A 96,858-nucleotide genomic window follows, 5' to 3' on the forward strand; every position below is an offset into this window, starting at 1 on the left:
CCCATCATGCCATGCTGCATGTCGATCGTGACAGCGTCGAACCCCTGATGTCCCATCACTTCAGCGGAATACGGGGATGGAATGGCCAGCCATCCATTCACTGCGGTTTCACCAGCAGCCCAGATTTCCTTGATTCTATTTTGTCGCATCTTTTTCTACCTTTATGGTTGGACGGTGGGCAAGTCGCCAATTTGGGCTCGGTCAGACCCGCGCGTTAAACAAGATAAAACTTGCGCTACCACAGCGCATTCCCTATTACGCATTCGAATGCATAGTGGAATTCGAGCCGTTCAAGCAAGATTGTTTTGTATCCACGAATGCAAATCGAACCGGCCAACTGTTCCAAAACTCATTTTTGAATCGAGGTCCCGTAATGACACCGCAAGAACAACTCGAAGGGATGAACCCAGAGACTTACGCGCCCTATCGCGACCCGCGTGAGTACATCCAAAGCTGGACTGACAAGATCTGGATTGCGCGCGGTTTGGGCCATATTTTTGATCACTACGACCCCAAAATCAAAGTCCACACCTGCTATGGCGAAACCTATGGCATGGAAAACGTGATCAGTAATTCACTGCAAAAAATGATCGCCTTTCCAAACCGCGGCGGTGGCCATGATGACGTTGTCTGGGAGCGACGTGGTGACAACGGCTTTATCTCGTCGCACCGCGTGTTCAACAATGCCACTCATCTGGGGCCTTGGACTTATGGCCCTGCAACCGGAAAGGATTGGGCCAATCGCGGTGTTGCGCATTGCGTGATTCAGGGCGGGCTCGTCGCCGAAGAATGGGTGATCCGCGATGAGTTCGCGGTGTTGCAAGACCTCGGCATGGATCCTTATGTGGTTGCTGCGGAGCTGGCGAAACGATCGCCGGTATTGGGTGAACAGATCAAGACCGGCGGCGACCCACCCGCCTTTGCGGGCCGTTATCGCGATCCGATCAAGACCGGCATTTCCGGCGACCGCCCCGATCACGCCCGTCCCGAATGCGAAACGGTGGTGAAACTGTTCGATCGCGTCTGGGAGCACAAGTTTTTCGACCTGATCCCCGAGCTGTGCAGCGACACCATCGTTTGCCAAACCGTTCGGATGGGCCGCGCGCTTGGTATCTCGAATTACCAGTTGGAAACAATGAAGCTGCTGGCGATGATCCCCGATGCAGACGTTGAAATTCGTGACATCTGCGTCCACGATTCTGCCGACCTTGGCTTGCGCGTCGCCACCATCTGGTGCTTGCGCGGCACATATTCAGGCGCGCCCTATTATGGGCCGACCAACGGTGCCCCGCTGACTATACTCGGCTCCAGCCATTTCGAATTTCGACATGGCAAGATCATCCGCGAATGGCGATTTTTCGACGAAATCGCGATCATGGCGCAAATCATCAACCACCAAAACCAACTCGACGCGACAGCCGTTGAATAACCCCCCAAAAATAGGAGCATTCAAATGACAAACCCAACCACTCTTTCCTCTGCCGAATCTGCCAAACGTGTGGTCCGCCGCGCCGGTATGGTTCCGGAACGCGTTGCCTTCATTGATTGTAAAATGCCCGGATCACACCTGAAGGAAAACTACTCTCTCATCGGTCCGGGCGTCACCCAATCCAAGGATCAAAAGGTCGCTCTTGGCGAGCCACATGGCTTCAGTCTGGGCGTTGCGGCCATGCCTGCGGGGATCACGAACAACCTGCATATCCACTACACTGCCGAAGTTTTCATGATCTACAAAGGCACCTGGAAATTCCGCTGGGGTGCGAATGGCGACGAAGGCGAAGTCATCGGCACGGCTGGGGACGTTGTCAGCATTCCAACGTGGATTTTCCGCGGGTTCACCAATGTCGGGGACGATGAAGGCTGGATTTTCACAGCTTTGGGTGCGGATGAAACCGGCGGCATCATCTGGCATCCGCGCATTCTTGCCAACGCAGCCGAACATGGCCTTTACCTGACACGCGACAACATGATGGTCGACACCGCAGATGGCGAAGCCAAGCCCGCCGACGAAGATCTGATGGAGCCCATGACCGACGCCCAGATCGCATCGCTTCGCAAATACACCGTCGAAGAAATGAGCAAGCAGGTGGTGTGGGCAAAGGAACGCGATTGGTCTGGCCGCGCCTTGTTGGACAGCGCGCTCGAAGGCCATGGTGGCATGATAGCGACGGTTCTGGGCAACGGTATCAGCGAAGACCGAGATCATGCGCCAAAAATCATGAACCCGCACGGAATGTCACTGGAATGGGGCAAGATCCCTGAAGGAGGCCAGATCGGGCCCTTCAGCCTTTCAGAGAAACAGGCCATGATCGTTTTTGAAGGCAGCGTCGACGTCGCGCAGGACCCCAGCAAACCCGATCAGGTGCAAACTGTCGGCGCTCAGGATCTGTATTCATTTCCGGAGAATACATGGCGCACGTTGCGCGCGACCCCCGGACAGGATGCCACTTTTGTTCTGATGACGGCAGGCGATCACAAGAAAAAGATCCAATGGGCCCCGGAAATCGTGAAAGCCGCGGCAAAAGCGGGCCTCGCGATGGATCACAACGGCTATGTGGCAGCGCTGGACTTGCTGCCATACGAGGTCCGCAACGCATTACGCGCCTAAATTTCGGGGCGGGTGTCCGGCACCCGCCCTTTCCAACGCCACTCTACACGGAGCTGAACATGTTACTTGGCGCAATTGGTGACGATTTCACCGGTTCAGGAGATTTGGGAAATACGCTCGCCCGCGCGGGAATGCGTGTCGTCCAATATTGTGGCGTGCCGACCGGGCCTTCCGACCCATCTGTCGAAGCTGGCATCGTGTCTTTGAAATCCCGGACGATTCCTCCGGATGAGGCCGTGACGCAGTCACTGGCAGCGCTGGAATGGCTTCTGGCGCAGGGCTGCCAGCAGATCGTGTTCAAGTATTGCTCAACATTCGACAGCACCCCCGAAGGCAATATCGGTCCGGTTATCACCGCGCTGGCGGATCGTTTGAACGCCGAACACGTCATTGTCTGTCCGTCCTTTCCGGGTGCGGGCCGAACGGTGTATCAGGGACATCTTTTTGTTGTAGATCAGCTGCTTAGCGAGAGCGGAATGAAAGACCATCCGCTAACCCCGATGACCGATCCGGACATCCGCCGATGTCTGGCGCGCCAGACCGACCTGCCGGTTGGACATCTGCCGCATTCGGTGGTGCGCCGCGGTGCCGACGCGATAAAGACAGCCATAGGGGAGAAACAAGGACGACAGCTGATCATAGTGGATGCAACCACCGAGGAGGACCTGTACCAGATCGGATATGCTTCGGCCGATCTGCCGCTTATCACCGGAGGTTCTGGCATTGCGATGGGATTGCCCCATAACTTCCGGCATGCCGGCGTTCTTGGCGAAGACGAAACCCGATGGCAAGGAAGCAAAGGACCATGCGTCATCCTGTCGGGATCATGTTCGCAAATGACCCGGCAGCAGGTTGCGACACATATTGAAACCCACCCCGGTCTGTTCATCAATATCGACGACGTGCTTGACGGGAAAACAACGCCGCAGACGGTGTCTGACTGGCTGTTGGCGCAAGAAGGCACCCCCATCGTCTATTCGACGACCGATCCGCAAACCATCCTTGCCGTGCAGGAGCGCCATGGACGAAGCCGCGCGGCAAGCGCGATCGAAAACCTGTTCGCGGCAGTCGCCGTGGATGTTGTGGCAAAAGGCGTTACACGGCTGATCACTGCGGGGGGTGAAACCTCGGGAGCCGTTATCGAGGCATTGGCACCGGAAACGCTGGAAATCGGACCCGAGATCGCAGCTGGGGTCCCTGCTCTGAAGGCCGGGCCACTGACAATTGCGCTTAAATCAGGCAACTTCGGTGAGGCCGGTTTCTTCGAAATCGCCGCAGAAAAACTGGGCGGATCATGACACCCGAGACGAAACTGCGCGAGAAGATCTGCACACTTGCGGCCTCGATGTTCGAACGCGGCCTAACGAACGGGGCCTCGGGCAACATTTCAGCGCGACTGGAGGACGGTGGCCTGTTGGTAACACCAACAGGGTCAACGATGCGGGCGCTGGATCCGGCCCGATTGTCCCGCTTCAACGCCGAAGGGCAACTCGTCTCCGGTGATCCGCCAACAAAGGAAATGTCTCTTCATTCCGCATTCTACGACACGCGTCGGACGGCTGGTGCTGTCGTGCATCTGCATTCCACGCATTCGGTTGCTTTGTCGATGCTGCCGGAAACGGACCCGAAAAATGTGCTGCCGCCTTTGACCGCCTATTCCATCATGCGGCTCGGCAAGGTTGCCCTGTTGCCCTATTTCAGGCCCGGCGATCCTGACATGGGCCAGGCCGTGCGCGGACTGGCGGGCAAGCGGGCTGCGGTGCTATTGGCCAATCATGGCCCGGTGGTTGCTGGGAAGACCCTCGAAGCCGCCGTCAATGCGATGGAAGAACTGGAAGAGACCGCCCGCTTAACCCTGCTCACGCGCGGAATGCACCCCATACCTCTCAACCCCGCGCAAATCCGCGATGTGATTGAAGTTTTTGACGTGGACTGGGAATGAGATAGCAGCCCTACAATTCCCTAGGGTTTTGGGTTTCTGGCGCGTGCTCGAATACCCACCGCCCTTCAAGAAGTGAACGGTTTCCGTCTATTTCAACTGCTTCCGCTGCCAACCGCAATGTTTTTGGTGCGAGTCGGCATTGTTGGACAACTCTGACTTTGAACGGTTCACGACGAGAACCCATGCCGTCAGACGGGCTGCATGAGCAATCCATCACCCGCCCGCCACGGCATGACGAACTGGGCGACGTATAACGTCGCTTTGCGAAAGTCCGGCTCACTGCTGATCTGGCAGGACTGGCCGGTGCCGGACCAATCCACCCTTTGCAGCAGGCAGAAGACCTTGGCTGTGCAAATTCCCTATCGCCGCGCTGACGGAAAGCTCAGCTTGCTCGTAGACAGCACCGGATTCAAATTCGTTGACGTTGACGTTGACGTTGGCGTTGGCGAATGGCAGAGCCGCAAGCATAGAGTGCAGAGACGTCGCCAGTGACGCAAGGTACATCTGGCAATGGACACGGCCACCTCTGACATCCCCGCCGTCCATTGTCGGCAGGTGATTGCAAGCAGTCACCGAGAGGGAGTTCACCCAGTCGCGACAGCGACGCCCTGTGTTGCACGACCTGCTCGCTCAGATCCCCGGGGACGACGAGATTGACACACGCCGCTGCCACATCGCCATCATTGAGAGTGACGTCTCCGGTTACCCCAATCCGCAAGAACGGACGGCTCTGGCAAGAAGATGCCCGGCAGCAGGCCCCAAACGAAACATTGCGCGCCACCTGCTATGGCCGAGCATTTTGTAAGCGCTGGACAGGATGCCGCAGCCGCAAGCACCTAATTTTCGGGACCGTCGCCATAGCCAGAGCGCACTGACCGCTGCAATATGGTGGCTTGCCTCGCAATATATGGGTAAGGGTGAGCTCAGGCCAATGCGCGACATGTGCAAATCGCTTTTAGATTTTACTATGGTTGACCCTGTGGCGGGTCGATCCCCGTAGTGCGCGCAAGAATATCCACGCCCTGCTGTTTCCAGAAATGCAGCAAGTCGATGAACACCCAATTTTCCGCCAGTTTGTCCTCTTGCCGACGGTAGATATCGATCACTCGGAAATCGCCGGGCCGGCCAGTCGCAGGCATGCCCATGAAACCGCCCGTTGGCGTTGCGGAAAAATTGGGCCAACCGAAGAAGCCGCCGTAACTCCCTTCGGCCATACGGCAGATGTGCCGGGTCTTGGACCGTTCCGCAAAGCTCGCGCGGAACACTGCGGAATGCTGGTCTGCATAGCGGTCGATCGTATAGGTCGCCCCGATGCCGGCCGGGCCCCACCATATCATGTCATCGGCCCAGCTTTGCGCCAATTCCTGTCTCAGCGTCAATTGGCTGTCCCATTGGCCCAGATCGGCGATCATCGCATTGATCAGCGCAAGCGTCCTTTGCCCCGCGTCGGCGGGATGCGCGTCAAACATCAGTCCGTCATGCGTCATCGGGCCGGGCTGCACCAGATGCGCTGCCGTTTGCGGCGGAAACGGATTCTGGCCCGCCTGCATCATCAGATGGGGAATGTCGAAGAACATCGCCGTCTCCGCGATGCGGCCGTGGGCCACCTTGTGAAAGGCGCAGTAGCGCAGGAACACCAGTTTCCCGGTGGGCCGGATATTCAACCACGGGCGGTCGAACAGGCCCATCAGATGCCCCATCGAACAAACCCAGACCCCGCCCGATTCGTCGAGCATGTTTCGGCCTGCCATGAACACATCCATCCGCCTTTGCAATCTGGTCAGGCTCTGGCGCAGAGGTTGCCAGAACGTCGCGCCGACCGCGTCGGCGCCGCGAAGTTCGCCAAACGGATGAAACCCACGCCACAGCAGATCACGGGCGCAATGACCGGCTATCACATCGGGGATCTGCTGGGTGTCGGCATTGTCCAGCGCGTGATAGAACGCCCGGACGATCTGTTTCTCGGTTTGAAAATCAGTCATGGGATGCTGTTGCCTTGTATCCGGCATCGCAGGTCAGGTCCGGGCATTTTCGAACGCGGCCCAGGCGGTTTCGAACGCCTCAAAGTCGAAACCGCTTTTGCGCGCGGGGTCAAGCACCAGCTTTTCGGTGTCCAGCAATTTCTGAATGGCATCGGCCAAGACCGGTATCACATCTTCGGGGACGACCACCGCACCGTGGCGGTCGGCATGGACCAGCTCGCCGTCCGCCACGGTCAGACCGAAGATCGTGACCGGCGTGCCAAGTTCGCGCACATGCACGAAGCCGTGGCTGGGGCCTATGGACCCGGCCACGACCGGAAAGTCGTCGGGTAGATCGCCAAGATCGCGCATCACGCCGTTGGTAAACGCCCCTGACATGCCGAACCCCTTGTGGACATTGGCGTTTATCTCGCCCCAGTAGGCCCCAATGCAGTCGGGATAGTCGACATCCTCGACCACCGCGACCGACGGTTTGGGTGCCTCGGCCATGCGGCGGTAGTAATCCATACGCCGCGCGCGGATCGCGTCGGGCGCTTCGGTCGATGGGGCGAGCGCGGCGATCTTGGCGGTCACGGCACGCCCCACGATGGCGGGCGCGTCGGGGTCGCTGCACAGCATCGTGCCGCGGGTGAACCGGTTAAAGCCGCGCTTGCCCTGCGCCACTTCGATGGCGTTGCAGACAGTGGGGGTGTCGACCCTGCGCAACAGCGCCAGAAGTGTATCGTCCATGTTAGCTCTCCAGCCAGCGGCGCAGTGCCGCGTTGGTTTTTTCAGGTTGTTCCAGAACCGGCAGATGGCCGGCACCGTCGATAATGGTGAGGGTGGAGCGCGGCAGCAGAGATGCCATCAGCTCGTGCCGTTGCACCGGACAGAGCGCATCGTCGCGCCCGCACAAAACCAGCGACGGCCCAGAATAGGCGCGCAGAGTCTCTTGCTGGTCGGGACGGGTTTGCAAGGCGCGTGATTGTCGGATGAACACATCCGGGCCAAGCGTTTCGGCCATCGCCATGCACAGGTCCAGGATCGCACCACGGCTCGGTCCGTCCGTCAGGTAATTCGGCTTCATCTCGTCGCGCATCACCCCGCGCAGGCCACCCGCGCGCACCTTGTCGATCTGCGGTTCGCGCCGGGATTTGACCTCGTTGGTTTCCGCCAGCGGGTTGGTGTCCAGAAGCGCCAGTCGCGCTACCCGGTCTGGATCCTGACGCAGGATTTCCATCGCAACGATGCCGCCCATGCTAAGCCCGGCCAGCGCGAATGTTGGCGGTGCCCAGGCAAGGATGTCGGCGGCCAGCGCCTCAACGGTGTCGTGATCGGCGATCGGGGCAAGCGCAATGGGGTGCGTCGCGGAAAACGCGCTGATCTGCGGGCTGAACAGCCGGGCATCGCACATCATGCCGGGGATAAGAACCAGCGGTGTCATTTGAGCAGCCTCGCCCCTTCGGACAGCGCCGCAAGCTTGGCATAGGCAATCGCCGGGTCGATCGCCCCGAAGCCGGCAAATGTGCCAAAGCCGCAATCGGACCCCGCAACCACCCGGTCGGCCCCGACAATATCGGCGAAGCGTTGCAGGCGTTGCGCCACCAGGCGCGGATGTTCGACAAAATTCGTTGTCGTGTCCACAACGCCGGGCACCAACACCTTGTCGTCGGGAATATCGGCCTTGCGGTCGCGGAAAACCTCCCATTCGTGGCCGTGGCGCGGGTTCGAGGTTTCAAACAGAAGAAAACGCGCGGGCACCGACATCAAGGTGTCGAACATCTGCTCCATGGAAATATCGCAGACATGCGGGCCCTCGTAATTGCCCCAGCAGATATGCACCCGCACTTTTTCCGCAGGTACGTCCGAAAGGGCGTATGCCAGCGCCTCGACATGGGTTTGCGCGACTTTGACAAATTCATCATCGTCCAGGTCGGTGAACAGCATGTGGCGGGACAGTGCCAGATCCGGACAATCCAGTTGCAGATCAAGCCCGGACGCGACGATCGTTTCATACTCGGCTTTCATCGCATCGGCCAATGCCGCCAAATACGCCTCGCGCGTCTTGTAAAAGTCGTTTTGCAGGAACAATGAAATCACGCCGGGGCTGGCGGCATTCATGAAACCGCGTTTGGCGCCATGCTCGGCCATCGCCGCCTTGAGATTGGCAATGTCCTTTTCCAGCTCGCCCTGCCCCTTGGATCGCACCTCTCCCACGCACATGGGGCGGGCATATTGCGGCGTACCACCCGAGGACGCGATGCGTTCCAGAAAGCTGGGAAACAGCTTCAGATCGGCTGGCGCGTTGCGCGGGCTGTCGCCGCCAAAACCGGTGTAGCGATCCTTGACATAGGTGGCGTAGCTGATCTTGGACGTCTCGCCATCGGACACGATGTCGATCCCGGCCTCGACCTGTTTTTTGACCGTATCGGACACCGCACGCGTCATGGCGGCGTCAAATTCGCCCGCGTCATAGGGTTCGCCCCGTTCGCGTGCAAAGATGAAATCCACCACCTCTTGCGTCCGGGGCAAGCTGCCCACATGGGTCGTTTCAATGGTCATGTCAGTCTCCATCCTTGCGCGCCATCATGACGCTGTGGCTGTTGCATTCCGGGTCTTCCGCCAGAAACCCGGTCAGGCGCAGCCCTTGCTGCTGAAGCAGTGTCGCATATTCGGCCGGGGACAGGCTGGCGTGATAGATTGATTTGCCCGCGACACTGCCGGAGGTTTCGCCCTGGTCGGGGCCCACGGTAAACAGAAGCGATCCACCGACCCTGAGATGCCGCGCCATTCTGTGGATCACGTCGCGCTGTTCCTCGACCGTCAGATGAAAAAAGCTGTTCCACGCGACGATCCCGTCAAAGGTTTCGCCCAGATCAAGGGTTCGCATATCGCCTGTCCGCCAGTCGCCCTGCGGCCAGCGGGTGCGGGCAATCTCCAGCATCGACTCGGCGAAATCGACGCCCGTCACACGGAACCCCTCGGCGATGAACCAGCGGGCAATCGGCTCGCCCGCGCCGCAGCCCAGATCCATGACCCGCCCACCGACTGGCAGACAGGCGGTGAACCGCGCCAGCCAGCGCGCCTCGAACAGGGCGCGCGACCGCTCTGCATCATAGGCCGCGGCATTCTGTTCAAAGACGTCGTGAGTGGTGCGGGCGAGTGCGCCAAGTTCGGCATCGGACATGTGTGGTCTTTCATCGAAAGTATGAATCGAAGCAGACACCACGAGACCGTGGTGTCTGCTTTGGGTATAGGCGTGTTATCCCTTCCAGGTCGCCCCGGCGGGATCACCGGTTGCAACGACATGATACATCGACGCCTCGCCCGACATTGACGGCACAGCACTATGCGCCAGGTTCTCGGGAACGCTCATCGTGTCGCCGGGCGCGAGGATTGCATGACCGCCGTCCCAGTCGATGCGCCAGTGCCCCTTGACCGGCATCAGCACCGACGGCTTGTCATGGCTGTGTTTTTCCTCGCTGGCACTGGCGCGCGTGATGAAGTCGATCTCGAACCCCGGCTTGTCGCGGATCACGCCGTTCTCACCGATCACCTTGGCCGGTTTTTTGCCTGCAATGGACACCAAATCCCAATAGCGCCGGACATAGCCGCCAACCACTTCTTTCGCGGATGGTTCCGGAATTTCGGCCAGTTCCGCATCGGTCAGCAGCGGCATCGGTTTGACGCCTTCGGGCAGGGTCTGGCCCTTCTTGCTGTCATAGAGCTTGCCATTGTCGCCCAGAACCAAACCATGCGCCTTGGCATCCTCGATCACCTGCGGGGCCCAAAGAACGCCACCGCCGGCATCGTCGCCCCCCAACACGGCCATGATCATCCCGTAATCGGTTCCGATATTCTCAAACCCCCGAAACAAGTTGGTCGGGATGTTGATGATGTCGCCCTCTTCCAGCACGACCTCTCCCGCATCGCCCCAGCGGCCCCAGAAAAACCGCCAACGGCCTTTGAGAACGAAAAACACCTCGGCGGTGCGGTGGTTGTGCAGGCTGTTGCGGCAGTTCGGCGGCTGCCCGGCGGCACCGATGTTAAAACCGTGCGGTTCAGTGATGTGAACATGCTGATCGGCGCTTTCGGAAACGCCGCCGCCGATGATGGTGAAGTTTTCCTTCTGATCGCTGCCCGGCGTGTGAGCATCAATGAAGGCGGTCTTGCAGGGTTGCAGCTCGCCATAACGAACGATGCGGGCTTCCATGTCTTGCGGTGTCATTGTCTTCTCCAAGGTTGTGCTTTGGCGCGGCCGTGATCGGCCCGAGCGCCGGTAAAAGGTGTGTGTCGGCGTTGCGGCTTCATCCCGTTTGCAGGATGATCTGCTTCCACAGCGCAGTTTCGTCATAAAGCGCGTATTCTCGCCGCAGGCCCCAGGGACCAAACTCGGCATGGCTCATGCCCATGATATGCACACGCTTGCCGGTCGGTTGGCCGAAACTTCCCCAGCCGTCATGCTTGCCGTCCAGCGACCAGCGGATCGCGGCGCGCGGCGACATCATGGGATCATCCCCGCCGATGACGTGATGGATCTTGAACTCTGCGTGAGGAAAGGACGCCCGCAGACCCAGCCAATGCTGGTCAACACCCTGATGGCTGAGCGAGGTGACGCCGCCCGGATATTCGCCGATCACCGCACGATCATATTCGGCAGGGATCACGGTGAAATCGGCATTCATCAACCGGGTCAGAATATCGGCGTATTTCGCGCCCCATTCATTGTCGTTGCCGCGCCCGGTATACGGCCCCGGCACATCGTTTTCAGGCAGATAGGGCGTGACGCAATGCTCGGGCCCACCTTCGCGTTCAATCAGGTCGCGAGCATAGTCCTTGGGGTCCCAGCCCAGTTGGCGGACAATCGCACCCTGGTCGCGCACCAGCCACTCATCGGTGATTGTGTTGGCACGGGCGTAACAATCAGCAATGATACGATAGCGCAATTTCTTGCCGGTGGGCGCACCGTAGACGCCCGGATTGGTATGTGTCGCGGTCGACAACAACCTGTGCGAGCTCAGCAACCCGTCATCATTGCCTTCGCACCAGATCACATCCTCGCCAAACAGGGTGCGATCCGGAAACTCGGCCAGTGTCGCCATGGTCGCGGCGACCACATTCTTGTTGCCGATCACGATCGAGGATGGCGAGCGCACAGGCATTTCGTCGCCATAATAGTGGTCCAGCGCGGCGATGCCGCGATCTTCCCAGATCTCCTTTGTAATGCCGATGATGTAGTCGGGGAAATCTTTCCACCGGGGGTCAAAGCCCTTCATGTCGTCTGTCCTTCTGGTTTGCGAGAAGAACCGCGCAGGATAAGCGGGCCGTCGATGGCCACACGGCGCGGTTCTGAATCGGGGTTTTCAATTCTGGTCAAGAGAATATCCACCGTGGCGGCGACCATGCGGTTGGCGGGCTGGCGCACGGTTGTCAGGCTGTAGGATGGCCAGACGGCAAGCTGAACATCGTCATAGCCGACCACGGACACATCCTCGGGGATGCGCAGGCCAAGCTCGAACCTCAGCACGTCCATCACCGCAAAGGCCATGTGGTCATTGGCGACGAATACCGCGTCGGGACGATCGGCCTCAGCGAACATTTTCCGTGCGGCTTCGGCGGCGGCGTCATAAGAAAACAGGCCCTCGCCGCGCGCGAACAACTCGTGCCCGCCATCTGCCAGCCCTTTCAGGAACCCGGCCTCACGGTCGCGTTGCGTCGAAGCCCCGTCCCAGCCTGCAATATGAGCAATCTTTTTGTGACCCGTGCGCGTGAGCAGGTCCGCCACCTTATAGCCGCCCCCCACATTGTCAGACCGCACGCAGGACAACCCTTTGTCATCCTGTTCCCGGTTGAACATGACGATGGGAATGCCTGCTGCCTCACACCGGGCGGTCAGCTTCGACGACAGGCCGACCGATGCCGTGATGATCCCGTCGACCTGATAATCAAGCAAGTCGTCAACCACGGCATCCGTCACCGCGTCGTCATTTGTCGCCATGAACACCAGGATGTGATAGCCTTGTTCCTGTAATGCCCGGGACAGCTTTTCAATGGCTTCAGGGTAGAACTGGTTTTCCAGGTAGGCGACGACCAATCCGATAATCCGGCTTTTGCCAGTGATCAGGGACCGCGCCAGAACATTCGGGCGATACCCCAGCTCCGCTGCAGCCTTGCGCACTTTTTCGATTGTTTTTGCCGATGCCGACGCGCCCGGCGTGAACACTCGGCTGACAGCCGACTGACTGACACCCGCACGCTTGGCCACTTGCACCGAGGTGATCTTTTCTGCCATCAGTCTGCCGTCCAACCTCCGTCAATCAACAACGAGGTGCCGGTCACCAGCGCCGCAGCGTCGGATGCCAGGTATGCGACTGCGCCCATGATGTCCTCGACCTCACCGACCCGGCCCAGTTTGATCTTCTCGGTGATCCACGCGGCGCGTTCAGGGTTGTCGAATGTTGATGCGGTCAGCGGCGTCCGGATAAAAGTCGGGCACACGGTATTGATACGGATCCGGTCACGCCCCCATTCGATTGCCATCGCCTTGACCATGCCTTCCAGCCCGTGCTTCGAGGCGCAATAGACCGCGCGGTCTATACCACCCACATGGCCCATCTGACTGCTGATATGGATGATCGACCCACCCCGCTGCGCGGCCTTCATGCCATGTGCGGCACCGACCGACAGAAAATAGGCGGCGCGAAGGTTGAGGTTCATCACTGCGTCGTAATCGTCCGGCTGGGTTTCCAGCGCCGGGCCGTGACGTGCGGCCCCGGCAGAGTTGACAACCACATCGAATCCATCCTGCGCCTGCAAAGCTGCACTCATTGCGGGCAAGTCGCCCATGTCCAATGCAAGTGCTTCAGCCGACCAGCCCTGATCGCGCATTGCATCCACCGCAGCCTGCAACTTGTTCAAGCCGCGCGCTGCGCAAACCACATGCGCGCCAGCCTCGGCCAGGGCCACGGCGCATCCCATCCCGATCCCGGAGGAGGCTCCGGTAACCAGCGCGCGCCGGCCATCAAGACGCAGGGAGGGAGTACGAGGCAAAGTTGTCATAATGTCGACTCCGGCAAGGTGATACGTCCCAGATTTCGGGCCTTGTTGAATTCCCGCAAACGGGCAAAGACATCGACGCCAAGCTGCGCATAGGCGTCGAGCAGATCGACCAGAACCCAGTTTTCACGGATCAGGCCGCCTTCCAGCCGCCAAAAATCCAGACTGCGCATGGAGATCTTCTTTCCGGACGGGGCAATACCCATCCAGCCGTCATCGCTGACCGTCTGGATCATGTTGGGCCATCCGGTGACGGCGGCGTAATCCCCGTCGCCAAAGAAATGGTAGTCGATGTCGTCCAGATACTGGCCGCGATCCGGCATGGCGTTCAGAAACGGAATCTGGTGCCAGTTGCGGAATCCCGCAACGCCACGCCCGGTGCCTATCCCTGCGGGCCCGTACCAGTTCATCCGCGGATGCCAGTAGCGGCTCATTTCCATCACCTCGGGACCGCCCTTTGACGGATGCAGCTTGAGATGCTCCAGCATATCAATGATATGCTGCGTGCTGGCGCGGCTGCGCACTTCATCATGCGGCCCTGAAACAAAGCCATCCTGGGACGCTGGCCCCGGCACGAACATCTCCCGCCCCAGCGACGGTGCCATCGGCCAGGCATTCGCTTGCATCATCACTTCTGGAATGTCCCAGAGCGCTTGGAACTCGACCATCTTGCCGTTCTCGAAGCGATAAAATTCGTGAAACCGCATGTGAACCAGATGGCCGGTTGGCGGTACATCCAGCCAAGGCGCGACGAAGGTGCCGACATAATGCCCACCGCAGCCGACCCAATCGGCTCCTTCCGGTGTCTGTCCTGCCATCACGATCCAGTCGCGGCGCTCCAGATCCGGCCATGCCGCATGCAGAGGTGCAAGGGCGGCGTCATAAAACGCCGTCGGCCCGGTCAGATCGCCGAATGGATGACAGTGATGAAACACGGTGTCCGGGGTGCAAAGCGCTGCCAGTGCCTCACGCACCTTGTTTTCGTCGAAATCGCGCATCGCAACCCGAAGCGGTTCGATCTTGTTCTTGTGGTCCGTCGAGAGGTCCATACTGTCCTCGTTCATGCTTAGTGCATTAGTTGGGGCGGAACAGGTCGCCGCCCCGTTTCTGGTCGTCCGATTTATTCTGCCGCCTCGCGTACCGGGGCACCCTCGCCGTAAGGCACATTGACACCGCCATAGCGACGCACCCGGATGTTGCATTGTTCGGCGTGCCCGACAAATCCTTCCAACATGCACAACCGACTGCCGTATTCGCCGATCATCGTCGCAGCCTCATCGGTCATAATCTTCTGGTAGCTGTGGGTTTTCAGGTACTTCCCAACCCAAAGCCCGCCGGTATAGCGCCCCGCCTTCTTGGTCGGCAGGGTATGGTTCGTGCCGATAACCTTGTCGCCATTGGCGACGTTGGTGCGTGGTCCCAGGAAGAGAGCCCCGTAGCAGGTCATATTTTCCAGGAACCAGTCGTCACGGTCGGTCATCACCTGCACATGCTCTGAGGCGATGTCATCGGCCACTTCCAGCATTTCGTCGTAGGTGTCGCAGACGATCACTTCGCCGTAATCCTCCCAACTGACCTTGGCGGTGTTGGCGGTCGGCAGGATCTTCAGGATACGGTCGATTTCCGACAGCGTCTCTTCCGCCAGCTTGCGGCTGTTGGTCAGCAAGACGCAGGGGCTGTTATACCCGTGTTCGGCCTGACCCAGAAGGTCAGTGGCACAAAGTTCCGCATCCGCGGCGGTTTCGTCCGCGATCACCATCGTTTCGGTCGGGCCTGCGAACAGGTCGATGCCCACGCGCCCGAACAACTGGCGCTTGGCTTCAGCCACGAAGGCGTTGCCGGGACCAACCAGCAGATGCACCGGATCAATGGTTTCGGTGCCGATCGCCATGGCACCGATCGCCTGGATGCCGCCCAGCACATAGATCTCGTGAGCGCCGCCCAGATGCATGGCGGCAATCACTGCCGGATTGGGCTCGCCGTTGAAGGGCGGCGTGCAAGCGATGATGCGCGGCACGCCCGCGACCGACGCAGTGGCAACCGACATATGCGCCGAGGCAACCATCGGGAACTTGCCGCCCGGCACATAGCAACCAACCGATTGCACCGGGATGTTCTTGTGCCCCAGGATGACGCCGGGCAGGGTCTCGACCTCAATATCCAGCATCGAATCCCGCTGCGCCTGCGCAAAGTTGCGCACTTGTTCCTGCGCGAATTTGATGTCGGTCATTTCCTGATCGGACACCTTGGCCATCAGCGCCTCGATTTCGTCTTCGCTCAGGCGGAAGGCGGGCGGTGAGTATTTGTCGAATTTCTCGCTCAACTCACGCACGGCGGCGTCGCCACGTTCCTCGATGTCCTTCAGCGTCGATTCCACGATGGCACGCGTGTTGGCGTCATCTTCGGCACGGGCGTCGGCAGCCTTGCCGCGTTTGAGATATTCAATCGTCATGTCGGTTCCCCATCCTGCGGGCGCGGCGGTTCTCGCCTACCCTCGTCGTAATTTTCCCAGCCTTCGCCCGCGAAAACATCGCGGCCGAGCTGAGCAAGCACATGTGGAAAATCGACCATCACCCAATTGTCGGTGATCTGGCCGTCCACGACCTTCCAGAAATCCATGTATCTGATGATGACACGTTTTCCGGTCGGAGAAATTCCCATGAATTTGCCACTATGCGTGGCCTCCTGACGCCCAAAGGCGGCAGCCCATTCGCCCATGTACAGGCGGGCTTCGTCGATGCAGACCTTGTCCGAGAACGCCGCCTGAAACGGGCGCTGCCAATTGTCCTGAAATTCGCGCAGCCCGTTTTTGGTGCCGCAGCCCTGATTGCCCATCCAGCGAAAGCTTTCGGCGAAGAAATCACCTATATCGGCAATGCGGTGGTCGTTCAGCCCATCCACCATGCCTTCGATAACGGCTTGCGTCGCTTCGGTTTTGCTCATGTCTGTGTCGCGCGTCAGCACGGCCTGTTCAGGTCTTGCTCCTGCCATTTTAGCCTCCGTAGTCAAGAAATATTCGCGGCAGCACCAGTGACAGCCACGGAATGAACGCGATGATCAGTAGCGCCACGACCATCGTGACCACCCAGGGAAAGATCTTGCGCGCGATCTGGTCGAAAGGAATTTGCCCTACTTGCGCGGCCATGAAGAGGTTTGCCCCCAGCGGTGGCGTCACGAAGCCGATGGCCAGCGCCACGATCATCACGATGCCGAAATGGATAGGATCGACGCCCAGTTGCAGCATGATCGGCAGCAGGACCGGCGTCAGAATGACGATGGCTGCCAGCGTCTCCAGGAAAGTGCCCACCACCAGCAGCAACATGATCGCCGCCAGGATGACGATATATTTGCTGTCGGTCAGCGACAGAACAAACTGCGCCAGTTCAGTGGGGATCTTTTCCAATGCGATGATCCGGCCAAAGGCAACCGAGGCGCCGATGATCACAAGCACCGCCGATACCAGAAGCGCCGAATCCAGCATCATTTTCGGCACCTCGCGCAGCGGCAGTTCACGGTAGATGAAACAACTGACCACCAGGGCGTAAACAACCGCCACAGCCGAGCTTTCGGTCGGGGTCACAACGCCGGAATAGATGCCGCCCAGCACGACGATGGGCATGGCCAGCGCCAGCTTGGCCTGGTTCAGCGCGGCCCATGTGCTGCCTTCGGAGACTGCGACGCGCGCATGCGGCGGGGCCTTTCGACGTTGCAGGATGTTGTAGACAATCAGTGTGATCGCGATGACAATACCCGGCACGATACCGGCCATGAACAGCGCGGTGACCGACACCCCTGCCGCGACGGCATAGACGATCATCACGACGGACGGCGGGATCATTACACCCAACCCGCCCGCACTGGCGACCATCGCGCCGGCATAGGCTCGGTCATAGCCACGCGCGACCAACGCCGGGATCATGGCCAAGCCGATGGCGGCCACGGTGGCGCTGCCGGTGCCGGAAATCGCCGCGAAGAACAGGCAGGCGACGATGGTCACGGTGCCCAGATCGCCGGGTGAGCTGCCGAATGCGCGATCGGCCACGGCGATCAGGCGGCGCGATATGCCACCCGTTGCCATGATGCTTCCGGCCAGCGTGAACAGAACGACGGCGATCAGCGTGAAACTGTCGATGCCCGACACCAGCCCCAATGCATAAAGATCAAAGCTGAGGAACGGGATATAGGCAATGGCCAACAGACTGGCGCAGCCAAGCGCGATACCAATGGGCACACCGATGATGAGCAGCAGGAAAAAGCTGCCGAACAGGATTGCGGTTGTCATGGGTCAGATATCCATTTGCGGGCCAAGGTGGGTATCGCCGCGCGCCACCACGCGCCACAGAGAATGCGCCAGTCGCGCCGCGCTTAGCGCGCCGGACAGGATGATCGCGGCATACAGAACGCCTTGCGGCCATTCCGTCGCGCTCAGGATTTTACCACGGTCAAAAGCCTGCTGCGTGATGACCACGCCCAGCCAGCACACCGCAACCGAGTAAATCAGAAATATCAGTTCGGCCAACGCGAACACCCAGCGCCGCATGCCGTCGGGCAGCATGTCCAAGATCACCGTCACCCGCATGTGTCGACGTTCGCGGATTGCATAGCTGACGCCGAAATAGATCATGTAGACGAAACAGAACCGCGCCAGCTCGTTCGCCACGGAAACCGAGGTGGAGAAGGCGAAGCGCGCTATCACATCCGCGAAAACAGCAATGATGATGGCACCCAGCATGGACACGATGACCACGGGTTCGAACCATTTTTCCAACGCACGCATGCGCCTTCTCCTTTGTTTTAAAATATTATTTACTGATTGCCGCCATGAAGGTGTCATAGAAGTCATCGCCGACCTTGGCGCGGATGTCGGCTTCGCTCGCACCGTTCATCGTGTCGCCCAGCTTTTTCTTGTCCTCGGCTGGCAATTCGTTGATGGCAAGGCCCTCTTCCTTGAGCCGGTCAAGCGTTTCGGCGTTCGCCTTGGCGGTCAGTTCGCGCTGTTTGTCCACCGTCTCGGCGGCGACTTCCATCAGCAGTGCCTGTTCGTCCTCGGTCAGCCCTTCGAACCAGTTCAGGTCGGCCATCCACAGTTCGGGCCAGTAGATGTGCCCGGTCAGTGACACATAGTCCTGCACCTCGAAGAAGCGTTCGATGACCATCGAGGACAGCGCGCTTTCCTGACCGTCGATCAAGCCCTGTTGCAGCGACGAATAAATTTCGCCCCAGGCCAGAGGCAGCGGCACCGCACCGACCGACCGCCATGCCTTGATCGCGATGGGGTTGTCTGCCGACCGCATCCGCAGGCCTTCGAACGACTCGAAACTGTCCAGCGGGGCGCGGCTGTTGGTAAAGCTGCGGAAGCCCAGTTCCATGAAGCCCATGTTCTTAAGACCGCGCTTTTCCATCGCCTCGGAAATCGCGTCGCCGGCCTCGCCGTCCAACAACGTCCGGGCCTGCTCTTCGTCTTCGAACAGCAGGAACTGGTCCAGAACGGCCAGCTCGTCGACTGTCGCGCTAAGCAGGACCGACGCGCCGGTGGTCATCGAGATATTGCCCGACTGGACCAGCTCGGTGACTTCCTTGACGCTGCCAAGTTGCCCGCCTGGGAACAGTTCGACCGTCATTTCACCGTCCGAGCGCTCCTGAATCTGGTCCTGAAAATAGACCAGTGCCTGATGGATGGGCGAAGATTCGGGTGTCGCATGGGCGATGCGAACCGTGGTTTCGGCATGCGCCGCCACAGCCGTGGCCAGCGAAAAGCCCAATCCTAGAATTACACGCTTGTTCATCTGCATTTTCCTCTCTGCATGAAGTGTGGGTTTGTTAGCCCTTGACCGCCCCGGCCGTCAGGCCGCTTACGATCTGCCGTTGGAACACCATGACCAGAAGGAATAGCGGCGCGGTGATTGACACGGCCGCCGCGATTGCCTCGACCTGATCGGTGGTGGTGGTTTCACGGTTGAAGTAGCCTGCAATTGCAGGAACCATCGTCTGGTTTTGCGCGTCCAGCAGCAAGGACGTCACAAGGAAGTCGTTATATCCCAGCAGAAAGCTGAACAGGCCGGTGGTGATGACGCCGGGCCACATGACCGGCATGATGACGCGCCGGAACGCTTGGAAATGCGAACACCCATCGACGCGCGCGGCCTCGTCCAGCTCCATTGGGATGTTCTGGAAAAAGCTGCGCAGCATCCAGATCGTGAAGGGCTGATTGATCGCGACCAGCACCGCGATCACCGCATAGGGTTTGCCATAAAGCGTCGGGGCCGCATCGCCAAAGATCGGGCGCAGGAATTCGGCGGAATTGATAAAGACGGGCAGATAGCCCGCAACCAGCACCGAATGCGGCAGCGCACGGAAGATCAGCGCGAGGATCAGCAGCCAGAAGGCCAGGTTTGATCCGGACCGCGCCAGACCGTAGCCCGCCAGCGTGCCCACGGTCAGCGACACCGTCACAACACCGCCGGTGACAACCAGCGAATTGATGAAGTTGCGGTAGAATTCGTTTTCGACCCAGACCGACACATAATGCTGCACGGTCAACCCGATAAACGGATCGCCAAGCGGCCCGGTAATTGCGTTCACACCCTGTAGCAACCAGGGAAGGATGCTGAAGAAGACCACGATGAAAGCCAGTGCAAAGCCGAGAACCGCGATGACCCAACCCAGGATCACCGAACCGGGCTTGGTGAATTTCGCGACCATCTCGGGCAGGTGCCGAAAGGCAAAGCGGAAGCTCAGCCACAAGACACCCAGTCCCAGAATGACATCCATGATGCTGAGGCCGTCACCTTCGGCAAGGGTCACCGGACCGAAGACCACATCAAGCGGGTTGGAGGCGAAGGCGTCGACCGGGCTCTTGAAGCTCATCACCAGGATCCAGAAGATCGGGAAGGCAGCGATGAGACACCAGAAGATCAGGAAGCCGGCGGATCCGTACCGCAGAGCGGCGGATTGGCGAAGGGCCTTGGGTGTGGACATATCAGTGGCTCCCCTTGTGGTCGCGCCAGGTGCGCTTGAGCGGATAGATCAGCAGGATCACGATCCCGACCATGGTCAGCATGGCTGTTGCCGATGCGCGGCTGATCGCGCGGTTCCCGGCATCGTCCGGCGTCAGGAAATCATAGGTCAGCCATTGCAGCGAGATGACGTGGCTTTGGCTGGAGAATGCGACGATCTCTTCGAAGACACGGTAGCAATCCATCAGGTGGATCAGGGCGATGAAAACGATCAGCGGCATCAGATGTGGCACGATCACGAAGCGCAGACGCTCCCAGCGGTTGGCACCGTCGATGATGGCGCTTTCCAGCGTGTCTTGGTTGACCGTCTGAAGCCCGGCATAGAAGATCACGAAGGCGAATGGTGCGACGTGCCAGACGCGGTAGAACATCATCATCGCCTCGATCGTCCAGGCCTGCGCGAACATCGAGATGTTGGTCCCCGTCCACCATTCCATCGCCGCGGTCAGAATGCCGTCGCCGATGAAAAGCCAGCGGATCGAAAGACCGCCGATCACCGGCGTGATGATAAAGGGCAGCAGCGATATGAAGATCACCGGACCGCGCAGCGATTTGACTGCATTGTTCACCGCAAGCGCGATCCCCAACCCGACCACCAGCACCAGCGGCAGCGTCAGCAGGGTGAATGTAAGCGTGAACCGGAGAGCCTTCCAGAAGTCGATATTCATCAATTCAGACCAACTGCCATTGCCAATGGCAGCCTTGACCCGATCCAATTCCAACACGTTTCGATAGCTTTCCAAGCCGGAAAACCGGGTTTCGCTGATCATCTTGCCGTCGTCGCCGATGACCGGCTGGCTTTTGACTTCGGTCACGCAGGTTGGGTTCGGAAATCCGGGTGTGCAGCTTTCAATCTCAACCTGTTCGAATACTGGCTGGGTGACATAGAAGCTTTGCATGAAGACGCTAACCAAGGGAAACGCGATGAAGACCAGCATCATCACAAGGGATGGGCCGACAAATGCTGCGAATGTCTTGAATTTCATGCTGTTACCCTCATTTAGGTGTCGTCCTGTCCGGGTTCGCCAAAGACCAGTGCGCGGACTGTTCTTTGAGAAAGCCGGTGCTGGGTCGGGGCGGCACCGACGGCACCGCCCGCAATCTCGTTACGCTTAATTCGAAATCAGACCCGCCTCTTTCGCGGAAACCAGGTAGTCATCCTCGATTGCCTTGAGCGTGGTTTCTGCGTCCGCAGATCCGGTGAGGAACCGGCTGACATTGTTGCCCGCAGCGGTATGCATCAGGCCCATGGCCGAGGTCGAGGGATAGGACGCGGCCGGCGGCTGCGCCTGAAGTGTCTCGATCGCGCCCTCTGCCAATCGCGTCGGCTCGTAACCGGGGATCAGCCAGATCGCGGCTTCATTGTTTGCCGTGACCATTTCGGTATCCATGCCCTCAACGATCAGCTGGAAGGCGGCTTCGGCCTCTTCATCGGTGATGTTCTTGGCGATGACAGCACCATCCCACCAGATCGTGGTCGCAGGTGCCCCACCTTCAAGCGTCCGCGGTGCAGCCGTGCTGTTCACCAGACCGACGACCTGGCTTTCGGCCTCATCATCCGATGCCCCTGCCCGGCTCGCCCAAAGGTTCGCCATGGCGATCTTGCTCTGCTGGAACTGCTGCTGAACATAGGTGGAGTCTGATACCAGATATTCCGGGTCCATGAATTCGGTCATCGCTTGCATGGTTTCAAGCGCCTTGACGCCGGCCTCGGTATTGACCGTCGGCATGTTGTCGTCATCCACCAGAGCGCCGCCATAGCCGTAGAACATGTTGATGAAATCCAGCGCCAGATTCCAACCCGACTTCATCGTGGCACCCAGCGGATAATCTACCGCGCCCGCTTCCTGAATCTTCGCCGCGGCTTCCAACACCTCGTCCCATGTTTGGGGTACGGGAATTTGAAGCTCTTCAAGAATGTCCCGGCGGTATTGCAGGTTCTGCGTGTTCACCATCATCGCGATCGCCATCACCTTGCCGTCAATGCGGATCAACTGATTTGGCGAAAGATGTTGGCCGTATTTTTCAACCAGGTCATCCAGTGGGCGGATCGTGCCTTCGTTCAGCAATGGCGTGATGGTCCCATTTGAAACGCCACCGATCTGATAGAGCGCGGGCGTGGCGGCAAAGGCGGCAGGCTGCTTGGTGCGGAATTCCTGATCAAGTTCGGCGTTGAAATTGCCGCATTCGCCCATGGCATCGGCCACGGCTTTCCAGGCTTCAAAGCCCGCTGCAAGCATGCTGATAGGTGTCTTGTTTTCATAGGCGCAACTGGCATAGCCGCCGGTTGCTGCAACCGATACCGCCCCTGCCAGAATAAGTGTTTTGAAATTCATTCGGTTTTTCCTCCTGTTGATTGCGACGGGCTTGGCTTGCTACGCCGCTATTTCTGTCGTTCGCCCACCCCTACCGGGCCAGCCTTGCGCCAGTTTTTGTATTGAATAGATGGCAGATTTCCGCCGGCACAGAGAACGAAACCGGATCACCGATTTCAGCTCGAAAGTCCTTGTGCGCCTTGACCGATACAAGCTGTCCACCCGCACGCAACGTCAGCATGACCGCGTCACCCAACAGTTCGATCGTGTAGAGTGGTCCGCTGATTTGCCCGGACGTGCCCTCGGACACTTCGGCGTCCTCGGCCCGAAAGCCCAGCGTCGCCGGACCGTCAACAGCACTCAGGCCGGAAATAGAGGCATTGCGGCCGCTGAACGTCCCCCCTTGATGTCACCTTCCATAAGGTTCATCGCCGGGGATCCGATAAAGCTGGCAACGAATGTATTGGCCGGATTATCGTAAATGTCAGTCGGCGTGCCAACTTGCTGGACCACACCGGCCTTCATGACCACAACGCGATCTGCGAGCGTCATCGCCTCAATCTGGTCATGCGTCACATAAACCGTCGTTACCTTCAGTTCATGGCTGAGATTTTTGATCTGGGCCCGCGTCGATACACGCAACTTGGCGTCAAGATTGGAAAGCGGCTCGTCCATCAGAAACACCGATGGCTTGCGTACGATGGCGCGGGCCAAGGCCACACGCTGACGCTGACCGCCCGACAGTTCGGCAGGCTTGCGATGTAGGAAATCCGTCAACTCGACCATTTCGGCGGCCTTCAGAACCCGTTCGTCATGGGTGGCCGGGTCGGCCTTGCGGACCCTCAGTGGAAAGCGGATGTTTTCATAGACGTTGAGATGCGGATACAGACCGTAGGACTGGAACACCATCGCCACGTCGCGGTCCTTGGGATCGAGATCGTTGACCATGCGATCACCGATCCAGATCTCGCCGCCGCTTGCTTCTTCCAGACCGGCGATCATTCTCATCGTTGTGGTCTTGCCACAGCCTGACGGCCCCAACAGAACAAGAAACTCCTGATCAGCGATGGTTAAATCAAAGTCATCGACGCCAACGAAAGACCCCCAGCGTTTGGAAATGTTCTTGAGTTGAATTTCAGCCATGCGTCGCCCCGATCCACCAAGATTGCATACGTTTGCAACAATAGTAGACGTAACGTAAGTTATTTGGCAAGAATTTTTTGCAAACGTATGCAACACCGTGCAAGAGGCAATTTTGTTTGTTGATAACTTGTTGATATAACTGAGTTAGTGAACTTATCTCAATCCGATATTTTTCGACCGTGAGCCTTCTTTGGTAACTTGTCGCCGTCAATCCTCTGAGAATCGCCGAAACGTTCGCGACCATCACGACAGGCTAAACTCGTAGGATGGGGGTTGTGAATCGGCATGCAAAATTGATCCACTTGGGTGAGTTATGAGCGCGTAAAATTGACCCACCTGCTTTCGTTAACGTCCGCACAGAAAGTGCGGAAGAAAAAGCAGGTGTTATTGATGGAAAGCGTGTCGAAGATCCGACTGTGGGTATTGGTTGAAGGGCGCAGCGTCCGGTCCTTTGCGCGGGCGACGGGATTTTCGCGGGGCACGATCAAGAAGGATCTGAAGGTTGAGGGCCGGCCGAGCAATCAGCGTCAGGCCCCGCCGGTTCAGCACAAACGGTGCAACGGAGTTTGATGTTCGGTTTCAGGATCTGTTCGATCAGGTTCAGAAGCGGTCGCGCCAAGAGCGGCGGACGTCCCAGATGCTCTATGAGCAGCTCGTGGTGGAAGGCTACACCGTTGCCCATTTGTCGGTTCAGCGATTTGTCCGCGATCTGAAGCGGGCCGGTACCGGCTTAGGCGAGGCTTTTATCCCACTTCAATTTACTGCCGGTGACGCTCTTCAGTTTGAAGGGGGCAAAGAGAGGGTTGTCCTGTGAGGCGTAGGACCGAAAATCAAGGCCGCTCATTTCTGCCTGTGTCACAGCCGCAAGCCCTTCGTCGTCGCCTATGGCGAAGTTCAGGAGATGGTTCTGGATGCTTTTGTGCCGACGCTGTCTTTCTACAGCGGCGTTCCGCGTTGGGTGATCATCGGCAACCCCACGACCAGCGTGACTATGTCTCCCGCTTCAAGGACCGCATCTTCCTTTCGCAGTTTCCAGCCCGTCCCCCAAGTCCGGCGGCGCATTGCTGTTCCATCTGATCAGCAAGCTCTACGAGAAGACCAGCGTCATCATTACCACCAATCTGGGGTTCGGAGAGTGGGTATCGGTCTTCGGCGATGCCAAAATGACAACCGCCCTTCTGGGTCGCCTAACCCATCTTTGTGAGAACTCCGGCCAAGTTGTTCAATGTCCTATCCTGGCACATGCGATCCCGTCGGGAGGGGGCATCCAAGCAATCAACAAAGCCATGCCGCCGCTGCATGCGCACAATCCTATGCTGCTAGTCTGTTTTCCCGAATAACAATGAATATGCCGCTCACCACAATCACAGCTGCCCCCACGAGCGTCCACACTTCAGGGGTGTCACCCCAAATCAACCAGCCGAATAAGGATGCCCAGATCAGCGCGGTATAGTCGAACGGCGCCACCACCGCTGCGGGTGCAAAGCGAAAGGCCTGACCAATCAATGTGATCCCTAGCGTGCCGAACACAGCCAACGCTAAAAGAAGGGGCAGATCGACGAGATGTACTGGCGCCCATACCATGACGGCAAAGGGCACCGCATAGAGCATGGGAAAGAGCATCACGAAAAACATCATCGTCCACATACTCTCGCGGGGACCAAGAAACCGCGCACTGAGCATAAAGAGCGCATAGAGGGCGGCTGTGCCGATCACGTAAAGTGATGCCGCTTGAAAGGTGGCACCGCCGGGCCGCACGATGATCAGGACACCGATGAATCCAATCAGCACCGCCAGCCACCGCCGCCAGCCGACCGTCTCGCCCAAGAGCGGGACCGATAGGGCGGTGATAAAGATAGGGGCCGAAAAGACCAACGCGGTGGCTTCGGCCAGAGCCAAAGACTCGAGCCCCTTGAAGAACAAGTAAGCCCCTGCCAGCATCAGAAAGCCGCGTATTGCATGGACACGTAGGTGGTGTGAGAAAAAACCAGGCCAGCCAATTTTATACATCACCACAGCACCCACCATGGGCAGGGCAATGAGGTTACGCAGAAACACGATCTGTACAGGATCATAGCGCTCAACTAGCAATTTTGCGATGGCGTCATTCATGGAAAGGAAAGCGACACCAGCACATATTGTCAGGATCGCTTGCCGCATGCGACCAGCTTCAATCGCGGTTCTGTTTGTCATCTTTTGCCCGCCCTACCTGGTTCGAAAATGAGGACTAGCAGGCATGCCTTCCTGATACCACGGCGAACCTGTGAGACTGTTATGCGCGCCCGTATCATGCAACTGCAACGAGTCAAGAAAAGCCTGCGGATTTTCAAATCCGAGTGCCACCAGGAAGCGGCCGATTGCAGCGGAACTGGTCTTGTCACGTCCGCCAAAGTAAGCGCCATATGCTCCGCGCACGGATAAATCTGTCACAGCGCCTCAAGTACAGACGGCTCCTTGCCCACGGGGCCGCGCTGCCCCGGCACCGTCCGTTCATCTTGTGCCGGTCACCCCAGCATAAGATGCAGGTGGCCGCGATAGCCGAACCCGACAAAAACGCCACATCTTCAGCGGTGTCGGTCCGCGCAGAGGCGACCCAGGTCGGCATCCGGGGTAGGGAATCAGGGTCGGTGATGCGGGCGATTGTCCTCCCGCGATCTCCTTCTACCATGGCGTTTTTTCCACGATATACTGCGCAAACCGCCTCGCCCCTCCAGTCACAAATATGTCCAATAAGTTCGTATCTTGACCGAAGGGGAGGGCTAAGTAAGTTTTTTGTACGGCTTTGTGCCGTAGGTGTCGCCGTGCCTAGATGGACGGAAGCGCGTTCACCATGGCCGCGAGCACGTCGTCAGCCGGTTTTTTCCACCAATTTTCGGCCGAGAAGATCTCGACCTCGACCAAACCGTCAAAGCCTTCGGCCTCGACCATCTGACGAAAGGAAGGGATGTCGATCACCCCTTCGCCCATCATGCCGCGGTCGGTCAACATGTCCCTCGTCGGGCTCATCCAGTCGCAGACGTGGAAGGCGTGGATGCGCTCCTTGCCCGCGCGCCTGATCTGGGCGGCGATCTCCGGGTCCCACCAGATGTGATAGACATCGAGTGCCACGCCGATGCCGTCACCCAGCTTGTCACAAATATCCAGCGCTTGCCCCGTGGTATTCACGCAGGCGCGGTCGGCGGCATACATCGGGTGCAGCGGTTCGATTCCGATCCTGACACCTTGGGTGCGGGCATATTCCAGCGTTCTCGCCAGCCCCTCGGTGACGATCTCGCGCGCCGCCACGATATCCTTGGAGCCTTCCGGCAGCCCACCGACAACCATGACGAGGGTTTCCGCCCCGATGGCCGCCGCCTCGTCCACGGCGCGCTTGTTGTCGTCGATCACGTTTTGCGTCAGCGCACCCTCGGCGGTGTACCAGCCGCCCCGGCAGAGCCCGGACACGCCCAGCCCCGCCTCGCGTATCAACTTTGCAGCGCGGTCGATGCCGCATTCCTGCAACTTGTCGCGCCAGGGAGAAATACCGCCAATGCCGTGACGCTTGCAGCCCTCAATGCACTCCTCAAGCGTCCATTGCTTCGACACGGTCGCGGTATTCAGCGACAGATCGGCGGCGTTGAGCGTTCTCATGCCCACACCCCCCGTGCCTGAAACACCGGCGTCGCGCGGCGCACCACCTCGTCGGGATCGGTGAAGAGTTGCGCGGCGTTTGCCAGCCGGATCGCCTCGGCCAGGTGCAGGGTCGAGCGGGCGCTCTCCTGGCCGCCGACCATGGTGAAATGATCCTGGTGCCCCATCAGGTAGGCCAGGAAAACCACCCCGGTCTTGTAGAACCGTGTGGGTGCCTTGAAAATGTGTCGGCCCAGCGGAACGGTCGGGTCGAAGACGTCGTGGTATTTCGCTTCGTCGCCTGCGGCCAGCGCATTAAGCGCCCGGCAAGCTGCCCCGGCAATCGGGTCGAAGATGCCCAGGAGCGCGTGGGAATAGCCCTGATCGTCGCCCTTGATCAACTCGGGGTAGCTGAAGTCGTCTCCGGTGTACATCAGCACGCCCTCGGGCAGGCGGCGGCGCATGGCGATCTCCTTCTCGGCCGAGAGCAGCGAGACCTTGATGCCGTCGATCTTGTCGGCATTGTCGGAGATCACCGAAAGGCAGGTTTCCATTGCCGTCATGTGATCGGCATCGCCCCAGTAGCCCGCCAGCGCCGGGTCGAACATCTCGCCCAGCCAGTGCAGGATTGCGGGCTGCGTGAGCCCCGAGAGAACACGACCATAGACCTTCGCGTAGTCCTCCGGCCCCTTCGCCGCCTGCACCAGCGCGCGGCTGGCCATCAGGATCACGCGCGACCCAGTGGCCTCGACCGCCTCGCATTGCATCTCGTAGGCGGCGATCACGTCATCGAGGGTGACCTCCGGGCCGGGGGCAAGGTGATCGGTCCCCGCGCCGCTGGCGATCAGGGCGCCTTCGGGGGCCACGTCCATGCTGCGCTGGATCAGCTCCAGCGACGTGGGCCAGTCCAGCCCCATCCCGCGCTGCGCGGTGTCCATCGCCTCGGCCACGCCGAGGCCCAGCGACCACAGGTGCTGGCGGAAGGCCAGCGTGCGGTCCCAGTCGACCGCGACGCCATCGCCGGGATCGACCTCGGCCAGTGGGTCAGCGACCACATGAGCCGCAGCAAAGGCGGTGCGGGTCCAGTCGCCGCCCGGTGCGGGGACCGGGCCTGCGGTGATTTCGAACGGGGCGGTGCCGCCGCCCGCTGTGGGAAGGATGAGTTGTGCCATGTCCGTCCCCTCAGATGTCCAGCGCCGGCACGTCGAGCCAGCAGCGCTTCTCGGAGCTCTCATAACCCAGCTCCGCCAATTGCACGCCCTTGGCACCCTCTTCCAGAGTGTAGGACCACGGCGCATCTTCGGCCACATGGCGCAGGAATTGCTCCCATTGCACCTTGAAACCGTTGTCGAAATCCTTGTTGTCAGGCACTTCCACCCAATCTTCGAAGAAATTCATCGTCTGCTTCTGGTCGGGGTTCCAGACCGGCTTGGGCGTGTTGACCCGCGCCTGAGAATAACAGGTATGCAGCCCGGCCACGGCGCTGCCATGGGTGCCGTCGATGTGGAAGGTCACGAGGTCGTCGCGCCGCACACGGGTGCACCACGAGCTGTTGAGTTGGGCGATGATGTCGCCTTCCAGCTCAAATGTGGCATAGGCCGCGTCGTCGGCGGTGGCGTCATAACGCTCGCCGTTTTCGTCCCAGCGCTCTGGGATGTGGGTCACGGCAGTGCAGTTCACCGCCTTCACGGGGGCCACGACGTTGTCGAGCACATAGCGCCAGTGGCAGAGCATGTCTGACACCATGCCGCCGCCGTCCTGCTTGCGGTAGTTCCAGGACGGGCGTTGCGCCTCCATCCAGTCGCCCTCGAAAACCCAATAGCCAAACTCGCCGCGCACCGAGAGGATCTTGCCGAAGAAGCCGCTGTCGCGAAGACGCTTGAGCTTCAGGAGGCCGGGCAGGTCCAGCTTGTCATGGACGATGCCATTCTTCACGCCTTTTGCCTTGGCGTGTTTGGCAATGGCGATGGCCTGGTCCAGCCCTTCCGAGACCGGCTTCTCGGAATACACATGCTTGCCCGCGTCGATTGCCTTGCGCAGAAGGCCGGGGCGCATCTGGGTGCTGGCGGCGTCAAAGAAAATCGTGTCGTCGGGATTGGCCAGCGCCGCATCCAGATCGGTCGTGTAGCGCTCGACGCCGTGTTTGGCGGCCAGTTCGGCGATCTTCTTTTCGTTGCGGCCGACGATGATCACATCCGGAACAAGCCGGTCGCCGTTCTTGAGCAGCATGCCGCCCTCGTCGCGGATGGCCAAGACCGAACGGATCAGGTGTTGGTTCATCCCCATGCGTCCGGTGACGCCATGCATGATGATGCCGATGCGTTGTGTGGTCATTGTCTTGCTTCCTTTTTCTTGGGGTCATTCGGGCGCGCGCGGCGCTTGGGTGCCGTTGATCTGCACGGGCGAAGACAGGAAAACGCGATGCTGTTCATGTATCCTCCCGCAAGCTTCCACCTATTAGTCTATAAACTACTAATTAGTAGGTTATGAGAATCGAGTCAATGATCGATGCTTGAGACACCGCGATATTCGGCTCTGCCGGGGTCACTTTTGAATTGTCGGGAGAACCTAGTCGGCGTCCGTCTCGGCCCGCCGCAGGTAACCCACGATCATGTCCGCAGCCTTGTCGGCGTGGACCGTCAACCAGTCTTCCGAGATCGGCGCGCGGAATACCACGCTAAGCGTGTGCATGTTGGAAATCGGGAACCAGCAAACCGAGGCGATAAAGATATAAAGTTCCACCGGATCGATGGAGGAACGGAACTGGCCTGATGTATTACCGCGCCGCAAGATTTCCTCGACACGGCGCAACAGCACCGACTGGATCTCGGTGGCGTCGTCCAGCGTCCGAACGGTTTCGCCCCCCATCAGGTTCTCGGTGTTCAGCATCCGGATGAACCACGGATTGTTCCAGAAGTGGTTCATGGTGAAATGCACCAGCGCACGCACCGCCTCTTCCGGCTCCAGCGTATCGAGCTCCAGCGTCATCTCGCCTTGACGAATCTGCACATAGGCTTCGCGGAGTGCTGCGGCATAAACCGCGTCCTTGTCGCCGAAATAGTCATAGATCATTGGCTTGCTGACACCGGCCCGAGCGGCGATCCGGTCGACACGAGCGCCGGAATGGCCGACCTCGCTGAACTCCTCCAGGGCAGCATTAAGAATGGCGGCCCGGGTCACTTGCGGGTTGCGCTTGCGGTCCTTGCGGATCGGGGTAACTTGCTTGGCCATGCGTCCTCTCGATGGTCGTGCGATCCCCCGCCCCGGGGCTCCCTCCTCCTTAGCAGCCGAAACCCGGGCGGGCCAGAGAGCCGATCTCGACACTGCCACCGGCAATGCGAAGCGCCACTCCATTGCGATCCTGCATCAGGATATCGCCATGTCGCTCCAGCAGCATTGCGCGTTCTTCGTCCGGCGCGCCTTGCATTCCGCCCGCGAAATGATGGCCGTTGCGTTCAACGTCCCGCACACCGCAGGCCGACATCATCGCCGCGTCCTGAAGCCAGCAGATGCCGGGCTGACAGGTCAGGTCTTCGCCCGAGAGGATCGCCCCCGCCACTTCGGCGCGTGCCTTGTTGATCAACGCCCTGAGCACGCCCTTGCAACTCTTGATCGAAGTCCCGGACCAGCCGAGGGCCAGGGCGCGGGCAAAGGCATCCTCTGTGTCGTCGCTTTCGTCGATGATCAGTGGAATCGAAGCCTCGACGGGCGCGGTCAGGGCGATCTCGCGCGGGAAGGGTTGCTCCACGAAGCGGACCGCGGAGAAGAAGCGCTTCAGCGTTGCATCCTTGGCCAGCGCGCTCAGGAAGGCACCGAAATCCCCGGGCGCATATTGCTCGTTGGCGTCCAGCGTCACCGCATAGTCACCGCCCTTGTCCAGCAGCCCGGCGATGTCGCACAGACGACGATGATCGGCATCCGGGTCGCCCTTGAGCTTGATCTTGAACGCCGAAACGCCGGTGTCCTCGATCACTTCGTCCAGCGACACCGGCCGCCCGTCTTCTGGGCGGTCCCGCCCGACATCGGCCTGCCGCAGGGGTGCGTCAAAGCCGACGGTGTGGCGCAGGACAAGCGCTTCTGGCGCAGATATCGAGGCCAACGACCGAGACAGGTCGGCAGGCGACAGATCGTTGGGGCAGCCGCTGACCAGCCCGAAGACATCGTCACGCGCCGCCTTCCAGAAAGGGAGCCGCACCGCTGTGCAGATCGCATCGATCACTGCCATCTCGACCAGCGCGGGCCCGAAACACCGCGCCAGCGGCGGGGTGTGCGGCAAGGCCCGGTCCAGGCCGTCACGCAAGGCGCGCGTCACGTCCAGCGCGGTGCCGCGCAATCCCGGGGCCCCGGCCACGGCGCTGTCTACGACCCCGCGCAATTCATCAATGGTGTCGGCATTGCTCATCTCCGCGCTCTTGTTGAACCAGCGCGGCACCATGAGCTGTGCCGACCGGCCCGTGACCCGCGTGCCGCTTACCTCGATCTCGACGCGGGCATGCGCCTCGGCGGTTTCGCGGACCTCGGTGCTGCCGAACTGGAATGGCAGCCGCATGGAGACGGGACGTTCCGACCAGGTGGCCGATAGGATCGTGAGTGTTGTCATGCACAGGCCTTTTCACAAGCAATCAGGGTGGCAATTGCGGTGGCGGCGGTGACGCGCGCGTCGATCAGGGTACGGAATGGCTCGACGCCCACGGGCCGGTTCCAACCGGTGTCGACCAGTGCGGCGACGATCTCGGGAAACGGGTCATCCCCCATTCCCGGCGCGCCGCGATTGGTGTCGTTGGCGTGGATATGCCCGATCAGGCCGGTCGGCACCCATTGGCGGATCAACTCGGCCACCGGCGGCTCGGTCTGGCCCGCGGCGCTGATGTCGATCATGGTCTTGAAGGCCGGACTGCCGATGGCCCGTGCCAGCGCCGCACCCTGCGCCACTGTGTTGATGGTATTGTCCTCGGCGCGCGATAGCGGCTCGATGCAATAGGTCACGCCCGCGCGCTCTGCCGCCTTTGCCACCGGCGCGAAAAAGGCAGCCAGATGGGCGGTCAGCGCGACATCATCCATTCCCTCCGGGCGCAGCCGTTGCTTTGGCGATCCGTGGATCAGGACATCACCGCCGAGCGCGGCGCAGAGCCCCACCAGCTTGACAAGAATGTCCTGCGTCCTGCCCTGCCGTGCCGGATCGGTGATCGAGAGGTCGGGATAGCCGCTGAGCAACCAGTGCAGACCGGTGATGCGGAGGCCCTCGGCCTCGATCACGGCGCGAAGATCGGCAATCGCCTGCGCACTTAGGTCATGCGGCGCGTCGCCCAGCGTGGCGGGTGCCAGTTCCAGCCCGCAATACCCCAGCGCGGCAGCAACACGCGCCTGTTCGGCCAGACTGCGGCCCTCATTGGCGAGCAGCTCGTTGCACAGGGTATACTCAAGCATTCAGGCGCGCTCCGATCCAGCGGAACGGTGCCAGCGTCACGCGCCGCACCGCGGGCATGTTCATCGCGATGGACAGAACGATTACCGCCACGAAAGCCGCCGACACCGGCCGCGTGAAGAACGGTGCCAGATCGCCATCGCTCAGCGTCAACCCGCGCCGCAGGCTCTTGTCCAGCAGGTCGCCCAGGATGATGCCCAGCACCAGCGGTGCCATCGGATACTTCATCTGCCGCAGGACGAACCCCGCCAGCCCGAAGAACACCATGATCCAGATATCAAAGATCCGCTGGCTCAAAGCGTAGGTGCCAATGACGCAGAGCACGAAAACCACCGGCATCAGATAGCTGTAGGGCACGCGCAGCACCTGCACGAAGGCCTTGGTCAGCGTGAGGCCGTAGATCGCCATGAACAGCGTCGCGATCAACACCATGGCACTGATGAGCCCCACGAAATGCGGCTGTTCAATCATGATCAGCGGCCCGGGGCGGATGCCGTGGATAAAGAGCGCCGCGATCAGAACGGCGGACGAGGCCGAGCCGGGCACCGCCAGCGTGATCGCAGGGATCAGCGAACCGGGCACCACGGCGGAATTTCCGGTCTCGGCGGCGATCAACCCCTCATGGCTGCCGTGGCCGAACTTTTCTTTTTCCTTCGAGGTTTTGCGCGCGGCGGCATAGCTGGCCCAAGCGCCGATATCTTCGCCGACGCCTGGAATGATGCCGACGATGGTGCCGATGATGCCAGAGCGCGCGATGGTGAACTTGTAGCGCCACAGATCGGCAAGGTCAGGGATGGTCCGGTCGCTCTTGTCCTTTTTGGCGACGACTTCGCCGGCCTTGTTCCACATCGCCGTCAAAACCTCTGCAAAGCCGAAGGCACCGACCATTGCCGGTATAAGCGCAATGCCTGCGTTCAGATCCCCTACCCCAAGGTTAAACCGCACATGCGCGTGGATGCCCTCGGAACCGATCATCGCCACAGCCAGCCCCAACAAGCCCGCAATATAGCCCTTGAGCGGCGTGGTGTCGGCGGTCAACTGGCCGGAAATCAGGATACCGAAGACCGCCAGCCAGAAGAACTCGAAACTGCCGAAGTTCAGCGCGGCCTCGGCCAAGGGCGGTGCGATCAGCACCAGCATCAGAACGCCCGCAATCGTCCCCAGCGCCGATCCGGCAGTGGCCAATCCCATCGCGTAGCCTGCCCGCCCCTGCTTGGCCAGGGGATAGCCGTCAAGCGACGTCGCCGCGCTGGCCGGCGTGCCGGGAATGTTCAACAGGATTGCACTACGCGACCCGCCATAGATCGCGCCGACATACATGCAGATCAGAACAAAGATCGCGGATGTGGAATCCAGCGAATAGGTCAGCGTGGTCATCAGCGCCACGCCCATGGTCGCCGTCAGTCCCGGTAGCGAGCCAACCACGATGCCCAGAAGCGTCGCCCAGGCCGCATGAAACAGCATCATCGGCGTGAGCAGTGTGCCCAGCCCGGCAACCAGATCGCCCAGCCCGCTCATGGCAGCCGCACCAGGAAAAGTTCCTGAAACAGAAGCGACGAACCCAGCGCCACCCCGACGCCCAGCACCAGTGCCCCGGCGACCGCGATCAGTTGCGTCCGTCTTTCACCATCCAGCGGGAAAGAGAAGATCAGCGTGAAGCAGACGGCAAAGACGAAGGTCGCCCAGAAATACGGCAGCCAGCCGACCAGCCCCAGCGCATAGACCGTGCAGATCACCGTGGTGATCCCCAGCCGCCCCCAGGACCCGCCCGAAAACACCGGCGCGGCGTTGCGTTCTTCCGGCTTGTAGGACGACCGGTACAGCAGCACCGCGCAGATCGACAGCAGCACGCCAAGGATCATCGGCACCAGGCCCGGGATCGACGCCGGGTGAATCTGCCGGATCTCCAGGCGGTCCATGGTGTAGCCGCCGACCAGAAGCGCCAGACCGAGCATGAGAAACAGGATAGCGGTAAGGCGGTCCGCCAGGGCCATGTGCATGGTATCACCTATCTGTGGATCGAAATTGAAGCGTAACAGCAGGACGTTCGGGCGAAGCCAACAGACCTCGCCCGAAGTCTGCGTTTATTCCGCGGGGCAGTCGATGCCAATTTCCGACGGATCGACAACCGCCTCGCCGCGGGTCACACGGGCACAGGCCTCGGCGATCACCACCGGCATCGCCTTTTCGAGCGCGGCCTCACCATAGCTGGGCGAAAAGACCGCGCCGCGGTCGGTCGCATAGGCCTTCAGCGCTTCGCTGTTCATGACGTGGTCCTCCCAGACCTGGTCAACGGTGTCATAGACCTCTTGCGGGGCACCCGCGGGGATGAATACGCCGAAGTAATCCGCGGCCACATGGAAGTCGGGCATGAAGTCGGTGATCGGCGGGACCGGGTCGATGCCCTCGACCTCAAGCGCCGTATCAGAGAGCACCGCCAGCGCGCGCAACCGTCCGGCGCGGATCATCTCGGTCTGTTCCACCGCAAGCTGGGTGGTGACCTGCACCTCACCCGAGGCCGCGGCGATCACTGCGGGGTTGCCGCCGTCATAGGTGATCATCCGCGCACCGGACAATTCGCTCTCGGCACCTTCCTTGATGGCCGCAAGCGCCATGCCACCCGAGGAGTTCACGCCGGCTGTACCGACCGTAACCGAGCCGCTTTTCATGGCTTCCAGCAGTTCCGGGAAGGTCTGATAAGGCGCATCCGCGTTGACGCTGACCACCGGCACGTTCGCAACGTGCAGGTAGATGCGATAATCCTCGATCGACGTGTCCTCGATCAGCCCGGTCACCGAATAGGTGGCATTGTTGGCGATAGCGTTCGCGGTCCAGGTATAGCCGTCGCGCGGCGCGTCCAGCGCGGCCTTGGTACCAGTGGAGCCGGACGCACCCGTCTGGTTGACCACCACGACCTCGGTGCCCAGAGCCTCTTCGAGGATGGGGGCGACGACGCGGGTGACCTGGTCGGTCGACCCACCTGCCGACCACGGCACGATGATGTTGATCGGACGATCCGGGTTCCAGCTGTAATCCTGCGCTGCAAGCGGGCCGGCAAACGCCGTGGCCGCAGCGACAATGGCGATCCTTGAAAGGGCTGACATGGTATCTCCTCCGTTATCTACTGAACGGTAGGTTAGGGAGCAGACCTCCGCCTGTCAAACGTTTTGGTGAAACCTGTTTCTCAATTTTGTGTCAGATCGGTAGTCGCGCGGCATGGCGGATCGCGACCGGAGGAACGCACTCGCACCCCCTCGGCGGCGCCGTCGATAAATCCTCGATTTACAAGAGATTCTGTCGCCGACCAGACTGCGGAAATGGGCCGTCAGCGATCCGATACCAGGGCTGGATAGGTGTCGATCTCCGAGACCCGTGCAATGTCCGCGGGCTACACGCTGTCGCGCGCCCAAATATTCATCCAAGCCAGCGTGTCATCGGTGTTGCCGCCGGGTTTGTATTCCGCACCAAGCGGCGCATCATAGCCAAGCCGGCCTGCGACTTCAAATACATGGTCGTAGTTGATCTCGCCATGATCGGGTGCACCGCGATCCGGGACGGAGGCGAACTGGATATGCCCGATATACGGCAGGAGCACCTCGATCCGGTGGCTCAGGTCGCCTTCCATAAGCTGCACATGATAGCAATCGAACATCAGTTTAAGGTTCGGGGCACCGACGGCTTCGATGATCGCCAGCGCCTGATCGGTCGTCGTCAGGAAATAGCCCGGCGCGTCATACCTGTTCAGCGGTTCGATCAGGATGGTGATGCCGTGGGGGGCCGCCTGGGCGCAGGCGTAAGTCACGTTGTCGAGGAAGGTCTGATGAGCATCGTCCCTGTCGGCGAACCCTGCCATGACGTGAATATTGGGCGTACCGATGGCCGTGGCATAGGCGATTGCTTCGTCGATGGCGGCCCGCGCTTCGGCCTTGCGCCCGGGGATGGCGGACAGGCCATTGTCACCAGCGCCAACATCGCCGCGCCTTGTGTTCAGGCCCAGCATCGTCAGCCCGGTTTCATCAAGCGCCGCTTTCACCGCTTCGGCAGGCTCATCGTAGGGCCAATGGCATTCCACGGCGTCAAAACCGGCCACCTTGGCGGCGCGAATTGCCTCCGGCAAGGGGCGGTCATTCCACAGAAACCCCAGATTGGCAGAAAATTTCATACATCCCACTCCACATCGAATTTCGTGATCAGCGCCTGAACCTGACCCTCAGTCAGGGCGCGCGGGTTCAGGCCGCGCGTCAGCATCGCCAGGCGCGCGGTGTCTTCCAGTTCCTCGATGGCGTTGCAGGCCGCCTCGATGTCCTTGCCGGCAACCACCGGACCGTGATTGGCCAGCATCACCGCTGTACGTTTGCCGGCCAGACCGCGCACGGCTTCTCCCATCGCCGGATCGCCGGGCAGGAAAAAGGGCAGGAGCTTGACACGGCCCAGCTTCATGATGCCGTAGGGCGTGAGCGGCGGTAGGAAATTGTCTTCGTCCGCGTCCGGCATCAACGACAGCGCGACCGCGTGACAGGAATGCAGATGCACCACTGCGCCCGCGGAACTCCGCGTGTCGTAGAAGGCGGTGTGCAGGGGCATTTCCTTGGTCGGCATATCTCCGTCCACTTGCCGGCCGCGCGCATCGAAACGGCTCAGCCGGCCGGGATCGAGCCGGCCAAAACTGGTGCCAGTGGGCGAAACGAGAAGACCGCCATCCTCTGTCCGGGCCGAAATATTGCCGGTGCTGCCGCCGGTCAGGCCGCGGTCGAACATGGACTTGGCCAAAAGGCAGATCTGTTCGCGTAAACGGGCTTCCTCGCTCATGACACCAGTCTGTCCTGTGCGTCTGTAAAGAAGGTCTCGGTCCCGAAGTTACCGGATTTCAAGGTAAGCGCAATCTGGCGCCCGCCGGACTCGCAATAGGTCCAGGGCACGCCCGGAGCAATCTCGGGACCAATGTCGAGCTGGCTGACGCCGAGCGCCTTGGTGACCGCGCCGGAGGTCTCTCCGCCCGCGACGATCACCCGCCGCGCGCCCGCATCCCGCGCCGCCACCGCGCAGGCTGATAGAGTTGCCTCGACGATTTCTCCGGCCCCGGCGACGCCCAGCCTTTCCTGCGCAGTGCGCACGCTTTCTGGATTGGCGGTGGCATAGATCAGGGGGGCTGCGCCGAGGTCCTGCACCGCCAGCCACTCGAGAACCGCGCGCGGCCCGTTTTCGGCCAGCGTCAGTGGATCGAGCTGAAAGGAAGGAACGCCGCGACCTAAGTAATCGGAAACTTGCCGGTTGGTCATGGCAGAGCAACTGCCCGAAAGCACGATTGTCTTGGCATCAAACTGCGGCCTTTGGGTTTTGGGAGCATCGGCGGCAAGCGTACCGTCGGCAAGATAAAGCGCAGGCAGGGGCATCGCGACGGCGCTGCCTCCCGTCAAGAGCGGCATGTCGCGGCAGGCCTCGGCGATCACCGCCAGATCTTCATTTGCCACGGCATCGACCACGATATGAGCCACGCCTTGCGTCTTCAGGGCATCCATTTCCTCCCGCAACGCCTGCGCGCCCCTAGCGACCGTCAGCCGGTTGGCCAGCCCAACAGTTTTGGTGACCTGTGGCTCCAGAAGCCGCATCAGATTACTGTCGCGCATCGGAGTCAGCGGGTGATCCTTCATGGAACTTTCCGCGAGAGGCTGTTCGCCGACGAAGAGATTGCCCATAAAAATGCTGCGGCCGTTTTCGGGAAACGCCGGACAATAGATCGTCTGATCGGTGCCCAGATCGGCCATCAATGCCTCGGCCACTGGACCAATATTGCCTCGTGGGGTGGAATCGAAAGTCGAACAATACTTCCAGAAGAACCGCTGCGCCCCGGCGCGGCGTAGCCAGTCCAGCGCAGCCCGTGTTTCTGCCACCGCTTCCTCCACCGGCGCAGTTCGGCATTTCAGCGCGATGATTTCAAACGGTGCGGAACCTTTCGGTGCCGTGTCTGGAATGCCGATGCGCAGCGATACCGCCAGCCCAGAGCGTGCAAGCAATCCGGCCAGATCCGTGGCTCCGGTAAAATCGTCGGCAATGCAGCCAAATACGGTCGTCATTCGTTCAATCCCCAAAAGATGTCGCCCGTCGGTTGCAACGGGCATTGACTGCGCGATGCGCGGGTCAGGTCAGCGCATCCTCGAAGGCGGTCGAAAGCCGCGCAAATTCCGCGAAGTCGGCGGAGCCTGCCTGAACTGGCTCGGGCATAGTGCTTTCGCTGCCAATGAGCGTTTTCAAACCGTCATGGAGCGGCGGCAAAACCGTCTGCGGAATAACCGTGGCACCATGCCTGTCAGCGTGGACAAAAACTCCCTGCGCCACCGGCATACCGAAAACTTCGACTGGCTGATCTATCTCTCGCACATGGACGAAACCGTGACTAGGGTCGATCCCGCCAGCCAGTATGGGAAATCTGTCAGGCAAATCGGTCATGTCGCGGACAATGCCATTGGTCTGCGCCTCCGGCGCGCGGATCACCGGGGACAGCGTCATGGAAAGCTACAGTGCCAAGCGTCACCCCGCCCACCATGCCTTTACCCAGCAAAGAGAACCATGTCTTGCTGGTGCGCCCCTGCCCGGCCCGGCAGAGACGCTCGAAATGAACCCCGCGCGACATGTCTTCGCGTCCACCTAGACCACGCGGCTGGGCAACGCCGTGCCCATAAAGAACGCGTCGAGATTGTCGGCGGCGAGGTGCCCCATGGCTTCACGCACCTCGCGGGTCGCCGATCCGAGATGCGGCAGCAGTGTCACGTTCTCCAACGCCCGCAGCGCCTCTGGCACCTCCGGCTCATTGGCAAAGACGTCGAGCCCGGCCCCGGCAATCCGCCCCTCGGCCAGCGCCGCGACCAGCGCCGCCTGGTCGAGACTGTCGCCCCGCGCGGTGTTGATCAGGTAGGCCTCGGGCTTCATTAGCCCGATGTGATCCGCCGTCACCAAGGGTGCCGCACCGCCGCCGGGCACATGGATCGACACCACATCCGCCGCCGCCATCACCGCGCCGATGCTCTCGAGCCTCTGCGCTGTGAAGGGCAGATCGCCGATCTCCGAGCGGTTGTAATAGACGATCTCCATCCCGAACCCTGCTGCCGCCCGCGCGGCGGTGGCGCGGCCGATCCGGCCCATGCCGATGATCCCGAGCACCTTGCCCTGGATGCTGCGACCGAGGCCCCCGACAATGGAAAACCCGTCCCAACGCCCCTCACGCAGTCGCTTTTCCGCCGCATAGGTCCGCCGGGTGGCCGCCAGAATGAGCAGCAGCGCGAGATCGGCGGTGGCATCGGTGAGCACATTCGGCGTGTTCGACACCACAACACCCGCCTGCGTCGCCGCGTCCACATCGATGTTGGAATACCCGACACCCACATTGGCAACGATCTGCACCCTCCGCCCTTCGGCCTGAAGCATCTCGGCCGTGATCCTGTCACTGACCGTCGGCATCACGGCGTCATGTTTGCAGAACGCCGCCGCCAGCGCCTCGGGCGAGAGCGGCCGATCATCCGGGTTGAAGGTGGCGTCATAGGCCTTGTCCAGCCGCGCCTCGACCGGTGCCGGTAAACGTCGCGTCACCAGAAGGCTCGGCCGCGCACCGCCGCTCATGTCCGGGCCGCCTCGAACTGCGCCCAGACCTCCTCCAGCCGGTCAATGTCGAAACCGGGCTCCCGCGCCGGGCCGAGCACGATGCTCTCGCTGGCGATCACCGTCTCGATCGCCTGCTTGAGATCCGGGATCACCTCTTCCGGGATCACCACCGCGCCGTGCCGGTCGGCGTGTATCAGCTCACCCTGGGCCACCCGCATCCCCATTATGCTGACCTCTTTGCCGATATCGACCACATGCACATAGCCATGGCTTGGCCCGATCGATCCGGCCAGCACAGGAAATCCGTCATCGATCACGTCGAGATCGCGCAGCACGCCGTTGGTGACCGCGCCGGCCAGCCCCAACCCCTTGTGTACCGCCACATGCACCTCGCCCCACCAACCGGCGATGCAATTGGGGTAATCGACATCCTCGACGACCGCAGCCGTCGGACCCTCGCCCCCTGCCATGGCGCGGAAATAGTCCATCCGTCGCGCGCGGATCACCTCGGGCGCCTCGGTGGGCGGTGCCAGCCCGGAGATCCGCGCGGTGCGGGCGAAACCCACGGTCGCCGGATCGCCGGGTTTGGAATGCTGCATGGTGCCGCGCGTAAAGCGGTTGAAGCCACGTTTGCCCTGCGCCACTTCGATGGCATTGCAAACCGTGGGCGTGTCGAGCTTGCGCAAAAGTGCCAGCAAGTCGTCGGGAAGTGCAGTGTCAGTCATGCGTTCTCCTCCAATTGAATGTCTGTCTCGCGGCCGGCTCAATCCGCCGTCCAGCCGCCCTCGATCAGCAGCGAAGTGCCGGTGATCAGCGCCGCCGAGATGCATCGCGGCGATTACTCCGGGGTTCGGTTCGCCGTTGAACGGCGGGGTGCAGGCGACGATGCGCGGCACACCCGCCACCTTGGCCGTCGCCACGGACATATGCGCCGATGCCACCATCGGGAACTTGCCGCCGGGAACATAGCAGCCCACCGATTGGACGGGAATGTTCTTGTGACCCAAGATGACGCCAGGCAGGGTTTCGACCTCGATATCCAACATGGAATCGCGCTGCGCCTGGGCAAAGGTTCTGACCTGCTCCTGTGCGAATTTGATATCGGCCAGATCGCAAGGCGAGACCTTGGCGATAATCGCCTCGATTTCCGTCAACGACAGGCGATAGTTTTCACGGTCGTAGCCGTCGAATTTCACCGCCAGCTCGCGCACCGCTGCGTCGCCGCGCTTGAGATAGGTGATGGTCATGTCGGAAACGCCCCTCGTGTGATTTCTAGAGATTAGGTGTCAGGGATGTGGCCTCGTGATGCACTCTGGCGTCACAAGGCCACCCTATGGCTTCGCACGGTCAGGCTGCTTGCGAGCTGCGGGCTTGGTGCGCCCCTATCGCCTGCCGCGACAGCACCACCAGCCCACCGAAGACCAGCGCTGCGGTAAGCGTCGCCCACCAGGGCGGCATCAGCGCCAAGACCACAGGAACCGCCCAGAGAAGCCGTGAAAGCCCGCCCCAGGGCAGCCGGGCACCGCCCAGCAGATGCGCGACACCGAGGGCAAATACCGCGCCTGATAGCACTGCACGGGCAATGTCCTCGGCCCCGCCGCCGCCCAGCATGCCGGGATAGGCAAGGAACAGCATCGGCAGAGCATAGGCCGTGGCTCCGAGCCGCAGGGTCTCCATCGCAACCTTCATCCAGGGTGCCTGGGCAATGGTGGCGGCGACGAACACCCCGAGGCAGACCGGCGGCGTGATCACCGAGAGTGCGGCGTAGTAGAGCACGAACATATGCACCACCAGCGGGTCGATGCCCTGCTGGATCAGCGCCGGGGCAAAGACCGCAGCGACCATCACATACGCCGCCGAGGTCGGCAGCCCCATGCCGGCGATCAGGCAGACCACTGCCATCAGACCGGCAATCAGCCAGATCTGCCCCTGTCCGATGGCCAGAACTGCCGAGGTGACCGCCACGCCGAAGCCAGTCAAGTTGATCATCGCCACGAAGACCTGTGCGCCGACCAGCAGGATACCGACGATGACAACGCCCTTTCCGCCCGCCTCCAGCGCGCGCAGGATGATGCCAAAGACGGCGCGCGGGTCCTCACCGGCAGCGATCCGCGCCACCAGCACCGCCACCAGCATGGCGATCATGCCGTAGCACGCCGTCAGTTCGACAGAATTGCCATTGATGACGCCAAATCCTAGCCCCCCCAGTGCTGCCGCGATCGGAGCCAGCCGGGTAAAGCTCATCGCCCCGCGCCAGTCCGGCAGGTCCTCGGCGCTGACCGCGCGAAAACTCTGGCGGCGGGCGATCACATGCACTGTGGCATAAATTCCAAGATAGAAGAGCAACGCAGGTACCACGCCGGCCAGCGCAATCGACCAGTAGTTTACGCCGACCAGTTCTGCCATGACAAAGGCGGCAGTGCCCATGATCGGTGGTGCCAGCTGCCCCCCGGTCGAGGCAATGGCCTCCACCGCGCCGGCGTAAGCGGGCGGGTATTTCAGCCGCTTCATCAACGGAATGGTGAAATTTCCGGTGGTTGCCACATTGGCTACGGTCGAGCCGTTGATAGCGCCGAAGAAGCCCGAGGCAAATGTCGCGATCTTGGCCGCGCCGCCGGGCCGTGCCCCGCCAAGACGGGCCGAGAGGTCAAAGAAGGTCTCGCCCGCGCCGGTGTGCAGCAGGATCGCGCCGAAGAGCACGAAGGCCGCCAGCGTCGTCGAGGCCACATTGACCAGCATCCCCCACAAACCGCGGTCCGACAGGAAGATGATCTCGGTCAGATAACCAGCGTCAAAGCCGCGGTGGCCGAATTGCCCGGGGATCAGGTAGCCGAAGAAGGCATAGCCCACCGCGCTCAGCACGATCAGCGGAAACACCCAGTTCGAGGTCCGTCGCGCCAGCTCCAGCACGCAGACCAGCGTGCCGAACCCCATCACCATGTCGCGGGTCGTGGCCCAGGGCAGATCCGTCATGATGGTTTCGTAATTGCCGATGATATAGACCCCCGAGACCGTCACCATGGCGACGATCGCGGCATCGATTGCCATGCCGAGCGGCCGCCAGCGGCTACCCTCGAACAGCGGGTTCATCAGCACCGCGAGCGCGACGATGGTCATCACGAAGAGAGACCGCTGCACCAGCGACTCGAACGGGCCGTTGAACGAGGTGTAGAACACGAAGGCGCCGAGCAGCACGGCGAGCCCGGCAATGCTCACCTGACGGAGCTTGGTTAAAGACGGGAGTTTGGGCATCTCGGCACCTTTGGGCAGAGGACGGTCCAGACGGGGCAGCGGCACGCCACCCCGCCCGCATCGGTCGGTCGCGTTACTTGAGGTGGTCCGGCACGGTCAGGCCGATTTCCTCGTAGTAGCGGATAGCGCCGGGATGCAGCGGGCTGGTGGCATATTGCAGTGTCAGCTCCGGCAGGTTGTTGCCCTTGACCGCCGGAAATGCCGCCTCCTGCTCGGCCATGTTTTCCATCACCGCGCGGGTGATGTCATAGGCGGTCTGATCATCCATGCCCGGGCGTGCAGAGACGCCGATCATGAAGCCCCAGACGGTATAGGAGCCAGAGTTTTCCATATCACCGCCCGGCATCTCGACGATCGATAGTTCCGGCAGGGTTTCACGGATCTTGGCTTCTTGCGCGTCGTCGACACCCAGCACCTGCAACGGCGTGAAGGCTGCGATATCGGTGGTCAGCGCGTCAAAGGAGGTGCCAACCGCGCTTTTGACAAAGCCCTCGGACCGGTCATCCTTGATTGCATTGGCTTGTTCGCCGTTGGTCCCGCGCACCCAGTCCGGCGTGATCTCTAGCAGATCGAAGACTTCAAGCGTGGTCGCCTCGGTTGACGAGCCGCGCATTCCGGGGCCGAACTTCTGACCATCCAGCGCTGCAAGCTCGGTGATCCCGGAATCGCGGCGCACCACGACGTTCTGCGGTGCCAGCGAATAGGCCCAGAGCAGCTTCGACTCAACCGGCCGGCCATCGAAGGATTTGACGCCGTTATAGGCGTGATAAAGCGTCGAGGTGGTGATCAGTCCGATGTCAAGTTGGTCACGGGCCATCCGTTTGAGGTTGTCGACCGTGGCACCGGTTTCCACCACCGAGGCCTGGTAGCCATCGGGATAGGCGTTGTTCACGATCTTCGCCAGCGAGGCGAAATATGCGTAATGCGCGCTTTGCGAATTGGTCGCGCCAAAGGCGAGCCGGGTTTCCGCGGCCGCCGGCAGGCTGGCGGTCAGCCCGGCCATCGTGATCGCTGTTGACGAGATCAGTGTAGTGAATTTCATGTCAAACCTCCCTTGCACAGGAATCGCCCAACAATCAGGCGTCTGTCAGCGGAGGAGCCATAAAATCCAGCGTCAGTGCAAGGCCTGCCAGGCTTCATGAAATTTTTTCATCAGCCGCTTTCGCGTTCCTGCATCGCCCCCTGAAGCACCCGGATATCCCCCGTTGCGAGCGTCGCCTCGGTGCTGGTGAGGATGTCGACCGCCTGCCGCAGCATCCGCCTCAGCGGCTGGCGCACGGTGGTCAGCCGGTAGGCCTCCCATGAGGCCATGGGTATGTCGTCAAAGCCGATCACGGCGATATCCTCCGGCACCGAGACCCGTTTTATCCGCGCCGCGTCAAGCAGCGCGATGGCCATGATGTCATTGGCACAAAACACCGCGTCCGGCAGCGGCCGCCGGGCCAGAAGCTCCTGCCCGACGCGAAACGCCTGCTGGTAGTCGAAACCGCCATCGTATTGTTCGACAATGGCCGTGCCGGCCTCTTCAAGGTGGTCACGAAAGCCGCGCATCCGCTCAAGATGGGTCGAAGTATCACGCCGCCCACCGACAAAGGCGACCCGTTGCCGCCCTTGGGCTAAAAACCGCTTCGCGATCTGCCGGGCTCCGCCGTAGTTGTCGCAACAGACCGCCATCATGTGGCTGTCGAACTGCACGCGGTTGAGCAGCACCGCCGGCATGCCATTCGCTCGGCACGAGCGCGCCAGCTGCGAGGTCATCGTCGAGCTTGCCAGAATTACGCCTTCGGTGCGAAAATCCAGCACCTGTCGCATGATCGTGTCGACCTCATCGGCGGACGAGACCACGTGCACGATGGCGCGCAGCCCGCGCTCGGGCAATTGCCGCACCAACTCGTCCACCGTGCCGGGGTAGAACGGATTATGCAGTTCGCTGACCACCAGCGCGATGGTATTGGTCGATTGTTGCGAGAGCACCTTGTCGACGCTGCTGACAAAGCCCAGCTCGCCTGCGGCGGCAAAGATCGCCTTGCGCTTGGCCTCGGTAATCGAGGCATCCGCCCGATAGGCCCGCGACACTGCCGAAACCGACACCCCGGCCCGTGCGGCCACATCTTTGGCAGTGATCTTTTTCATGCTTCCATCAGTAACCTGATTTCGGATGGCTGTGAAATATTTTCACCTGCGAACGCGGTGCGGATTTTTGCCAGATACACCATGTCCCGCTGTCGCGTTGCCCTTAATCTGGGACGCGAGGCGTTTGGCGGAACTTTGTGCCGTTAATTTCAGGATTCTGGTGTCATTGGGCCTCTGTTTTCCGCACGCCGTTGCGCGTTGTGATCAACCGCACCAAGCAGACGATATTTCTTCTCGAAGGCGCACAACATTGCAACCCTTGCGTAGTCGTCGGTACCGGCGCTGAGGATAGCTGTTTTGGCTAAGCGCCCCGCACGACCTGCATCACCGCAGCGGCTTGCATCATGTCGTAACCCATGCGCCAGCGCTTGGTGAAGGTGATTTTTTGATGGGATTTCGTGCGTGGGATTCCGGCGGTGTTCGGCCATCGGCTCCCTCCAAATCAGATTACGGGCCTCACAGCTTAGAAAGCCCCTTTTCCACTTTTAGGATGCAATGGAGGCTTGAACGGTTGGTAGGAAAATAGGCGAAGACCGACCAACAACGGCCGGGTTCAACCGACTGTCCGGGATCCGGCGGAAGGATGAGGGCCCAAGACGTCTTAGACGCACCCATCATCCTGTATGCCAATTTATTCAAAGGGTGCGCAGCCAAGTCGCAAAGTCATCTTCGCTCGCATGATCCGATGCCAGATCTTCCATCATCCGGACACCAATCTCCGGATCAGGCCGGACTGCAATGCCATTGAGCCGCAGGAACGTGAACGCGGCCACAAAAGCTGTGCGTTTGTTACCGTCAACGAAGGCATGGGCTTTGGCGATGCCAAACGCATAGGCCGCGGCCAGTGCATAGGCATCCGGGCCTCCATAACCCGCTGCGTTTTTTGGGCGATCGCAGGCCGCTTCCAGAAGCGTAGGATCGCGGGTGCCGGGCGCGCCACCATGACGCGAGATCTGGCGGTCATGAATAACATGCAATGCGGGCAATGGCACCCAGACCCATTTGCTCATGCAAGCGCCTGGAGCAGATCACGGTTTTCATCCATGACATCTTCGGCTGCCGCGAGCGCTGCCTGCAATTCAGGATTTTCCGTCATCAGTTTCAGCCCGCCATCATCCGTGCGTACCGCATAGAGCGTATCGCCCTCCTTGGCATCAAGCAGGGCAAGCATCTCTGTGCTAAGAGTCACGACAGCGGAATTGCCGACTTTGCGGATCTTGGATTCTATCATGGGAGGCCTCATGGGTTATACAAATGTATATACGAAAGCGGCGTTATTTGTCAAGCAAAGGCGAAGCTCAACGTCACGGGTGCCGCGAGCTTGCTCTTGTCGTCTTCCTTATAGTCCGGGATCGCCGACCAGTCTCGGCAGCGGTGGAGTTACCGCACTATCGCTTCGTTGATCTCACTGGACGTAAAGTCGAAGACCGTAAGCTCCATGTATGCTGGGAAGCGCGACTTTGGTGTGATAGGCGGCGCGGTAGAGGTAAACCCGCTCGCTTGTCACTTTGATGTAAGTCTAGTCCATGCGCCGTGATCGGCCGATAGGGAGCCGGCCGGAATCATTGAAAGGTCAACCATTGCGCCAGTGCGCCTTGACAGGCAGCATATGCAACAAAGTCCGCCGTGACCGGAATCTTCGACTGGACAACTTGGTAAGGTCCGTTAAAAAAAATAGTTATGGGCGCAAATCGACCGAGGCTAACGCCCCTAAAACCAAACCAAGAAGGACAGACATCACGAAACGAAGAGTAATGGTTTTCGCGACTGCAACTGCATTTGTCTCTCTTGCCGGCTGTGTCGAAGACACGGGTTCTTCGGCAGGCGTTGCGCCCGGTCGTGCAACTCTTGCGCAGGTTGAGCAATCTTGTATCGCGCGTCTGGCAGCACAGTCTCAGGTTTCCGCAAGCGCCATCACAGTCACCGACTCCACTGGTTCGAGCGAGGGAACTGCCGTTTTCCTAAGCAACGCAAACGGCGCGCCATGGGTTTGCCGAGCTGACGGAGCCGGAAACATCACGGCTCTCGACTTTCAAGGCGAAGGCTAACACAATACCAAAAGAGGGAAGATTTTTATGAAACATCTCTTAAAGGTAGCTGTAGGCATTGCTGCGGCAGTGGCGTTGGTTGGCTGCGTGGAAGACACCGGGTCATCCGCAGGGCAGCCTGCTGTTGGAAGCGTGAATGACCTCAGTTCCTTCGAAGGCGCGCGCGCCGGACAATCTGAACTGGGTATCCAGAATCTCGGCTATCAGCCGGCCAGGACAGAAGGTCTGACCACCTATTGGCTCAATCCCTCGACCGGCGCCTGCGCCCGGATTGTCACGTCGGACGGCAGATATTCGTCGGTGACGATGCTGCCAACGTCGGATTGCTGAGAAATCAATCCATGGCATGACGAGTTTTAACTCTGGTCGCCCTTGTCCACGCGACATCTGCATGGGGCACGTATCGGCACCTGCAAATAACTGATTGTGCGGGCGTCCGGAGTGTTTTTTCCAAATGAGGGATCCTTGAAGTTCCTTGGCCTCGTGGTTCATCGGTTAGAGCGAACCGAACAGCGCCGCGTTGAGCCCACGCCGGATCGGTGGTTGACCGATCCTGATACAATATGCAGCAGATGCAGAACGCTTGTTTCGGCAAAACCGGGCTGGCTTCGGCATGTCGCGAATGCCCAGGCTGGTTAGGGCAGCTTGAGATCGTTCATGTGGAAACCTGCCGACTTGCTTGGTCAGCTACCGGCGTTCGGTGTGATTTGACAATTCTCGCGAGCGGGGATGTGATGCCCGCCGGATATCTCTGATAAAGGATGACTACACCGTGCCAGAGTGTTTGCGTTCCTCACGGGGCATAATAGCGGTCCTGGCTTCGGGAGCGCTGGTCGCTGCGGTCGGTTCCGCTCATGCCCAGGCCTTGGATGCAACGGGAGCGATGCTTCCCGAAATCGAGGTGAGGGGTCGGGGTTGGGACCAGTTGCGCAATCCCGACGAACTTCTGGAATTCGCGCTCGCGCTGGTCGAAACGACGGTATTGGCCGCTGGAATCGCATTTCATCCGGTAAATCTTGCCACACGTCGGACCAGAGCAGATTTTGACGCACCGCGGGATTTGTTTGTTTATGCTCTCATCGGCATGATCGTCGGATTCCTGATCATGCATCATGGGTATCTAATCGGGTTCGTGCTCTTTGGCCTTGGGGGATTATTGCGTTTCAAGTCCGTGATGGTTCGGCTGATACGATGCGCCTGATCCTGGCGACGCTGGTCGGACTATGCGTTGGGTTGGATCTGCCGGTCGTGGCGTTGATCGCGACGGCCAGTGCATGGGTCGTGATATATGTGTTTGGCGGCCCGGCAAATTTCGAGTTGGAAGTGCGGTTCTCCGACGAGAGCGCAATTCTGGACGCCATGCTGGCGCTGCGTGAAAGACTGTCGGAACGCGGGTTCAGGACCGTTGCAATGAGCAAGATAAAGTTCAAACCCATCGTGAATTACGTCGTCACCGGCCCCCGCGGGTTTCGCCGTTCGGCGCTCGAACGCGAGATGTTGCAGATGCAGAACGACAAATGCGGGATTGCTGACTGGCATGTTGACTGAAGCAGAAAGATGATCAGCACCCTGGTCAGGCGACGTGTCTTTGCGCTTGTCACGATGGGGATATTGGCGGTGTTTTTGTGGGCCGCAACTGTTGTCGTTAATGCGGCTGACAGTCGGGAAACAATGGTCCTGCGTTTTGCCGACGCCAGAAAAATAGCAGATCGCAGCAATAATTTCACCGAGGTTTCGGGGCTCAGTCTTGCCCGGGACGGCGGGTTCTGGGCGGTGAGCGACGACACCGCACGGCTTTTCAGCCTGGATGCGAAAGGAAACCTGCACATCCGGTCTTCGCTGGATGCAGAGAGCGGCATGGAGGGGGTGGCGCTCGATTTGGCGAGAGAGCGCATCCTTGCTGTGCGCGAAGATACCAGCGAGATTCTGGCAGTTTCAGACGATGGGCGTCTGACGCGACACCCCGTTCTGGCGATGGATGGGGCAAGTGGCCTTGCGTCGCATTTTTCCCCTGAGGACGTCAATGACGGTCTCGAAGGCATCACCGTGAACCCAGATACCGGGGCGGTATTCATGGTCAAGGAGCGTGGGCCGAGGCTGTTGATCGAAATCGGGCCTGACCTAGATGAAGTACGGCGGATCGTGCATTTGACCGGTTCGACGGGGTTCACGTCCGATCAGGCGGACGACGATCATCTGGATGGGTCGGGACTGGCCTGGGACAGTCGGCGAGAAGGTCTGTGGATTACCAGCGACACGGGAAAGACGATTTATTTCTTCGACTTCGACACCATGCAAGCCAGGGGCTGGGCGTTGATGTATGAGAACTCGGGAAAGCTGCGCCGGGTGCCGAATGCGGAGGGCGTGGCGGTGAGCGTCGACGGTGAGACGATCTTCGTCGTAACAGACGATGACCGGAATTCTCGACTGCTGACATACGAAATCGACTGAAGTTTCCAGGTCATTTGACCTGAGCCCCGACTTTCCACAATGCGTCCGCGCCCGGGCAGAAAATGTTATATGACCAGTTCGTCGTAGATCTCGGCCCTCTCCCGCGAAATCCAGAAAGGTCGGGGCGAAATCGACGTTGCATACGATGTCGTCGCTGACCGTGCTTGGCGCGGATAGCGGATAAGAAACGATTCTTCGTACATGAACAGCTTGTCTAGCCAGTCGAGAAGGCACCCCACGCTTTCTTCGATGGACGCGATCAAGCGCAGATAGCGCTGGTACTTGAACCGCCCCGCTCCTCCTGACTGGAAAGGATGAAAACCTCCGCGGTGTCCCTGTTGATCAGACGCAAACCCGAGACATCTTCGGGAAAGGGTATCCGACGGGTAGTCGAATGGTCCTTGACCCGCTCATCGACCTCGGCACCGCCTTCGAGCTAACTGGCCCGAGATCGGTAAAATTCATGTCGCCCTTGATCCGCATGGTGGCCAACGCCGTGCCCGGCGCGCTTGCCCAAAACAAAGACGACAAATATGAAAACCAGACCCGCAGACTCTCGTTATGAATGAGGGAGCCTCGGGGGCAGGTCACCCCGAAAACAAGTTGGCAGTATCTAACAGGAAAATATGGTGACGGCGTTCTGCACCCTATGCTGTAGACTCCACCTCTGCGGCCCGCGCGGTGTGGGGATTACCTTATAAAATAGCAGTGTTATAAAGAACGTTACGCATACGTCGTCGAAGTGGAATTTTGCTCTGAATAACGTTCATCCCCCACTGCTTAGATCGTATCACTCTTGGATCGCCAATGAAACACTCGAAGATTACTCGCTTCGATATGCGGCGCGTTCCTTCCGAAAATGGTCACCCTCTGTCATAGCCAACACCGCCCTTGGCGGAATTTCATTTCTAGCGCTTGAAGCCATCGGTGGCGCGATTACGCTGAGCTATGGTTTTGCGAACGCGTTTCCTGCCATCTTACTGGCGATTGTGTTCATTTTCATCTCCAGCTTTCCGATTGCCTATTATTCCAGTCGTTACAATATCGACATGGACCTGCTGACCAGAGGCGCAGGGTTCGGGTATGTCGGCTCGACAATTACCTCGCTTGTCTACGCCACTTTCACCTTCATCTTCTTTGCGCTCGAAGGCGCGATCATGGCTCAGGCCCTGCTGCTTCTCGCAGGTATTCCGCTCGTTCTTGGCTATCTTATCTCGTCGATCGTCATCATCCCGATCACTTTCATGGGTGTTACGATGATCAACCGCGTTCAGTTGATCAGCCAACCAATATGGGTTGCGATGCAGTTGCTGCCGTTTGCCTATATTCTCTACGAGGATCCGGAAACCATTCAGCGTTGGACCGGATTTGTGGGGGCGCAGGCCGGCGGAGATCACTTCAATCTGTTGTCGTTCGGTAGTGCGTTGGGGATCTTGTTCGCCCTTTCCATCCAGATCGGTGAACAGGTGGACTACCTTCGATTCCTGCCCGACAAGAACGAAAAGAACCGGGTCAGTTGGTGGATGGCGGTAATCTTTGCAGGCCCTGGCTGGATTCTGGTCGGCGGGCTGAAGATTCTGTTCGGCAGTTTTCTTGCGGTGTTGGTCATTTCGGTGGGGCTGCCCAGGACAACCGCACTGGAGCCCGTCCACATGTACCTTCAGGCTTATGAATATGTCAGCGCTGATCCGGGGATCGTGCTTGTGGCGGCAACGGTCTTTGTCATCATTTCGCAAATCAAGATCAATGTCACCAATGCCTATGCTGGGTCACTGGCTTGGTCCAACTTTTTTTCGCGGGTGACATTGTACCATCCAGGACGCGTTGTCTGGCTATTGTTCAATATTATGATTTCGCTCTTGCTGATGATGTTGGGGGTTTTTGACACACTCGACGTGGTGTTGGCGATCTACTCGGTCATCGCGGCAGCATGGGTAGGGGCGATATTTGCCGATCTGGCGATTTTGAAACCGCTGGGGGTCAGCCCCTCGTTCACCGAATTCAAACGAGCGTATTTGCCCGATTTCAACCCGGTCGGATGTGGCGCGATGGCATTGGCTTCGTTGGTCTCTTTTGTCGTTTTCGCGGGTTTTTTTGGTGAGCTGGCTCAGGCCTATGCCGCACCTTTGGCGTTTGTTATTGCGTTGGTCACGGCAGTCGTGATCGGCATCGCAACACGCGGACGTTACTATATTGCGCGCCCGTCCGTAACGTTGCCCGGACATGAGCAGGCAACCATCCAATGCGAATTATGCGGGTTCGCGTATGAACGCCCTGACATGGCGCATTGTCCGTTTTATCAACGCCCGATCTGTTCGCTGTGTTGCAGCCTGGAATCCCACTGTCACGATATTTGCAAAGCACCCCAAGCCGCAGGGGATACGGGTTCTCGGCTTCGATTCGGTAGGTTGAGAAACAAGATTGCCCCCAATACGGTCAAACGACTGGTCAAGGCCGCAGGCGTTTTTCTTGCCCTGACGGTGGTGGTCGCAGCCGCGATTTTGATCACCTATCGCCTGATCGAGCCGCATCCTGAAACCACACCCCTGAACAGTGGTTTTATCCTGATTGGTGTCTTCTTGGCCTTGCTGCCTCTGCTGGCGGTCGGGACTTGGTGGATCGTGCTCTCGCACGAAAGCCGCGAACTGGCAGAACGAGACTTGTTGACCTCTATGGAGAAACTCGCGAAGGCGCAAAAAGATCTGGCCGCAAATGAACGGCTGGCCGCCATCGGGGAGGTGACAGCGACTGTCAGTCACGAATTGAGAAATCCATTGGGGACTTTGGTTAACTCCGCCGATGTGCTGCGCCGCTCGGTGACCGGGAAAGAGACCGAAACTCTGACTGAATTGGACCGATTGCAACGCAATGCCTGGCGATGCGTCAAAATCATAGATGACCTGCTGGACTTCTCGCGCAATTATTCCTTCCATGCGGCGGAAATCGAACTGGATGGTTGGGTAACGCGGACACTGGGGGACATAGACCCTGCCATGCGCGAGCGGCTTGTCCTTGACCTCCGGTCGGAGGGCACAATTCTTGCAGACAGCGAGCGGTTGAGACAGGCTTTCGTGAATATCCTGAATAACGCGTTACAAGCCACTGACCTGGGCAGGGAGGATGCTTCGATCACTGTCTCAACGTACGTTGATGATGGCGAGGTTGTTCTGGACGTGACTGATAAAGGAGTGGGGATGACAGACGACATCCAGCTGCGGATATTCGAGCCACTATTCAGTACCAAGGCTTTCGGCGTCGGACTGGGTATGCCCCTGGTCAGACGCATCGTCGAGCATATGGATGGAAAGGTGAGCGTCGTCAGCAAACTTGGTGTCGGAACCACGATACGGTGTCGTCTGCCGCTGGTAGGGACACTTAAAAAATGACGGCAGGTCCGCGCCGGATCGTGCTGATCGTCGATGACGACATCGATTTCTCGGAAAGCCTTGGTAGATTGTTGGCGCTAGAGAATTATAGCGTTCTACGCGCCGACAGTATGGCCTCCGCTAAGAAGATCGTCCAGCAACACCCCGTAGCTGTCGCTCTTGTCGATATTCGTCTTGGCTCGGGCAATGACGGGTTGGATGTGGTCCGCGAACTGCGCCGGATCAATCCCGACCTGATGTGCCTGATGATCACGGCTTTCGTTTCGGTAGAAACTGCGGTTCAGGCTTTGCAGGCCGGAGCTTACGATTATCTTTCCAAACCGTTTCACAGCGAAGACATGCTGTCCACATTGGACCGGTGTGTTGAACGGATTCAACTTCTGGACGCGCAAAAGCTGAACGACGTAAGACTGCGCCAAAAGCAGCAAATGGAAGCACTCGGTCAATTGGCAAGTGGCATAGCCCATGATTTCAACAACATTCTTGCAGTCCTTCTGAGCAATCTGAGATTGCTGGAAGAGCGGATTGGCACGGCGCAGCCGGCAGTCACGGAACTGGTTACCGAAGCAATCGGTGCGACGCATACCGGTAGTGAACTGACATCCAGACTATTGAATTTCGGATCGCGACCGGAAGACGAAGATCAGGTGGTTGATCTCGCAGCGATGTTGCCTGACTTCGCAATGATGCTGCGTAGAACTTTGGGTAAAGAATGGAGCGTCCGTCTTGACTTGCCGGATCAACTCTACATGCTCGTTTTTTCGCGCGGGCTGTTGGAAACTAGCTTGCTGAACCTTGCACTGAACGCCCGAGACGCCATGGCTACTGGGGGGACGATCACGATCAAGGCACGAAACCATCATGTCGGCCCGGTGTCTGCGACCGAACAAACGCGACCGATTATCGGTGAATTTGTTGCAATTTCGGTGATAGATACAGGCACAGGCATGTCAGACCATGTGCGGACTCGGGCGTTTGACCCGCTTTTCACGACAAAGAAGCGCGGTGATGGTAACGGCCTTGGATTGACGATGGTGGACAACTTTGTGCGGACCCATGGTGGCTGGATGGAAATTGACAGTACACTGGGACAGGGTACGACAATGACGCTCCTGCTGCCTGGCAGATTTCAGATCGGCCCTGACGGGGCAAACATATAACCAATACCACGCACGGTTTTGATAAGTTGCGCGTCGTCGGCGGTGTCGCCCAGTTTGCGGCGGATCTTGCCAATCAAAACGTCAATGCTGCGGTCATAGGGTGACCAGGAACGGTTTGCGACGATGTCCAGTATCTGTTCACGGGTCAGAACCCGCCCCCGCCGTTGTGCAAGCGCACGCAGAACGTCGAATTCGCGGCTGGTCAGCCGTATCCGTTCACCAGTCGCTGCCAGCAGATCATACCGTTCAAGATCCAGTTTCCAGCCGGCAAAGCTGAGCATCTCCATATGTTGTTCAGGGTTGGAAGCGTGCTCCATCTGTCTTGAATATCGCCGCATCACGGTACGCATCCTCGCCAGCAACTCGCGCGGCTCGAATGGCTTGGTGACATAATCATCTGCTCCTAATTCCAGACAGACGACCTTGTCGATTGTTGTGTCTTTGCCCGACAGAATAATCAGCGGGTAGTCATATTGGCCCCGCAGCCGTCTTGCCAGAGTCACGCCGTCTTCCCCCTCCGGGAATCCCAAGTCGAGCAGGATCAGATTGAAAGCATCATCTGCCAGTGCGCGCCGCATCTTGCGCCCTTCATGGGCCGTCTTCACGACAAACCCTTCCTCACCCAAAAACCGTTTGAGAAAGGTACAGATACCGCGGTCATCATCGACGACCAAAACCTTGTTTGGTTTGTATCCGTTTGCCATGAGCCAAGGGTATGCCAATTCTTTCCGCCAAGTCGACTACGAAGACAGCGCGGGGACTTTCAAATTGTCATTACAACTGGTCTCGCGTGATCTTCTGCAACAGACGATCACAATATTCGAGTATTAAGCCACTGAAAGTTATTAAAAATATGGTCGGGCAAGGCTTTGTCGCTTTGCAAGCGCACAGCGCCTTCGGTTACAAAAGTTTACAATACTGCGCACGTCGGACACAGTGCAATTACGCGACGTTGTTAAGAACTTTCCCATCCGTGCAACCTTTTGAACTTGCGCCGGATCCGCAACCGCGGGGTGCGATTTTGTCATCCCGTAGCACTCAGGGAGAAACAACATGCCAAGAACAGTATTTGAAGTTGACCTCAACAAGGCGCCGGAAGATCACGATATCAAGACCCACAATCGTTGGCATCCAGATATACCGTTCGTAGAGATGTTGAAGCCCAATGAAACTGTGCGTGTTGAATGCCATGACTGGACCGGCGGGCAAATCGGCAACAATGACAGCGCCAACGATATCCGCGACGTTGACCTGACCCGAGTCCATTATCTGAGTGGTCCGTTCGGGGTTGAAGGCGCGGAGCCAGGTGATCTGCTGGTTGTAAATATTCTGGACCTGGGGGCAAAACCGGATTCTGAGTGGGGCTTCAACGGGTTGTTTGCCAAGGAAAACGGCGGCGGCTTTCTGACCGAACATTATCCCAACGCAAGCAAATCCTGTTGGGATTTTCAAGGCATCTACACCACTTCGCGGCACATTCCCGGCGTTCGTTACCCCGGCATCATCCATCCGGGACTGATCGGTTGTCTGCCTGATCGCAAGTTGCTGGACGAAGCCAATAGGCGCGAAACCGAACTGGTATCGACCGACCCCGATCGGGTTCCACCGTTGGCCGCGCTACCCTATTCGGACACTGCGCTCATGGGACAGATGAAAGGTGACGCTTCCAGTACCGCTGCCGCCGAGGCATGGCGCACTGTTCCGCCACGCGAGCACGGCGGAAACTGTGACATCAAGAACCTGTCGCGTGGATCGAAAGTCTATTTCCCCGTGTACGTCAAAGGTGCCGGGCTTTCGATGGGTGACATTCACTTTTCACAGGGGGACGGTGAAATCACCTTCTGCGGCGCAATCGAGATGGCCGGATGGATCGATATCAGCGTCGACGTGATCAAAGGAGGTATGGCCAAATACAATGTCATCAACCCGATCTTCAAACCCAGCCCAATTGATCCGCATTTTGACGACTACCTGATCTTCGAAGGGATTTCGGTCGATGAGCATACCGGCGAGCAGTACTATCTTGATGCTCATGTCGCCTATCGTCGTGCCTGCCTTAACGCTATAGAATATCTGAAGAAATTCGGATATTCGGGTGAGCAAGCCTACATGATACTGGGTACGGCCCCGGTAGAGGGCCGCATCGCCGGGATCGTCGACATTCCAAACGTCTGTGCCACACTCGCAATTCCGACTGCGATATTTGATTTCGACATCAACCCCAATTCAACCGGACCGACAAAACAGGTTTCCGGGGCCGACGTGGCCAAGACCAGCTAGCACGCTCAATCCCTAAAAAAACACGCGGCCGGGTCAGAGGCTCGGCCGCTTAACCGAAAAAGGGAGGAATGGGGAATGCTTGGATTCCTATTGCTGTATGTAGGGGTTGTTCTGGTTCTGAACAGTCTTTGGCTGGCAGGTAAGATCGAGGATCGTGAAATTGTTGTTATCAACGTGGTATCAGGCACCGCAGCGCTTCTGGTCGCGCTTGTCTTGGTGTTCGGCAGCGATGCCGATGCTGGATCAATCCGCGCCGGATCGCTCACGTTGCTGTTCGCGACGACTTATTTCTGGGTGGCTTACAACCGGCTTGTTGCCGTGGACGGGCGGGGGTTGGGCTGGTTTAGCCTGTTTGTTTCGATCACGATCGTGCCTGCCTCGCTTAAGGCACTGACGACGGCGCAAACTACGCTGGATATATGGATGGGAGTGAACTGGGCACTGTGGGCCGTTCTCTGGTTCATGTATTTTCTGTTGCTTGCCATGAAGCGCCCTATCCTGAAAGCGACCGCCGCCATGACACTGCTTACGGGCATCGTGAGCGGCTGGATCCCGGGCTTTCTGATCCTGGACGGACTGCTGTGACGCCTGCACGTCACTTTTTACAACACGAAACCACCTCCAGTCAGAAGTGAGGAAAAAGATGCCGATCTATACGTATACTTGCACCGATTGTGGATCATTTGACACTTGGAGTACGATTGTCGATGCCTCAAATAAGATAAGCTGTCCTGTCTGTTCCAGTCCGAGCCCCCGACAGGTGGCGTTGCCTGGACTAAACCTAATGAACTCGACACTGCGCGGGTACATGTCGCGTTCGGAAAAAAGCGGGAGCGAGCCGCGGGTCGTCAACAAGAAGCACCTGGCGGGATGCGGGTGCCCGATGTGCAAGATCGGAAAGCCCAAAGAAAGACCGACGAGATACAAGTGGATGATTGGCCACTGAACAGAGTGGCCTGCGGCCGGTTTCGTCCAGGTGCCACGTTCGGCTGAGGCAAGACTTGTGCTTGAATGAGCGTTTGGCGATCTCAGGGCCGAACTTGCGTACCCACCCATAGATCGTTGCGTCATCCACATGGACACCGCGCTCCTCGAGCAGATCCTTCACATCGTGATAGAACAACGCGAACCGACAGTACCAGCGAACAACTTGCAGAATGACTTCCGTTGGAAAGCGGTGACGTTTGAACGGGCTCTTTGATGCTGGCATCGGACAATTCTTTATCAAAGGCCTGATCATGTGCTGAAGCCGGAACTTAACGCAACAATCCCGGATTTTTTGGATGCAACGACCCGGAGGCGACGAGCGATTGGAAAAAAGGAACTGTCGCTCTCAGCGACAGCCCCTTTTCCTTCAGCGCCAGTTTGACCACCTTGCGACGCACCTCATCAGGAATACGATTCCAGACGTGCTTTGGCTTGGGGGATTTATCCTCCAAGCCAGCTTCGCCACGCTTCAGATGCCGATCATACCGGCACCAGCCGGCAGTCGTTCAGTAACTCGCGCACAGCCGCGCCTAAAAAATCATTATCCTTAGGATTGCGCCCCGATCCAGCCCAGTGCCCCCAATCCGACGGGATTGGACGGCATTCGGCGTTTGGCATTTGCGACACTTCAAATGCTGCGTCTTCCTTGGGAAAATACGCATCCGTCGCGCCGGGCATCACCACGGTTCGCGCCGTAATACTGGCCAAGGCTGCTTCGAAACCCGCGTGATCAGGATGGGTGCCAATATCCGCCGCCAGCCACGTGCGGACCTGGGATAGCATGTTATTGGCATCGAACCCGGCGAAGGTTTTTTCCCAATAATCAACAAGAAAGGCCGAGAGGCTTTCAAATCCCAGCTGTTCCCAAGCCCGCATCCGATAGAAACCATGAGTCGGTGCCCAAGCCGACCAAGCCCGGCCGACTGCCTTCAGCCCCATGGTAGGCGGGTTGGTATAATAGCCCCTGCGAAACGCCGGATCGCAGGCGAGGATTGCCACCATTCCTTCCAGAAAGGCCTTGTTGTGATCCGAAACACGCGCAGCCCCGCAGTAAGGCAGCGCGGCCGCCACGAAATCCGGGTAGGATGACGCCCACTCGAAGGTTTGAAGCGCACCCATGGAGTGTCCCAGAACAAGCGCCACATGCTTGATTCCCAGGTGATCCGCCAAGGCCCGTTGCAGACGCACATTGTCCCGGATCGTCATCAAGGGAAAGTTTGGTCCGCTGAACGGAGCTGGTGTGTTGTCGGGCGAGGAGCTTAGTCCGTTGCCGGAGAGATTGGTCAGCACGATGAAGTGGCGCGCCGGGTCCAGTGGGGCCCCTGCGCCGATTAGAAACTTGCACTGCTCATGTGTGGCCCCGAAATGGCTGCAATAGATCACGGCATTACGGCCATCCGGGTCCAGTGTACCCATCGTTTCGTAGGCCAACACTGCCTCGGGCAGGACGGTGCCGCATTCCAGCGCGAAATCGGTCACACAAAATGTCTGATGGGTGTTCATCGGGCCCTCTAATCGCGGGTTAGCAGCGCTTTGGCGTTGTCGTGAAACACCTTTTTCAGCACATCTGGCGCGTATCCGAGATTCTTGAACTGTTCTACTTCTTCCTTCAGGCTGTCGCACTGTCCACCGGGATAGGCGGTGGCAAAAAGCACTTTGTCGGGGATCAGCGTATTGGCGGCCTGCACGATCATCTCGGCTCCCGGCATTGTGTGATAGCCGGCGTTTTCAAACCACACATTGTCATGGCGCATAGCGATCGCGATCATCTGTTGGGTCCAGGGCCAACCGCCATGAGAACAGACAATGTCCAGATCCGGAAGATCTGTGGCCAGCGCGTCCACTGTCATCGGATCACCATGTTCCATTCGCAGCGGCTTTATCGGCAAAGGTCCGATGGTCAGGATCACCGGCACGTTCAACTCGATGCACTTCTCGTAAAGCGGATAAAGACGCCGATCATTCGGTGCCATGAAGGCGAAACACGGATCAAGCGAGACGCCCGAGAGACCCAGTTCGCGAATGGCGCGATCGATTTCTTCGACCGCGGCCCGGCCCTTGAGCGGATCGGCCCCGGCAAAACCGATGATGCGATCTGGATACTTGCCCACGATTTCAGCGAGGTAGTCGTTAGAGACTTTCTCGCCCCAGTTGGTTTCAGCATCCCGGGCAGGTATGACGGCCTGGGTCACGCCGGCAGCATCCAGTGTCGCGATGAAATCCTCGATCGAGCCGAGCGGTTTGGGTTTGAAACCCATGCGCTCGAACTCATCGATCATTGCGGGATTGGTCTGGACATATTCAAATTCCCTGGTGGTCGGCCGTGCCCTGAAATCGATGATATTCATGGGAAAATCCTTTTTTACCGTCACGCGACTTGGAAACCGCCATCGACCACAAGTGTCTGGCCGGTGATGTAATTGGCGGCAGGGCTGGCAAGGAAGAAGATCGCAGCGGCGACCTCCAACGGTTCTGCCAGGCGACCGAAGCGGTAGCGCTGCTTCTCGGTGTTCGGTCCGACAAAAACGGTCGGACCCTTGCGCAATTCTTCGACGCCTTCGGTTTCGGTGCCCCCGGGAAGAACCGCATTGACGTTGATACTGTCCGGCGCAAGGTCGAAAGCCGCAGATTTAGTCAACATGTTGACGCCACCCTTGGACGCGCAATAGGCGGCATTGCCGATAACACCCGGATGCATCGAACTGGTGGATGAGACATTTACGATTCGCCCGCCCTCTGGGTTGTCCTGCATCAGGCGCGCGGCTTCGCGCATGCACAGGAAGGCACCGCGCAGGTTGACGCGCTGGACCGTGTCCCATTCCTCGGCGGTCACTTCGGTGAAGGGCGTCTTGGGCATGATCCCGGCATTGTTTACCAGGATGTCCACCGTGCCGAAGCGTCCGGCGGTGTCCTCGAAAAGGCGCCGGATCGATTCCTCGTCGCCAACATCGCAGGCCATGGCAACGGCGCTGTGACCTTCCGCGACCAGCGCATCAGCCACCGCGCGCCCTGCCTCGGCGCGGCGATTGACGATCACCACATTCGCGCCGGCTTCTGCCAGAAGCCGTGCCGTGGCTTTGCCGATTCCGGCGCTGCCACCGGTGACCACTGCCGTCTGACCACTCAGGTCCGTCATGCGGCGCAGCGTATCGCCGTTGAATTCAAGTTTCTTTTTGGCCATGGCTCAGGCCACCGCTTTTTCAAGAGGGCCGTCCCAGGCGTCGTAACCGAAGATCCAGTCCGGATCAGCGAAGTCGCGCAGCCAGATGTCATGGTTCCGCGCCGTGTATTGTACCTTTGCAGTGCGCGCGATGCGGTTGGCCTCGTATACGCGAAATGCGTGATCGATATCGTCCGGAAAGGCACCAATGCACCGGGCCAGCATCGCGCCGTCCTCGACCGCCATAGCCGCGCCCTGGCCCAGATAGGGAGGCATTGGATGAACCGCGTCGCCCAGCATCGCGATTGGACCATGCGTCCATTTCTCCAACGGCTCGCAGATGAACTGAGACCACATCGACGACCGTTCCGGCGGCATGGCTTTGACGACCTGAACAAGATCGGGATGTGCGCCGTCAAAGGCGTGCAATATTCCCTCGATATCGGCGGGGGCCGACGACCCTTCGAAGTCCCAGGTTTCGCGTGGGGTGCTTGTATAGACGAAGAACTCCTTGCGGTCGGGGGTGAAGAAATAGTGGTTCACCATCCGGTGTTCGCCTTTCTCTCCCCACCACTTGGTATAAAGACCGGTTTCTTGGTCGCCCAGCTTGCCCAGAAGCTCGGTCGGGAAAATCGACCGATGCGCGACCTGTTTCATGAAGACCGGCTTTGGTGCCCCTGCGAGAATCGTCCGCAGCTTGGAGTTCACCCCGTCGGCGCCGATAACGATGTCGGGTGTTGCGGTCGATCCGTCCTCGAAGGTCAGCAGTGGCTTGCCGTCCTTCAATTCGTAGCCCACGAGTTTCTTGTTGAACACAACAGTCTCAGGATCAACGGCACCGGTGACAGCGGCATGAAAGTCGCCACGATGCGCTTGCAGATAATGCGCGCCAAACCGGTTTTCGCCGTCGACCTCATAATCCAACAGGGTCTCGCCCGTGTCCCACTTACGGCTCACCCAGTTTTTCATCGCGACACTGGTATTCAGGAATTTTTGTTCCAGTCCCAGTATCCGAAGGACCTTGACCAGGTTGGGGCCCAAGTGGATGGCTGCGCCAACACGGCCGAATGCCGGGGCTTGCTCGTACAGTGTGGTGTCGAATCCCTGTCGTTGCAGTAAAGCGGCTGCGGTTGAACCGCCAAGGCCGGCCCCTACGACGGCGATTTTCAAATTGGCTTTTGACATTTTTCAACCTCTTCTTTGTGTTTTGCGCCTGAAGAAAGCGCATTCCGGCGTGCAGAGTCCGGCAATTGAAGCGCGTGTGCCGCTATCTTTGGGCGAACGCATGTGGCGAGAAGAAGCAGGCGAAAAAGCTCAAACTCAAGAAAATTATCCCACTGATATAAAAATGTTATCAGAAGGAAGATTTTCTGGACTGTTTCGGAGAGGGCTCGTTAGATAGGTCAATACCAGCGCCCAAGAATGCAAGTCAGGGTGCAAAATAATACTTACAAAACATAGGGATATAAGGGTGCAAAGCACCGCATGCATCTATGATAAGGTGCGGCCCTCACCCAACACGGAGAAAGTCCAGATGACGATCAAGACCACTTTTCGAACGCTTTTGACGGTCAGTGCGCTGGCTATGACGGCCTTCGCCGCCGGGGGAGCCCCGGCAACGGCGGAAACGACGCTGCGCCTTATCACCGGCTGGCCGACCACGTCATTCTTTCATGTTCCGCTTCAGAATTTCGTGGAAGAGGTGAACAGGCGCGGTGAAGGGTTGGTCCAGATCCGTATTGTCGGCGGCCCCGAGGTTACGCCCCTGTCGGAACAAATCGGATCACTCGATCTGGGCGTGAATGACATGTGGTATGGCACGATCTCGGCGTTCCAGCAGCGTGTTCCCGAGGCTCGCGCGCTGGTCCTAAGTGATTATACAGCGGCGGAGCTTCGTGAGCGCGGATCTTTTGACCTGTTGCGCCCGTTCTTTGACAAGATTGGCCTGCACTATCTGGGCTATTTCGGCTCGGGCTACACGTTTTATGTCTACCTTAACAAGGAACCTGCCCAGACAGCGGATGGCGATATAGATCTGACCGGCATGCGGGTCCGGGCACCCTTTCTGTGGCATCCGATCATGAAGCATGTGAATGCGACGCCGATAAATGTCGAAGTCGCCGAGCTGTACGAGGCTCTGTCGCGGGGCCGGGTGGACGGGTTCGGTTGGCTGGATATCGGGCTGACGGATTTTTCCTGGCAGGATCATACCAATTACCGGATCACGCCCAACTTTTGGCAGGGCGATGTGTCGGTGCTGGTTGGCAAGGAGGCTTGGACCAAGCTGGAGCCAGAAGCACAAGAACTACTGACCGAAATCGCGATAGAATACGAGCTGATCGCGCACGACTACATGATAGGCTTGCAGAAGGCCGAGACCGCGGCACTGCATGACGCCGGTATGCAGGATATCGAATTGCAGGGCGAGGCGGCCGCAGCCTATCTCGCGTCAGCGACCGAGGCACTGTGGGATCTGGTGGAAGACTCTTCGGGTGCGGAGAACCGCAATACTCTCGAAGCTGCATTCACGCGTTAACGCGCTTCCATCGAGTGACGGCCTGCCAGGCTGAACCCTGGCGTCAGCCGTCCCTTTGAGATTTCCCTTCATCCCACACGAAAGAGAGTGAGCATGATCCGGCTTTTTGACGGCTTGTTGAATGCTATGGCGATTATTGCAGGAATTCTGATCGCCCTGGTCCCCCTTTTGATCTTCTACGACGCTGCCCTGCGTGTCCTGCGGATAGGGGCATCGGTCTGGGTGAACGACTACAGTGCAATTTTCCTCGTCTATGCGACCTTTCTTGCTGCTCCCTGGCTGCAACGCGAGCGTGGACACATTTACGTGGAGGTTATCGCCGACCAACTGCGTGGCGTCCCTCGTCGCAGGTTGGCACAGTGTGTGGCTCTGATCTGCGCGATTGTGTGCCTCTATCTCAGCTACAGATCCGCAACCGTCGTACATGCCAATATCGAATATTACGACGTTTCCGCGATCGAGACTCCGCGCTGGGTTCGCTTCGCGCCGCTTCCCATAGGGTTCTTTCTGCTCGCACTCCAGTTTCTTCGGGATGCGTTCGGTGCCGGGGCACTATCCAACGAAACCGTGGCTTTAGGAGGCTAAAATCATGGAATGGTATTCTGCCGCCCTTCTGATGTGTGGATTGATCCTGTTCCTGATGGCGCTTGGTTTCCCCGTCGCCATAGGCTTTCTGATCACCAATATTGTGGGAGTTTACTTGTTCATGGGTGGCGAGCGCGGAGTCTCGCAGCTGGTCGCCAACGGTGCGACCTCCGTCAACAGCTTTTTGCTGGTGCCAATTCCGCTTTTCATCATGATGGGCGAATTGTTCTTTCGATCCGGCCTGTCGAAACGCGCTTTTGACGCACTCGACAAGCTGTTTGGAAACTTCAAGGGGCGGCTGTCCTACATCACCATCGCGGGTGGGACGGTCACGGCAGCGATGTCCGGTTCCAGTCTGGCCAGCACCGCGATGCTGGGATCGATTATGGTGCCCGAGGGCGAGCGGCGCGGCTACAAAAGTGCGTTTATCGTCGGACCGTTGCTGGGGGCCGGGGGGCTTGCCATCCTGATCCCGCCGTCGATCCTCATGGTGTTACTGGGTAGTCTGGCGCGGATCGATGTCGGTTCGCTTCTGCTTGCGGGGTTGATCCCCGGACTTCTCCTGGCAACGTTTTATGCCGTCGCAATCTTCATCATGACAAAGCTCGATCCCGAAGGTGCGCCGGACTACGCTGCTGAGAAAATCTCGATTGGTCGAAAATTCCGCATCTTCACAACGGATGTTCTACCGCTGTCGCTTGTGATCGTGGCCGTGGTCGGCACCATCATCGCCGGTATTGCCACCCCTTCTGAATCCGCGGCGTTCGGTGTGCTTGCTGTCCTGGTGCTGATGGTGTTCTACCGTTGTTTCGCAATCGACGTGTTGGTTCGCGCGGTGACGGAATCCCTGCGTTTTTCGGTGATGATCTTCTTTGTAATCGTCGGTGCCTCCACTTTTTCGCAGGTCTTCGCCTATTCCGGTGCCACCCATGGGCTTGTGAATTGGGCAACAGGGTTCGATTTCGGCATCTACACGATGATTGCGGTCATTTTCATTGTCTTGCTGGTTGCCGGCATGTTTCTCGATGCAATCTCCACCATGATGCTCACGATCCCTATTCTTCTGCCCATCGTGCAGGACTTGGGCTTCAACGAAGTGTCCTTCGGCGTGATCATGATGATTTCACTGGAGATCGGCGCAGTGACGCCGCCGCTGGGGCTGGCGCTTTACGTCATGCATTCGATCACGGGTGGATCGCTCCGCCTTTCGCAAATCTTCATGGCCGGGCTGCCCTTCTTGATCTGTTCCATCCTGCTGGTGGTGCTGATCGTCGCTTTTCCGCAACTGGCGCTTTTCCTGCCTGAATTGGCACGATGACCAAAGCGTCCATACTTCCCTCCACCAATTTTCAACCGAAAGGAGCCTACCATGCTTCATACTGATGTCGGACCCAAACTCGCCCGTGCAGCGATGGTATTCGTGCGTGACATGATGTGCGTGAAGAAGGACGAAAGCGTTCTGATCACCATCAATACAGGCGCTGACCTGACAGCGGTGAATGCCATTCAGGACGCGGCCTATATGATCGGGGCGAAGGTCTCGACACTGATCCTGGCACCGCGATTGCCGTTTCAGGGCGGGCTGGCCGATGCCTACGTGTCTGACACGGTTGAGGCCGCGGTCACCACTTGCGATGCCTGGATCGACCTGTGCATGCCGTACATGGCGGGATGCCATGCTCATGACGAGGCGATGAAAAACGGGCGTACACGCTATGTGCTGGCCGCCGATATCGGCGCGGATGAAATCGTGCGTATCTTCGGCGGTGCCGATCTGGACGCCCTGTTTGAATTTGGGGACATATTCTCCGGGCTGATCGAAAAGTCCGTGGGCAAGACCGGGCGCGTGACGACGGCGGCTGGCACGGACTTGACCTTTACGCTGGCACCGACCAACGGGTTTGCCCTGTCCAAGGCCAACAAGCCGGGCGGCTACTTTGTCCCCGGTACGGTAGTGTTCCTTCCCGAGATAGAGACCGTACAGGGCCAGTTCGTTACCAGCGACGTGCTCCACGAATACTATGTTACCGGATTCGAGCCAATGACGCTGATCCTTGATGGCGATGTCAAAGAAGTGGTTGGCGGCGGCCCCGAAAACAAGGTGATGATGCGGGCTCTGGAACGGGCTGGCGACGGTAATCTGGGCCATGTGGTTCACTTCACTTGTGGATTTCACCCCACAGCGCGCTACACCGGCCAGTGTTTCATCGAGGATCAGCGAGTGATTGGCTACAACGCGATCGGGCTTGGCGTACCGTTCTGGGAACCCGGCGGTGGCGAAAACCACCCCGACACCGTGATTGGGATGCAATCGCTCTGGATCGATGGCGAACAAATTCTGGACGACGGTGTCTTTGTCGGGAATGCGCAGATGCTTGAAGCCTTCAAGAAGCTAACTCCGATCTACGGCTGATCTTCCTCAAAAGGACGTATCTCATGATATCCGAAACATATAATCCGCAGGCTACGCGCCTGCGGGGCTTCTACATGCATGTCGAGCGCTTTCTGGACGGAAGCGATACGCCGCGCGCCTATCTCGACCGGTGTCTTGATGAAATCGATCGGCGCGAGGGCGATGTGCGCGCCTTTGTAACGCTGAATATCGATGGGGCGCGGGCGGCGGCTGATGCGTCGACGGCGCGCTACGCCGCCGGCGCTCCGCTTTCGGAAATTGACGGGATGCCCTTCGGTATCAAGGACTTGTTCGAAACCGAGGATATGCCGACCAAATGCGGCAGTTCAATATTCAAGGATAACCACACCGGGCGCGATAGCGCTTTGATCGCGGGCCTGAGAAAGGCGGGCGCAATCATTCTTGGCAAGACAGTCACCACTGAATTTGCATTCTACAATCCTGGCCCAACGCGGAATCCGTTCGATCTCGGCCGCACTCCGGGCGGTTCATCAAGTGGATCAGGCGCGGCTGTTGGTGCGGGGTTTGTGCCTGTGGCCATCGGCAGCCAAGTCGTAGGCTCGCTGATCCGGCCATCCAGCTACAACGCGAATTACGGCTTCAAGCCTTCTTTTGGCGCGATCAACCGTGAAGGTGCCTATTCCAATCTCAGCCAGACTTCGCTTGGCACACATGCGGCGACGCTGACCGATGCTTGGGTCGCCGCACGCGTTGCAACGAAATTCTGTGGCGGCGATCCGGGATATGTGGGCCTGACCGGTGACGTCGCATTGCCGGAGTCTGCGCGTCCGGGACGCCTTGCCCGGTTCGATAGCGCGGGGTGGGACAAGACATCGCCGGACATTCAAGCGAAATTCGATGCCTTGATCCAGACGCTGTCCTCGGCAGACATTCCGATTGCCGGGCGCCAGAACAGCCCTCGGCTGGAAGGTTTCGAGCGGCTGATGACGCCTGCGCTGGACGTGACGAATGACATCTGCGGCTATGAATCTCTATGGCCTCTCAAGTATTATCACAGACGCGATCCCGACTCGTTAAGTCAGAACATATCGGCGCGGCTATCGGATTGGGAAAAGATTTCCGCCGATCAGTACGCGGTACTTCTGGATAAACGACAGGCAATGCGCGCCGCGCATGAGGCGCTCAGCGACGAGTTTACGGCCCTCATCACACTGTCTGCCCCCGGTCCGGCACCCAAGGGCCACGACTGGACCGGCGATCCCATTTATGCGGTGAACTCCTCTGTCCTCGGGGCTCCGGCCATTAGCCTGCCGTTGCTGGAGGCGGAAGGCATGCCGCTTGGAATTCAGCTTATCGGTTACCCGCGGAAGGACAGAGAGCTGTTCGCATATGCACGATGGATACTCGACGTATTGGGCCTCAAACCCTGAAGATATGACACTGGAGAATAACAATGACCACTTACCGCATCGGCCAGATCGTGCCCAGCTCAAACACCACCATGGAGACCGAGATCCCCGCAATGCTGCGTGCGCGTGAAGCGATCCTGCCGGACCGTTTTACCCTTCATTCCAGCCGGATGCGCATGAAAAAAGTGACAAAGGAAGAGCTTGCGGCCATGGATGCGGACAGTGACCGCTGCGCGCTTGAGCTTTCGGATGCCAAGGTTGATGTGCTGGGATATGCCTGCCTGGTGGCGATCATGTCGATGGGCAAGGGATACCACCTGACATCGCAGGACAGGCTCCACCGGGTGACCGTGGACAACGGCGCGCCCGCCCCCGTTATTACCAGCGCTGGGGCGCTCGTCGATGGGCTGCATGAGATGGGTGCCAAAAAAATTGCGCTTATCTGCCCGTATATGAAGCCGTTGGCACAATTGGTGATCGACTACATCGAAGATCAGGGTATCGAGGTTGAGGATTCCATCGCGCTGGAAATACCCGATAATATTGAGGTCGGCCGTCGCGATCCGGCTGCGCCTGCAGAGATCGCGGCAGGTCTGAAGACCGCAAACGTTGATGTGATCGTGGCGTCTGCATGCGTTCAGATGCCATCGCTCGCATCGCTGCCGCTAATAGAAGCGAAATACGGGTTGCCCAGTGTCTCGGCAGCGGCCTGTACGACGCATTTCATGCTGAAATCGCTTGGGCTAGATCCAACGGCTCCGAATGCGGGCGCGATTCTTTCCTGATATCACAACTGGCCGGATGCAAAGCCGATCAGAGTATTGCGTGAATAATCCAGTCAACAACGGTCGGCGCCGGGACCGGCGCGACCGGTCTTAACAGGCCGCTGCAACTGCCCGAATGCCGTGGACGGTACGCCCTCGAACTATGGATCCAATATGACCAACCAACAGCCCTCGCTGCGCGATTCCAACAGAATGTTCGGCTGGACAGCTGTTTTCCCAACTGCGGAAATATGGAAAGGCATTGCTGTCGCACTTTTGATCGCGGCGGCATCGACGTTCCTGTCAGAGCATTACGGTGTTCCGAAAATGCTGTTTGCCCTGCTCATTGGTCTGTCGTTGGGTTTTTTGTCGGACGTCCCCGCACTCGAACCCGGCTTGTCCTTCTCGGCGAGGACCGTGCTGCGTATCGGGGTCGGCCTCTTGGGGGCGCAGTTGGGGCTCAGTCAGGTGCAGGCGCTGGGAATCGCGTCAGTGGGCGGCATAGTCGCGCTAGTTATGACAACCATCCTGTGCGGAGTGGCGCTTTCATATCTGTTCGGTCGTAAAGCGGTCTTTGGCATTCTGTCCGGCGGCTCGGTAGCAATTTGCGGCGCGTCTGCCGCGCTGGCGCTTTCTTCCGTTCTACCGAGGCATCCAAGTCGGGATAAGGATACCGTTCTAGTGGTCATCACTGTCACCGTCCTGTCAACCATGGCCATGGTGCTATATCCGGTCCTGTTTCAGGCTCTCGGCTACAGCGATGTCCAGACTGGGTTTCTCCTTGGAGCTACAATTCATGACGTCGCGCAGGTTGTGGGTGCGGGCTACTCCATAAACGACGAAGTCGGCATCGCCGCCACCGTGGTCAAGATGCTGCGTGTTGCCATGTTGCCCCTGATCCTGATCGCAGTTCATTTTTGGTTCCGTAACAGCCAGACCGGTAAGTTGGCCTTTCCATGGTTTCTTCTCGCCTTTGTGTTTCTGGCAATCGTAAGATCGGTTTTTGATATACCCGAATCTGTGGTTCAGTTTCTGTCGGCCATGTCACAATGGATGATGGTGGCGGCAATTTCTGCAATTGGCGTGCGATCGAACCTGAGGGCAGTCTTGAATGTTCAACCTTATCTTTTCTTCATTCTCATTTCCGAAACTTTGTTCCTTCTTGTTGGCGCAACCGTGTTCAGTAGCTATTTTATTGATTGAAGGTTAATCCCGCCGAGTTTGATGATCCAACGCCGGATGCTCTCGTAAGATATCCAGCTCAGTTCTTTCGAATATGATACCGCTTCATCTTGCGGTATAGGGTCGGCCGGGAAATTCCCAAGACATGCGCAACCTTGGTCAGGTTGCCGTTCTCGGAAATGATCGTCCGCCGAATGGCGCTGGCCTCAATGCTCTCCAGATCTCCGGAATGGCCGCGAAGGATGTGTTCCAATGCGTCCTCGTCATCGTTCTCGAAATCGTCGAGGATCTCCGGAGGAAGGTCGCGCTCTGTCACGACGTTGTCGGTCTTAATCAGATAGAAACGGTGCATGACATTTCGCAACTCCCGGACGTTGCCGGGCCATTGATACCCGGCCAGCAACTCAAGCACCTTATCGGTAAAGACCATCGGAGGCTGTCCAGTCTGTTCGGAAAAATGCTCTGAAAAGTGGTGGACAAGCTCCAGAATATCATTGCCACGTTCACGAAGGGGAGGCACTTCGATGGTCATCAGGCTTATACGGTAGAACAGATCGCGCCGAAAATTTCCCTTCTCGATTTCAGTGCGCAAGTTGCGGTTGGTCATCGCAACCAACCGGACGTCGACTGGACGCCTTTGACTGTCCCCGACCCGGTAGATCGCGCGCTGTTCCAAGGCCCGCAGCAGATAGGGCTGAAGCTCGATTGGCATATCGCCAACTTCGTCAAGACAAAGAACGCCTTTGTTGGCAAGTTCGAATTTACCGGCGCGACCGCCGCGCGCGGCACCGGTAAAGGCACCATCAACATAGCCAAACAACTCTGCGCCGATCAGATCGCTCGAAATTGCAGCACAGTTGACTGGTACATAGGGGGCAGCCGCCCCCGGAAGTTGACTGTGGATCAGGCGGGCAAACAGTTCTTTCCCGACCCCGGTTTCACCATGGATCAGAACCGACACGTTGGCCATCGCAGCACGTTCCGCAAGGCTGATCGCATCGACCATCTTGGGCGAAGAACCGACGATCTGAGACTGAACCTCTGAAACGTTGATGCGCGGCTTGATCTTGTAGGCCTCGTTGGGGCCTTTCTGGAGCTTCGCCCCATCTTTCAAGAAAACAGCCACCCCCCGAAAGACACCTTCGAGATTCAGTCTCTCGATGCCCTGCGTTTCAATACTCAGAGGCAGGAAATTCGGAATTTCCTGATCTGACAATCCTTCTAGTTTCGGCAAGAGCTTGTGACCGACTGACAGTTCTTTAGTGCGCCGTAGCACATCGGTTTCCAGCCCCCGACGGAACAACACCCGTCCTGTCTGATCCACCAGAATGACGCTGTCATGGGCGCGGCTGTGGTTCGACATGATAAAGGCTTCGAGCAACTGCGTACGTTCAACCTGCCTCTGTTCAGCCAGCGCGATCTCGATTTCGCGCGCGGTCGCCAGTACCAGGGCCACATTATGCTGTCTGAAAATCTGCGGTGGCCCCGAAAGATCCACCACCCCGATAATTGCTTGCGTAAGTGGATCGTAGATCGGCGCGCCCGCACAGGTCCACGATTGCACGCCTGCCACAAAGTGTTCGGACGCATGAACATAGGTCGGTTTACCGGTCTTCAGCACAGTGCCAATGCCGTTGGTTCCGATTATGTTCTCATTCCAGTCACCACCAATTTCCAGGTGAATGCCCTGCCCCTCATCCAGCACCTCTTCGTCGCCAATTGCATCAATGATCACACCCTGATCATCTGCAAGAATCAGAATGGTTCTGGCTTCTGTCAGATGCGGTTCAAGCCGTTTGAACGCGGCCGAGGCCGCCTGTCGCAACGCAGCGTTCCGTTCGCGACGCAGGTAAAGTTGGTTCTCGTCCAGGATTTTGTGCGAGGCCGGGCCCTCGACAGCGACACCCAGCTGTCTGCTGCGCTTCCAGGAATCGAGAATTTCATCACGAACCGCGGGGGGTCGTTCGTCACCGTCCTCGCTTGAAGAAACGAAACGTTCCCAAGCCTCTCGTGTGTAGGAATCCGAATAGCTGGAGTTTTTAGACAATGTTTGACCCTCTTGCTTTTCGACATAGGCTGCCAGTCCTGTACCTTGGCCGAGGAAAATTATCCTTCTGATTCACTTCATTGAAAGTGAAGAGAGGTGCTTAGACAGCACCTTCCGGGACAAGCACAGCCTCCAGAGCCGCCGCAAGATCGTCCGTCGTGAACTCGGCAGAGAGTTCTCGATGATCGAGATGGCCAATCAAAGCAAGAATTTCGTCGCTGACGGGCGTAAAAAAACCGTTTTCCTTTGTGGCCAGAACGAATGTTTTTGTCAGGTAATTGCCGCGAACTTCACCCAGCATCTCAAGCTGGCGCGCGGTAGATTTGTCCACCAGCACCACGCGATTGTTCACGCTGATTTTGACATAGGGCACTGGCGCGTCCACACTCGGCCTTGCTTTGAGATCATGTATGATCAGGCCATCCGGCTTTGGGGGCTCTTTTCGTCGCGCCTGCTCGGCCTGATTTCTTGAATAGCCGCCATTGGTAAGTTGGTCCGCCAGTTTACGGATCGTACCCGCGTTTTCAGACATGATGCGTTTGGCCTTCACGTCTTCTAAACGCGGACCATCCCGCTTTGAAAAAATGTCCACTTGGATCTCCTCCCGATGCAGAACCTACCAATAAAGTCCCTCGATTTCTATTATTAATAGGTCGAGTAGGTTGTTCTGTTTTGTGTCAAACTTCGAACTCAGGCCCGTTGCGCCCACGACATACACGTTTGTTTTTAAATTATAATTCAGCGTACTAGGTAAACCTATGCAATCGAGGCCGGAGAACCGGCCTACGATTATTTCAATATTATGACGGCGTCTACGCAGACATCATGCGCTCTTGTTTCAGTGCAGATCAAACCGATCGGCGTTCATCACCTTGGTCCAGGCGGCTATAAAATCATCGATGAAGAGCCGCTCGTTTCCACGGCTGGCATAGACTTCCGCCAAAGCGCGCAATTGCGAGTTGGAGCCAAAGACCAGATCAACGCGCGATCCGGTATATCTTTTGTTCCCCGTTGCCCGGTCACGACCTTCGAATAGACGCTCTTCGGCATCCGCAGGCACCCATTCCATTGTCATATCAAGGAGTTCGACAAAAAAATCGGTGCTAAGCGTACCTGGACGATCGGTCAGAACTCCGGTCTGAGTTGGGGCATGGGTTGCCCCGATGCTGCGCATACCACCGACAAGAGCCGTCATTTCTGGCGCGCTAAGTCCCAAAAGCTGCGCTTTATCGACAAGAAGCGCCTCGGCCGGAACAGTATAGGCCGCCTTTTCGAAGTTGCGGAAACCGTCGGCCAAAGGCTCCATCGGATCGAAGGAATCCGCATCGGTCTGGTCGGCGCTGGCGTCGGTCCGTCCGGGCACAAAAGGCACCGTGACATCCTGTCCGGCCGCCCGTGCCGCCTGTTCGATCCCGGCACTGCCACCCAGCACGATCAGATCGGCCAAGGAAACCTTTTTGCCCCCGGATGCCCCACCGTTGAACGCCGATACAATGCCGTTCAACCTGTCCAGAACCCGTGCAAGCCGCGTGGGATCATTGGCCTCCCAGTCCTTTTGCGGTGCAAGCCGGATGCGCGCGCCGTTTGCGCCACCCCGTTTGTCCGACCCTCGGTAAGTTGAGGCCGACGACCATGCCACCCAGACCAGATCCGCCACCGATAAGCCCGAGCCAAGCAACTCCTTCTTCAGAACTGCGATATCCTTGTCGTCAATCAAGGGGTGATCCACGGGCGGAACCGGATCCTGCCAAATCAAGTCTTCGCTCGGCACCTCCTTGCCCAAATAGCGGTCTTTCGGCCCCATATCGCGATGCGTCAGCTTGAACCATGCCCTTGCAAACGCGTCGGCAAATTCAGCAGGGTTTTCATGGAATCGTTTGGAGATCGGGCCATAGATCGGGTCCATCTTCATCGCCATGTCCGCGGTGGTCATCATCACCGGCACGGTTTCGGCCGATCCATCGACCTGCGGCGCATGATCATCGTCCGACAGTCCCTTTGCGTGCCAGATATGTGCCCCGGCGGGGCTCTTGGTCAGCGCCCAGTCATACCCGAAGAGCACATCGAAATAGCCGTTGTCCCACTTGATCGGATTGGCCGTCCACGGGCCTTCTATGCCGGAGGTGGTGGTGTCCACACCCCTGCCCGACTTGTGACTGTTCGTCCAGCCCAAGCCCATGTCCTGTAGGCCGCATGCTTCGGGTTCTGCACCGACAAGTCCGGGATCCCCAGCGCCGTGCGCTTTGCCAAAAGTATGCCCACCCGCAACCAGTGCGACGGTCTCTTCGTCATTCATCGCCATCCGGCCAAACGTGTCGCGGATGTCACGGCCCGATGCCAGTGGATCGGGATTGCCGTCAGGGCCTTCCGGATTGACGTAGATCAGTCCCATTTGCACGGCAGCCAACGGGTTTTCCAACTCACGTTCGCCGGAATAGCGGCTGTTCGGATTATCGGATGGGGCCAGCCATTCGACTTCGGCACCCCAGTAGATGTCCTCTTCGGGTGCCCAGATATCCGCACGTCCTCCGGCGAAGCCAAACGTCTTGCCGCCCATGCTTTCGATGGCCACGTTGCCCGCAAGAATCAAAAGGTCAGCCCAGGAAATCGCGTTTCCGTATTTTTCCTTTATCGGCCAAAGCAGACGCCGTGCCTTGTCAAGATTGCCATTGTCCGGCCAGGAATTCAGGGGCGCGAACCTTTGGTTCCCGGTTGATGCCCCGCCGCGTCCATCAGCCGTGCGATATGTGCCGGCGCTGTGCCAGGCCATGCGAATGAAAAGCGGCCCGTAATGGCCGTAATCTGCGGGCCACCAGTCCTTGCTGTCCGTCATCAGCGCGGTCAGATCGGCCTTCACCGCGTCAAGATCAAGCCCCCTGAATGCCTCGGCATAGTCAAATCCGGCGGGCATTGGATCGGATGACGGTGGGTGTTGATGCAGGATTCGCAGGTTCAACTGGTTTGGCCACCAGTCGCGGTTGTTGCGCCCCGAAACATTCGTGGCACCGTGCATGACGGGGCAACCGCTCGCCCCACGCAAATCATTTCCGTCCATTGTTTTTGCTCCCTCGTTCGGAAAATAGGTATCTCGACCCTGCCCAATTGCGGGGCAAGGTTGGGCATCCCGCCGCGCGGGATGCCGGAATTCTTGTCAAAGCGCTCTTTTCAGAGAGTGTTCTTGCTTAATTCAGCCGCGATGAAGTCAGCCTGCCGGATTGCCAAAGCCACAATCGTCAGCGTCGGGTTTTCCGCAGCACCACTGGTGAACTGGCTGCCATCGGACACAAACAGATTGGAAATATCGTGCGTTTGTCCGTGGCGGTTGACCACCCCGTCACGCGGGTCTTCCGACATTCGATTGGTGCCCAGATTATGCGTCGACGGATAGGGCGGCGTCGGAAAAACCCGCGTGGCGCCGACCGCTTCGTAGACCGCTATACCCTGCTTATAGGCGTGATTGCGCATCGCGACATCGTTGGGGTGATCGTCGAAATGCACATCTGCGACGGCCAACCCGTGCTGGTCGGTCACATCCGGGTTCAGCGTAATGCGGTTGGTTTCCTGCGGCATGTCTTCACCGACGATCCACATTCCGGCCATGTTTTCATAGTGATCCAGCGCCGTGGTAAATTCGCGCCCCCATGCACCGGGGTCAAGGAACGCCGCCATGAACGGCAGGCCAAGCGACAGTGTTTCAAGCTCGTACCCGCCGACAAATCCGCGCGATGGATCATTCTTGGCTTCGTCCTGAATGATGCCCGCCATTGTCGTGCCACGCCACATACGCACCGGCTGATCGAAGACCGCGTAAACCGACCCGGTCACATGGCGCATATAGTTGCGACCCACCTGCCCCGAGCTGTTGGCAAGCCCGTCAGGGAACATCGAAGAGGCCGAATTCAACAGCAACCGCGGGCTTTCAATCGAGTTGCCTGCGACACAGACCACCCGCGCCCGTTGCTCTTGTTGATTGCCATCTGCATCCACATAGACAACGCTTGTGACCTTGCCCTGCTCGTTATGCTCGATCCGCATGACGTGGCAGCGATCCCGCACTTCCAGATTTCCCGTCGCTTCGCCTCGGGGAATGTCGGTATAGGCTGAGGACCACTTGGCACCCCATTTACACCCCTGAAAACAAAACCCCGTCTGCTGGCACGCCAACCGATCGTCATTATCGGCAGAGTTGATCGCCATACGTCCGGTATGGACTTCTTCATACCCCAGCGCCTTGGCACCTTTCTCGAAAACCTTGTAGTTGTTGCTGCCCGGCAGGCCAGCGCGGCCGCCGGTGCGGGTCACGCCCAGCTTGTCTTCGGCTTTGGTATAATAATCGTCCATCTCGCGCGGGTCGATTGGCCAATCCAGAAGGTTCGCGCCTTCTATATCGCCATACGTCGTGCGGGGTTTCCATTCGTGATCCTGAAACCGTAGCGACGCGCCCGCCCAATGGGTCGTGGTGCCGCCAACCGCCTTGACGATCCAGGCCGGCAGGCCAGAGAAATCCTTGGCCACGCGCCAATCACCGGATGTGGTGCGCGGATCGGTCCAGGCAAGCTGGCCGAAACTGTCCCATTCGTCGTTGATATAATCCTCGGGCATATAGCGCCCGCCCGCTTCCAACGCGACGACTGAAACGCCCTTTTGGGCAAGCTCGTTGGCAAGAACGCCGCCGCCGGCGCCGGTTCCGATGATAACAACCACGTTGTCGTCATTCATGTCAAATGGTGCACTCATAGCGTGTCCCCCTCAAAGCCAATTGATGTCGTCAAAGCCGCGGTCGATGTAACCGCCCTTGGAAAAGCTTTCGCCCTCGTAGCCGAAAATCGGCCAGATCGCCTTTTGGTTATAAAGACCGGTCACCAGCCCGCCGCGGATTTGCTGGAAGAACGCGCTGTCTTCCATGCCGCGCAGCAGATCAACGCGGTCGCGTTCCCAGCCGACATCAATGTAGTTGGCAAATCCGATGCCCTTGGCCGCTTCGTTCAGCTCGGCGATGCCGACCTCGATCCCTTCAGCGGCGTCGGCGCTGTCATATCCTTTGACGGCAACGGCATAGTATTCATCCGAAACCTGATCATGCGGATAGATGTCCCGCGCCAGTTGGATCAGCGTGGCCATCGTTTCGGGCTTCAGGTGTTCGACTTCAACTGCCCAGTTGGCGGCCGTGGCTTGGCCCGCCACGAAGCCGCTCCCGATTGCGAAACTGGCACCGAACATCGCGCTTTTTGACAGCAGCTGGCGTCGCGTCATGGCTTGCTTTCGAATTGACATGATATCCTCCCTTATTTTTGGTTAGCGTTTACTGGTATCGACCCGCCCGCTGCAAAACCTCGATTTCGTAGCCATCGGGGTCTTTCACAAAGAAAAAGCGGGCAAGTTTTTTGCCGTCTTTCTTGAGGTCCACGAGCTTTCGCGGCGCGAAGCCCGCGGCCTCAAAGCGGGCATGTTCGGCGTCAACATCCTCGACGCTGAACGCAAGATGCCCGTAGCCGTTGCCCAGATCATAAGGCTCTGTCGTGTCCTTGTTTATCGTCAGTTCAAGTTCGAACGCGGCTTCGTCGTTGGACAGGTAGACCAGTGTGAAACCGTCGAAATCGATCCGTTCGGCAACCCCGAGGCCAAAAGCCTCGCGGTAGAAAGCCACCGAACGTTCTTCATCAAGCACACGGATCATGGAATGAATTGCTTTGGCCATATTGGTCCTCTGAAGTTTTAGACATCGGCGCCTTGTGGCGCGCTGGAAAAGATCCGCCCCAGGGCGTGTGCATCAGACATGGCCGACAGACCGTCGATGCACCGCGCGACCACAGCGGAATCCTAGGGAACGATAACCCCGCGTCCTGTAAATTTGCGATCTTTAAAGTCCGAAATCGCCTGATTTATGTTCGCGAGGCTGTATTCGGTCTGGTGCATCTTCACCTTTCCGTCTGCGTTCAACTCCATCAGTTCGACAAGCTCGACAAAATCACCTACGAGGCTGCCGCCGATCTTGATCTCATTGGCAACCAGTTCCAGCGTCGGCACCTCAATGGTTCCGCCGTAACCGACCATGATCAGCTCTCCGCCCTGTCTGAGCAATTTCCAGCAGGTATTTTCGGTGCCGTGTTCACCGACAAAATCGATCGCAACATGCACGCCGCCGCCAGTCAGTTCCTTGATCTCTTCGATAAGGTTGGGACCGCCGTCCAGCACGATGTCGGCACCAAGCTCCTTGGCCAACACTTGGGCCGCAGGTTCACGGTCCACCGCGATGATCCGCGCCCCACAGGTCTCTTTCAGCACCTGTAGCGCAATATGTCCTAGGCCACCGACGCCCAGTATCATCACATAGCCACCCGGATTCAGCAGTTTCGCCGCCTTTTTGGCAGCGCGATACGCTGTGATGCCGGCATCGGCCATCGGGGCAACCTCAAGCGGCGTGATCCCGGTATTGAGCTTGATGAGCGAGCTTTCGTTGGTCTTGAAATACTCGGCAAAACCACCGTCAATTCCAAGGCCGGGGAACTGCCCGTGATCGCAATACATGTCATGTCCGTACCTGCAATCTAGGCAGATGCCACAGCTTCGGAACGGATGACAGATCACCGCATCGCCCGGTTTGACCGAGGTTACGGCGCTGCCGACATCTTCGATCCAACCCGCGTTTTCATGCCCCATCACATAGGGTAGCAGGTTGCCTTCGGTATCCATAATGTCTTTCCAGACACCTTCGATAATGTGCAGATCGGTGCGGCAGAGGCCCGCCGCACCGACCTTGACGATCACCTCATCGGGAGCCGTGATTGTGGGGGGAGGAACATTCTCAATCTTCAGCTCCACATTCATGTCGGGATCGTATTCGTATAATCTGGCTGCTTTCATTTTCTCATTCCCTGCGTCTGATCGGGCCTATCTGTTCGACTTGGCCACGCTGTCTGGACTGGCCGGCCCCGAAAGGCCGACCAATGTACTGTTAAACACCGGGTCAGGCACGCCCCAGCAGCTCTGCGCCGCCGCCCCGGGCGGGGCCTTCGGTCGGATCGGCCTCACCTTCATTCAGGTCTGCCACGAGGGTCTCGGTGGTCAGGATCAGTGTCGCCACTGACGCCGCGTTGACCAACGCACTTGCAGGCACGCGGGCCGGGTCGATTATGCCCGCCTCGTACATGTCGCCAAATGTTCCTGCGGCGGCATTAAACCCGTGACCCGCTGCACCTTCGGCCACCGCCTGGGCAACGGCCGCCACGTCTGCGCCTGCATTCCGCGAAATCCGGCGCACCGGCTCGCTCAGGATAGACCGGACAAGCTGGATACCCTTGGCGACATCCCCCAGCGCATCAAGGTTGTCGAGACAGGATCCGATTTGCGCCAGCGCTGTTCCTCCACCTGCAACCACGCCATCCTCTGCCGCTGCTTGCACGGCGCACAGCGCATCCTCGATCAGCTGGATCGTCCGCTTCTGTTCCACCGGGGTGAACCCGCCAGCATAGATGATCGCGCTGCCACCGGTCAGTTTGGACAACCGTTCGCGCAGCTTGTCCTTGTCGATATTCGGCGGTGCCGCATCGTGCTGTCGCTGCACCTGATTGCGCCGCGCCACGATGGCATCCGGTTCACCTTCACCGCGCAGAACCGACGTTCCGGACGCGTGCGAGCGAACCATTTCGGCTCCGCCGAGCTGTTCCCTCGTGACATTCTCGATCTTCTTGCCAAGGTCGCGGGCCAAGACTTCGCCGCCGGTCAGGATCGCGAGATCGTCCATCATTGCAGTCCGCCAATGACCGTATTCCGGCGGGTGAACGATCAGATATTTGCCCGCCCCGCCGTTTTCCAGAAGCTTGATGACCACTTCGGGGGCGATCTCTTCTGCCACGATCAACAGAGGGCGATTTTCGCTCTCCGCAATTGCGACCGCGTTATCGAGCAACTCCGGCTTGAGGATTTTCTGATCCGTCAGAAGGATCAGCGGCTTACGCAGGATGGCTTCCATGTTCTCGCGGTCCGTGACCATGTGATGCGAGATGTAGCCGCGCTCAAATGACATGCCTTCGACGACTTCCATCGTCGTCTCGATCGTGACGCCAAAATCGGCAGAGATCACACCGTCCCGACCAACGCGACGGAAGGCCTCTGCCACCAATTCGCCCAGCTTCGGATCGGTCGACGACACGCGCGCGACCGCCTCAAGATATTCAGGATGGTCGTCGCAACTGCGCGACGAGGCATCGATCGCATCCACAACGCGGCTTACAGCCAGATCTATCCCCTTACACAGGTCAACCGGCTTGACGCCGCTATCGGTCAGATCGACACCACGCTGGATCAGTGCATTTGCCAGAACGATTGCCGTGGTTGTCCCGTCTCCGGCCACATCGTTGGTTTGCATCGACACTTCACGGACAACCTGTGCGCCCATGTTTTCGAACCGGTCATTCAACTCAATCTCTGAGGCGATGCTGACCCCGTCACGGGTGACCAAAGGCGTGCCCACCGGGCGGTCCACCATCGCGTTCAGGCCCTTCGGTCCCAGCGTGGGTTCCACTGCCGCTGAAAGTCGCGCGACACCGCGTGCAAGACAATTTCTGGCAACATTGCCATGTACCATGAGTTTAGCCATATCTTCCTCCTTCGGCCCAGGGACTTTCCTGGGCGTCATCCCAAAATTTTCGCTTTTCCAGTTACTTAACTGTTGGCGGTTGTCTCTTCCCTTGGCGGCACATGCCCCGCTATGAAATCAACCAATGTGGGTCCGTCGGGCCCAATCTCGACTTCCTTGTAGCGTGTCTTGGCAAGCCCACGGCACAGAGCTCCGTTGAACTCCATATTGATCCGGGTACTTCGCAGGCGGGCCAGATGATCCGACAGGTTACCGGTCTCAAGCGGCTTCCCGTCCCAAGTCGGGAAGGCCAGATCGCCCGAGTTTTTCGCAAGACCTTGCGACGCAAGCAGCTCAAGATACCTCGGCAATTGCCGAAGCTCTTCTTCGCCGCGGAACGGAATCTGCCGAAGCGTACCCAGCGTCATCGAAACGATGTCAGCCGGGGCAAGCCCAAGACCCTGCAAGCCCAGAAGCACGGTTTCCTGTCGACGGTCGAACGCCTTTGCCAGGAATTTCATCACCACCTCATCCAGATCGGCACCGTCACAGTTTTCGGCAAAGATGTCATGGTAGCTTCGACCACTGTTGACCCCGTCGTTGACCTGGTCATTGAAGCAGTGATCATTGAGTTGCACCGTGGCTTCGACCACCCAAGGCAGCGACATCACCTCCTGGCGAATTCCAAACGCCATGAGGAACGCAAAATTGGGCGAACACCAGTAGGTCGGAAGCCGGAACTCGACCCGCACCATTTTCGCATCCGTCACCTCGACCCTCTCGACGAACCCCATATCGGTGATGGGCTCGTCGAGTTCAGGATCGGTCACTGCGTCGAGACGGTTCCAGACATCCATTTCCAGTTCCGCCATAAGATTGGCGACCAACATCGGATCACTCCGCCGCAATTTGAACGGGGACACCGGCCAGTTGGGCCCGCTTTTGCGCAACATCAATGTCATAGAGCTTTGCCGCATTGAGACCGAGGATCTTTTCCTTCACCTCGTCTGTCAGCTGCACGCCACCACGCTCTGCCGAGATGTCTTCGGGGATCTGGTAGTCCCAGAATTGCTCAACCAGCCATTGCGGGGTCCAGATCGCGTAGTCCGAGCCGAAAAGCAGCTTGTCTTCGCCGACCCACCACAACAATTCTGCCATCACCTCGCCAAAGTAACGCGGACGCGAGTGGATGAACGGCATCGCGACGGCAAGACCCGCGTAGACATTCGTCTCCTGCGTCGCGATCCAGCAGAAATCGTCCAGCCGCGGCAGACCGCAATGTTCGATGATCCAGTTAAGATTTACGAAATCAGTCGCAGCGTGATCTACATCGTGAACGTCAAACGCATCTTTCGACAGCGGCCTGATTGTTGGACCTTTGTGGACATGGACGTTCTTGATGCCCAGCTTTTCGCACAGTTCAAAGCATTTGTAGGCCGCCGGATCATTCAGCGCCCAGCCTTTACTGTCGCCATTCCACTCGGCCGTGTACATTTTCACGCCCTTGATATCGAACGTTTCTTTCATGTAGTGGATGTATTCCAGCGCCTTTTCACCATCGCGGGGATCGAAAGAGCCGTTGACGATGAACCGTTCAGGATGGCGTTCCGCCATCGACGTGCTGCGCTCGATCGACGAGAAGCCGTTGTTGTAGAATTCCTTCAGATAGGTCGACTGGACGATTGCCATATCGTCAGGCCCATCGACGAAAAGATCGCGGTAGATGTCCTCTTCGCTGTACTTCTCGAATTTTGCCTTTTCCCAAAGCTGATCTTCGGGGCTGAGATTGGTGTGATACGCATAGAAACAATCAATGAATTGCCTGCCTTGCACGTTGGTTTGATTTTCCGGGCTGGCGTCCCAATAATGGACATGGCTGTCGAGAACGAAGATCTCTCTTCCATCGGGTGTTTTGAACATGGTGTCCTCCCTTGCTTTTCGCTGAGTATCCTGTCGGATGTCCGGGGCCTTTGCGGCGCAGGCCCCGGACGTGTTCAAAGGCAGATCAGATGTATTCCATGACCTCGTTCATGTCGCCGAACAGGATAACGGTATCGTCATCGACCCGAACCATCCGGCCATAGTGGGTCGAAGTGTTGACCTCGAAGGTCTCGGCGGTCATCTCGCGCCCCAGGAATTCGGTGATCTCGCTCATCTGGAAGATCAGCTTGCCCTCGCCGTCGATGCGGATGGTCGCCGGGTTGTAGGTAATCGTCACCTTGGGATCGTTTTCCTCCATGAACTCTGCGATGGCACGAGCCTCGACGCTGTCGTTCATGGTGACTCCGCACTGGTGGGAGACCTCGCGCGAGGTCAGGTCGATGTCCTTCATCGACTTGAAGATGTTCTGGTTGGATGAGTCACGCGCAATGCTAGACATAATTCAATTCCTTTTCAGAGGTTTACTCGAGACCCAGCTCGGCGACGATCTGACCGATGCGCTCTTGCGAGACGGCTTTGACGTCCTCGAAGGAAACCGGCTTGGAATGCGGTTGCGACCAGATCGGCTGCAACGCGGCGGCGGCCTTGTGCGCGAGATCGCCGTGCTTTTTCAGCCATGACTTGAACAGCGTCTTGTTCTGAGCACCGTACTCTTCGTCGTTGGCGAGCAGGTAGATCAGGTCAACCGTATTCGCGAGATTGCGCTCGTAGTCCGCCTCGGCAGCCGAAATCACCGGCGGCGTGATGAAGTCATTGTTGGCCGCCGCCGCCTGCATGAAGAAGCCCGAGCGGAGCAGTTCCCCCACCAGCGGCTCGAACACGATGTTGATCGCGAAATACTGCTCGAGGTAATCCTCCGAGCCCATGATCGTCTCGATCGCCTCGCGCGTCGGCTGCCAGATCGGATCTTCCAGCCAGGTCGTCTTGCCCAGGTCGTCGTTCCAGCCATCAATGTCCATGCCGATTTCGGCCAGATACAACGTGATGTCCTGTGCCAGACGCATCTTGTAGGACGAGTTGGTCAACGTGGCGTTGTTGATCATCTGCGTGAAGCCATAGCGCTGCGCCTGCATGAGCGAGGTGCCAAGGCCGAATTCCGCATGCTTCCAGGCACCCAGATGCTTTTGCAGAACCGTCTGCCAGACCTTGTCAAAGGACTTGTGGGCACCTGCTTTGCGGGCATTGGTGATGACGTGCTGCACCATGGTTTCGATCTTGGACTGACGCTGATAGTGGGTCCGCTCCCATTCCTGATCAGGGGCGCGGAACGCGTGCCAGTTGCTCGACTTGGCTGCGGTGCTGTCTTTGGTATATGCGCCGCCGCCCTTGCCACCTTCGAATTCGATGATCCAATCCTGGATCAGGTAGCGTTCGGGATCTGGTTGCACGTCGACAGTCACATCTTCGTAGTGCGTCGCGCGTTTCCCGCGCGGTTCAAAGTAGTTGTACTTGCGACTGTTCGAGCCGACGAATTGTGCGGAACCTGCGGCCCCGGATCCGATAGAGCTGGATGTTGCTACCATTGTAGCCTCCCTTTGGTTGGTATCACGTCACTAGCGTTCAGGCCGATATCAGTGGCCCGAAGAACCGGAAGTGGGCGTGAATTTATCGTAGAAAATGCGATCGGTATCGAAGTCGTGCATGAACAGCACAGGCGTCAGCGCATCGATCATCGGTGGCGGTCCGCAGGCATACACATCTCCGTCGCCGTCGATCCCCAAAGCCTTCAGCCGCGTGTCGACGCATTCGTGAACAAAGCCGCGTTCGCCGGTCCAGCTTGCGTCATCATCCGCATGGCTGAGCACCGGAATGAACTCGACGTTGGAATGCGCAGTGGTCAGGGCATCTATTTCGTCCAGCTTGAACAGGTCATCCTGCGACCGCGCGCCATAGAAGAAGTAGATTGGACGATCTTCGCCGCTGGAGATCTGATCATTCAGTATCGACCAAACCGGCGACATACCCGAACCTGCGCCAACCAAGATCACCGGTCCTTGTCGGTTGTCTCTTCGGAAGCACATTCCGTAGGGTCCTTCGATTTTGACGTCGACGCCGACTTTGATGCCTCCGTCGTCGAGTTCGTTTGAAAATCTCCCGTCTGGATATTTTTTGATGATGAAGCCGAGGTTTTGGGTTTTGCTCGGCGGATTTGCCATGGAGAACGAGCGCGTAATCTCCTCCCCCATTTCTGTTTTGACCGTGATGTCGACATATTGACCCGCCCAGAATTTCAAAGGCGCATCCAGTTCGATTTGGACACCGCGAATATCATGGGTCAGATTGTGGAAATCGACGATCTTGCCGGAAAACTGCTTCACTGGAATGGATTTCGACAGGAGTTCCTCGTCGAAGTTCAAAAGCTCGATTTCGAGATCGCTATATGCCAAGGTCCGGCACATCAGAATGTGGCCGCTGTCCTTTTCCATGTCATTCAGGGCAAACGTGGAGTATTTCATCATCTCCGATTCACCGTCCAACTGAACGCATTTACAGGCGGAACACTGCCCTTCCTTGCATCCGTGGGGCAACGCGATGCCCTGGCGGAATGCCGCATCGAGGACTGTCTCATCTTCCTCGACCTCGAATTCCACGCCGACCGGCTCCAATCGGACGTTGTAAGTGTCCGTCATTTCTTTCTCCCTTGACGCTGCGCGCAGATATGCGCGCTGGGGACGGAGGCCGCGCAAACGGCCCCCGCATTTTCTGCAATCAGTTGCATGGATTGATGGTGAAACCCGCCTGATACTCGGCAACATGGGCTGCACGATCTGTCTCTGACATGCCGCGAAGCATGTTGAGCGGCGAGCGCAGCGTGTGACCGCGAACATGCTCAAGCTTCCACATGTCCTTGTTGTCGAAGCGCAGGTGCGGCTGTGGCACCAGTGTTTCGCCGTCTTCGCGGACAAAGTTGAGATCCTTGATGGCATCTGCCAGATCCCAGCCATCATAGACGCTTTCCCACTCACGCTTGCCCGAGAATTTGCCCATGGCCGGTGTCGGACGGCCCTGGAATTCATCCGAGAAGGCCTCGACCGCAGTCCAGCGATCCAGCTCGTGCGCAAAGGTGTGCAACTCGCCGTCGATCTCGTCGACAACCATATCTTCACGGATGACGCACGGCACCAGGCAGGACCAGCAACGGTGCGGATAGACATAGCCGGTGTCTTCGTTGAAAGTGATGATGGTCTCGCCCGGCTTGGACAGCTTGCCATACCATTTCCAGAAGTCGCCAAACTCGGCATACCAGCCGGGATACTTGTGCTCGAACCACTCGAAGTCCTTTTCGGTCTGGGCTTCGATCCGCCAGAAGTTCACGGGCCAGCCGACCGCAAAGAATTGTGCGACCTTATGGACATAGTTCTTCTCGGTGATCCGCTTCCAGGCTTCCTGCACGTCGTCGTGATGCACTTTCACGCCGTATTTTTCGAGCGGCAGCATATACGTCCGGTAGTAGTCTTCAAAAATCCAGCGATGCCACATTTCCGCATAGGATTCCTTGTCCTTGTCGCGGTTCGTTGTGCCATATTCGATGATCGTGCCAACGGCGGCGTCAACGATTGCGTGGTTCTGCCAGAAGGCATAGCGCAGGTCGCGTTCCAGCAGCAGGTGGTTCTCCGGCTCCTTCAACGCGGCCATCAAGAGCGAGTGGCCGTTCCCGATGTGACGGCTTTCGTCCGACTGCACTGACAGGAACACTGTCGGCAGGGCATAGTCACCATTCCGCGCGGCCTCGGAGGGCATGGCCACAAACAGCGTATTGGTAAACGCGGTTTCGGCAACCACGGTCAGATACATGCATGCGGCGGTCATCGTGTCGCCGGTGATGAAACCCTCACCGAACTGACGTCCGATCGTCGTGGCATAGCACTTGCCAAAGGCCTCTTCCGTGATGTCGAAACCGGCCGGGTCGATATAGTTCTCCATGTACCACTTTTTCAGGTTCATCTGAATTGTGGAGTGACGGAATTCATCGACCATCTGCATGGTAAAGCCAGTGCGCAGATCCTCGCCCGGGGCCAGACGGGCCACCATTGCCATCGAACGCGCAGCCGAAATTTCCGGAAACGGGATGATCCCGAGGAACAGCTTCATCCATTCGATCCAGCGCGGCTCCACATTGCGGAACATGTCGCCGCGCAGCGCGGCGTCAAGCGCACCGTAAACCCGGTTGTCCTTTTCTTCTTCCATCGGAAAATAGGACCGCAGAACCTGTTTCATCGGGTCGCGCGGGGCCTTGGTAATCTTGTAGTCCGTCGGATACGTGCTGGCTTCCTGAACATAGGAAGGATTCCATCCCAAGTCGGAAATCTTCTTAGTTGCCTCCCCAACCGAGATACCACGTTGCGACGTGATCTTGTTAAGCGTCAAAGTCATGCCATGAGCCTCCTTAAAGCTCTGGGGCCGGTTGCCCGACCACCCGTTGGCGGCTTTTGCCGTTTCATGTGAGCGCCGGCCGCTATGTGACGGACAGGCACCGGTTTCTCGGCAAAGGTTTTGAAGATGGACAATGCCCGCTGCTGCGCCAGTTGGCGCTTGCGGCCTGCGTCGGGACGCATGCCTCTCTCCCTATCCTTCGTTCTTTGAGCCGCCCCTGTTTGGTTGGGCGCTCGCATCTTGTGCCTCTCTTGTGGCAAGGCGTGTTCCAGATTTTGAAAAATGCGTCTCTTGTTCGCCTAATAAATTTTAACGCTTTGAAAATAAGGTACTTTTTAAGCTATAAAAATTTGCGGCGTAATTTTTCGGCGGCGCGCCGCATTCAAATTCCCGAGGCAGATTGTCGCATATTGTTACACTAGTTGCGTTCTGGCCTTTACGCTTCGTTACACATTTCCCGCACCTGAAAATCGAGGGGGCTCGGTTGTGCCCACGCAGGGTGACTTGGGACCAGCCAAGCAGGACATTCCACCCGTCAAACAGCAGTTTTGGTCCCGTAATGCGGCCCAAGTGATCGTGGAATTTCATGGGACCAATTGAGGGCCGGCCAAGCGCCGCGGCCTTAAGACCCACAGCGCGATTGATGGGGTCAATCAGGCTTGCCGCCGCCGCACCGCTGCCGCCAAAATACCGGCATCATGGCGGTATTTTGACACTATACGCCGTGACACTGTGATGCCTTCGGACTGCAACAATGTGGTGAGACGGCGGTCCGAAATTGGACGTTTTGGGTCTTCATCGGCAAGCAACGCCTGGATCCGTGCCCGTACCTGCGTTCTGGAATGCGCCGTCTGCGCCGAGGCTGCGCCGACAAAAAGCGATCGGGCTGCAACGATGCCGATCGGCCCTTCAATCAGCAACCCGTTCAACACGCGGCTGACGGTACTCAGGTGAAACCCCGTGGCTTGCGCGATTTCGGACATCGTCATCGGCGTCAAGGCTGATGCCCCAGAGCGCAAAAAGCCACCCTGCCGCTCGACAATTTGCCCGACCACCTGCCGGAGTGCAGATTGCCTTATATCCAAGGCCTGTTTCAGCGCCCGCGCCTTGGCCAGCGCCTCGCGTGTCATTTCGGACTGCTGAGATCTGGGTATATTGGCGATGTCGATATCATCTTTCAAAGACGAAATAAATTCGATGTCCCAGCCATCGCCGGAAGGAACAACCCGAACATCCGGCTCTCGCATCAGCGTGGGATCTGTGACAAACGCGCCGCCCGGCTTCGGATCAAGGCACCGGATCATGGCAAGACAATTGCTTACCTCGTTTTCATGCAGCCCCGTGGCCGCGACGAGCGCGCAAGTCCCACCACCTTCCAGCGTTGAAAGATGGGCAAGGACAGTGCTCATGGCAGGGGTCACCGCATCGCGATCTTCAAGCTGTAGACGCAGGCATTCTTCAAGGTTTCGTGCAAAAATCCCGGTTGGCTCCACCCGCCTTTGAACGACCTTCAGCGCCGTCTCGATCAGTTGCGGTGTCAGTCCAAGCGTCTCGGCAATGTCTTCGACAGGGCGACCCAGCCAGCCGGATGGCTCCAACTCGCCCATCAGGGCGGTGATCACCCGTTCCATCATGCCACCTTGGGCGATCAGTCCGGCGAGCGCGCGGAACACATGGCTGTATAGGCTTCCCGCCTCCTCGACCGCGGTCATTTCAAGCACATCTGTCGTACTGGCCCCCGCACCGGGCCGTCGGCGCGGGATTACCATCGGGTTGGCTTCCGCCACCTCTTTCAAATGGTCGTCCAACTGGCCAGCCGACATCTGCAACACGCTGACCACCTGACCCAGCCGAAAAACCTGGGTCTGTTTGACACCAAGTTTAAACCCTAGCGACATACCGTCCTCGGCAGAATGCGCAGGAGACAAAGCGCTGGCCATGTCACGGCGCACCGGGCTAACGTGGTCGAAAGAAACCCCTGAATTGCAGTGTGATGAGCAAACACCCTCCAATCGGCGGCATTGTACCGCTTGATCGCGCCCCGCCGGAAATGTCCTATCCGGGCTTGTCGCCGCAACTTCTGGCGCGCGTAAAACAGTTGTGGTCCGCCAATGGATTGGATTTTGATCGCCACTGGCGGATCGGCGTCCGCTCTCTGCTGGGCTTTCGTGCCGTGCCACGGGTCGATACATCGACCACCAGCGCCGATGTGGATCTGGTTTTTCTGTTCGATCAATCTGTGCTTTGGGTGCGTGCCTTGCACGGTGCCGCGAGTGTCGGCCGCGACCGACAGATCGACGGGCTGAGCCCGGCGCAATGGCATGGGTTGGCGGCGCTGTCGGCGCGACTGACTGAACAGCTTGCAGCTTTGCGCCTTTTGGCGCTGACCGACCTGCCGATGCCGGCAATGCAGATTGCCCGCTCGGTTTCCGAAGATGTGGACATGGCGCTGGTCCTGTTGATCCGCCCCAAACTGGCACAGCGTTTTGCCGAAAGTCGCAGCGTCGAAGAGGCGAACGATTTCTGGCGGCGTCACATCGCGGGCGGTCGTGCGTTCCGCAGCATTTCCGAACGGCTGTATTCCGTGGGGATCGACCATTCGGCGGATACCGAATATGCAAAATGGCGAAAATCGGTGCTGTCCACCTTGGGCGCGGCCGTTCACAGCAATGCTCTTCGAACGGATCTGCTCACCCGGCAAAAGGGTGCCGTATTGCTGAACGGCGACAGCCTGCATTTTTCAACCTTTCGTATCCATGAGCTGTGTGCCTTTGCGCAAATGCTTAAGCCTGAATTGACGGAGACACTGGCTGCGGCTGGTCGAGTTTCAGCAACAACAGATCCTGCCGCCAGCGCCCTTGCAGCGCTGGCCGGTCCCTTGAGCGGAATTATCGTCAATCAGATTTCAAGTCTTTCGCCGCAACCCGCAACATCGAGACGGGCGACGAAACCAAATTAGTGCTTGAGATCTTCGGCACTACCAAGACGGTTTTCAGAAACCCAGCGCGCCGCCAACACCAGCGCCCCTGCGGCAAAATCCTTGCCGTGCTCCTCCACCATCGCCTCTGCGACCTTGGCGATTTGTTGGAAATACTTGTCTTTGCTTTTTTCTTCGTCAGACAGAACTTGTGTCATTGGCTTGCCTCCCAAGGGTTTCTATTTGAACATGTTTTTCGGGAATGTCGCGATTGAGACACTCCCATCTCTGCCCCCGATTGCCAGATGGGCACCATCGTCAGACCAGGCCAGCGAATTGACCGTGGCACCGCTGCCTTCGCGCAGCAGCATTTCGTCCGGATGACCAATCCGACAGATCATCACCAGCCCGTTGGCATAGCTGACGGCACAGAGATCTCTTTTCGGATGGACCGCCACGAGATCGACAAGCGTCAATCCTGGCTTCCCGGTTTCGATTGCGCTGCCTTCATCGTCACCGAAGGGTAGATCAGGGAGAGTCCAACCGACGACGCGGAAAGCCCCGGAAGCGATCATGGCGCGCGCCTTGTTGCTGAACCCGATTGTACGCACGGCGTCGGGAAAATCGACGATCCGGTCGGAGACACCCGCCTGCACATCGATCAGAAGCACGGTCTTGTTGGCGCAACCGGCCACCAGCCAGCGTTTGCAGGGCGACCAGCCAAGATCGAGCACCTCGCCCTCGCAGGCAAAGGTGCTGGTTGATTTGAGGTCGTCACTTGCGACGATACTGATCTGGCCCCCGCCCAGGCATCCCAGAACGCGGCCATCATCAGATACCGCAATGCGGCTCACGCCGTGGCTCAACTCGGCGGTGGCAAGCTCTGCGCCTCCGTCTTCGGCGACCAATGCCAACCTGCTGTCATAGGCCAGCACGATGCGCCCTGTTCGCGGGATCGACGCCAGCGCCGTGACCGCTTCATTGCGCGCGCCTTTAACAGCAAGGGTTTGCCCCCGCGCCGTGGCGCGCCACAAGGCATTTGTATCGGCATTCGAAAAGGCAAACCCCTGATCGCCAAGTCGACACGGCGTCAAATCGGCGCGCGCGATAGCTGCATCGCTGAGCACTGGTGCAGGCAAAGTTTTGGTACGAGGTCGGATGCTTGTCCGTCCGGTGTCGGCCTCTATCCGTACGCGGCTTTCGGGATGCTCGGCATCCTTGACCGATATAAACGCAAGCCGGCCATCGGCCAGCAGGACGGCCAATGACGACCCGGCGGCATTGAAAATGACATCACGCACTTCGCCCGGCAGTGTCCAGGTCCGGGCAAGCAGATCGAATAACGTCATCGCTTGTGGCGGCTTGTGCTGTGTCATCAGCCTTCCTTCTTCATTGTGGCTTCAAGCTCTTCATCCAGTGCGGAAAGTTCGCGTTCCAACCGATCGATTTTTCGTATGTTGTCTTCAACAGCCGCCTCTGTTCGGGCGTGCTCGTTCTCGTGGGTGCTGTCGACGATGCCGTCGCGCTCGACTTTCAAATCCAGGACGAGCAGGCCGCTGGACTTCTGGTTCAGCCGCATCTGTTCGGCATTCGCGGCAGCGATGTCCTGCGTCGCCTTCAGCCGATCCTTCATGATCTCTTCGAAGCTGCGCAATTGACCCGTCATTGCTGCCCCCTATACATCAAGCCCGTCTTGCAAACCAAAAGGCTCATCCGATGAACGATCCTGCCGATGCCCGTTTCTTCCACGCGCTCAAACAAATTTGCAGCCAATCCGACGACGTGGATCAATCCTGCCGCGAGGCGATTGACCGCGCGGTCGAGACAGGCCATCCTCGGGACCTGCTTTCCGCACGTCAGTCTATGGACACATTGGACGCCGCTTTGAAAGACCGCCTGTTGCGACAAGCGCATCTGATCATGGCCACTGATATCTCGGCGATTTGGGACGCGTTGCCCATGGCCGCCGACCCCAGCAAACAAAGGCCAAACTAGCCAGTTGCGGCAGTGGTCGCGGGCATGCTCTGCGCGCGGTTCAAACATTGGCCTCACCTCCCATGAACACTCGATTGATCAAGCGTCGAGAAAGCTACCCGAGCGACATGGTGACGCAACGCTTTCTGTAGAAATCCTTCGACTTTCTGTGAAATTTCGCCTTGGTGCCGATAAAGTGTAAACTAAAGTTACGTTTTAAATCTCGCCTTGTAACGGCCTGTTCCAAAGACGGTTTCGCAGCAATACAGAAGATTTTGATTTGCATGTTAATTAGTCGAATCATTTGTTTGCTATTTGTGGTCTTTTGGCGCTGAGTTGATCCGCATCCCTAATTGGTCGGGGAAAAGAGATGAAAAACTGCGCCGACATTCTGCAACAAGATGACCTGTTACTTCGCCCTCTGACACAGGCAGACCTGCCTACAATTGCCCGTGATCTTGGCGACGCTCGCGTCGCGCGTTGGCTCGCCGCCGTGCGGCAGCCTTTCGACGCGGCGGCAGCGGATGAAATCCTGGCACACAGCCGCGATCCGGGCGAAATGATGCGCGTGATCGAACAGGATGGCGCGGTCGTGGGCGGGCTGTGTATTGGTGCCGCGCTTTGGTATTGGCTGACCCCGGATTGCTGGGGTCAGGGTCTCATGCAACGAGCACTGCGGATGGCGATCGGGGCGCGGTTCTGTTTGCCTGCACCGCCGGTGGTTGCCACCTGTCACGACGACAATACCGCATCGCAGCAGTTGCTGACCCGGCTGGGCTTTGCGCCCTGCCCCGATGGCCGACGGATGTTCTTTCACGCGACGCAACGCGCCGAGCCGTGTCGAGACTACCTCCTGACCCCGGAGCAGTGGCACCTTCTGAACCCGCGGATTATGACCGTTGGCCACACCACGCTGCGGCCAGCCCTACAGAAAGACGCACCTGCGCTTGTTCACATCCTGCCCTGCCCCGGTGCCGAGCCATGGCCAGACCATGAAATGCTGAACGCATTTATCGAAACCCATCGTTTCCGTGGTCCTGCGCGTGGGCTTTTCGTCGTTCAGGACGAAAACCGCCGGAGCATCGGCGCGGCGCTCGTACAATCAAACCGTACAAGCCTGCGCTTTCTCAGTGATGAGGACAAAGCCCGTCACTGCACCAATGTTAACAAAGCGCTGGAAGACGGGCGTTTCCAACAGCTTTAGTCTCTTTGGCGATTTTTTGTAGACCTCTGACGGCATGCGTGGTCGTGGCGCTTCCGGGACGAACTTTTCCCGTAGTGCTGCCTTCCACGCCTGAGAAAAATAGGGTCATCAAACCGTGGGATCAAACAACCATGCGAAAAAAAAACGCATTCTCTGCTATCATGGTCATGGCAAATTACGCTTCAGAAGTGCACGACCGGTTTCTCAAAAGAGGTTTCCGACGATGCGGAGTCCAACTCGAACTTCAATAATTCACGCATCAGCTGTGGCAACTGTCCTTCTGACAGGAAGTTGTGCGTTTCTTGCGCCTCCCCCGCCAGCAAGTGCAACCGCCGTCCCCGGCGACATAAAGGAAAGTGCGTCTTCGGTCGTTCGATGTCGAACGACTGGCCCCGGGACTATCAGCTTCTCGGTGATTGGCGATGGATTAGTATCGAATGCGGGCCCGGTCTCTGTCGCCACGCCCAATCTCAGCGCTCAGACCACCTACAGACCGACGCGAAACACCGGAACTTCGCGCGATGTATTGGTCAGCTGTATGTTTCAACCAGCGGGCGGCGGCCCAGTGGTTACCACCGACGCGAAGGTGATTATACGAGAGACGCTAATGCCAGATGTTCAGACCTTTACCGTGCCTGCCGCCGCGAGCGTGAGGAGCGCATTCGACATAGTCGTTGACGTGGAAGATAGGCGACTTGTCGGCGCTGGCTTTGTGGGGCGGACAAGCGGCATCGATATGGTTGGGGTGGCGGCGTCGGGCGATGTCAGGATCGTTCCAATGGCCGACAAAGACTACGGTGGCGTTTTCCCGGGGCCGCCGACGAATGCGATTGGCCCTCTCAATCCTCCGCCGCATATATTCACTGGCGAGTGCATCAGGGCAGGCTCAGGCGCGGTCCGACTTCATGTTAAAGATGCCGCAGGAAACGTCGTTACGCCTGTTCCCGTGAAGATGATAGAGTGTTCGCCTTGAGGCGCTTGTTGAAGGGAACACGCATGGTTTCCGATCTGCCAGAAAGATGGGTTGGCCGGATTATGTCGCGACGCAGGCGCGATCGATGCAGAGATCGTGGCGATTGGGATGGAAACGTCGTTCCCGAGGTTCGAAGCGTTCTGGCATCCGTTCACCATGGCCGCGCGCCCATCACCAGGCCACGACAAACGCTTGCCCGGAAGTCTCCGTCAGCCGGTGAATAACAGTCTGAAAGCAAGAGTTGTCACCGCCGGGCCTGTCACTCTTCCGGCAAGAGCATGGGTAGAGAAGCCGAGTTGATCCAAACGCGGAGGAGAATGTGCCAGACATTCAACAACCAGACACTTTCGCCGCATTGGAAAGGCGCGAATGGGCGAAAGCGGAAGTTGCTCAATCCTATGCGCAAGTGTTTGCAAAGGCGTCAGATATGGTCGTGCCATATTTGGTAAAAGCTGTGCAAGCCAAGCCTGGCACAAAAGCGCTGGATTTGTGCTGTGGTCATGGCAACGTGGCATCCGGCCTCGTCGCGGCAGGGGCCGGAGTTACGGGGCTCGATTTCTCGCCTGCCATGCTGGCAATGGCGCGCGTTGCGGTACCGGAGGCTCAGTTCATTGAAGGCGATGCGATGGCACTGAATTTCGCCGATGCTTCGTTTGACGCTGTTACGATTGGTTTTGGAATACCGCATGTGCCCGATCCACCAAAAGTCGTGACAGAGGCACGCCGCGTTCTTCGCCGCGGCGGTCGGCTGGCTTTCTCGGTCTGGTGTGGTCCCGAGGTCGAGACGGCACTTGGTTATGTTTTTGGTGCGATTGATGAATTCGGGTCTAAGGACATCACGCTACCACCTGGCCCGGGAGCGAATGACTACGCCGATGCATCCCTAGCCTTTCAGGTGCTCGAAGCAGCAGGGTTTTCCGAGTGCCACCAGTCTATCGTCGCGTCCGAATGGCAAGTGAATGATCCCGGCGCACCCTATGATTTCTTCCTGAGAGGTACGGCAAGGGGCGGCGCGTTGTTGCGCCCTCAACCGGCCGAAAATGCCACGGCGATCCGCGCAGCAGTGGTGTCGAAGGTTCTGGAAAAGCACGGAGCCGGCCCAGAATGGAATATACCAATCCCCGCAGCTGTGGCATCTGCCGTCGTGGTTTAGGTTCGCCCCATCCGACGCATGTGGCGGCAGGTGTCACACCCCCAGTCGCAGCGCCCCGGTCAAGACCTTGTAACGGAAGTTGGTCGACCAGACGAGCTGGTAAGATGACAAACACGCCGCGCTTGCAAGTGTCATATCGCATGATCTTATTCTCCCGAAAATGACCTGCCTACATCGGCTTGACCTCACGCAGGAAGGATGGGAGCACCGGGTTCTTGGCGTCAGCCCGCCAGATTGCGGTCGTCCGAACGACCGGTGGTACATCGGTGATCGGCACCACTTTCAGACCTAGCAACCCAGCGTTGCAGATACATTTCGGATAAACAAGAACCCCAAGGCCGGCCATGACAAAGGCCAGCATCTCATCCCGCAAAAAAGCCTTGTGGGTCACCTGCGGCATAAAGTTTCGTTCGATACACAGATCGCGGATCAATTCATTATAGCGTGACCACGTGTCCCCCATGATGAAGGACTCCAACTCAAGTTCGGCAAGCTCGATCGTCTCACGCTCGGCCAACCGGTGCTTGGGCGGCACCACGGCAACCAACCCCTCTTGCACGACGTGCTTGCGGCAGAACGAACTGGGCAGCTTCAGGTCAATATCCATGACAAACCCAAGGTCGGCCTTACCCGATTTGACCAGCGCAATCTGATCGGCGGTAGAGGCGAACTGGACGTTGATCTTGATCCGCGGATTATAACGCCGATAGCGCGCGAGCGTGTCCGGCAGCGTTCCAAGAATTGCGAAGTCAACATAGGTCAGATTGATGCTGCCGCCTCGGCCCGATGATACATCACGCACTGAATCTACGGTCTGGTCGAGCTGTTCGAATATCCCCTCGATCCGGCCCAGCAGTTCAAGACCAGCGGAAGTCAGGGTGACCGAACGGGTGTTGCGCCGAAATACCTCGACGCCAAGCGAATATTCCAACGACTGGATAGTCTTCGTCAGCGCCGGTTGCGATGTGTTCAACACTTTCGCGCTTTTTCGGTAACTGCCCACTTTGGCGATCGTTTTGAAGACTTTGAGTTGTCGGAGTGTCAGGTTCACCGGCGCTGTTCCTCGTTCCTCAGTCGCCATTGAATTGACACATATGCAGAACATATCCAAGCTTTTAGCTTAAAGGGTGGCAAAGTTGGGACGAGGTGGCTGATGATCCTGGGGCTGGCTGGACAACCCTGAGCGGTGATCTCTCGGACCGTACCCGATATGCCCTGCCCGAGTGTCTGTCGTCATATAAAATGGGACATCAGAGCGGCTTGAACATTGGAGGCTCTGGTTCGGTTGTTTGATTGATTATGCTGCTTGTTTTTGATGT

Annotated in this window: 95 protein-coding genes and 4 pseudogenes; 31 read left to right on the forward strand and 68 right to left on the reverse strand. The window is 58.5% G+C overall.

Annotation, left to right across the window (positions count from 1 at the left end):
- Positions 1 to 373: 373 nt before the first annotated feature.
- The 5 genes and pseudogenes from B8991_RS13780 to B8991_RS21930 all read left to right on the forward strand — a co-directional run.
- Entirely contained in the window at positions 374 to 1,429 is a 1,056-nt protein-coding gene (locus B8991_RS13780) for a nuclear transport factor 2 family protein (RefSeq protein ID WP_179141496.1), read from the forward strand.
- 24 nt (positions 1,430 to 1,453) lie between these two features.
- Positions 1,454 to 2,608 (forward strand): cupin domain-containing protein, encoded by a 1,155-nt coding sequence (locus B8991_RS13785; RefSeq protein WP_084353580.1) that lies wholly within the window; start codon positions 1,454 to 1,456, stop codon positions 2,606 to 2,608.
- Positions 2,609 to 2,667: 59 nt separating this feature from the next.
- A complete protein-coding gene (gene otnK, locus B8991_RS13790; protein ID WP_084353581.1) occupies positions 2,668 to 3,906 on the forward strand; it encodes a 3-oxo-tetronate kinase in 1,239 nt (412 codons plus the stop codon).
- On the forward strand, positions 3,903 to 4,550 hold the full coding sequence (gene otnC / locus B8991_RS13795; RefSeq protein WP_084353582.1) for a 3-oxo-tetronate 4-phosphate decarboxylase: 648 nt from the start codon (positions 3,903 to 3,905) through the stop codon (positions 4,548 to 4,550). Before otnK (B8991_RS13790) ends, otnC (B8991_RS13795) begins: the two co-directional genes overlap by 4 nt.
- Before the next feature lie 201 nt (positions 4,551 to 4,751).
- Positions 4,752 to 5,389: pseudogene (locus B8991_RS21930) on the forward strand (transposase); the annotation flags it as partial.
- Between the two features lie 126 nt (positions 5,390 to 5,515).
- Here B8991_RS21930 and B8991_RS13805 read toward each other — a convergent pair.
- From B8991_RS13805 to B8991_RS13895, 19 genes and pseudogenes are all read right to left on the reverse strand, one after another.
- Entirely contained in the window at positions 5,516 to 6,532 is a 1,017-nt protein-coding gene (locus tag B8991_RS13805) for a nuclear transport factor 2 family protein (protein WP_084353583.1), read from the reverse strand.
- Positions 6,533 to 6,565: 33 nt separating this feature from the next.
- Positions 6,566 to 7,261, reverse strand: coding sequence for an RraA family protein (locus tag B8991_RS13810; RefSeq protein WP_084353584.1), 696 nt, complete (start codon positions 7,259 to 7,261; stop codon positions 6,566 to 6,568).
- A gap of 1 nt (position 7,262) precedes the next feature.
- Positions 7,263 to 7,955 carry an alpha/beta fold hydrolase gene (locus B8991_RS13815; RefSeq protein ID WP_084353585.1) on the reverse strand — a complete coding sequence of 231 codons (693 nt, stop codon included), beginning with the start codon at positions 7,953 to 7,955 and terminating at the stop codon, positions 7,263 to 7,265.
- The gene (locus B8991_RS13820; protein ID WP_084353586.1) at positions 7,952 to 9,073 is read right to left on the reverse strand and encodes a cobalamin-independent methionine synthase II family protein; all 1,122 of its coding nucleotides are present in this window, start codon (positions 9,071 to 9,073) and stop codon (positions 7,952 to 7,954) included. Before B8991_RS13820 ends, B8991_RS13815 begins: the two co-directional genes overlap by 4 nt.
- Position 9,074: 1 nt before the next feature.
- On the reverse strand, positions 9,075 to 9,698 hold the full coding sequence (locus tag B8991_RS13825; RefSeq protein WP_084353587.1) for a class I SAM-dependent methyltransferase: 624 nt from the start codon (positions 9,696 to 9,698) through the stop codon (positions 9,075 to 9,077).
- A gap of 75 nt (positions 9,699 to 9,773) precedes the next feature.
- A complete protein-coding gene (locus tag B8991_RS13830; RefSeq protein WP_084353588.1) occupies positions 9,774 to 10,739 on the reverse strand; it encodes a cupin domain-containing protein in 966 nt (321 codons plus the stop codon).
- Between the two features lie 79 nt (positions 10,740 to 10,818).
- Entirely contained in the window at positions 10,819 to 11,787 is a 969-nt protein-coding gene (locus B8991_RS13835) for a nuclear transport factor 2 family protein (protein WP_084353589.1), read from the reverse strand.
- A complete protein-coding gene (locus B8991_RS13840) occupies positions 11,784 to 12,803 on the reverse strand; it encodes a LacI family DNA-binding transcriptional regulator (protein ID WP_084353590.1) in 1,020 nt (339 codons plus the stop codon). The genes B8991_RS13835 and B8991_RS13840 overlap by 4 nt, the downstream gene beginning before the upstream one ends.
- A complete protein-coding gene (locus B8991_RS13845) occupies positions 12,803 to 13,570 on the reverse strand; it encodes an SDR family NAD(P)-dependent oxidoreductase (protein ID WP_084353591.1) in 768 nt (255 codons plus the stop codon). The genes B8991_RS13840 and B8991_RS13845 overlap by 1 nt, the downstream gene beginning before the upstream one ends.
- A complete protein-coding gene (locus tag B8991_RS13850; RefSeq protein ID WP_084353592.1) occupies positions 13,567 to 14,631 on the reverse strand; it encodes an ester cyclase in 1,065 nt (354 codons plus the stop codon). Before B8991_RS13850 ends, B8991_RS13845 begins: the two co-directional genes overlap by 4 nt.
- A gap of 56 nt (positions 14,632 to 14,687) precedes the next feature.
- On the reverse strand, positions 14,688 to 16,019 hold the full coding sequence (hisD, locus tag B8991_RS13855) for a histidinol dehydrogenase (RefSeq protein WP_084353593.1): 1,332 nt from the start codon (positions 16,017 to 16,019) through the stop codon (positions 14,688 to 14,690).
- Entirely contained in the window at positions 16,016 to 16,558 is a 543-nt protein-coding gene (locus B8991_RS13860) for an ester cyclase (protein WP_084353594.1), read from the reverse strand. Before B8991_RS13860 ends, hisD begins: the two co-directional genes overlap by 4 nt.
- A gap of 1 nt (position 16,559) precedes the next feature.
- Positions 16,560 to 17,849, reverse strand: coding sequence for a TRAP transporter large permease (locus B8991_RS13865; protein WP_084353595.1), 1,290 nt, complete (start codon positions 17,847 to 17,849; stop codon positions 16,560 to 16,562).
- A 3-nt stretch (positions 17,850 to 17,852) separates the two neighbouring features.
- Positions 17,853 to 18,344 (reverse strand): TRAP transporter small permease, encoded by a 492-nt coding sequence (locus B8991_RS13870; RefSeq protein WP_084353596.1) that lies wholly within the window; start codon positions 18,342 to 18,344, stop codon positions 17,853 to 17,855.
- Positions 18,345 to 18,369: 25 nt separating this feature from the next.
- A complete protein-coding gene (locus tag B8991_RS13875) occupies positions 18,370 to 19,353 on the reverse strand; it encodes a TRAP transporter substrate-binding protein (RefSeq protein WP_084353597.1) in 984 nt (327 codons plus the stop codon).
- A gap of 34 nt (positions 19,354 to 19,387) precedes the next feature.
- Positions 19,388 to 20,545, reverse strand: coding sequence for a carbohydrate ABC transporter permease (locus B8991_RS13880; protein WP_084353598.1), 1,158 nt, complete (start codon positions 20,543 to 20,545; stop codon positions 19,388 to 19,390).
- 1 nt (position 20,546) lies between these two features.
- Positions 20,547 to 21,569: a carbohydrate ABC transporter permease gene (locus B8991_RS13885; RefSeq protein WP_084353599.1), complete on the reverse strand. Its 1,023-nt coding sequence runs from the start codon at positions 21,567 to 21,569 to the stop codon at positions 20,547 to 20,549.
- A 126-nt stretch (positions 21,570 to 21,695) separates the two neighbouring features.
- A complete protein-coding gene (locus tag B8991_RS13890) occupies positions 21,696 to 22,919 on the reverse strand; it encodes an ABC transporter substrate-binding protein (protein ID WP_084353600.1) in 1,224 nt (407 codons plus the stop codon).
- A gap of 70 nt (positions 22,920 to 22,989) precedes the next feature.
- Positions 22,990 to 24,041 (reverse strand): annotated as a pseudogene (locus B8991_RS13895) (ABC transporter ATP-binding protein).
- A gap of 306 nt (positions 24,042 to 24,347) precedes the next feature.
- Here B8991_RS13895 and B8991_RS13900 point away from each other — a divergent pair.
- Together B8991_RS13900 and B8991_RS21500 are read left to right on the forward strand one after the other, a co-directional pair.
- Positions 24,348 to 24,611, forward strand: a complete 264-nt coding sequence (locus B8991_RS13900; protein WP_179141497.1) for a hypothetical protein — start codon at positions 24,348 to 24,350, stop codon at positions 24,609 to 24,611.
- A 67-nt stretch (positions 24,612 to 24,678) separates the two neighbouring features.
- Positions 24,679 to 24,855 carry a hypothetical protein gene (locus tag B8991_RS21500; RefSeq protein WP_179141498.1) on the forward strand — a complete coding sequence of 59 codons (177 nt, stop codon included), beginning with the start codon at positions 24,679 to 24,681 and terminating at the stop codon, positions 24,853 to 24,855.
- 122 nt (positions 24,856 to 24,977) lie between these two features.
- On the opposite strand, the gene B8991_RS22175 is transcribed toward B8991_RS21500, so the two are convergent.
- Positions 24,978 to 25,103, reverse strand: coding sequence for a hypothetical protein (locus B8991_RS22175; protein ID WP_268876744.1), 126 nt, complete (start codon positions 25,101 to 25,103; stop codon positions 24,978 to 24,980).
- On the opposite strand from B8991_RS22175, the pseudogene B8991_RS22320 reads away from it, so the two are divergent.
- Positions 25,079 to 25,243, forward strand: a pseudogene (locus tag B8991_RS22320) (ATP-binding protein); the annotation flags it as partial. The gene B8991_RS22175 and the pseudogene B8991_RS22320 sit on opposite strands and share 25 nt — an antisense overlap.
- Before the next feature lie 109 nt (positions 25,244 to 25,352).
- On the opposite strand, the gene B8991_RS13910 reads toward B8991_RS22320, so the two are convergent.
- From B8991_RS13910 to B8991_RS13980, 14 genes are all read right to left on the reverse strand, one after another.
- A complete protein-coding gene (locus tag B8991_RS13910; protein ID WP_084353602.1) occupies positions 25,353 to 26,234 on the reverse strand; it encodes a DMT family transporter in 882 nt (293 codons plus the stop codon).
- 612 nt (positions 26,235 to 26,846) lie between these two features.
- Positions 26,847 to 27,671, reverse strand: a complete 825-nt coding sequence (locus tag B8991_RS13920; protein ID WP_084353604.1) for a sugar phosphate isomerase/epimerase family protein — start codon at positions 27,669 to 27,671, stop codon at positions 26,847 to 26,849.
- Positions 27,668 to 28,822 carry a dihydrodipicolinate synthase family protein gene (locus B8991_RS13925; RefSeq protein WP_084353605.1) on the reverse strand — a complete coding sequence of 385 codons (1,155 nt, stop codon included), beginning with the start codon at positions 28,820 to 28,822 and terminating at the stop codon, positions 27,668 to 27,670. The genes B8991_RS13920 and B8991_RS13925 overlap by 4 nt, the downstream gene beginning before the upstream one ends.
- A 10-nt stretch (positions 28,823 to 28,832) precedes the next feature.
- Positions 28,833 to 29,984 (reverse strand): Gfo/Idh/MocA family protein, encoded by a 1,152-nt coding sequence (locus B8991_RS13930; RefSeq protein WP_084353606.1) that lies wholly within the window; start codon positions 29,982 to 29,984, stop codon positions 28,833 to 28,835.
- A gap of 234 nt (positions 29,985 to 30,218) precedes the next feature.
- A complete protein-coding gene (locus B8991_RS13935; protein ID WP_084353607.1) occupies positions 30,219 to 30,881 on the reverse strand; it encodes a TetR/AcrR family transcriptional regulator in 663 nt (220 codons plus the stop codon).
- Between the two features lie 49 nt (positions 30,882 to 30,930).
- A complete protein-coding gene (locus tag B8991_RS13940) occupies positions 30,931 to 32,250 on the reverse strand; it encodes an enolase-like domain-containing protein (protein ID WP_084353608.1) in 1,320 nt (439 codons plus the stop codon).
- Positions 32,247 to 33,077: a sugar phosphate isomerase/epimerase family protein gene (locus B8991_RS13945; RefSeq protein WP_084353609.1), complete on the reverse strand. Its 831-nt coding sequence runs from the start codon at positions 33,075 to 33,077 to the stop codon at positions 32,247 to 32,249. The genes B8991_RS13940 and B8991_RS13945 overlap by 4 nt, the downstream gene beginning before the upstream one ends.
- Entirely contained in the window at positions 33,070 to 34,593 is a 1,524-nt protein-coding gene (locus tag B8991_RS13950) for a tripartite tricarboxylate transporter permease (protein WP_084353610.1), read from the reverse strand. The genes B8991_RS13945 and B8991_RS13950 overlap by 8 nt, the downstream gene beginning before the upstream one ends.
- On the reverse strand, positions 34,590 to 35,075 hold the full coding sequence (locus B8991_RS13955; RefSeq protein ID WP_084353611.1) for a tripartite tricarboxylate transporter TctB family protein: 486 nt from the start codon (positions 35,073 to 35,075) through the stop codon (positions 34,590 to 34,592). The genes B8991_RS13950 and B8991_RS13955 overlap by 4 nt, the downstream gene beginning before the upstream one ends.
- A gap of 84 nt (positions 35,076 to 35,159) precedes the next feature.
- Positions 35,160 to 36,179 carry a Bug family tripartite tricarboxylate transporter substrate binding protein gene (locus tag B8991_RS13960; RefSeq protein ID WP_084353612.1) on the reverse strand — a complete coding sequence of 340 codons (1,020 nt, stop codon included), beginning with the start codon at positions 36,177 to 36,179 and terminating at the stop codon, positions 35,160 to 35,162.
- Positions 36,180 to 36,463: 284 nt separating this feature from the next.
- Complete coding sequence (locus B8991_RS13965; protein WP_084353613.1) at positions 36,464 to 37,237, reverse strand: hydroxypyruvate isomerase family protein; 774 nt, start codon at positions 37,235 to 37,237, stop codon at positions 36,464 to 36,466.
- Complete coding sequence (gene otnC, locus B8991_RS13970) at positions 37,234 to 37,884, reverse strand: 3-oxo-tetronate 4-phosphate decarboxylase (protein ID WP_084353614.1); 651 nt, start codon at positions 37,882 to 37,884, stop codon at positions 37,234 to 37,236. Before otnC (B8991_RS13970) ends, B8991_RS13965 begins: the two co-directional genes overlap by 4 nt.
- Positions 37,881 to 39,149, reverse strand: coding sequence for a 3-oxo-tetronate kinase (gene otnK / locus B8991_RS13975; RefSeq protein WP_084353665.1), 1,269 nt, complete (start codon positions 39,147 to 39,149; stop codon positions 37,881 to 37,883). Before otnK (B8991_RS13975) ends, otnC (B8991_RS13970) begins: the two co-directional genes overlap by 4 nt.
- 64 nt (positions 39,150 to 39,213) lie before the next feature.
- Positions 39,214 to 39,582 (reverse strand): RraA family protein, encoded by a 369-nt coding sequence (locus B8991_RS13980; protein WP_084353615.1) that lies wholly within the window; start codon positions 39,580 to 39,582, stop codon positions 39,214 to 39,216.
- Between B8991_RS13980 and B8991_RS21505 the strand changes: the two genes are divergently transcribed.
- Complete coding sequence (locus tag B8991_RS21505) at positions 39,581 to 39,724, forward strand: hypothetical protein (protein WP_179141499.1); 144 nt, start codon at positions 39,581 to 39,583, stop codon at positions 39,722 to 39,724. The genes B8991_RS13980 and B8991_RS21505 overlap by 2 nt on opposite strands.
- Here the strand turns inward: B8991_RS21505 and B8991_RS13985 are convergent.
- The 9 genes and pseudogenes from B8991_RS13985 to B8991_RS22390 all read right to left on the reverse strand — a co-directional run.
- Positions 39,721 to 40,689, reverse strand: coding sequence for an NAD(P)-dependent oxidoreductase (locus B8991_RS13985; RefSeq protein WP_084353616.1), 969 nt, complete (start codon positions 40,687 to 40,689; stop codon positions 39,721 to 39,723). The two genes, B8991_RS21505 and B8991_RS13985, sit on opposite strands and share 4 nt — an antisense overlap.
- Positions 40,686 to 41,918, reverse strand: a complete 1,233-nt coding sequence (locus tag B8991_RS22240; protein ID WP_328588509.1) for a histidinol dehydrogenase — start codon at positions 41,916 to 41,918, stop codon at positions 40,686 to 40,688. The genes B8991_RS13985 and B8991_RS22240 overlap by 4 nt, the downstream gene beginning before the upstream one ends.
- Before the next feature lie 100 nt (positions 41,919 to 42,018).
- Positions 42,019 to 43,968, reverse strand: coding sequence for a TRAP transporter permease (locus B8991_RS14000; protein WP_235866633.1), 1,950 nt, complete (start codon positions 43,966 to 43,968; stop codon positions 42,019 to 42,021).
- Positions 43,969 to 43,996: 28 nt separating this feature from the next.
- Positions 43,997 to 44,965 (reverse strand): TAXI family TRAP transporter solute-binding subunit, encoded by a 969-nt coding sequence (locus tag B8991_RS14005; RefSeq protein WP_084353617.1) that lies wholly within the window; start codon positions 44,963 to 44,965, stop codon positions 43,997 to 43,999.
- Positions 44,966 to 45,075: 110 nt separating this feature from the next.
- Positions 45,076 to 46,056 carry a LacI family DNA-binding transcriptional regulator gene (locus tag B8991_RS14010; protein WP_084353618.1) on the reverse strand — a complete coding sequence of 327 codons (981 nt, stop codon included), beginning with the start codon at positions 46,054 to 46,056 and terminating at the stop codon, positions 45,076 to 45,078.
- A gap of 149 nt (positions 46,057 to 46,205) precedes the next feature.
- Entirely contained in the window at positions 46,206 to 46,484 is a 279-nt protein-coding gene (locus tag B8991_RS21130) for a hypothetical protein (protein ID WP_143514606.1), read from the reverse strand.
- A gap of 207 nt (positions 46,485 to 46,691) precedes the next feature.
- A complete protein-coding gene (locus B8991_RS14015; protein WP_084353619.1) occupies positions 46,692 to 47,066 on the reverse strand; it encodes a type II toxin-antitoxin system death-on-curing family toxin in 375 nt (124 codons plus the stop codon).
- Positions 47,063 to 47,287: an AbrB/MazE/SpoVT family DNA-binding domain-containing protein gene (locus B8991_RS14020; protein ID WP_084353620.1), complete on the reverse strand. Its 225-nt coding sequence runs from the start codon at positions 47,285 to 47,287 to the stop codon at positions 47,063 to 47,065. Before B8991_RS14020 ends, B8991_RS14015 begins: the two co-directional genes overlap by 4 nt.
- Before the next feature lie 65 nt (positions 47,288 to 47,352).
- Positions 47,353 to 47,430: pseudogene (locus B8991_RS22390) on the reverse strand (DUF6927 domain-containing protein); the annotation flags it as partial.
- Between the two features lie 701 nt (positions 47,431 to 48,131).
- Here B8991_RS22390 and B8991_RS14025 point away from each other — a divergent pair.
- The 7 genes from B8991_RS14025 to B8991_RS14055 all read left to right on the forward strand — a co-directional run bounded on the left by B8991_RS14025 (position 48,132) and on the right by B8991_RS14055 (position 55,101).
- Complete coding sequence (locus B8991_RS14025; RefSeq protein ID WP_084353621.1) at positions 48,132 to 48,434, forward strand: hypothetical protein; 303 nt, start codon at positions 48,132 to 48,134, stop codon at positions 48,432 to 48,434.
- A gap of 553 nt (positions 48,435 to 48,987) precedes the next feature.
- A complete protein-coding gene (locus tag B8991_RS14030; protein ID WP_084353622.1) occupies positions 48,988 to 49,305 on the forward strand; it encodes a hypothetical protein in 318 nt (105 codons plus the stop codon).
- Complete coding sequence (locus tag B8991_RS14035; protein ID WP_084353623.1) at positions 49,296 to 49,652, forward strand: hypothetical protein; 357 nt, start codon at positions 49,296 to 49,298, stop codon at positions 49,650 to 49,652. Before B8991_RS14030 ends, B8991_RS14035 begins: the two co-directional genes overlap by 10 nt.
- 9 nt (positions 49,653 to 49,661) lie before the next feature.
- Positions 49,662 to 50,555, forward strand: coding sequence for an SdiA-regulated domain-containing protein (locus B8991_RS14040; protein WP_084353624.1), 894 nt, complete (start codon positions 49,662 to 49,664; stop codon positions 50,553 to 50,555).
- 394 nt (positions 50,556 to 50,949) lie between these two features.
- Positions 50,950 to 51,120 carry a hypothetical protein gene (locus B8991_RS21510; RefSeq protein ID WP_179141500.1) on the forward strand — a complete coding sequence of 57 codons (171 nt, stop codon included), beginning with the start codon at positions 50,950 to 50,952 and terminating at the stop codon, positions 51,118 to 51,120.
- Between the two features lie 424 nt (positions 51,121 to 51,544).
- Complete coding sequence (locus tag B8991_RS14050) at positions 51,545 to 53,941, forward strand: ATP-binding protein (RefSeq protein ID WP_218673228.1); 2,397 nt, start codon at positions 51,545 to 51,547, stop codon at positions 53,939 to 53,941.
- Positions 53,942 to 53,961: 20 nt separating this feature from the next.
- Positions 53,962 to 55,101, forward strand: a complete 1,140-nt coding sequence (locus B8991_RS14055; RefSeq protein ID WP_179141501.1) for a sensor histidine kinase — start codon at positions 53,962 to 53,964, stop codon at positions 55,099 to 55,101.
- Here the strand turns inward: B8991_RS14055 and B8991_RS14060 are convergent.
- Positions 55,071 to 55,805, reverse strand: a complete 735-nt coding sequence (locus B8991_RS14060) for a winged helix-turn-helix domain-containing protein (RefSeq protein ID WP_084353628.1) — start codon at positions 55,803 to 55,805, stop codon at positions 55,071 to 55,073. The genes B8991_RS14055 and B8991_RS14060 overlap by 31 nt on opposite strands.
- Positions 55,806 to 56,154: 349 nt before the next feature.
- Here B8991_RS14060 and fmdA point away from each other — a divergent pair, with 349 nt between their 5' ends.
- The 3 genes from fmdA (at position 56,155) to B8991_RS22325 (ending at position 58,327) form a co-directional block, all read left to right on the forward strand.
- Positions 56,155 to 57,381, forward strand: a complete 1,227-nt coding sequence (gene fmdA / locus B8991_RS14065) for a formamidase (RefSeq protein ID WP_084353629.1) — start codon at positions 56,155 to 56,157, stop codon at positions 57,379 to 57,381.
- 75 nt (positions 57,382 to 57,456) lie between these two features.
- The gene (locus B8991_RS14070) at positions 57,457 to 57,966 is read left to right on the forward strand and encodes an AmiS/UreI family transporter (protein ID WP_084353630.1); all 510 of its coding nucleotides are present in this window, start codon (positions 57,457 to 57,459) and stop codon (positions 57,964 to 57,966) included.
- Positions 57,967 to 58,024: 58 nt separating this feature from the next.
- A complete protein-coding gene (locus B8991_RS22325) occupies positions 58,025 to 58,327 on the forward strand; it encodes an FmdB family zinc ribbon protein (protein ID WP_084353631.1) in 303 nt (100 codons plus the stop codon).
- A gap of 310 nt (positions 58,328 to 58,637) precedes the next feature.
- Here the strand turns inward: B8991_RS22325 and B8991_RS21140 are convergent, their stop codons facing one another.
- From B8991_RS21140 to B8991_RS14095, 5 genes are read right to left on the reverse strand one after another with little or no spacing between them, the layout of a single operon-like run.
- Positions 58,638 to 58,820, reverse strand: coding sequence for a hypothetical protein (locus tag B8991_RS21140; protein ID WP_143514607.1), 183 nt, complete (start codon positions 58,818 to 58,820; stop codon positions 58,638 to 58,640).
- Positions 58,821 to 58,848: 28 nt separating this feature from the next.
- The gene (locus B8991_RS14080) at positions 58,849 to 59,871 is read right to left on the reverse strand and encodes an alpha/beta fold hydrolase (RefSeq protein ID WP_084353632.1); all 1,023 of its coding nucleotides are present in this window, start codon (positions 59,869 to 59,871) and stop codon (positions 58,849 to 58,851) included.
- A gap of 8 nt (positions 59,872 to 59,879) precedes the next feature.
- Positions 59,880 to 60,716, reverse strand: a complete 837-nt coding sequence (locus B8991_RS14085) for an amidohydrolase family protein (RefSeq protein ID WP_143514608.1) — start codon at positions 60,714 to 60,716, stop codon at positions 59,880 to 59,882.
- A 20-nt stretch (positions 60,717 to 60,736) separates the two neighbouring features.
- Positions 60,737 to 61,549: an SDR family NAD(P)-dependent oxidoreductase gene (locus tag B8991_RS14090; protein ID WP_218673229.1), complete on the reverse strand. Its 813-nt coding sequence runs from the start codon at positions 61,547 to 61,549 to the stop codon at positions 60,737 to 60,739.
- Between the two features lie 3 nt (positions 61,550 to 61,552).
- Entirely contained in the window at positions 61,553 to 62,713 is a 1,161-nt protein-coding gene (locus B8991_RS14095) for an FAD-dependent monooxygenase (RefSeq protein WP_084353634.1), read from the reverse strand.
- Here B8991_RS14095 and B8991_RS21145 point away from each other — a divergent pair.
- The 8 genes from B8991_RS21145 (at position 62,700) to B8991_RS14130 (ending at position 70,399) form a co-directional block, all read left to right on the forward strand.
- Positions 62,700 to 62,930 carry a hypothetical protein gene (locus tag B8991_RS21145; protein ID WP_143514609.1) on the forward strand — a complete coding sequence of 77 codons (231 nt, stop codon included), beginning with the start codon at positions 62,700 to 62,702 and terminating at the stop codon, positions 62,928 to 62,930. The genes B8991_RS14095 and B8991_RS21145 overlap by 14 nt on opposite strands.
- 132 nt (positions 62,931 to 63,062) lie before the next feature.
- On the forward strand, positions 63,063 to 64,064 hold the full coding sequence (gene dctP, locus B8991_RS14100; protein ID WP_084353635.1) for a TRAP transporter substrate-binding protein DctP: 1,002 nt from the start codon (positions 63,063 to 63,065) through the stop codon (positions 64,062 to 64,064).
- 93 nt (positions 64,065 to 64,157) lie between these two features.
- Positions 64,158 to 64,649, forward strand: a complete 492-nt coding sequence (locus B8991_RS14105; protein WP_084353636.1) for a TRAP transporter small permease — start codon at positions 64,158 to 64,160, stop codon at positions 64,647 to 64,649.
- A gap of 4 nt (positions 64,650 to 64,653) precedes the next feature.
- On the forward strand, positions 64,654 to 65,967 hold the full coding sequence (locus tag B8991_RS14110) for a TRAP transporter large permease (RefSeq protein ID WP_084353637.1): 1,314 nt from the start codon (positions 64,654 to 64,656) through the stop codon (positions 65,965 to 65,967).
- Positions 65,968 to 66,018: 51 nt separating this feature from the next.
- Positions 66,019 to 67,062, forward strand: coding sequence for a 2,5-dihydroxypyridine 5,6-dioxygenase NicX family protein (locus B8991_RS14115; protein WP_084353638.1), 1,044 nt, complete (start codon positions 66,019 to 66,021; stop codon positions 67,060 to 67,062).
- Positions 67,063 to 67,085: 23 nt separating this feature from the next.
- Entirely contained in the window at positions 67,086 to 68,453 is a 1,368-nt protein-coding gene (locus tag B8991_RS14120) for an amidase (protein WP_084353639.1), read from the forward strand.
- 23 nt (positions 68,454 to 68,476) lie between these two features.
- Positions 68,477 to 69,217: a maleate cis-trans isomerase family protein gene (locus B8991_RS14125; protein WP_084353640.1), complete on the forward strand. Its 741-nt coding sequence runs from the start codon at positions 68,477 to 68,479 to the stop codon at positions 69,215 to 69,217.
- Between the two features lie 153 nt (positions 69,218 to 69,370).
- On the forward strand, positions 69,371 to 70,399 hold the full coding sequence (locus B8991_RS14130; protein ID WP_235866634.1) for a YeiH family protein: 1,029 nt from the start codon (positions 69,371 to 69,373) through the stop codon (positions 70,397 to 70,399).
- Between the two features lie 58 nt (positions 70,400 to 70,457).
- On the opposite strand, the gene B8991_RS14135 is transcribed toward B8991_RS14130, so the two are convergent.
- The 15 genes from B8991_RS14135 to B8991_RS14210 form a co-directional block, all read right to left on the reverse strand.
- On the reverse strand, positions 70,458 to 72,425 hold the full coding sequence (locus B8991_RS14135; RefSeq protein WP_235866635.1) for a sigma-54-dependent Fis family transcriptional regulator: 1,968 nt from the start codon (positions 72,423 to 72,425) through the stop codon (positions 70,458 to 70,460).
- Between the two features lie 100 nt (positions 72,426 to 72,525).
- Positions 72,526 to 73,017, reverse strand: a complete 492-nt coding sequence (locus tag B8991_RS14140; RefSeq protein WP_084353642.1) for a hypothetical protein — start codon at positions 73,015 to 73,017, stop codon at positions 72,526 to 72,528.
- A 246-nt stretch (positions 73,018 to 73,263) separates the two neighbouring features.
- On the reverse strand, positions 73,264 to 75,480 hold the full coding sequence (katG, locus tag B8991_RS14145; protein ID WP_084353643.1) for a catalase/peroxidase HPI: 2,217 nt from the start codon (positions 75,478 to 75,480) through the stop codon (positions 73,264 to 73,266).
- 110 nt (positions 75,481 to 75,590) lie between these two features.
- Complete coding sequence (locus B8991_RS14150; protein ID WP_084353644.1) at positions 75,591 to 77,162, reverse strand: GMC family oxidoreductase; 1,572 nt, start codon at positions 77,160 to 77,162, stop codon at positions 75,591 to 75,593.
- Positions 77,163 to 77,174: 12 nt separating this feature from the next.
- Entirely contained in the window at positions 77,175 to 77,678 is a 504-nt protein-coding gene (locus tag B8991_RS14155) for a Twin-arginine translocation pathway signal (protein WP_412780902.1), read from the reverse strand.
- Between the two features lie 49 nt (positions 77,679 to 77,727).
- The gene (locus B8991_RS14160) at positions 77,728 to 78,123 is read right to left on the reverse strand and encodes a VOC family protein (protein WP_084353646.1); all 396 of its coding nucleotides are present in this window, start codon (positions 78,121 to 78,123) and stop codon (positions 77,728 to 77,730) included.
- 122 nt (positions 78,124 to 78,245) lie between these two features.
- Positions 78,246 to 79,289 carry an NAD(P)-dependent alcohol dehydrogenase gene (locus B8991_RS14165; RefSeq protein WP_084353647.1) on the reverse strand — a complete coding sequence of 348 codons (1,044 nt, stop codon included), beginning with the start codon at positions 79,287 to 79,289 and terminating at the stop codon, positions 78,246 to 78,248.
- Positions 79,290 to 79,392: 103 nt separating this feature from the next.
- Positions 79,393 to 81,024 carry a chaperonin GroEL gene (groEL, locus tag B8991_RS14170; RefSeq protein ID WP_084353670.1) on the reverse strand — a complete coding sequence of 544 codons (1,632 nt, stop codon included), beginning with the start codon at positions 81,022 to 81,024 and terminating at the stop codon, positions 79,393 to 79,395.
- A 65-nt stretch (positions 81,025 to 81,089) separates the two neighbouring features.
- On the reverse strand, positions 81,090 to 81,893 hold the full coding sequence (locus tag B8991_RS14175; protein ID WP_084353648.1) for an iron-sulfur cluster assembly protein: 804 nt from the start codon (positions 81,891 to 81,893) through the stop codon (positions 81,090 to 81,092).
- A gap of 4 nt (positions 81,894 to 81,897) precedes the next feature.
- A complete protein-coding gene (locus B8991_RS14180) occupies positions 81,898 to 82,923 on the reverse strand; it encodes an amidohydrolase family protein (protein WP_084353649.1) in 1,026 nt (341 codons plus the stop codon).
- A gap of 85 nt (positions 82,924 to 83,008) precedes the next feature.
- Positions 83,009 to 83,383, reverse strand: a complete 375-nt coding sequence (locus B8991_RS14185; protein ID WP_084353650.1) for an MmoB/DmpM family protein — start codon at positions 83,381 to 83,383, stop codon at positions 83,009 to 83,011.
- 22 nt (positions 83,384 to 83,405) lie between these two features.
- Positions 83,406 to 84,467 (reverse strand): aromatic/alkene monooxygenase hydroxylase subunit beta, encoded by a 1,062-nt coding sequence (locus tag B8991_RS14190; RefSeq protein WP_084353651.1) that lies wholly within the window; start codon positions 84,465 to 84,467, stop codon positions 83,406 to 83,408.
- Between the two features lie 48 nt (positions 84,468 to 84,515).
- Positions 84,516 to 85,574, reverse strand: coding sequence for an NADH:ubiquinone reductase (Na(+)-transporting) subunit F (locus B8991_RS14195; protein ID WP_084353652.1), 1,059 nt, complete (start codon positions 85,572 to 85,574; stop codon positions 84,516 to 84,518).
- Between the two features lie 79 nt (positions 85,575 to 85,653).
- Positions 85,654 to 87,318 (reverse strand): aromatic/alkene/methane monooxygenase hydroxylase/oxygenase subunit alpha, encoded by a 1,665-nt coding sequence (locus B8991_RS14200; RefSeq protein ID WP_084353653.1) that lies wholly within the window; start codon positions 87,316 to 87,318, stop codon positions 85,654 to 85,656.
- Between the two features lie 653 nt (positions 87,319 to 87,971).
- Entirely contained in the window at positions 87,972 to 89,258 is a 1,287-nt protein-coding gene (locus B8991_RS14210; protein ID WP_235866637.1) for an RNA polymerase factor sigma-54, read from the reverse strand.
- Positions 89,259 to 89,311: 53 nt separating this feature from the next.
- On the opposite strand from B8991_RS14210, the gene B8991_RS14215 reads away from it, so the two are divergent.
- Entirely contained in the window at positions 89,312 to 90,277 is a 966-nt protein-coding gene (locus B8991_RS14215; RefSeq protein ID WP_084353656.1) for a hypothetical protein, read from the forward strand.
- On the opposite strand, the gene B8991_RS14220 is transcribed toward B8991_RS14215, so the two are convergent.
- From B8991_RS14220 to B8991_RS14230, 3 genes are read right to left on the reverse strand one after another with little or no spacing between them, the layout of a single operon-like run.
- On the reverse strand, positions 90,274 to 90,453 hold the full coding sequence (locus B8991_RS14220; RefSeq protein WP_084353657.1) for a hypothetical protein: 180 nt from the start codon (positions 90,451 to 90,453) through the stop codon (positions 90,274 to 90,276). The two genes, B8991_RS14215 and B8991_RS14220, sit on opposite strands and share 4 nt — an antisense overlap.
- Before the next feature lie 21 nt (positions 90,454 to 90,474).
- Positions 90,475 to 91,611 (reverse strand): WD40 repeat domain-containing protein, encoded by a 1,137-nt coding sequence (locus B8991_RS14225; protein ID WP_084353658.1) that lies wholly within the window; start codon positions 91,609 to 91,611, stop codon positions 90,475 to 90,477.
- On the reverse strand, positions 91,611 to 91,868 hold the full coding sequence (locus B8991_RS14230; protein ID WP_143514611.1) for a hypothetical protein: 258 nt from the start codon (positions 91,866 to 91,868) through the stop codon (positions 91,611 to 91,613). The genes B8991_RS14225 and B8991_RS14230 overlap by 1 nt, the downstream gene beginning before the upstream one ends.
- Before the next feature lie 83 nt (positions 91,869 to 91,951).
- On the opposite strand from B8991_RS14230, the gene B8991_RS14235 reads away from it, so the two are divergent.
- The 3 genes from B8991_RS14235 (at position 91,952) to B8991_RS14250 (ending at position 95,539) form a co-directional block, all read left to right on the forward strand.
- Positions 91,952 to 92,230: a hypothetical protein gene (locus B8991_RS14235; protein WP_084353660.1), complete on the forward strand. Its 279-nt coding sequence runs from the start codon at positions 91,952 to 91,954 to the stop codon at positions 92,228 to 92,230.
- A gap of 349 nt (positions 92,231 to 92,579) precedes the next feature.
- Positions 92,580 to 93,413: a GNAT family N-acetyltransferase gene (locus B8991_RS14240; protein WP_084353661.1), complete on the forward strand. Its 834-nt coding sequence runs from the start codon at positions 92,580 to 92,582 to the stop codon at positions 93,411 to 93,413.
- A gap of 1,292 nt (positions 93,414 to 94,705) precedes the next feature.
- Positions 94,706 to 95,539, forward strand: coding sequence for a methyltransferase domain-containing protein (locus tag B8991_RS14250; RefSeq protein ID WP_084353663.1), 834 nt, complete (start codon positions 94,706 to 94,708; stop codon positions 95,537 to 95,539).
- Between the two features lie 169 nt (positions 95,540 to 95,708).
- Here B8991_RS14250 and B8991_RS14255 read toward each other — a convergent pair whose 3' ends face one another.
- Entirely contained in the window at positions 95,709 to 96,644 is a 936-nt protein-coding gene (locus tag B8991_RS14255) for a LysR family transcriptional regulator (protein WP_084353664.1), read from the reverse strand.
- Between the last annotated feature and the right edge of the window lie 214 nt (positions 96,645 to 96,858).

Origin of the sequence: Primorskyibacter flagellatus (assembly GCF_900176485.1) — a bacterium.
Taxonomy (GTDB): domain Bacteria; phylum Pseudomonadota; class Alphaproteobacteria; order Rhodobacterales; family Rhodobacteraceae; genus Primorskyibacter; species Primorskyibacter flagellatus.

Bases quoted from the DNA above. Each gene is read 5' to 3' on its own strand.
- B8991_RS13780 (WP_179141496.1), top strand. From the start codon at position 374: ATGACACCGCAAGAACAACTCGAAGGGATGAACCCAGAGACTTACGCG.
- B8991_RS13785 (WP_084353580.1), top strand. From the start codon at position 1,454: ATGACAAACCCAACCACTCTTTCCTCTGCCGAATCTGCCAAACGTGTG.
- otnK (WP_084353581.1), top strand. From the start codon at position 2,668: ATGTTACTTGGCGCAATTGGTGACGATTTCACCGGTTCAGGAGATTTG.
- otnC (WP_084353582.1), top strand. From the start codon at position 3,903: ATGACACCCGAGACGAAACTGCGCGAGAAGATCTGCACACTTGCGGCC.
- B8991_RS13805 (WP_084353583.1), bottom strand. From the start codon at position 6,532: ATGACTGATTTTCAAACCGAGAAACAGATCGTCCGGGCGTTCTATCAC.
- B8991_RS13810 (WP_084353584.1), bottom strand. From the start codon at position 7,261: ATGGACGATACACTTCTGGCGCTGTTGCGCAGGGTCGACACCCCCACT.
- B8991_RS13815 (WP_084353585.1), bottom strand. From the start codon at position 7,955: ATGACACCGCTGGTTCTTATCCCCGGCATGATGTGCGATGCCCGGCTG.
- B8991_RS13820 (WP_084353586.1), bottom strand. From the start codon at position 9,073: ATGACCATTGAAACGACCCATGTGGGCAGCTTGCCCCGGACGCAAGAG.
- B8991_RS13825 (WP_084353587.1), bottom strand. From the start codon at position 9,698: ATGTCCGATGCCGAACTTGGCGCACTCGCCCGCACCACTCACGACGTC.
- B8991_RS13830 (WP_084353588.1), bottom strand. From the start codon at position 10,739: ATGACACCGCAAGACATGGAAGCCCGCATCGTTCGTTATGGCGAGCTG.
- B8991_RS13835 (WP_084353589.1), bottom strand. From the start codon at position 11,787: ATGAAGGGCTTTGACCCCCGGTGGAAAGATTTCCCCGACTACATCATC.
- B8991_RS13840 (WP_084353590.1), bottom strand. From the start codon at position 12,803: ATGGCAGAAAAGATCACCTCGGTGCAAGTGGCCAAGCGTGCGGGTGTC.
- B8991_RS13845 (WP_084353591.1), bottom strand. From the start codon at position 13,570: ATGACAACTTTGCCTCGTACTCCCTCCCTGCGTCTTGATGGCCGGCGC.
- B8991_RS13850 (WP_084353592.1), bottom strand. From the start codon at position 14,631: ATGAACGAGGACAGTATGGACCTCTCGACGGACCACAAGAACAAGATC.
- hisD (WP_084353593.1), bottom strand. From the start codon at position 16,019: ATGACGATTGAATATCTCAAACGCGGCAAGGCTGCCGACGCCCGTGCC.
- B8991_RS13860 (WP_084353594.1), bottom strand. From the start codon at position 16,558: ATGGCAGGAGCAAGACCTGAACAGGCCGTGCTGACGCGCGACACAGAC.
- B8991_RS13865 (WP_084353595.1), bottom strand. From the start codon at position 17,849: ATGACAACCGCAATCCTGTTCGGCAGCTTTTTCCTGCTGCTCATCATC.
- B8991_RS13870 (WP_084353596.1), bottom strand. From the start codon at position 18,344: ATGCGTGCGTTGGAAAAATGGTTCGAACCCGTGGTCATCGTGTCCATG.
- B8991_RS13875 (WP_084353597.1), bottom strand. From the start codon at position 19,353: ATGAACAAGCGTGTAATTCTAGGATTGGGCTTTTCGCTGGCCACGGCT.
- B8991_RS13880 (WP_084353598.1), bottom strand. From the start codon at position 20,545: ATGTCCACACCCAAGGCCCTTCGCCAATCCGCCGCTCTGCGGTACGGA.
- B8991_RS13885 (WP_084353599.1), bottom strand. From the start codon at position 21,569: ATGAAATTCAAGACATTCGCAGCATTTGTCGGCCCATCCCTTGTGATG.
- B8991_RS13890 (WP_084353600.1), bottom strand. From the start codon at position 22,919: ATGAATTTCAAAACACTTATTCTGGCAGGGGCGGTATCGGTTGCAGCA.
- B8991_RS21500 (WP_179141498.1), top strand. From the start codon at position 24,679: ATGCTCTATGAGCAGCTCGTGGTGGAAGGCTACACCGTTGCCCATTTG.
- B8991_RS22175 (WP_268876744.1), bottom strand. From the start codon at position 25,103: ATGCGCCGCCGGACTTGGGGGACGGGCTGGAAACTGCGAAAGGAAGAT.
- B8991_RS13910 (WP_084353602.1), bottom strand. From the start codon at position 26,234: ATGACAAACAGAACCGCGATTGAAGCTGGTCGCATGCGGCAAGCGATC.
- B8991_RS13920 (WP_084353604.1), bottom strand. From the start codon at position 27,671: ATGAGAACGCTCAACGCCGCCGATCTGTCGCTGAATACCGCGACCGTG.
- B8991_RS13925 (WP_084353605.1), bottom strand. From the start codon at position 28,822: ATGGCACAACTCATCCTTCCCACAGCGGGCGGCGGCACCGCCCCGTTC.
- B8991_RS13930 (WP_084353606.1), bottom strand. From the start codon at position 29,984: ATGACCACACAACGCATCGGCATCATCATGCATGGCGTCACCGGACGC.
- B8991_RS13935 (WP_084353607.1), bottom strand. From the start codon at position 30,881: ATGGCCAAGCAAGTTACCCCGATCCGCAAGGACCGCAAGCGCAACCCG.
- B8991_RS13940 (WP_084353608.1), bottom strand. From the start codon at position 32,250: ATGACAACACTCACGATCCTATCGGCCACCTGGTCGGAACGTCCCGTC.
- B8991_RS13945 (WP_084353609.1), bottom strand. From the start codon at position 33,077: ATGCTTGAGTATACCCTGTGCAACGAGCTGCTCGCCAATGAGGGCCGC.
- B8991_RS13950 (WP_084353610.1), bottom strand. From the start codon at position 34,593: ATGAGCGGGCTGGGCGATCTGGTTGCCGGGCTGGGCACACTGCTCACG.
- B8991_RS13955 (WP_084353611.1), bottom strand. From the start codon at position 35,075: ATGCACATGGCCCTGGCGGACCGCCTTACCGCTATCCTGTTTCTCATG.
- B8991_RS13960 (WP_084353612.1), bottom strand. From the start codon at position 36,179: ATGTCAGCCCTTTCAAGGATCGCCATTGTCGCTGCGGCCACGGCGTTT.
- B8991_RS13965 (WP_084353613.1), bottom strand. From the start codon at position 37,237: ATGAAATTTTCTGCCAATCTGGGGTTTCTGTGGAATGACCGCCCCTTG.
- otnC (WP_084353614.1), bottom strand. From the start codon at position 37,884: ATGAGCGAGGAAGCCCGTTTACGCGAACAGATCTGCCTTTTGGCCAAG.
- otnK (WP_084353665.1), bottom strand. From the start codon at position 39,149: ATGACGACCGTATTTGGCTGCATTGCCGACGATTTTACCGGAGCCACG.
- B8991_RS21505 (WP_179141499.1), top strand. From the start codon at position 39,581: ATGGAAAGCTACAGTGCCAAGCGTCACCCCGCCCACCATGCCTTTACC.
- B8991_RS13980 (WP_084353615.1), bottom strand. From the start codon at position 39,582: ATGACGCTGTCCCCGGTGATCCGCGCGCCGGAGGCGCAGACCAATGGC.
- B8991_RS13985 (WP_084353616.1), bottom strand. From the start codon at position 40,689: ATGAGCGGCGGTGCGCGGCCGAGCCTTCTGGTGACGCGACGTTTACCG.
- B8991_RS22240 (WP_328588509.1), bottom strand. From the start codon at position 41,918: ATGACCATCACCTATCTCAAGCGCGGCGACGCAGCGGTGCGCGAGCTG.
- B8991_RS14005 (WP_084353617.1), bottom strand. From the start codon at position 44,965: ATGAAATTCACTACACTGATCTCGTCAACAGCGATCACGATGGCCGGG.
- B8991_RS14010 (WP_084353618.1), bottom strand. From the start codon at position 46,056: ATGAAAAAGATCACTGCCAAAGATGTGGCCGCACGGGCCGGGGTGTCG.
- B8991_RS21130 (WP_143514606.1), bottom strand. From the start codon at position 46,484: ATGGCCGAACACCGCCGGAATCCCACGCACGAAATCCCATCAAAAAAT.
- B8991_RS14015 (WP_084353619.1), bottom strand. From the start codon at position 47,066: ATGAGCAAATGGGTCTGGGTGCCATTGCCCGCATTGCATGTTATTCAT.
- B8991_RS14020 (WP_084353620.1), bottom strand. From the start codon at position 47,287: ATGATAGAATCCAAGATCCGCAAAGTCGGCAATTCCGCTGTCGTGACT.
- B8991_RS14025 (WP_084353621.1), top strand. From the start codon at position 48,132: ATGAAACATCTCTTAAAGGTAGCTGTAGGCATTGCTGCGGCAGTGGCG.
- B8991_RS14030 (WP_084353622.1), top strand. From the start codon at position 48,988: ATGCTTCCCGAAATCGAGGTGAGGGGTCGGGGTTGGGACCAGTTGCGC.
- B8991_RS14035 (WP_084353623.1), top strand. From the start codon at position 49,296: ATGCGCCTGATCCTGGCGACGCTGGTCGGACTATGCGTTGGGTTGGAT.
- B8991_RS14040 (WP_084353624.1), top strand. From the start codon at position 49,662: ATGATCAGCACCCTGGTCAGGCGACGTGTCTTTGCGCTTGTCACGATG.
- B8991_RS21510 (WP_179141500.1), top strand. From the start codon at position 50,950: ATGGTCCTTGACCCGCTCATCGACCTCGGCACCGCCTTCGAGCTAACT.
- B8991_RS14060 (WP_084353628.1), bottom strand. From the start codon at position 55,805: ATGGCAAACGGATACAAACCAAACAAGGTTTTGGTCGTCGATGATGAC.
- fmdA (WP_084353629.1), top strand. From the start codon at position 56,155: ATGCCAAGAACAGTATTTGAAGTTGACCTCAACAAGGCGCCGGAAGAT.
- B8991_RS14070 (WP_084353630.1), top strand. From the start codon at position 57,457: ATGCTTGGATTCCTATTGCTGTATGTAGGGGTTGTTCTGGTTCTGAAC.
- B8991_RS22325 (WP_084353631.1), top strand. From the start codon at position 58,025: ATGCCGATCTATACGTATACTTGCACCGATTGTGGATCATTTGACACT.
- B8991_RS14080 (WP_084353632.1), bottom strand. From the start codon at position 59,871: ATGAACACCCATCAGACATTTTGTGTGACCGATTTCGCGCTGGAATGC.
- B8991_RS14085 (WP_143514608.1), bottom strand. From the start codon at position 60,716: ATGAATATCATCGATTTCAGGGCACGGCCGACCACCAGGGAATTTGAA.
- B8991_RS14090 (WP_218673229.1), bottom strand. From the start codon at position 61,549: ATGGCCAAAAAGAAACTTGAATTCAACGGCGATACGCTGCGCCGCATG.
- B8991_RS14095 (WP_084353634.1), bottom strand. From the start codon at position 62,713: ATGTCAAAAGCCAATTTGAAAATCGCCGTCGTAGGGGCCGGCCTTGGC.
- dctP (WP_084353635.1), top strand. From the start codon at position 63,063: ATGACGATCAAGACCACTTTTCGAACGCTTTTGACGGTCAGTGCGCTG.
- B8991_RS14105 (WP_084353636.1), top strand. From the start codon at position 64,158: ATGATCCGGCTTTTTGACGGCTTGTTGAATGCTATGGCGATTATTGCA.
- B8991_RS14110 (WP_084353637.1), top strand. From the start codon at position 64,654: ATGGAATGGTATTCTGCCGCCCTTCTGATGTGTGGATTGATCCTGTTC.
- B8991_RS14115 (WP_084353638.1), top strand. From the start codon at position 66,019: ATGCTTCATACTGATGTCGGACCCAAACTCGCCCGTGCAGCGATGGTA.
- B8991_RS14120 (WP_084353639.1), top strand. From the start codon at position 67,086: ATGATATCCGAAACATATAATCCGCAGGCTACGCGCCTGCGGGGCTTC.
- B8991_RS14125 (WP_084353640.1), top strand. From the start codon at position 68,477: ATGACCACTTACCGCATCGGCCAGATCGTGCCCAGCTCAAACACCACC.
- B8991_RS14130 (WP_235866634.1), top strand. From the start codon at position 69,371: ATGACCAACCAACAGCCCTCGCTGCGCGATTCCAACAGAATGTTCGGC.
- katG (WP_084353643.1), bottom strand. From the start codon at position 75,480: ATGGACGGAAATGATTTGCGTGGGGCGAGCGGTTGCCCCGTCATGCAC.
- B8991_RS14150 (WP_084353644.1), bottom strand. From the start codon at position 77,162: ATGAGTGCACCATTTGACATGAATGACGACAACGTGGTTGTTATCATC.
- B8991_RS14155 (WP_412780902.1), bottom strand. From the start codon at position 77,678: ATGACGCGACGCCAGCTGCTGTCAAAAAGCGCGATGTTCGGTGCCAGT.
- B8991_RS14160 (WP_084353646.1), bottom strand. From the start codon at position 78,123: ATGGCCAAAGCAATTCATTCCATGATCCGTGTGCTTGATGAAGAACGT.
- B8991_RS14165 (WP_084353647.1), bottom strand. From the start codon at position 79,289: ATGAAAGCAGCCAGATTATACGAATACGATCCCGACATGAATGTGGAG.
- groEL (WP_084353670.1), bottom strand. From the start codon at position 81,024: ATGGCTAAACTCATGGTACATGGCAATGTTGCCAGAAATTGTCTTGCA.
- B8991_RS14175 (WP_084353648.1), bottom strand. From the start codon at position 81,893: ATGTTGGTCGCCAATCTTATGGCGGAACTGGAAATGGATGTCTGGAAC.
- B8991_RS14180 (WP_084353649.1), bottom strand. From the start codon at position 82,923: ATGTTCAAAACACCCGATGGAAGAGAGATCTTCGTTCTCGACAGCCAT.
- B8991_RS14185 (WP_084353650.1), bottom strand. From the start codon at position 83,383: ATGTCTAGCATTGCGCGTGACTCATCCAACCAGAACATCTTCAAGTCG.
- B8991_RS14190 (WP_084353651.1), bottom strand. From the start codon at position 84,467: ATGGTAGCAACATCCAGCTCTATCGGATCCGGGGCCGCAGGTTCCGCA.
- B8991_RS14195 (WP_084353652.1), bottom strand. From the start codon at position 85,574: ATGACGGACACTTACAACGTCCGATTGGAGCCGGTCGGCGTGGAATTC.
- B8991_RS14200 (WP_084353653.1), bottom strand. From the start codon at position 87,318: ATGACTTTGACGCTTAACAAGATCACGTCGCAACGTGGTATCTCGGTT.
- B8991_RS14210 (WP_235866637.1), bottom strand. From the start codon at position 89,258: ATGGCCAGCGCTTTGTCTCCTGCGCATTCTGCCGAGGACGGTATGTCG.
- B8991_RS14215 (WP_084353656.1), top strand. From the start codon at position 89,312: ATGAGCAAACACCCTCCAATCGGCGGCATTGTACCGCTTGATCGCGCC.
- B8991_RS14220 (WP_084353657.1), bottom strand. From the start codon at position 90,453: ATGACACAAGTTCTGTCTGACGAAGAAAAAAGCAAAGACAAGTATTTC.
- B8991_RS14225 (WP_084353658.1), bottom strand. From the start codon at position 91,611: ATGACACAGCACAAGCCGCCACAAGCGATGACGTTATTCGATCTGCTT.
- B8991_RS14230 (WP_143514611.1), bottom strand. From the start codon at position 91,868: ATGAAGGATCGGCTGAAGGCGACGCAGGACATCGCTGCCGCGAATGCC.
- B8991_RS14235 (WP_084353660.1), top strand. From the start codon at position 91,952: ATGAACGATCCTGCCGATGCCCGTTTCTTCCACGCGCTCAAACAAATT.
- B8991_RS14240 (WP_084353661.1), top strand. From the start codon at position 92,580: ATGAAAAACTGCGCCGACATTCTGCAACAAGATGACCTGTTACTTCGC.
- B8991_RS14255 (WP_084353664.1), bottom strand. From the start codon at position 96,644: ATGTTCTGCATATGTGTCAATTCAATGGCGACTGAGGAACGAGGAACA.